This window comes from Mammaliicoccus sp. A-M4 (assembly GCF_022386955.1).
GTDB classification, from domain to species: domain Bacteria; phylum Bacillota; class Bacilli; order Staphylococcales; family Staphylococcaceae; genus Mammaliicoccus; species Mammaliicoccus lentus.
This window is the reverse complement of sequence record NZ_JAJNHH010000006.1, coordinates 57,672-147,687: the sequence shown is the minus strand read 5'-3', so window position 1 is coordinate 147,687 and position 90,016 is coordinate 57,672. Positions and strand designations below refer to the sequence as shown.

At 33.5% G+C, this 90,016-nt stretch carries 94 protein-coding genes, 1 rRNA gene and 1 other annotated feature (1 of these 96 running past the window's edge); of the genes, 73 read left to right on the top strand and 22 right to left on the bottom strand.

Annotated features, from left to right (window positions below):
• A 5S ribosomal RNA gene (gene rrf, locus LQ682_RS14275) occupies window positions 1-85 on the top strand; the annotation flags it as partial.
• A 93-nt stretch (window positions 86-178) separates the two neighbouring features.
• Window positions 179-2,071: an FUSC family protein gene (locus LQ682_RS07220; protein ID WP_064204254.1), complete on the top strand. Its 1,893-nt coding sequence runs from the start codon at window positions 179-181 to the stop codon at window positions 2,069-2,071.
• Between the two features lie 155 nt (window positions 2,072-2,226).
• Here LQ682_RS07220 and pdxR read toward each other — a convergent pair whose 3' ends face one another.
• A complete protein-coding gene (pdxR, locus tag LQ682_RS07215) occupies window positions 2,227-3,618 on the bottom strand; it encodes a MocR-like pyridoxine biosynthesis transcription factor PdxR (protein ID WP_239724063.1) in 1,392 nt (463 codons plus the stop codon).
• A 107-nt stretch (window positions 3,619-3,725) separates the two neighbouring features.
• Here pdxR and pdxS point away from each other — a divergent pair, with 107 nt between their 5' ends.
• Both pdxS and pdxT read left to right on the top strand, forming a co-directional pair.
• Window positions 3,726-4,613: a pyridoxal 5'-phosphate synthase lyase subunit PdxS gene (gene pdxS, locus LQ682_RS07210; protein WP_103268654.1), complete on the top strand. Its 888-nt coding sequence runs from the start codon at window positions 3,726-3,728 to the stop codon at window positions 4,611-4,613.
• Window position 4,614: 1 nt separating this feature from the next.
• Window positions 4,615-5,193: a pyridoxal 5'-phosphate synthase glutaminase subunit PdxT gene (pdxT, locus tag LQ682_RS07205; protein ID WP_103268655.1), complete on the top strand. Its 579-nt coding sequence runs from the start codon at window positions 4,615-4,617 to the stop codon at window positions 5,191-5,193.
• A 45-nt stretch (window positions 5,194-5,238) separates the two neighbouring features.
• On the opposite strand, the gene LQ682_RS07200 is transcribed toward pdxT, so the two are convergent.
• Window positions 5,239-6,459: a NupC/NupG family nucleoside CNT transporter gene (locus tag LQ682_RS07200; RefSeq protein ID WP_064204252.1), complete on the bottom strand. Its 1,221-nt coding sequence runs from the start codon at window positions 6,457-6,459 to the stop codon at window positions 5,239-5,241.
• A gap of 175 nt (window positions 6,460-6,634) precedes the next feature.
• Between LQ682_RS07200 and LQ682_RS07195 the strand changes: the two genes are divergently transcribed.
• From LQ682_RS07195 to tuf, 30 genes are all read left to right on the top strand, one after another.
• The gene (locus tag LQ682_RS07195) at window positions 6,635-7,096 is read left to right on the top strand and encodes a CtsR family transcriptional regulator (RefSeq protein WP_016999399.1); all 462 of its coding nucleotides are present in this window, start codon (window positions 6,635-6,637) and stop codon (window positions 7,094-7,096) included.
• A 14-nt stretch (window positions 7,097-7,110) separates the two neighbouring features.
• Window positions 7,111-7,647, top strand: a complete 537-nt coding sequence (locus LQ682_RS07190) for a UvrB/UvrC motif-containing protein (RefSeq protein ID WP_016999400.1) — start codon at window positions 7,111-7,113, stop codon at window positions 7,645-7,647.
• Between the two features lies 1 nt (window position 7,648).
• Window positions 7,649-8,656, top strand: coding sequence for a protein arginine kinase (locus tag LQ682_RS07185; protein WP_016999401.1), 1,008 nt, complete (start codon window positions 7,649-7,651; stop codon window positions 8,654-8,656).
• A 19-nt stretch (window positions 8,657-8,675) separates the two neighbouring features.
• Window positions 8,676-11,141: an ATP-dependent Clp protease ATP-binding subunit gene (locus tag LQ682_RS07180; protein WP_016999402.1), complete on the top strand. Its 2,466-nt coding sequence runs from the start codon at window positions 8,676-8,678 to the stop codon at window positions 11,139-11,141.
• A 155-nt stretch (window positions 11,142-11,296) separates the two neighbouring features.
• The gene (radA, locus tag LQ682_RS07175) at window positions 11,297-12,667 is read left to right on the top strand and encodes a DNA repair protein RadA (protein WP_016999403.1); all 1,371 of its coding nucleotides are present in this window, start codon (window positions 11,297-11,299) and stop codon (window positions 12,665-12,667) included.
• Window positions 12,668-12,688: 21 nt separating this feature from the next.
• On the top strand, window positions 12,689-13,747 hold the full coding sequence (locus LQ682_RS07170; protein WP_103268657.1) for a PIN/TRAM domain-containing protein: 1,059 nt from the start codon (window positions 12,689-12,691) through the stop codon (window positions 13,745-13,747).
• A 1-nt stretch (window position 13,748) separates the two neighbouring features.
• Window positions 13,749-14,435 (top strand): 2-C-methyl-D-erythritol 4-phosphate cytidylyltransferase, encoded by a 687-nt coding sequence (ispD, locus tag LQ682_RS07165; RefSeq protein ID WP_103268658.1) that lies wholly within the window; start codon window positions 13,749-13,751, stop codon window positions 14,433-14,435.
• Complete coding sequence (gene ispF / locus LQ682_RS07160; protein WP_016999406.1) at window positions 14,428-14,907, top strand: 2-C-methyl-D-erythritol 2,4-cyclodiphosphate synthase; 480 nt, start codon at window positions 14,428-14,430, stop codon at window positions 14,905-14,907. The genes ispD and ispF overlap by 8 nt, the downstream gene beginning before the upstream one ends.
• A 16-nt stretch (window positions 14,908-14,923) precedes the next feature.
• Window positions 14,924-16,381: a glutamate--tRNA ligase gene (gene gltX, locus LQ682_RS07155; RefSeq protein ID WP_147640581.1), complete on the top strand. Its 1,458-nt coding sequence runs from the start codon at window positions 14,924-14,926 to the stop codon at window positions 16,379-16,381.
• A gap of 250 nt (window positions 16,382-16,631) precedes the next feature.
• A complete protein-coding gene (gene cysE, locus LQ682_RS07150; RefSeq protein ID WP_103268660.1) occupies window positions 16,632-17,273 on the top strand; it encodes a serine O-acetyltransferase in 642 nt (213 codons plus the stop codon).
• A complete protein-coding gene (cysS, locus tag LQ682_RS07145; RefSeq protein ID WP_103268661.1) occupies window positions 17,257-18,660 on the top strand; it encodes a cysteine--tRNA ligase in 1,404 nt (467 codons plus the stop codon). The genes cysE and cysS overlap by 17 nt, the downstream gene beginning before the upstream one ends.
• Before the next feature lie 13 nt (window positions 18,661-18,673).
• Window positions 18,674-19,063 (top strand): Mini-ribonuclease 3, encoded by a 390-nt coding sequence (locus LQ682_RS07140; RefSeq protein ID WP_037539268.1) that lies wholly within the window; start codon window positions 18,674-18,676, stop codon window positions 19,061-19,063.
• Window positions 19,056-19,802: a 23S rRNA (guanosine(2251)-2'-O)-methyltransferase RlmB gene (gene rlmB, locus LQ682_RS07135; RefSeq protein WP_016999411.1), complete on the top strand. Its 747-nt coding sequence runs from the start codon at window positions 19,056-19,058 to the stop codon at window positions 19,800-19,802. Before LQ682_RS07140 ends, rlmB begins: the two co-directional genes overlap by 8 nt.
• Window positions 19,802-20,320 (top strand): NYN domain-containing protein, encoded by a 519-nt coding sequence (locus LQ682_RS07130; RefSeq protein ID WP_016999412.1) that lies wholly within the window; start codon window positions 19,802-19,804, stop codon window positions 20,318-20,320. Before rlmB ends, LQ682_RS07130 begins: the two co-directional genes overlap by 1 nt.
• 79 nt (window positions 20,321-20,399) lie before the next feature.
• Window positions 20,400-21,017, top strand: a complete 618-nt coding sequence (locus tag LQ682_RS07125) for a sigma-70 family RNA polymerase sigma factor (RefSeq protein WP_147640582.1) — start codon at window positions 20,400-20,402, stop codon at window positions 21,015-21,017.
• A 50-nt stretch (window positions 21,018-21,067) separates the two neighbouring features.
• On the top strand, window positions 21,068-21,208 hold the full coding sequence (rpmG, locus tag LQ682_RS07120) for a 50S ribosomal protein L33 (RefSeq protein WP_081501334.1): 141 nt from the start codon (window positions 21,068-21,070) through the stop codon (window positions 21,206-21,208).
• 13 nt (window positions 21,209-21,221) lie between these two features.
• Window positions 21,222-21,401, top strand: coding sequence for a preprotein translocase subunit SecE (gene secE, locus LQ682_RS07115; protein ID WP_016999414.1), 180 nt, complete (start codon window positions 21,222-21,224; stop codon window positions 21,399-21,401).
• A 14-nt stretch (window positions 21,402-21,415) separates the two neighbouring features.
• Window positions 21,416-21,964, top strand: a complete 549-nt coding sequence (gene nusG, locus LQ682_RS07110; protein ID WP_016999415.1) for a transcription termination/antitermination protein NusG — start codon at window positions 21,416-21,418, stop codon at window positions 21,962-21,964.
• Between the two features lie 147 nt (window positions 21,965-22,111).
• Complete coding sequence (gene rplK / locus LQ682_RS07105; protein ID WP_016999416.1) at window positions 22,112-22,534, top strand: 50S ribosomal protein L11; 423 nt, start codon at window positions 22,112-22,114, stop codon at window positions 22,532-22,534.
• 115 nt (window positions 22,535-22,649) lie between these two features.
• A complete protein-coding gene (rplA, locus tag LQ682_RS07100; RefSeq protein WP_016999417.1) occupies window positions 22,650-23,342 on the top strand; it encodes a 50S ribosomal protein L1 in 693 nt (230 codons plus the stop codon).
• 44 nt (window positions 23,343-23,386) lie between these two features.
• Window positions 23,387-23,528, top strand: a sequence feature (ribosomal protein L10 leader region).
• A gap of 43 nt (window positions 23,529-23,571) precedes the next feature.
• The gene (rplJ, locus tag LQ682_RS07095) at window positions 23,572-24,078 is read left to right on the top strand and encodes a 50S ribosomal protein L10 (protein ID WP_016999418.1); all 507 of its coding nucleotides are present in this window, start codon (window positions 23,572-23,574) and stop codon (window positions 24,076-24,078) included.
• A gap of 42 nt (window positions 24,079-24,120) precedes the next feature.
• Entirely contained in the window at window positions 24,121-24,483 is a 363-nt protein-coding gene (rplL, locus tag LQ682_RS07090) for a 50S ribosomal protein L7/L12 (protein WP_016999419.1), read from the top strand.
• An 82-nt stretch (window positions 24,484-24,565) separates the two neighbouring features.
• On the top strand, window positions 24,566-25,174 hold the full coding sequence (locus LQ682_RS07085) for a class I SAM-dependent methyltransferase (protein WP_147640583.1): 609 nt from the start codon (window positions 24,566-24,568) through the stop codon (window positions 25,172-25,174).
• A gap of 207 nt (window positions 25,175-25,381) precedes the next feature.
• Window positions 25,382-28,936 (top strand): DNA-directed RNA polymerase subunit beta, encoded by a 3,555-nt coding sequence (gene rpoB, locus LQ682_RS07080; protein WP_103268663.1) that lies wholly within the window; start codon window positions 25,382-25,384, stop codon window positions 28,934-28,936.
• A gap of 99 nt (window positions 28,937-29,035) precedes the next feature.
• Window positions 29,036-32,653 carry a DNA-directed RNA polymerase subunit beta' gene (gene rpoC, locus LQ682_RS07075; protein ID WP_103268664.1) on the top strand — a complete coding sequence of 1,206 codons (3,618 nt, stop codon included), beginning with the start codon at window positions 29,036-29,038 and terminating at the stop codon, window positions 32,651-32,653.
• 135 nt (window positions 32,654-32,788) lie between these two features.
• Window positions 32,789-33,043 (top strand): ribosomal L7Ae/L30e/S12e/Gadd45 family protein, encoded by a 255-nt coding sequence (locus LQ682_RS07070; RefSeq protein WP_064204243.1) that lies wholly within the window; start codon window positions 32,789-32,791, stop codon window positions 33,041-33,043.
• Between the two features lie 91 nt (window positions 33,044-33,134).
• A complete protein-coding gene (gene rpsL / locus LQ682_RS07065) occupies window positions 33,135-33,557 on the top strand; it encodes a 30S ribosomal protein S12 (protein WP_016999424.1) in 423 nt (140 codons plus the stop codon).
• Window positions 33,558-33,643: 86 nt separating this feature from the next.
• A complete protein-coding gene (gene rpsG / locus LQ682_RS07060; RefSeq protein WP_103268665.1) occupies window positions 33,644-34,114 on the top strand; it encodes a 30S ribosomal protein S7 in 471 nt (156 codons plus the stop codon).
• Between the two features lie 144 nt (window positions 34,115-34,258).
• Window positions 34,259-36,337, top strand: coding sequence for an elongation factor G (fusA, locus tag LQ682_RS07055; protein WP_218729476.1), 2,079 nt, complete (start codon window positions 34,259-34,261; stop codon window positions 36,335-36,337).
• A 138-nt stretch (window positions 36,338-36,475) separates the two neighbouring features.
• Window positions 36,476-37,666 carry an elongation factor Tu gene (gene tuf, locus LQ682_RS07050; protein WP_218729477.1) on the top strand — a complete coding sequence of 397 codons (1,191 nt, stop codon included), beginning with the start codon at window positions 36,476-36,478 and terminating at the stop codon, window positions 37,664-37,666.
• A gap of 128 nt (window positions 37,667-37,794) precedes the next feature.
• On the opposite strand, the gene LQ682_RS07045 is transcribed toward tuf, so the two are convergent.
• Genes LQ682_RS07045 through LQ682_RS07035 form a run of 3 tightly spaced genes read right to left on the bottom strand, consistent with a single transcriptional unit; the run spans window position 37,795 to window position 41,326 of the window.
• The gene (locus tag LQ682_RS07045; RefSeq protein WP_064204242.1) at window positions 37,795-38,970 is read right to left on the bottom strand and encodes a M20 metallopeptidase family protein; all 1,176 of its coding nucleotides are present in this window, start codon (window positions 38,968-38,970) and stop codon (window positions 37,795-37,797) included.
• Window positions 38,954-40,153: an amidohydrolase gene (locus LQ682_RS07040; RefSeq protein ID WP_103268668.1), complete on the bottom strand. Its 1,200-nt coding sequence runs from the start codon at window positions 40,151-40,153 to the stop codon at window positions 38,954-38,956. Before LQ682_RS07040 ends, LQ682_RS07045 begins: the two co-directional genes overlap by 17 nt.
• Window positions 40,154-40,156: 3 nt before the next feature.
• Window positions 40,157-41,326: an amidohydrolase gene (locus LQ682_RS07035; protein ID WP_147640585.1), complete on the bottom strand. Its 1,170-nt coding sequence runs from the start codon at window positions 41,324-41,326 to the stop codon at window positions 40,157-40,159.
• Between the two features lie 153 nt (window positions 41,327-41,479).
• On the opposite strand from LQ682_RS07035, the gene LQ682_RS07030 reads away from it, so the two are divergent.
• The 4 genes from LQ682_RS07030 to LQ682_RS07015 all read left to right on the top strand — a co-directional run bounded on the left by LQ682_RS07030 (window position 41,480) and on the right by LQ682_RS07015 (window position 45,831).
• Complete coding sequence (locus LQ682_RS07030) at window positions 41,480-42,667, top strand: glycine C-acetyltransferase (protein ID WP_016999431.1); 1,188 nt, start codon at window positions 41,480-41,482, stop codon at window positions 42,665-42,667.
• Window positions 42,668-42,883: 216 nt separating this feature from the next.
• Entirely contained in the window at window positions 42,884-43,846 is a 963-nt protein-coding gene (locus tag LQ682_RS07025) for an L-threonine 3-dehydrogenase (protein ID WP_103268670.1), read from the top strand.
• Window positions 43,847-43,952: 106 nt separating this feature from the next.
• Window positions 43,953-45,047, top strand: a complete 1,095-nt coding sequence (locus tag LQ682_RS07020) for a branched-chain amino acid aminotransferase (protein ID WP_016999433.1) — start codon at window positions 43,953-43,955, stop codon at window positions 45,045-45,047.
• A gap of 70 nt (window positions 45,048-45,117) precedes the next feature.
• Window positions 45,118-45,831: an HAD family hydrolase gene (locus LQ682_RS07015; protein WP_147640586.1), complete on the top strand. Its 714-nt coding sequence runs from the start codon at window positions 45,118-45,120 to the stop codon at window positions 45,829-45,831.
• Between the two features lie 129 nt (window positions 45,832-45,960).
• On the opposite strand, the gene LQ682_RS07010 is transcribed toward LQ682_RS07015, so the two are convergent.
• Window positions 45,961-46,629 carry a deoxynucleoside kinase gene (locus tag LQ682_RS07010; protein WP_103268673.1) on the bottom strand — a complete coding sequence of 223 codons (669 nt, stop codon included), beginning with the start codon at window positions 46,627-46,629 and terminating at the stop codon, window positions 45,961-45,963.
• Window positions 46,619-47,233: a deoxynucleoside kinase gene (locus LQ682_RS07005; RefSeq protein WP_064204238.1), complete on the bottom strand. Its 615-nt coding sequence runs from the start codon at window positions 47,231-47,233 to the stop codon at window positions 46,619-46,621. Before LQ682_RS07005 ends, LQ682_RS07010 begins: the two co-directional genes overlap by 11 nt.
• An 83-nt stretch (window positions 47,234-47,316) precedes the next feature.
• Here LQ682_RS07005 and tadA point away from each other — a divergent pair, with 83 nt between their 5' ends.
• From tadA to LQ682_RS06990, 3 genes are all read left to right on the top strand, one after another.
• A complete protein-coding gene (gene tadA / locus LQ682_RS07000) occupies window positions 47,317-47,784 on the top strand; it encodes a tRNA adenosine(34) deaminase TadA (protein WP_187114643.1) in 468 nt (155 codons plus the stop codon).
• Window positions 47,785-47,843: 59 nt separating this feature from the next.
• Complete coding sequence (locus tag LQ682_RS06995; protein ID WP_016999438.1) at window positions 47,844-48,710, top strand: Cof-type HAD-IIB family hydrolase; 867 nt, start codon at window positions 47,844-47,846, stop codon at window positions 48,708-48,710.
• A 107-nt stretch (window positions 48,711-48,817) separates the two neighbouring features.
• The gene (locus tag LQ682_RS06990; protein ID WP_064204237.1) at window positions 48,818-49,402 is read left to right on the top strand and encodes an NADPH-dependent FMN reductase; all 585 of its coding nucleotides are present in this window, start codon (window positions 48,818-48,820) and stop codon (window positions 49,400-49,402) included.
• 101 nt (window positions 49,403-49,503) lie between these two features.
• Here LQ682_RS06990 and folE2 read toward each other — a convergent pair whose 3' ends face one another.
• From folE2 to LQ682_RS06970, 4 genes are all read right to left on the bottom strand, one after another.
• The gene (folE2, locus tag LQ682_RS06985) at window positions 49,504-50,382 is read right to left on the bottom strand and encodes a GTP cyclohydrolase FolE2 (protein WP_016999440.1); all 879 of its coding nucleotides are present in this window, start codon (window positions 50,380-50,382) and stop codon (window positions 49,504-49,506) included.
• A gap of 19 nt (window positions 50,383-50,401) precedes the next feature.
• Complete coding sequence (gene bshB2 / locus LQ682_RS06980; RefSeq protein ID WP_147640588.1) at window positions 50,402-51,070, bottom strand: bacillithiol biosynthesis deacetylase BshB2; 669 nt, start codon at window positions 51,068-51,070, stop codon at window positions 50,402-50,404.
• 12 nt (window positions 51,071-51,082) lie between these two features.
• Window positions 51,083-51,442: a YojF family protein gene (locus LQ682_RS06975; protein WP_016999441.1), complete on the bottom strand. Its 360-nt coding sequence runs from the start codon at window positions 51,440-51,442 to the stop codon at window positions 51,083-51,085.
• A 77-nt stretch (window positions 51,443-51,519) separates the two neighbouring features.
• Window positions 51,520-52,137, bottom strand: coding sequence for a MurR/RpiR family transcriptional regulator (locus tag LQ682_RS06970; protein ID WP_239705333.1), 618 nt, complete (start codon window positions 52,135-52,137; stop codon window positions 51,520-51,522).
• Window positions 52,138-52,257: 120 nt separating this feature from the next.
• Between LQ682_RS06970 and LQ682_RS06965 the strand changes: the two genes are divergently transcribed.
• The 4 genes from LQ682_RS06965 (at window position 52,258) to LQ682_RS06950 (ending at window position 55,652) form a co-directional block, all read left to right on the top strand.
• Window positions 52,258-53,793, top strand: coding sequence for a PTS transporter subunit EIIC (locus LQ682_RS06965; protein ID WP_103268674.1), 1,536 nt, complete (start codon window positions 52,258-52,260; stop codon window positions 53,791-53,793).
• A 14-nt stretch (window positions 53,794-53,807) separates the two neighbouring features.
• A complete protein-coding gene (locus LQ682_RS06960; protein WP_064211522.1) occupies window positions 53,808-54,476 on the top strand; it encodes an N-acetylmannosamine-6-phosphate 2-epimerase in 669 nt (222 codons plus the stop codon).
• 2 nt (window positions 54,477-54,478) lie between these two features.
• Window positions 54,479-55,213 (top strand): glucosamine-6-phosphate deaminase, encoded by a 735-nt coding sequence (nagB, locus tag LQ682_RS06955; protein ID WP_016999445.1) that lies wholly within the window; start codon window positions 54,479-54,481, stop codon window positions 55,211-55,213.
• A 94-nt stretch (window positions 55,214-55,307) separates the two neighbouring features.
• On the top strand, window positions 55,308-55,652 hold the full coding sequence (locus LQ682_RS06950) for a hypothetical protein (protein ID WP_016999446.1): 345 nt from the start codon (window positions 55,308-55,310) through the stop codon (window positions 55,650-55,652).
• A gap of 70 nt (window positions 55,653-55,722) precedes the next feature.
• Here LQ682_RS06950 and thiD read toward each other — a convergent pair whose 3' ends face one another.
• A complete protein-coding gene (gene thiD / locus LQ682_RS06945) occupies window positions 55,723-56,553 on the bottom strand; it encodes a bifunctional hydroxymethylpyrimidine kinase/phosphomethylpyrimidine kinase (RefSeq protein WP_064204233.1) in 831 nt (276 codons plus the stop codon).
• Window positions 56,554-56,659: 106 nt separating this feature from the next.
• Between thiD and LQ682_RS06940 the strand changes: the two genes are divergently transcribed.
• Genes LQ682_RS06940 through LQ682_RS06925 form a run of 4 tightly spaced genes read left to right on the top strand, consistent with a single transcriptional unit; the run spans window position 56,660 to window position 59,578 of the window.
• Window positions 56,660-57,331, top strand: a complete 672-nt coding sequence (locus LQ682_RS06940) for a uracil-DNA glycosylase (RefSeq protein ID WP_257504544.1) — start codon at window positions 56,660-56,662, stop codon at window positions 57,329-57,331.
• On the top strand, window positions 57,324-57,662 hold the full coding sequence (locus LQ682_RS06935; protein ID WP_103268675.1) for a DUF5327 family protein: 339 nt from the start codon (window positions 57,324-57,326) through the stop codon (window positions 57,660-57,662). Before LQ682_RS06940 ends, LQ682_RS06935 begins: the two co-directional genes overlap by 8 nt.
• A gap of 21 nt (window positions 57,663-57,683) precedes the next feature.
• Window positions 57,684-58,046 carry a DUF423 domain-containing protein gene (locus LQ682_RS06930; protein WP_016999450.1) on the top strand — a complete coding sequence of 121 codons (363 nt, stop codon included), beginning with the start codon at window positions 57,684-57,686 and terminating at the stop codon, window positions 58,044-58,046.
• 53 nt (window positions 58,047-58,099) lie between these two features.
• The gene (locus tag LQ682_RS06925) at window positions 58,100-59,578 is read left to right on the top strand and encodes an APC family permease (RefSeq protein ID WP_064211521.1); all 1,479 of its coding nucleotides are present in this window, start codon (window positions 58,100-58,102) and stop codon (window positions 59,576-59,578) included.
• 86 nt (window positions 59,579-59,664) lie between these two features.
• Here the strand turns inward: LQ682_RS06925 and LQ682_RS06920 are convergent, their stop codons facing one another.
• Window positions 59,665-61,023, bottom strand: coding sequence for an APC family permease (locus LQ682_RS06920; RefSeq protein WP_064204230.1), 1,359 nt, complete (start codon window positions 61,021-61,023; stop codon window positions 59,665-59,667).
• A gap of 476 nt (window positions 61,024-61,499) precedes the next feature.
• Here LQ682_RS06920 and gltS point away from each other — a divergent pair, with 476 nt between their 5' ends.
• Window positions 61,500-62,708, top strand: coding sequence for a sodium/glutamate symporter (gene gltS, locus LQ682_RS06915; protein WP_016999453.1), 1,209 nt, complete (start codon window positions 61,500-61,502; stop codon window positions 62,706-62,708).
• Between the two features lie 217 nt (window positions 62,709-62,925).
• Here the strand turns inward: gltS and hemQ are convergent, their stop codons facing one another.
• On the bottom strand, window positions 62,926-63,678 hold the full coding sequence (hemQ, locus tag LQ682_RS06910; RefSeq protein WP_016999454.1) for a hydrogen peroxide-dependent heme synthase: 753 nt from the start codon (window positions 63,676-63,678) through the stop codon (window positions 62,926-62,928).
• 249 nt (window positions 63,679-63,927) lie between these two features.
• Between hemQ and LQ682_RS06905 the strand changes: the two genes are divergently transcribed.
• From LQ682_RS06905 to LQ682_RS06815, 19 genes are all read left to right on the top strand, one after another.
• The gene (locus LQ682_RS06905; RefSeq protein WP_064211519.1) at window positions 63,928-64,650 is read left to right on the top strand and encodes a methionine ABC transporter ATP-binding protein; all 723 of its coding nucleotides are present in this window, start codon (window positions 63,928-63,930) and stop codon (window positions 64,648-64,650) included.
• Window positions 64,647-65,318, top strand: a complete 672-nt coding sequence (gene emtB, locus LQ682_RS06900; RefSeq protein ID WP_064204227.1) for a metal ABC transporter permease EmtB — start codon at window positions 64,647-64,649, stop codon at window positions 65,316-65,318. The genes LQ682_RS06905 and emtB overlap by 4 nt, the downstream gene beginning before the upstream one ends.
• 7 nt (window positions 65,319-65,325) lie before the next feature.
• Window positions 65,326-66,129, top strand: coding sequence for a MetQ/NlpA family ABC transporter substrate-binding protein (locus LQ682_RS06895; protein WP_016999457.1), 804 nt, complete (start codon window positions 65,326-65,328; stop codon window positions 66,127-66,129).
• Between the two features lie 118 nt (window positions 66,130-66,247).
• Window positions 66,248-67,234, top strand: a complete 987-nt coding sequence (pta, locus tag LQ682_RS06890) for a phosphate acetyltransferase (RefSeq protein WP_103268677.1) — start codon at window positions 66,248-66,250, stop codon at window positions 67,232-67,234.
• A gap of 2 nt (window positions 67,235-67,236) precedes the next feature.
• Complete coding sequence (locus LQ682_RS06885) at window positions 67,237-68,073, top strand: lipoate--protein ligase family protein (protein WP_239705325.1); 837 nt, start codon at window positions 67,237-67,239, stop codon at window positions 68,071-68,073.
• 81 nt (window positions 68,074-68,154) lie between these two features.
• A complete protein-coding gene (locus tag LQ682_RS06880; protein WP_016999460.1) occupies window positions 68,155-68,481 on the top strand; it encodes a YuzB family protein in 327 nt (108 codons plus the stop codon).
• Between the two features lie 273 nt (window positions 68,482-68,754).
• Window positions 68,755-69,231 (top strand): GNAT family N-acetyltransferase, encoded by a 477-nt coding sequence (locus LQ682_RS06875; RefSeq protein WP_016999461.1) that lies wholly within the window; start codon window positions 68,755-68,757, stop codon window positions 69,229-69,231.
• A gap of 13 nt (window positions 69,232-69,244) precedes the next feature.
• Entirely contained in the window at window positions 69,245-70,006 is a 762-nt protein-coding gene (locus tag LQ682_RS06870; RefSeq protein WP_103268678.1) for a 2-keto-4-pentenoate hydratase, read from the top strand.
• Window positions 70,007-70,029: 23 nt separating this feature from the next.
• Window positions 70,030-71,328: an HD domain-containing protein gene (locus LQ682_RS06865; RefSeq protein ID WP_016999463.1), complete on the top strand. Its 1,299-nt coding sequence runs from the start codon at window positions 70,030-70,032 to the stop codon at window positions 71,326-71,328.
• Window positions 71,329-71,395: 67 nt separating this feature from the next.
• Window positions 71,396-71,908, top strand: a complete 513-nt coding sequence (locus tag LQ682_RS06860; RefSeq protein ID WP_103268679.1) for a YwhD family protein — start codon at window positions 71,396-71,398, stop codon at window positions 71,906-71,908.
• 202 nt (window positions 71,909-72,110) lie between these two features.
• Window positions 72,111-72,530, top strand: a complete 420-nt coding sequence (locus LQ682_RS06855) for a YwiB family protein (protein ID WP_231055916.1) — start codon at window positions 72,111-72,113, stop codon at window positions 72,528-72,530.
• Window positions 72,527-74,185 carry an arginine--tRNA ligase gene (gene argS / locus LQ682_RS06850; RefSeq protein WP_239705324.1) on the top strand — a complete coding sequence of 553 codons (1,659 nt, stop codon included), beginning with the start codon at window positions 72,527-72,529 and terminating at the stop codon, window positions 74,183-74,185. The genes LQ682_RS06855 and argS overlap by 4 nt, the downstream gene beginning before the upstream one ends.
• A gap of 95 nt (window positions 74,186-74,280) precedes the next feature.
• The gene (locus LQ682_RS06845) at window positions 74,281-75,168 is read left to right on the top strand and encodes an ABC transporter substrate-binding protein (RefSeq protein ID WP_239705323.1); all 888 of its coding nucleotides are present in this window, start codon (window positions 74,281-74,283) and stop codon (window positions 75,166-75,168) included.
• Window positions 75,146-76,144: a FecCD family ABC transporter permease gene (locus LQ682_RS06840; RefSeq protein WP_016999468.1), complete on the top strand. Its 999-nt coding sequence runs from the start codon at window positions 75,146-75,148 to the stop codon at window positions 76,142-76,144. Before LQ682_RS06845 ends, LQ682_RS06840 begins: the two co-directional genes overlap by 23 nt.
• 132 nt (window positions 76,145-76,276) lie before the next feature.
• The gene (locus LQ682_RS06835) at window positions 76,277-76,969 is read left to right on the top strand and encodes an HAD family hydrolase (RefSeq protein ID WP_016999469.1); all 693 of its coding nucleotides are present in this window, start codon (window positions 76,277-76,279) and stop codon (window positions 76,967-76,969) included.
• Between the two features lie 2 nt (window positions 76,970-76,971).
• Window positions 76,972-77,763 carry an alpha/beta fold hydrolase gene (locus LQ682_RS06830; protein WP_239705322.1) on the top strand — a complete coding sequence of 264 codons (792 nt, stop codon included), beginning with the start codon at window positions 76,972-76,974 and terminating at the stop codon, window positions 77,761-77,763.
• Window positions 77,764-77,874: 111 nt separating this feature from the next.
• A complete protein-coding gene (locus LQ682_RS06825; protein ID WP_103268684.1) occupies window positions 77,875-78,402 on the top strand; it encodes an SA0570 family protein in 528 nt (175 codons plus the stop codon).
• A gap of 105 nt (window positions 78,403-78,507) precedes the next feature.
• Window positions 78,508-79,224, top strand: a complete 717-nt coding sequence (locus LQ682_RS06820) for an MFS transporter (RefSeq protein ID WP_016999472.1) — start codon at window positions 78,508-78,510, stop codon at window positions 79,222-79,224.
• 140 nt (window positions 79,225-79,364) lie between these two features.
• Window positions 79,365-80,150, top strand: coding sequence for an alpha/beta fold hydrolase (locus LQ682_RS06815; RefSeq protein ID WP_064204218.1), 786 nt, complete (start codon window positions 79,365-79,367; stop codon window positions 80,148-80,150).
• 99 nt (window positions 80,151-80,249) lie between these two features.
• On the opposite strand, the gene sarA is transcribed toward LQ682_RS06815, so the two are convergent.
• The 7 genes from sarA to LQ682_RS06780 form a co-directional block, all read right to left on the bottom strand.
• Complete coding sequence (gene sarA / locus LQ682_RS06810) at window positions 80,250-80,618, bottom strand: global transcriptional regulator SarA (RefSeq protein WP_016999474.1); 369 nt, start codon at window positions 80,616-80,618, stop codon at window positions 80,250-80,252.
• A gap of 370 nt (window positions 80,619-80,988) precedes the next feature.
• Window positions 80,989-82,107 carry a mannitol-1-phosphate 5-dehydrogenase gene (locus LQ682_RS06805; protein WP_239724061.1) on the bottom strand — a complete coding sequence of 373 codons (1,119 nt, stop codon included), beginning with the start codon at window positions 82,105-82,107 and terminating at the stop codon, window positions 80,989-80,991.
• Window positions 82,107-82,541 (bottom strand): PTS mannitol transporter subunit IIA, encoded by a 435-nt coding sequence (locus LQ682_RS06800; RefSeq protein WP_016999476.1) that lies wholly within the window; start codon window positions 82,539-82,541, stop codon window positions 82,107-82,109. The genes LQ682_RS06805 and LQ682_RS06800 overlap by 1 nt, the downstream gene beginning before the upstream one ends.
• Before the next feature lie 6 nt (window positions 82,542-82,547).
• Window positions 82,548-84,590 carry a BglG family transcription antiterminator gene (locus LQ682_RS06795; RefSeq protein ID WP_218729484.1) on the bottom strand — a complete coding sequence of 681 codons (2,043 nt, stop codon included), beginning with the start codon at window positions 84,588-84,590 and terminating at the stop codon, window positions 82,548-82,550.
• A 24-nt stretch (window positions 84,591-84,614) separates the two neighbouring features.
• Complete coding sequence (locus LQ682_RS06790; RefSeq protein WP_016999478.1) at window positions 84,615-86,129, bottom strand: PTS mannitol transporter subunit IIBC; 1,515 nt, start codon at window positions 86,127-86,129, stop codon at window positions 84,615-84,617.
• A 336-nt stretch (window positions 86,130-86,465) separates the two neighbouring features.
• Entirely contained in the window at window positions 86,466-87,245 is a 780-nt protein-coding gene (locus tag LQ682_RS06785; RefSeq protein WP_016999479.1) for a transporter substrate-binding domain-containing protein, read from the bottom strand.
• A complete protein-coding gene (locus LQ682_RS06780) occupies window positions 87,246-87,788 on the bottom strand; it encodes an MmgE/PrpD family protein (protein WP_239724060.1) in 543 nt (180 codons plus the stop codon).
• 128 nt (window positions 87,789-87,916) lie between these two features.
• On the opposite strand from LQ682_RS06780, the gene LQ682_RS06775 reads away from it, so the two are divergent.
• Genes LQ682_RS06775 through LQ682_RS06760 form a run of 4 tightly spaced genes read left to right on the top strand, consistent with a single transcriptional unit; the run spans window position 87,917 to window position 89,947 of the window.
• Window positions 87,917-88,240: a hypothetical protein gene (locus LQ682_RS06775; RefSeq protein ID WP_103268690.1), complete on the top strand. Its 324-nt coding sequence runs from the start codon at window positions 87,917-87,919 to the stop codon at window positions 88,238-88,240.
• 13 nt (window positions 88,241-88,253) lie between these two features.
• Window positions 88,254-88,439, top strand: a complete 186-nt coding sequence (locus tag LQ682_RS06770) for a helix-turn-helix transcriptional regulator (RefSeq protein ID WP_016999487.1) — start codon at window positions 88,254-88,256, stop codon at window positions 88,437-88,439.
• Window positions 88,440-88,460: 21 nt separating this feature from the next.
• A complete protein-coding gene (locus LQ682_RS06765) occupies window positions 88,461-88,667 on the top strand; it encodes a hypothetical protein (RefSeq protein ID WP_016999488.1) in 207 nt (68 codons plus the stop codon).
• Between the two features lie 59 nt (window positions 88,668-88,726).
• Window positions 88,727-89,947: an MFS transporter gene (locus LQ682_RS06760; RefSeq protein WP_239724058.1), complete on the top strand. Its 1,221-nt coding sequence runs from the start codon at window positions 88,727-88,729 to the stop codon at window positions 89,945-89,947.
• A 19-nt stretch (window positions 89,948-89,966) separates the two neighbouring features.
• Here the strand turns inward: LQ682_RS06760 and LQ682_RS06755 are convergent, their stop codons facing one another.
• Window positions 89,967-90,016, bottom strand: partial view of a thioredoxin family protein gene (locus tag LQ682_RS06755; RefSeq protein WP_016999490.1) — the final stretch only. The gene runs 262 nt beyond the window's last position; 50 of the gene's 312 nt are visible here — the last part of the coding sequence; its start codon lies off the right edge, out of view — the gene reads right to left on this strand; its stop codon occupies window positions 89,967-89,969.

The window sequence follows — 90,016 nt, the reverse complement described above, 5'->3', positions numbered from 1 at the left end:
GTTCCCATGCCGAACACAGAAGTTAAGCTCTTTAGCGCCGATGGTAGTTGGGCTTACGTTCCGCGAGAGTAGGACGTTGCCGGGCAAATATTTATAAAATGGATGCGATGAGCCGCACTCGAGACCTGTTAGGTCTCTTTTTTTTGACTTAAAACTTAAAAGATAGGAGTTGTTATAAATGAAGAAATATTTCGAAGTGATGTTCAAAGTAAATATGCAAAATATAGCAATTAAAAAGGCAATTATGCAAGCTATAATTGTTTTTACCATCTTGTCTACGAGTGTTATTGTCGGTCGATTTGATTTAGGTTTAACGGCTCTTTTAGGCTCTTTTAGTCATATATACATTATAAATGGTTCATACCCATCTAGAATAAGAAAGGTTATTACTGTATCTATAATGTTAAGTATCTGTTTAATGCTAGGGAGCATTACTATTACAACGCCTTTCTTATATGCTTTTGTATTAGGTTTAATAGGCATGAGTGCGCATTTTATTCTTAAATCTTTACAAGTTCCAGGTCCATCATCGTTATTCTTTATATTAACTTATAGTATAGCTTCTATTATGCCCATAGCCCCTGAAGACTTCTTATTACGAGGTTCATTAGTTTTATGTGGTGGTTTAGTGAGTGCATTAGTAGTAATGGTTGATGCATTTTTTAATCATAAAAAACCTGAAACTGAAAGTGTACTAAATATTTATAAAAACTTATCTTATTTAGTGGAGAATTTTAAAGGTGAACGATTTAATAAAGCAAGAAGTCAAACACTTAATACAATCAATCAAGCCTCGCTAACTTTAACTACTGCTAAAGCATTTTGGAATAATAAAAGAGATTATAATCGCTTATTGTTACTTAAAGAAAAAGCTGATGAAATTTGGTCAGAATGCTTAGAATTATCATCAAGAGGTTATGAAAGTTTACCTAATGAAATAAGTGTCGCACTTAATTACATATGCGAAAGATTAGAAGGAAAATCAGACTTAAATTATGATATTAAGTATTATAACGGGGATGACCCTTATATTAATGAACTAGTTAAGCTTATCTATGATGCTGAAGCTTTGTTAAATGAAAATGAGCTTCAAATAGATAAGAAAATTATTCATCATAAACCTATGTATTCTAAAACAATTAAAGAAAATTTTTCTAAAGACTCTTTAGTTCTAATGCAATCTATGCAGTATGGTATTATCTTGTTCGTATCTGTTATTATAGCATTTGGGATAGGATTTGAACGTGCTTACTGGATTCCGGTATCATGTTGCTCAGTCTTATTAGGTACGTCTTCTTTATCTACGATACAAAGGGCATTTCAAAGGACACTTGGCACAATTATAGGTACATTAGTAGCTGTTGTTATATTGTATTTTGAACCAAGTACATGGCCAATTGTTATTTTAATGGCTATTCTTATGGCAGCAGCAGAATTGCTCATTGCAGTGAATTATACAATAGCTGTCACATTCATCACACCAAACGTATTATTAATGTCAGCAGCGATTACTAAACACTTTGATACTTATCTTATCTTGCCGAGAATAACTGATGTTATGATTGGTTCTGCTATTGGTCTGATAGGAGTGTTAATAGTAGGTAGAAAGCAAGCTTCCAAAAAGCTACCTAAAACAATAATTAATACATTAAGAATACAATCACAATTATTACATACACTATTTTCATCAAATAAATATCATATTAATTTAATAGATACTTTACTCATTAGAGAAATGCAAACAGAGATTATGAATACAAAAGCAATGTATCAAGCAGCATTAAATGAAATAGATAATGATGTTAAAAAAATTGAGTATGTTTATCCAATTATTTTCACAGTTGAACACTTAGCATTCACCCTCGAGCAAGCCTATAGAAGAGGTAATTTAAGCACCTTAACAGATGAAGAAATAGGCCTTTATTTAACAACTTATGAGAATATATGCAAAAAAGTAGAGTTTAATGTCAGATACGATATTATAGAACTTCCAAAATTAAAAGAATTCCAAAGCATAAGAAATGAACTCATGAAATTACAAAATTTAATAGGTTATAAAGCCGAGACATAAATACATGTCTCAGCCTCTCTTTCATTATAATGGCAGTAGCTGACTGGATTGAAAATGCGCTTATATCAAGCTTTTTTCAACCCTAGTCATCCTTGCCGGGGTGGGACTACGAAATCTTTTTATTAAAATGAGATTTCTGTCTCGCTCCTTTTTTATTATACTTCCATCAAACACTTTATTAATGCTTCAATATGTTCTTTAGCTTCGTCTATCTTAATCCCTCCAAAGCCTAATACAAAATGAGGAGTATGATCACTTTGTTTAAATCGATAGTGTGTTAAAGGTTTAATATCTATATCACATTTTTTTATACGGTGTAAGCATTCTTCTAAGGTTAAGCCATTAACTACCGTCAATATAAAATGCATGCCTGTTAATTCTCCTGACACTTTAAAATCATTTGGATATTTCATGAGTTCATTTAATATAATATCTCGCTTACTTCTATATATTTTTCTCATGCGATTTAGGTGTCTTTCAAAAAAACCTTCATTCATAAATCGGCTCAATATATATTGTGTATGTCTAGGCACAGTGCCGCCTTCTATATTTGTTTTATTTTGATACTGTTGCATGAGTTTCTTAGGTAAGACGGCATACGCAACTCTTAGAGAAGGGGAAATCGACTTTGAGAACGTACTGACATAAATGACGCTATCTGTGTTGTCTAAGCTTTGTAATGCAGGCACAGGACGTCCACTATATCTAAATTCTGAGTCATAGTCATCTTCGATAATATATCGTGTCTGCTTTTCAGACGCCCATTTTATGAGTTGTGTTCGCCTCTTTAAATCCATAATGACGCCTGTAGGGAACTGATGACTTGGCGTAATATATACGACTTCTTTGTTTAATTTTTTAATTTGTTCAATATCAATACCGTTTTCAGTGACTGATATAAATTCGAAAGGTACGTGTTTTCTTTTCAATAAATCTCTTACTTGTTTATAAAGTGGATCTTCTATCATGTAAGTAGAGTTTGAAATAAGATCTGTGATGATAGAGAGTAATTGCTCAGTTGATGAACCTACAATAATTTGTTGGGGTGAACAATTAACACCTCTACTATGGAAGATATAGTGCCTGATTTCTTTTCTTAATTCATAATCTCCTTGCTTATGCCCACTGTCCAATAATGAAAGTTGTGAATAATCAAATGCCTCTTTAGAAAATTTCCTGAATTGATCTAGTGGAAAATGTTCTTTATCAATAGCACCTAATTTGAATGAATATTTGTATGTTTTTTCAGTTTGAATATCTTCGTCTGTAATTTTTGTTTTATATGTTACAGGCAAGTTCACAATGTCGTTTATGTAAAATCCTGAACGATTTTTACTATGTATATACCCTTCATCGCTTAAAAGTTGATATGCATGTTCTATTGTAGTTTGGCTAACAGATAAGTAATGACTGAGCTGTCTTTTTGAAGGTAATTTTTCATTATGTTGCATAACATTATTAATAATATTTTGTTTAATGTTTTCATAAAGTTGTTGATAAATAGGTACATCGATATTGCGATTTATATTAAACATTAGCATTTCCATAATAATCCCTCATTCTGACCACTTATATTTTTGTAAATCTGACACTTTTACCAGTTCAGAATTTAGTATAACCTACAAATAAGCGATTTAAAAGGAGGAAGTAATAAATGTCTAAGATTACAGGTTCAGATAAAGTTAAAAGAGGTATGGCAGAAATGCAAAAGGGTGGCGTTATCATGGATGTTGTTAACGCTGAGCAAGCTAAATTAGCTGAAGAAGCAGGAGCTGTCGCAGTTATGGCACTTGAACGCGTGCCTTCTGATATTAGAGCTGCAGGCGGTGTAGCAAGAATGGCTGATCCCCGAATTGTGGAAGAAGTAATGAATGCTGTATCGATTCCGGTAATGGCTAAAGGAAGAATTGGTCATATTACAGAAGCACGTGTATTAGAATCGATGGGTGTAGACTATATAGATGAATCAGAAGTATTAACACCAGCAGATGAAGAGTACCATTTGAAAAAAGATGAATTTACAGTTCCGTTTGTATGTGGTTGTCGTAATTTAGGTGAAGCTGCTAGAAGAATTGGTGAAGGTGCAGCAATGTTACGTACTAAAGGTGAGCCAGGTACAGGGAATATTGTTGAAGCGGTTCGTCATATGAGACAAGTAAATGCTGAAGTGCGTAAATTAATTGTTATGAACGATGATGAAATCATGACTGAAGCTAAAAACATTGGCGCACCATATGAAATATTAAAAGAAATTAAAGATTTAGGCCGTTTACCTGTTGTAAACTTTGCAGCTGGCGGTGTAGCAACACCTGCTGATGCAGCATTAATGATGGAACTAGGTGCTGACGGTGTATTCGTCGGTTCAGGTATTTTTAAATCAGAAGCACCAGAAAAATTTGCAAAAGCAATTGTTCAAGCAACTACTCATTATCAAGACTATCAATTGATTGCGGAACTTTCTAAAGAATTAGGACCAGCTATGCAAGGGTTGGATATTAATCAATTATCTTTAGAAGAACGTATGCAAGAGCGTGGTTGGTAAGATGAAAATAGGTGTATTAGGTTTACAAGGCGCTGTTAGAGAGCATTTAAAACATATTGAACAATCTGGACATGAAGGCATTACTGTTAAGACTGTTGATCAATTAAGTGGTTTAGATGGACTTGTATTGCCAGGTGGGGAATCTACTACAATGAGAAGGTTGATGGATTTATATGGCTTTACAGAAGCCTTAAGAAAAAGTGATTTGCCTATGTATGGTACATGTGCAGGACTTATTTTATTGGCTACTGAAGTAATAGGGCAAGAAAGCCATTTAAATAAATTAGATGTAACAGTAGAAAGAAATTCCTTCGGTAGACAAGTAGATAGTTTTGAAGAATACTTGGAAGTTAAAGGTATTGATGAGACATTGAATGCTGTATTTATAAGAGCACCTCATATTCAATCAGTACATAATGATGTAGATATTCTATCGACTGTTGAAGATAAAATTGTAGCTGTAAGACAAAATCAATACTTAGGTATTTCTTTCCATCCGGAATTAACAGATGATTATAAAATTATGAAATATTTTATTGAAGAAATTGTCGTTCAATATCATGCGCAAGTAATAAAATAAAAACAGGGTGAGACATTAATAAAAGTCTCACCCTGTTTCATTATATTATAAGAAAAATCCAGCGATAGTTGCTGATAAGAACGATACTAATGTCGCACCGTATAATAGTTTTAATCCGAAACGTGCAACGTTATTACCTTGTTCATCATTTAATGATTTAACAGCACCAGCGATGATACCGATAGAACCAAAGTTCGCAAATGAAACTAGGAATACTGAAATAATACCGTTTGCTCTTTCAGAAATTTCAGCTTGTGGTAAAATACCCATCGCAACAAACTCGTTTGAAAGTACTTTTGTTGCCATAATACTACCAGATTGGACTGCATCAGCCCACGGGATACCAGCTAAGAATGCAAATGGCGCAAATACGAATCCAATTAATGTTTGGAAGTCCCAAGAAATTGATCCGCCAGATACAAATGAGAAGATATTAGCAGTAACACCGTTTAATAAACCAATCATGGCTACATACCCGATTAACATTGCTGCAACAATAACTGCTACTTTAAATCCGTCTAAAATATATTCTCCAAGCATTTCAAAGAATGATTGTTTTTCTCCAGACTCTTCTATCATTATGTCGTCTTCTTTATCATCTACTGTATAAGGATTGACGATTGAAGCGATTATAAAACCGCCAAATAAGTTTAAGACGATAGCTGTAACCACATATCTAGGCTCAACCATTGTAAAATATGCACCGATAATAGATGCTGAAACTGTCGACATTGCTGAAGCAGTTAAAGTATACATACGGTGTTTAGGAATTAAAGGAAGTTGTTTTTTAATTGATATAAATACTTCAGATTGTCCTAAAATTGCAGAGGCAACTGCGTTATATGATTCTAGTTTACCCATGCCGTTAATTTTAGAAATAACGAACCCTAAGTATTTAATAATAAGTGGTAAAACTTTAATATATTGTAAGATACCAATTAGCGCTGAAACGAATACAATCGGCATCAGTACGTTAAGGAAATATACTGAAACAGGTTTGTTCGTTTTTGGATCGATATTTGCGACGCCTTCAAAGACGAAGTTAATACCCTCCATTGCTTTGTCAATGATATAACTAAAGCCGTTCGATATACCACCGATAACAGTTAATCCACCTGTTGTTTTTAATAGTAAGAATGCAAATAAAAATTGGATTACAATCATTAATCCTATGTATTGCCATCTTACTTTCATCTTATCAGAACTTACTACCCATGCTAGAAATAGGAATACTAATATTCCGATAATCCCGATAATAAAATGCATAACACACACACCTTTCCCAAGAATTATTCTCTTTAATAACCTATCTTATATCATAACTTATTTTTTATGAAAGCGGTACACAAAAATAATAATTTTTTTAAGAAACAAATTAATTGAAATAATAAACAGCAGAACATATAATATAGTCAAAGAAGGTCAAAAGAGGTGATGATTAATGCACAATATGTCGGATATCATTGAGCAATACTTAAAGCAGTTGCTTGAAGAAGCTCAAGGTGAGGTCGTCGAAATCAAACGTGCACATATTGCTGAGAAGTTTGATTGTGTACCTTCGCAATTAAATTATGTCATTAAAACACGGTTTACTAATGAACATGGTTACGCCATAGAAAGTAAAAGAGGTGGCGGTGGATATATTCGTATATCCAAAGTCGAGACAAATAGTCAGTCAGCGTTCATTAGACATTTAATAGATTTAGTTGGCGATGAAATCTCTCAAGCAAATGCATTTAGAATCGTTGATGGTTTGTACGAAAACAAATTAATAACAGATAGAGAAAAGAAAATGATTATACAAAGTATACACAGAGATACTTTACAAATAGAAATACCATTTAGAGATATTATTCGAGCAAATATATTGAAACGAATATTGGCAGTCATACATTATAATTAAAAAGGAGTGACAGTATGCTTTGTGAAATTTGTGGTAAAGAAGAAGCAACAATTCAATTAACATCTGCAGGAAAGAAGCATAAAACAGAGCAATGGATATGTAAAAGTTGTGCTTCAGAACATTTTTATTTTCAAGACGATCACGTAAATGATCAAAATTTAGACCAAGAATTTGTTGTGAATCAATTTTTACAATATCTTGTAGGTAAGCACGGTATAAACTTTAAAAAGGTTGAGCCTCAAGAAGAGAAGCGCTGTCCAACTTGTAGTATGACTTTAACTGATATAGCTAAAGTCGGAAAATTCGGTTGTCATGATTGCTATGAGACGTTTAAAGATGATGTTCCTCAAATCATCCGAAGAGTTCAAGCTGGTAGCGGTGAGCATACAGGTAAAATACCAGTTTCATCAAGAAGTAAAATACAACTTAAACAACAAATAGCTGAAAAAGAAAAAGTCTTACAAGGTTTGATAGAAGAACAAGCTTTTGAAGACGCAGCAGTTGTTAGAGATGAAATTAAAGCTTTGAAAGCAGAAGGCGAGGTCAAGTAGAATGGAAGAACATATAAATGAGCACATTAGTGATTGGATGAAAGAGAAGACAAATTCACCAATCATCATGAGCTCTCGTATTAGACTTGCTCGAAACCTTCAAGATGAAGTTCATCCGCTCAAATTTGAAGATGACAAAATAGGCAATAGGGTAATTGATAAAGTGAGCAAAGCTTTATCAGACTTAAAATTAGTTCGTTTATCAGATTTATCTGAACTTGAACAAAACAAATTGGTTTTTAAACATCTTATTAGTCCAGCATTAACGAAACAAGAATACGGTGCTGCTGTTCTATTAAACGAAGATGAATCGACAAGCGTGATGATAAATGAAGAAGATCATGTAAGAATCCAAGTGATGGGTAATAATCTTGTATTAAATGAACTATATGAAACAGCGTCTAAACTTGATGATGAGTTAGACAAGCATTTAACAATTTCATATGACGAACAACACGGTTTTCTAACAACTTGTCCTACGAACATCGGAACAGGTTTGAGAGCAAGTGTAATGTTGCATTTACCTGGATTGAGTATAATGAAGCGAATGAAAAGAATTGGCCAAGCGATTAATCGATTTGGTTATACAATTCGTGGTATATATGGTGAAGGTACAGGTGCTTTAGGCCATGTATATCAAATTTCTAATCAATTAACTTTAGGTAAAACCGAACAAGAAATAATAGAAGATTTGACGCAAATTGTAGAACAAATCATACACGAAGAAGAACAAATTAGAAATAGACTTAATCGCTTTAATCATATGGAAACAAAAGATAGAGTACATCGAGCAAAAGGTATACTCCAATCAGCACAATTAATGTCGGTTGAAGAAGCGTCACTTCGCTTAAGTGAAATGAAACTTGGTATTGATTTAGGTCATATCGAGAGGGAAAACTTTAATTTTGATCATTTAATGGTTACAATACAGACACCATTCTTTGAAAATGAAGAAGAAGACGTTTCAGTAAACGAAAAACGGGCAACATTTTTAAGAGAAAACATATAAATAAATAGGAGGTTAGTTTATGCTATTTGGTAGATTAACAGAACGTGCACAACGTGTTTTAGCACATGCACAAGAAGAAGCAATGAGATTAAACCATTCAAATATAGGCACAGAGCATTTACTTTTAGGTTTAATGAAAGAGCCTGAAGGTATCGCAGCAAAAGTATTAGATGCTTTTGGTATTACTGAAGAAAAAGTAACAAAAGAAGTAGAAAATTTAATTGGCCAAGGACAAGAGCAAGTTGGCGCAATTCATTATACACCTAGAGCTAAAAAAGTGATCGAACTATCTATGGATGAAGCAAGAAAATTAAATCACACATTCGTAGGTACAGAGCACTTATTATTAGGTCTTATTAGAGAAAATGAAGGCGTTGCAGCTCGTGTATTTGCTAATTTAGATTTAAATATTACAAAAGCAAGAGCACAAGTAGTGAAATCACTAGGTAGTCCTGAACAAGGCTCTAAAAACGCTCAAGCTACTAAAAATCAAGCAACACCAACATTAGATGGTTTAGCTAGAGATTTAACTGTAATTGCAGAAGACGGTACATTAGATCCAGTAATTGGCCGTTCAGATGAAATTACAAGAGTAATAGAAGTATTAAGTAGAAGAACTAAAAACAACCCTGTACTAATCGGTGAACCTGGTGTAGGTAAAACTGCGATTGTAGAAGGTTTAGCGCAAGCAATCATACAGAACGAAGTACCAGAAACATTAAAAGGTAAACGTGTCATGTCATTAGATATGGGTACAGTTGTTGCCGGAACAAAATATCGTGGTGAATTCGAAGAAAGACTGAAAAAAGTAATGGAAGAAATTCACCAAGCGGGCAACGTTGTGCTATTTATCGATGAGTTACACACGTTAATTGGCGCTGGAGGAGCAGAAGGCGCTATAGACGCTTCTAATATACTAAAACCTGCTCTAGCACGCGGTGAACTACAATGTATTGGTGCGACAACTTTAGATGAATATCGTAAATATATTGAAAAAGATGCAGCATTAGAAAGACGTTTCCAACCAGTTACTGTTGACGAACCTACTAATGAAGATTCAATTGCAATCTTGAAAGGTTTAAGAGATCGTTATGAAGCACATCACCGCATCAATATTTCAGATGAAGCAATTGAAGCGTCAGTAACTATGAGTGACCGTTATATCTCAGACCGTTTCTTACCAGACAAAGCAATTGATTTAATTGATGAAGCAAGTTCAAAAGTAAGACTTAGAAATTATACAACACCACCAAGTCTAAAAGAACTTGAAGCGGAATTAGAAACAGTTAAAAAAGAAAAAGATGCAGCTGTACACTCTCAAGAATTTGAAAATGCAGCTAATTTAAGAGATAAACAAACAAAACTTGAAAAACAATTAGAAGAGACTAAAAATGAATGGAAAAAAGTCCAAGGCGAGAAAAACACTTGCGTAACAGCTGAAGATATTGCAGTTGTAGTAGCAAATTGGACAGGTGTTCCAATTACGAAATTAAATGAAACTGAATCAGAAAGATTACTAAACCTAGAATCTATTCTTCATAATCGTGTAATTGGTCAAAATGATGCAGTACAATCTATCTCTAAAGCAGTTAGACGTGCGAGAGCTGGATTGAAAGATCCGAAAAGACCAATTGGTAGCTTTATCTTCTTAGGACCTACTGGTGTAGGTAAAACGGAACTTGCACGTACATTAGCGGATGCAATGTTTGGTGAAGAAGACGCAATGATTAGAGTAGATATGAGTGAGTTTATGGAAAAACACTCTGTCAGTCGTTTAGTTGGTTCTCCTCCAGGCTATGTTGGTCATGATGATGGTGGACAATTAACTGAAAATGTAAGACGTAAACCATATTCAGTTATATTATTCGATGAAATTGAAAAAGCTCACCCAGATGTATTTAATATCTTGTTACAAGTATTAGATGATGGTCACTTAACAGATTCTAAAGGACGTAAAGTGGATTTCAGAAATACAGTTATCATAATGACATCAAACGTAGGTGCACAAGAACTTCAAAATGCTAAATTCGTTGGCTTTGGCGCTGCTAAAGATAGTGGTCCAGACTATGAAACGATTAGAAAAACAATGATGGACGAATTAAAACAACAATTTAGACCAGAGTTCTTAAACCGTGTAGATGACATCATTGTATTCCACAAACTAGAAAAACCACATCTTAAAGAAATTGTTTCTAAGATGGCTAGCGATTTAACTAAACGTTTATCAGAACAAGGTATTCATATTAGCTTAACTGACTCAGCTCAAGAGAAAATAGCAGACGAAGGATTTGACCCTGAATATGGTGCTAGACCATTAACACGTTCAATCCAAAAAAATGTTGAAGATAATCTAAGTGAATTAATCTTGTCTGGTCAAGATTTAGTTGGTAAAGACGTTGTAGTAGATTATCGCGATGACGAATTTAAATTTGATTTATCAGATCATAAAGAAGATGAATCAGAAGAAGAAACTTCAAAAGTATAAAATAGAAAATTTTAACTTAAATAATATAATGAGTCCGCAAACCATATATAATAAAGGTTTGCGGACTTTTATTGTTAGAAAAAAGTATATAAATTTGTTTTTCAAGTCTGCCAAGTTTAAAATATAACTATTCAATTAACACGGAGGTATCATGAATGGCGAAAAAGAAAGTAATATTTGAATGTTTAGCCTGTGGGTACCAATCGCCAAAATGGATGGGCAAATGTCCTAATTGTGGCGCATGGAATCAAATGGAAGAAACAATAGAACATAAAGAAACAAAAGGGCCTAAAAATACATTTAAATCAGATGTACCAGCACAAAAAATAGAAAAATTAAAAGACATTAAAGATGAAGACACACCTAGAATTTTAACGAAAATTAATGAATTTAACCGCGTATTAGGCGGCGGAGTAGTAGAAGGGTCGCTTGTATTAATAGGTGGAGATCCGGGTATCGGTAAATCGACACTATTATTACAAATTTGTGCCGCTCTATCACAACAGAAAAACGTACTTTACGTCTCTGGTGAGGAATCGGTAAGACAAACTAAATTAAGAGCAGAAAGACTCGTTGAAGATTCAGGCGAACTAAATGTATACGCTGAAACAAACTTAGAAATTATTCATAGTATGGTTCAAAAAGAAAAGCCAGATGTATTAGTAATAGATTCAATACAAACTATATACCATCCAGAAGTTACGTCGGCTCCTGGTTCAGTATCTCAAGTGAGAGAATGTACACAGAATTTAATGCATATTGCTAAGCAAATGAATATAGCAACATTCATCGTTGGACATGTTACGAAAGATGGACAAATTGCAGGTCCTAGATTGCTAGAACACATGGTGGATACCGTATTATATTTTGAAGGGGACACACATCACGCTTATCGAATATTAAGAGCAGTTAAAAACCGTTTTGGTTCAACAAATGAAATGGGTATATTTGAAATGAAACAAACTGGCTTAAACGAAGTGAAAAATCCTTCGGAAATGTTCCTAGAAGAAAGAACAAAACATGTGGCTGGCTCGACTATTGTTGCAACTATGGAAGGAACAAGACCGATATTAGTTGAAGTACAGGCATTAGTAACGCCAACAACTTTCCATAATCCAAGAAGGATGGCTACTGGTATAGACCATAATAGATTGAGCTTGTTGATGGCAGTACTTGAAAAGAAAGAAAATTTCTTACTACAGCAACAAGATGCATATATTAAAATCGCTGGTGGTGTTAAATTAAGTGAGCCAGCAGTTGACTTAAGTATTATAATAGCAATAGCATCTAGTTTTCAGGATAAACCAACAAAAGGAGACGATTGTTTTGTTGGTGAAGTCGGCTTAACTGGAGAAGTAAGAAGGGTTGCTAGAATTGACCAACGTGTTCAGGAAGCGGCTAAACTAGGTTTTAAACGCATCATCGTACCGAAAAATAATTTAAAAGGTTTAGAGTTCCCAGAAGGCACACAAGTTATTGGTGTTTCTACAACAAGAGAAGCATTGAAAATTGCCTTTAATGCATAGAAACCATTAGGAGGTTGACGTATGAAAATTTTAAAAGCCCTCATCATTCTATGTTATTTAGTTATAGGATCCTCGGTCGGTATTCTAGTTATTCCTGAGTTGATTAACGCTTTTAGTATACAACCTAAAGAGGTACTTACTAACCCATATATTGATGGTCTAATCGGGGCAGTCGTTATATTTCTGCTGTTTGGTTTTTTAATCGATAAAATTGTGTATATGGCTGATCAAGGTGAAAAATATTTGTTAAAGAGAAGTATTTTAGAAATATTTTTCGCAACTATTGGTGTTATGATTGGTCTAATGATTGCTGTAATGGTTTCGTTTATATTGGAAATGATTGGCGCTCCCGTATTGAAACATATATTACCTATTATTATTGCTGCTTTTTTATGTTATTTAGGCTTTCAAATTGGGTTACAAAAGCGTGAAGAAATTCTTAGGTTGTTCCCAGAGAATATTTCGAACTCATTAACAAGACAAACTACTGCGAGAAACGCTAAATTGTTAGACACTAGTGCCATTATTGATGGACGTATACTTGATGTCGTGAAATGCCAATTTTTAGACGGTGAAATATTAGTCCCTCAAGGCGTAATTGAAGAACTACAAGTTATTGCTGATTCAAAAGATAGTTTAAAAAGAGATAAAGGACAACGTGGTTTAGATATGTTAAATTCATTGAAGGATACTGATTTTCCTATTTCTATCATTGAACCTAATTCTACCCATAAAGATGTAGATGCACTATTGATTGTTTTAGCTAAAAAATATAACGCAAGTATTATTACGACAGATTATAATTTAAATAAAGTGTGTTCTGTACAAGGTATTAAAGTTTTAAATGTTAATGATTTGTCTGAAGCAATTAAACCAATTGTGCATCAAGGCGATCAGTTCGAATTACTTATTACTAAAATAGGAAAAGAAGATGGCCAAGGTGTTGGATATTTAGATGACGGTACAATGGTTGTTATTGAAAAAGGTAGAGAATATATCGGCAAAACAATAGTTGTAGAAGTAATGAGTCTATTACAAACGTCATCTGGAAGAATTATTTTTGCGAAGAAGGTGTCTTAGCGTGGGTTTTACAGTTATAATACCAGCTGCTGGTCAAGGGAAGAGAATGGGTAAGGATATTAATAAATTATTTTTAAAAATCAAAGGTGAAACGATTATAAGAAGAACAGTTTCAGTTTTTGAAAATATGAAGTCATGTGAACAAATCTTTATTGCTGCCCACCCTGAAGAGGTCAATATAATGGAAAAACATTTAAAAGACTTTCAAAAAGTGGCTGGTATTATACCAGGAGGTAAAGAACGACAGCATAGTATTTATGAAGTGTTAAAAGTATTAGTAAATACTGAAGTTGTTATTGTACATGATGGAGCTAGACCTTTTGTAACAGAAGAAAAAGTAGAACAACTATACGAAGATACTTTAGAGCATGGTGCTGTTATTTTAGCGGTTCAAGCTAAAGATACAATCAAAAAAGTGATAAATGGTATTGTAGAAGAAACTTATCAACGCGAAACGGTATGGCAAGTCCAAACACCTCAATCTTTTAAAAGAGAAATCATCTTAAAAGCATATCAATTAGCGGATTCGGAATCTTTTGTAGGTACAGATGACGCATCTTTAGTTGAAAGAGCTGGTTTTAAAGTCCACGTCCTCAGTGGAGATTACGATAATATTAAAATAACAACAACTGAAGACTTAGTGATAGCAGAATCAATAATAGAAAGACGAGGTATTCATGATGTTTAGAATAGGTTATGGATATGATGTACATGAATTCGATGAAAATAGACCGCTTATTATCGGTGGAATTGAAATAGAACATACTAAAGGGCTCAAAGGACATAGCGATGCAGATGTATTGTTACACGCTATTACAGATGCTATTTTAGGTGCTGCAAGTTTAGGTGACATTGGTAAGTTGTTTCCAGATACCGATCAAACATTTAAAGATGCAGACTCGAAAATATTATTAAAAGAGGCTTATCAACAAGTTTTAAAAAAGGGATACCAACTAGGAAATGTGGATGCTACAATAATTGCTGAGAAACCTAAATTTAGACCACATATTGATAACATGAGAGATAAGATTGCTACAATTTTCGAAGTATCAATAGAAGATGTTAATGTGAAAGCGACAACAAATGAAAAATTAGGATTTCTAGGAAGAGAAGAGGGCATACAAGCACAAGCTGTGGTATTATTAACAAATAAAGATTAAAAACAGGAGTGAGACGATGAGTAACAAAGTAAGAGTAAGATATGCGCCAAGTCCAACTGGTTACTTACACATCGGTAACGCAAGAACCGCATTATTTAATTATTTATTCGCTAAACATTATGATGGGGACTTTGTTATACGTATTGAAGATACAGATATAGCCAGAAACTTAGAGGACGGAGAGTCTTCACAATTTTCAAACCTTGAATGGTTAGGTTTAAATTGGGACGAATCTGTCAATAAAGACGGAGGATACGGCCCTTATCGTCAATCAGAACGTGGCCATATCTATAAACCACTTATTGATAAATTACTAGCTGAAGATAAAGCTTATAAATGTTACATGACACAGGAAGAATTAGAAGCAGAACGTGAAGAACAAATAGCTAGAGGTGAAATGCCACGTTATGGTGGTAAACACGCACACTTAACTCTAGAAGAACAGAAAGCTTTCGAAGCGGAAGGTAGACAAGCTAGTATTCGTTTTAGAGTACCTCAAAATAAAACATATACATTTAATGATATCGTTAAAGGTGAAGTATCATTTGATTCAAACGGTATAGGTGACTGGGTTATCGTTAAGAAAGACGGTATTCCAACATATAACTTTGCTGTTGCTATTGATGATCATTATATGGAAATTTCTCACGTAATCCGCGGGGACGACCACATTTCAAACACACCTAAACAACTTATGATTTTTGAGGCATTTGGATTTGAAACGCCAAAATTTGCTCATATGACATTGATTGTTAACGAAGAACGTAAAAAATTAAGTAAACGTGATGGACAAATTTTACAATTTATCGAACAATATAAAGATTTAGGTTACTTACCTGAAGCCTTATTCAATTTCATTGGATTGTTAGGTTGGTCTCCAGAAGGCGAAGAAGAAATTTTCTCTAAAGAAGAATTCATTAAAATCTTCGATGAAAAACGACTATCTAAATCTCCAGCATTCTTTGATAAGAAAAAATTAGAGTGGATCAATAACCAATACATGAAGGAAAAAGATTCTGAAACTGTATTTGAAATGACAATCCCTCACATGGTAAAAGCAGGATTATTACCAGAAAGTCCATCAGAAGCAGAATTGTCTTGGGCTAGAGACTTGGTTGCTTTATATCAAGAGCAAATGAGCTACGCAGGTGAAATTGTACCGCTATCTGAGTTGTTCTTCAGAGAACATTTAGATTTCTCTGATGAAGCTAAAGAAGTCTTAAACGGTGAACAAGTTCCTACTGTCATGACTGAGCTTATTAAACAATTTGAAAGTTTAGAGCCTTTTGATGAACCAGCTGAAATTAAGAAATCAATTAAAGCAGTTCAAAAAGAAACAGGTGTTAAAGGTAAACAGTTATTCATGCCTATTCGTGTAGCGGTAACTGGACAAACACATGGACCTGAATTACCTAATACAATAGCATTATTAGGTAGAGATAAAGTGTTAAGTAGATTAAAACGTATTATTTGATTTTTTGTAAATAAAAAACTATGATATTAAATACTTAAAGGCCAAGTAATTTAATAAATGTGAAATAAGAGAGCACATGGTTGGTGAAAATGTGCCACATTTATAAATGAATGCACCTTTATTGAATGAAAATTTATATATTTAAATGAGTGAGCATAGATATATGCTAAACAAGAGTGGAACCGTGCAAAAGGCACCTCTAGCAAAAATTGTTAGAGGTGCCTTTTTGATATCTGAGGGGGGGAAAGAGATGTTTAAAAGAGTCAAAGATGATATTCAAATGGTGTTTGATCAGGACCCTGCTGCAAGATCTTCATTTGAAATTGTTATGACTTACTCAGGGCTACATGCAATATGGAGTTATTTGATTGCTAATTGGTTTTTTAAGAAAAAAATGTATTTTATAGCTCGATCAATTTCACAAATTTCACGATTTTTTACTGGAGTGGAAATTCATCCTGGTGCTACGATAGGAAAGAGATTATTTATAGACCATGGAATGGGTATTGTGATTGGTGAAACATGTCGAATTGGTAACAATGTGACAATTTATCAAGGCGTTACCCTCGGAGGTACAGGTAAAGAGCGCGGAAAAAGACACCCAGATATAGGTGATAATGTATTGATTGCTGCTGGTGCTAAAGTACTGGGCAATATAGAAGTTGGCAGCAACGTAAACATTGGTGCCAATTCAGTTGTGTTAAAAGATGTTCCTGATTACTCAACAGTAGTAGGTATCCCAGGCAGGATTGTTAAGCAAGATGGTATGAAAGTTGGTAAAAACTTCAATCATACTAACTTACCAGATCCAATTTATGAACAATTAAAAGAATTAGAACGTCAACTTGAAAAGACGAAGAATGGAGAGATTGTTGATGATTACGTTATATAATACGCTAACAAGACAAAAGGAAGAATTTATACCAATTGAAGAGGGCAAAGTTAAGATGTATGTATGTGGCCCTACTGTTTATAATTATATTCATATTGGAAATGCAAGGTCGACAGTAGCCTTTGACGTTGTTAGACGCTATTTAGAATATAAAGGTTATGAAGTAGATTATGTATCTAACTTTACTGATGTTGATGATAAATTAATTAGAACAGCTAATGAATTGGGTCAAACAGTTCCAGAAATAGCAGATCGTTTTATTCAAGCATTTTACGAAGATACTGGGGCATTAAATTGTAAGAGAGGTACTTCAAATCCAAGAGTTATGGACCATATGGATGACATTATCGAGTTTATAAAAGTATTAGTCGATAAAGGTTATGCTTATGAAAGTGGTGGAGATGTTTATTATCGTACACGTCGTTTTGAAGGGTATGGCAAGTTGAGCCACCAATCTATTGATGACTTGAAAGTTGGAGCTAGAATTGAAACAGGTGAACAAAAAGAAGATGAACTAGATTTCACACTTTGGAAAAAAGCTAAATCTGGTGAAATTAAGTGGGACAGCCCATGGGGACCAGGACGCCCTGGTTGGCATATAGAATGTTCTGTCATGGCTCATGTACATTTAGGTGATACAATTGATATACACGCAGGAGGAACAGACCTTCAGTTCCCTCACCACGAAAACGAAATTGCACAATCTGAAGCACATAGTGATACAACATTTGCTAACTACTGGATGCATAACGGATTTGTAAATATTAATAATGAAAAAATGAGTAAGTCTCTTGGTAACTTTATTTTAGTGCATGATATTATTAAGGAAATTGATCCAGATGTTTTACGATTCTTTATGGTTGGTGCACATTATAGAAGTCCAGTTAACTATGATTTAGATTTAGTACAGGCAGCTAAAAAAGGTTTAGAAAGAATCAGAAACAGTTACAAATCTTTAGTGGATAGAGAAGAACATGCTTTGCTTAAAGAAGACGAAACGAATCAATATATCGAAGGTATCGACCAAGCGTTGAAAGATTTTGAAATGTATATGGACGATGACTTTAATACAGCTAACGCAATGACTGCTTGGTATGATTTAAACAAACTTGCAAACAAGTATTTATTAGAGAATGCGACATCAGTTAGAACGATTGAATACTTTAAAGAAGTTTACCAAATCTTTAGTGATGTTTTAGGTGTACCTTTATATGGTAAAGAACATGCTGAATTATTAGATGAAGAAATCGAACAACTAATTGAAGAACGAAACGAAGCTAGAAAATCTAAAAACTTCCAACGTGCTGATGAAATTCGAGATATGCTAAAAGAACAAAATATTATCCTTGAAGATACGCCTCAAGGTGTGAGGTTTAAACGTGGATAAGCAATCAATAAAAATGTTAAACCCCTTGTCATTAGCATATATGGGAGATTCTATACTAGATACTTATGTAAGAAAGTATATTATCCTGAAAATTAAAGGGAAGCCTAACCGTCTACATCAACTATCTAAACAATATGTATCCGCAAAAGGGCAAGCGTATGTTTTAAACGTTTTGCTAGAAGAAGATTTTTTCGATGAGGAAGAGTTAGCTATTATTAAACGTGGGCGTAATGCAAAAAGTTATACAAAAGCAAAGAATACGGATATACAAACATATCGTAAAAGTTCTGCGATAGAAGCGGTTATCGGTTATTTATATTTAAATGATGAGACAGAGCGTTTAGAATTGTTAATTAATAAAATGATAGAAATTACAGAAGAAAGGGTGAATACAAATGGATGATTCAATAATTGTCGGGAGACATGCTGTGAAAGAAGCGATTACTTCTGGCCATACAATTAACAAAGTGTTAATCCAAGAAGGTATCAATAAAAAACAAATTAACGATATTTTAAAGATTGCAAAATCAGAGAAAATCGTTGTTCAAACAGTACCGAAATCAAAAATAGACTACCTTACAGACGTCCCACACCAAGGTATAGCTGCACAAATAGCACCTTATCCTTATAAAGAATTAGAAGACTTTATATCTGAAACAAAAGATATTGAACATCAACCCTGTCTGTTAATGTTGGATGGATTAGAAGATCCTCATAATTTAGGTTCAATTATGAGAACTGCTGATGCAATAGGTATCGATGGAATTATTATTCCTAAAAGAAGGTCCGTTCAATTAAATGCTACTGTAGCTAAGGCTTCAACAGGTGCTATTGAGCATGTACCTGTTATTCGTGTTACGAATCTACCGAGTACAATGGAGCGTTTACAAGAAGTTGGTTATTGGATAGCTGGTACTGATGCTAAACATGCAACGGATTATCGACAAATGGATGTTAATATGCCATTAGTTATTGTGATAGGTAGTGAGGGAGAAGGTATGAGTAGGTTAGTTAAAGATAAGTGTGACTTCTATATTAAATTGCCTATGGTTGGGCATGTTAATAGCCTTAATGCGTCCGTTGCAGCCAGTCTTCTTATGTATGAAGTATATAGAAAAAGGCACCCGATAGGACAAGAATAATGAAAGATATCTATTTGATTATTGATGGTTATAATTTGATAGGACAATCAAAAGAATTATCCGAGACTGCGAAAGTCTCATTAGAAGAAGCAAGGGACAAATTGTTAATCACACTTATTAACTATAATACACAACATGACGGAGAGATGATTGTTGTCTTTGACGCTTATGGTGTTGAAGGAACAGAAACAATAGAAATAAAACACGGTGTCAAAATAGTATATACAAAAGGGAAAGAAACGGCAGATAGTTATATTGAAAGATTAACTTATGATTTGTATAGAAAGCATATTACACATATTACAGTTGTAACGAGTGATATGAGTGAGCAACACGCTATTTTTGGGACAGGTGCTTATCGGATATCATCGAGAGAGATGTGGTCAACAATAGCGAGGCAAGAATCTGTGGTAACGAAACATTTATCAGATATAGAAACAAAGACACCTAGAAATAGATTACATTTGCCTGATGAAGTACTACAACAATTCGAAAAATGGCGTAGAAACAATAAGTAATATTAAAAAATGCAGTTTGATTTAATAATAATTGAATCTGTAAAATGTGTTCAATACTTATGAACAAGGAATGAACAACATGCATGATACAATTAAAGAGAATCAAACTTTAAACTGGATTCAAACAATTCAAAGAGGCCAAGTCGATTGCTTTAATCAATTATTGGAAGTTTATGATCAAGATATAATGAAACGAATTAAAATGCTTAATATATCTAAAGAAGATTGTGAAGATATCGCACAGATAGTGAGATATAAATTGTATAAACAAGTGCTAACTTATGATATAGAGCAACCACAACCTTTTTCTCATTGTGTTAACGACATTATTAAAAATGCTAAAATAGATTTTATACGTAAAGCCACAAGTGAAAAGGAACAGTTTCATACAAAAATGCTCACAATTGATAGATCAAATAAATACGAAGTAGATTATTTAATTGATAAAGTTGTAGATAATAAACATCACTCATTTGAAGATATGATAATATTTAATCATTTTTGTTCGTCATTTATAAAAGAAATAGGGTTAAATGCTTTTGAATCTCGGATTGTAAACTGTACGATGCAAGGGAAAAGTAAAAAAGAAATATCGAAAGAGCTTAATGTACCTATCAAACACATATACAATGCACAATACCGGCTAAAAAATAGATTAAATAAGCAAGAAATCGTTTCTGTGTTGTTTGACAACTAGGTGTTTTGTTTTGTATATTAATCTAGGATTAGAATGAATAAGGTGAGAATATGAGAAAAGTCCCTTTAAATTGCGAAAAATGCGGAGCGAGAAATTATACAGTCCCTAAGAAAGAAACAGATAAACGATTAGAGCTAAAAAAGTTTTGTAAAACTTGTAATACGCATACATTGCATAAAGAATCCATATAAAGGAGGAAAATCAATGGCTAAAAAAGAAAACTTCTTTCAAGGCGTAAAATCAGAAATGCAAAAAACAAGTTGGCCGACTGGCAAAGAACTTGTTAAATATACAACAGTAGTAGTATGTACTGTAATCTTCTTCTTAATCTTTTTCTACGCATTAGATTTAGGAATTACAGAGTTAATTAATTTGATTAAATAGTAAGGAGTGGCAAAATGTCAGAAGATATAGGCGCTAAACGTTGGTACGCAGTGCACACTTATTCAGGTTACGAAAATAAAGTGAAAACAAACCTTGAGAAACGTGTCGAAACAATGAACATGGAAGAACAGATCTTTAGAGTTGTAATCCCTGAAGAAGAAGAAACATCAATTAAAGATGGTAAAGCTAAGACACAACTTAAGAAAACATTCCCTGGTTATGTATTAGTAGAATTAATTATGACCGACGAATCTTGGTATATTGTCAGAAATACGCCAGGTGTAACTGGCTTTGTTGGGTCAGCTGGCGCAGGTTCTAAGCCAAATCCTTTATTACCAGATGAAGCTAAATTCATTTTGAAACAGATGGGTATGTCTGAAAAAACCGTCGACGTAGAAGTAGAATTAGGAGAACAAGTTCGCGTTACAAGTGGACCATTTACGAACCAAATTGGTGAAATAAAAGAGATAGATGTTGAAAAGTATAAATTAACAGTACTTGTTGACATGTTCGGCAGAGAAACACCTGTTGAAGTAGAATTTGACCAAATTGAAAAGTTGTAAAAAAACACTTGAAAATTAATTATTTCAATGTTATTATTTAAAGGTCGCGCTCGGACTATGCGCAACCATTTCATTAGGAAATGAAGAGTGGGAGGGTAAAATATCATTACCCCATGACCACATCACGATATCAAGGAGGTGCACATCGTGGCTAAAAAAGTAATCAAAGTAGTTAAATTGCAAATACCTGCAGGTAAAGCAAACCCAGCACCACCAGTTGGTCCTGCATTAGGTCAAGCCGGTGTGAATATTATGGGATTCTGTAAAGAATTCAACGCTCGTACACAAGAGCAAGCAGGTTTAATCATTCCAGTTGAAATTACAGTATTTGAAGATCGTTCATTTACTTTCATCACTAAGACACCACCTGCAGCAGTATTACTTAAAAAAGCAGCTAAAGTAGAAAAAGGTTCTGGTGAACCTAACAAATCTAAAGTTGCTACAGTAACTCAAGACCAAGTACGTGAAATTGCTAACACTAAAATGCCTGACTTAAACGCAGCATCTGAAGAAGCAGCAATCCGTATCGTTGAAGGTACTGCACGCAGCATGGGAATTGTCGTAGAATAATTGAGATTTTAAAGTTTAAGCAGGCGGCTAATTCGCTGTCTGCTATTGCATTGTCTAATAGACGATGCACGTGGGAGGTAACATTCCGCTAAAACCACTAAAGGAGGAAAACAAAATGGCTAAAAAAGGTAAAAAGTATCAAGAAGCAATTGCTAAAGTTGATCGTTCTTCATTATACTCAGTAGAAGAAGCTATGAAATTAGCAAAAGAAACAAGCACTGTAAACTTTGATGCTTCTGTAGAAGTTGCATTTCGTTTAGGCATTGATACTCGTAAAAACGACCAACAAATCCGTGGAGCAGTAGTATTACCACACGGAACTGGTAAAACACAACGAGTATTAGTATTCGCTAAAGGCGATAAAATCAAAGAAGCAGAAGAAGCTGGAGCAGACTATGTAGGTGAAGAATACATCAGCAAAATCAACGATGGTTGGTTTGAATTTGATGTTATTGTTGCAACACCTGACATGATGGGTGAAGTTGGTAAACTTGGTCGCGTATTAGGACCTAAAGGTTTAATGCCAAACCCTAAAACTGGTACAGTTACAATGGATATCAAAAAAGCAGTCGAAGAAATTAAAGCAGGTAAAGTAGAATACCGTGCTGAAAAATCTGGTATTGTTCATGCTTCTATTGGTAAAGTATCATTCGATGAGCAGAAGTTAGTTGATAACTTCAAAACTATCCAAGATACATTAACAAAAGCTAAACCATCATCTTCTAAAGGTACTTATTTCAAGTCTGTTGCTGTAACAACAACAATGGGCCCTGGTATCAAAGTAGATACTTCAAACTTTAAATTATAATAATAAAAATATATTGACTTCACATCTGAAACGCGTTATAGTTTTGAATGTGTAATATTTAACCTAAGACAGTAGGAGTTCGTTTTTGGAACTTAAAAGGCTATCCTACCGAGGCTTAAATTGACTTGAACGTATAAATTTCAAGCACTTTTTGCCGTGGGTAAAAAGTGCTTTTTTGTTGAGATACCTCATCATAAAAGCACGATATAAATACTATGGAGGTGTAGAGATGTCTAATTCAAAAATCGTTGAAATCAAACAACAAAAAGTTGATGCTATTGCTGAACAATTAAAAAACTCAGTTTCAACAATTATTGTAGATTACCGTGGTTTATCAGTTGCGCAAGTTACAGAGTTACGTCAACAATTACGTGAAGCTGGTCTTGAATATAAAGTATACAAAAATACTTTAGTTCGTCGTGCTGCTGAAGCTGCTGGAATCGAAGGTTTAGAAGAATTCTTAACTGGTCCTAACGCAATTGCTTTCTCAAATGAAGAAGTTGTTGCACCAGCAAAAATTCTTGCTGACTTCGCTAAACAAAACGAAGCATTAGAAATCAAAGCAGGTGTTATTGAAGGAAGCGTAGTAAGTGCAGAACAAGTTAACACTATCGGTTCATTACCATCAAAAGACGGTCTTGTATCTATGTTACTATCTGTATTACAAGCTCCAGTTCGTAACTTTGCTTACGCAGTTAAAGCTGTTGGAGAACAAAAAGAAGAAAGTGCTGAATAATATCAGTACAAAATAAAAATTAATTATTGGAGGAAATATATCATGTCTAATGAAAAAATTATCGAATCAATTAAAGAAATGTCAGTATTAGAATTAAACGACTTAGTTAAAGCTATTGAAGAAGAATTTGGTGTAACAGCAGCAGCTCCTGTAGCAGCAGCTGGCGCAGCTGGTGGAGAAGCAGAAGCTGAACAAACTGAATTCAACGTTGAATTAACTGCAGCTGGAGATTCAAAAATTAAAGTTGTTAAAGCAGTTAAAGAAGTAACTGGTTTAGGCTTAAAAGAAGCTAAAGAAATCGTAGATAACGCTCCTAAAGTTGTTAAAGAAGGATTATCTAAAGAAGACGCTGAAGCTCTAAAAGAAAAATTAGAAGAACTTGGCGCATCTGTAGAATTAAAATAATTTCTGTATTAAATCAAAAACCCGTTATTATCATGATAACGGGTTTTTCTTTACTCATTAAATGTATTAAAGAGGTGGCATAATGAGTCATTATTATGATAATGATCCAAATGTGAAATCGGAAAGAAAACCTTTCGATTATCGCTATCGTGACATCAAACTCTCTCTTCAGACAGATCATGGCGTTTTTTCAAAAGGAAAAATTGATTTTGGATCTGATTTATTGATTACTACATTTTTAAATTTAAATCCCCCAGGACCTAAAAAGAAAATATTAGACGTAGGCTGTGGATACGGACCTATTGGATTAACTTGTGCTAAAGTGCTACCACATAGTGAAGTAACGATGGTGGATGTAAATGAAAGGGCATTAGAATTGGCGAAAGATAATCGAAACTCAAATCAAATTAATAATGCCGAAATACAACAAAGCGATTGTATAGATGGTGTTATAGATTTACAATTTGATTTCGTACTAACTAATCCGCCGATTAGAGCTGGTAAAAATGTTGTACATCGAATATTTGAACAAAGTGATCAAGTTTTAACACACGGAGGAGAACTTTGGGTAGTCATTCAAAAGAAACAAGGTATGCCTTCTGCAAAAGAAAAAATGCAAAATATTTTTGGCAATGCAGAAATTATAGAAAAAAGCAAGGGTTATTACATTTTAAAAAGTGTAAAAGCTTGATTTTGCTATTTTGTTCTGATATAGTAATAGAATGTTAAAAAATTATATTCAATAAGTGTGTACTTTTGCGTCGCCCTTAATTGAATGTTAGAAATAAGTCGTACGAAATAGAAAATGGAATCATTGACTTTCCGTTTTCTTTTTGTCTTATTATCTTTGTTTTGTAAGACGCAAAGTTATATTCACAATATTTGAGGGGTGAATCTGTTGACAGGTCAACTTATCCAGTATGGAAGACATCGTGTTCGTAGAAGTTATGCGAGAATTTCCGAATCTTTAGAATTACCTAATTTAATCGAGATTCAAACGAAATCATATGAATGGTTTCTTAAAGAAGGTTTACTTGAAATGTTTCGCGACATTTCGCCAATCGACGATTTTACAGGTAACTTATCTTTAGAATTCGTAGATTATCGTTTAGGTGAATCAAAGTATGATTTAGAAGAATCTAAAAACCGTGATGCGACTTATTCCGCGCCATTACGCGTTAAAGTTCGTTTAATTAATAAAGAAACAGGCGAAGTGAAAGATCAAGAAGTATTTATGGGTGATTTCCCATTAATGACTGACACTGGTACTTTCGTTATTAATGGTGCAGAACGTGTAATTGTATCACAACTTGTACGTTCACCATCCGTATACTTCAACGAAAAAGTTGATAAAAACGGTAAAATTAGTTATGGAACAACTGTGATTCCTAACCGTGGTGCATGGTTAGAATATGAAACAGACGCTAAAGACGTTCCTTACGTAAGAATTGATAGAACGCGTAAGTTGCCAATTACAGTATTAGTCCGCGCTTTAGGATTCTCAACGGACCAAGAAATTTTAGATTTACTTGGAGACAATGAATATCTTAGAAACGCTTTAGATAAGGATAATACTGAAACTACTGATCAAGCATTGCTTGAGATTTATGAGCGTTTGCGTCCGGGAGAACCACCAACAGTAGAAAACGCGAAGAGTTTAATTTACTCACGCTTCTTCGACCCAAAACGTTATGATTTAGCGAGTGTCGGTCGTTATAAAATGAACAAAAAGTTACATCTTAAACATCGTTTGTTCAATCAAACATTAGCTGAACCTATTGTTGATGTTGAAACAGGTGAAATTGCAGCAGAAGAAGGAACGGTTTTAGACCGTCGTAATTTAGATAAAATTATCGATGTATTAGAATCTAATGCTAACATTCAAGTTTATGAATTAAATAGTAGCGTATTAGATGAACCAGTTGAAATTCAATCTGTTAAGATTTATATCCCTGGTGATGAAGAAAACCGTACGACAACAGTGATTGGTAATGCATTTCCTGATGAAGCAGTTAAATGTATTACGCCAGCAGATATCGTTTCATCATTATCATATTTCTTCAACTTATTACATGGTGTAGGTTATACAGATGACATTGACCATTTAGGTAACCGTCGTCTACGTTCAGTAGGTGAATTGCTACAAAACCAATTTAGAATTGGTTTATCACGTATGGAACGTGTTGTACGTGAACGTATGTCAATTCAAGATACTGATTCAATCACACCACAACAACTTATAAATATACGTCCAGTTATTGCTTCAATTAAAGAATTCTTTGGTAGTTCACAATTGTCTCAATTCATGGACCAAGCTAACCCATTAGCTGAGTTAACGCATAAACGTCGTCTATCAGCGCTTGGACCCGGCGGTTTAACTCGTGAACGTGCTGGTATGGAAGTACGTGACGTTCACTATTCTCACTATGGTCGTATGTGTCCGATTGAGACACCAGAGGGACCAAACATTGGTTTAATCAACTCACTTTCAAGTTATGCTAGAGTTAACGAGTTTGGCTTTATTGAAACACCATATCGTAAAGTTAATATCGAAACTAACCAAGTAACAGACAGAATTGATTATCTAACTGCTGATGAAGAAGATAGTTATGTTGTTGCACAAGCAAACTCAGTATTAGATGAAACTGGTAGATTCGTCGACGATGAAGTTCTTTGTCGTTTCCGTGGTGACAACACTACTAAACCTAAAGAACGTATGGATTACATGGATGTATCTCCTAAACAAGTTGTTTCTGCAGCAACAGCATGTATTCCTTTCCTTGAAAACGATGACTCTAACCGTGCACTTATGGGTGCGAACATGCAACGTCAAGCAGTACCTTTAATGAACCCTGAAGCACCATTTGTTGGAACGGGTATGGAACATGTTACAGCACGTGACTCAGGAGCAGCTATTGTTGCTAAACATAAAGGTAGAGTTGAACATGTTGAATCGAAAGAAATTCTTGTTAGAAGAATTGTAGAAGAAAATGGTAAAGAAATCGAAACGGAATTAGACCGTTATCCTTTATCTAAATTTAAACGTAGTAACTCTGGAACATGTTATAACCAACGTCCAATCGTTGCATATGGTGACATTGTTTCTAAAGGTGAAATTTTAGCTGATGGACCTTCAATGGAACTTGGTGAAATGGCACTAGGTAGAAACTTAGTAGTTGGATTTATGACTTGGGATGGTTATAACTACGAGGATGCTGTTATCATGAGTGAACGTCTTGTTAAAGATGACGTATATACTTCTATTCATGTTGAAGAATATGAATCAGAGGCTCGTGACACTAAATTAGGACCTGAAGAAATCACACGTGATATTCCAAACGTTTCTGATAATGCACTTAAAAACTTAGACGATCGCGGTATTGTTTATGTTGGTGCTGAAGTTAAAGATGGTGACATTTTAGTAGGTAAAGTAACGCCTAAAGGTGTGACTGAACTAACAGCTGAAGAAAGATTATTACATGCGATATTTGGTGAGAAAGCACGCGAAGTACGTGATACATCATTACGCGTACCTCATGGTGCTGGCGGTATCGTATTAGACGTTAAAGTCTTTAATAGAGAAGAAGGCGATGATTCATTATCTCCAGGTGTTAACCAATTAGTTCGTGTTTATATCGTTCAAAAACGTAAAATACACGAAGGGGATAAAATGTGTGGTCGTCATGGTAACAAAGGTGTAATTTCACGTATTTTACCTGAAGAAGATATGCCTTACTTACCAGATGGAACACCAATTGACCTTATGTTAAACCCATTAGGTGTACCTTCTCGTATGAATATCGGACAAGTTTTAGAACTTCATCTAGGTATGGCAGCTAAGAATCTAGGTATTCATGTTGCTTCACCAGTATTTGATGGTGCTAACGATGATGATGTTTGGTCAACTATTGAAGAAGCAGGTATGGCTCGTGACGGTAAAACTGTCTTATACGATGGTCGTACTGGTGAACCATTTGATAACCGTGTATCTGTAGGTGTTATGTACATGCTTAAACTTGCACACATGGTCGATGATAAATTACACGCACGTTCTACTGGTCCATACTCACTTGTAACGCAACAACCATTGGGTGGTAAAGCTCAATTCGGTGGACAACGTTTCGGTGAAATGGAGGTATGGGCACTTGAAGCATATGGTGCTGCGTACACATTACAAGAGATTTTAACTTATAAATCTGATGATACTGTAGGTCGTGTAAAAACTTATGAAGCTATCGTAAAAGGCGACAATATCCCTAAACCGGGTGTCCCTGAATCATTCCGCGTATTAATGAAAGAATTACAGAGTTTAGGACTTGATGTTAAAGTCATGGACGAACATGATAATGAAATCGAAATGCGCGATTTAGAGGATGAAGATATGATGGACAAAAAAGTTGATTTAGGTGTTTCACAAGATGCAGCAGTAGAAGGACAACAAGTAACTGAGTAAAAGTTAATCAAGCGCATTTGGTAATACATTTGCGCTTTCATTTGTTACACATTATCAATCAACCGGCACAACTAATTTAATTTGAAGGAGGTAGGCTCCTTGATTGATGTAAATAATTTCCATTACATGAAAATAGGACTTGCTTCACCTGAAAAGATTCGTTCTTGGTCATTTGGTGAAGTTAAAAAACCAGAAACAATTAACTACCGTACGCTAAAACCTGAAAGAGATGGTTTATTCTGTGAGAAAATTTTCGGTCCAACTAAGGACTGGGAATGTAGTTGTGGTAAATACAAACGAGTACGCTATAAAGGTATGGTCTGTGATAGATGTGGCGTTGAAGTCACTAAATCTAAAGTGCGTCGTGAAAGAATGGGACACATTGAATTAGCAGCACCTGTATCACATATTTGGTACTTTAAAGGTATACCTAGTCGCATGGGACTATTATTAGATATGTCTCCACGTGCGCTAGAAGAAGTAATTTATTTTGCTTCTTACACAGTAATTGATCCAGGTCCAACTGGATTAGAAAAGAAACAATTATTAACTGAAGGTGAATACCGAGAATATTATGATAAATTCCCGGGTAAATTCAGTGCAAAAATGGGCGCGGAAGCAATCCGTGATCTATTAAGTGATATAGATTTAGAAAAAGAATTAAAACAACTTCGTGAAGAATTAGAATCAGCTACTGGCCAAAGATTGACAAGAGCAATTAAACGTCTAGAAGTAGTTGAATCATTCCGTCACTCTGGTAATGAACCTTCATGGATGATTTTAGATGTATTACCAATTATTCCACCTGAAATCCGTCCAATGGTTCAATTAGATGGTGGTCGCTTCGCAACAAGTGACTTAAATGATTTATACCGTCGTGTTATCAACCGTAATAATCGTTTGAAACGTTTATTAGACTTGGGTGCTCCTGGCATTATCGTTCAAAACGAAAAACGTATGCTACAAGAAGCTGTAGATGCGTTAATCGATAACGGTCGTCGTGGTCGTCCAGTAACTGGTCCAGGTAACCGTCCGTTAAAATCACTTTCACACATGTTAAAAGGTAAACAAGGTCGTTTCCGTCAAAACTTACTTGGTAAGCGTGTTGACTACTCAGGACGTTCAGTTATCGTTGTTGGTCCTAGTCTGAAAATGTACCAATGTGGTTTACCGAAAGAAATGGCTTTAGAATTATTTAAACCATTCATTATGAAAGAATTAGTAGAACGTGAAATTGCTACAAACATCAAAAATGCAAAAGGCAAAATTGAAAGAATGGAAGAAGAAGTATGGGATGTACTTGAAGATGTTATTAAAGAACACCCAGTACTATTAAACCGTGCACCTACATTACACAGACTAGGTATTCAAGCGTTTGAACCTACTCTAGTTGAAGGTCGTGCGATTAAACTTCACCCACTTGTTACAACAGCTTATAACGCTGACTTTGATGGTGACCAAATGGCGGTTCACGTACCATTATCTAAAGAAGCACAAGCAGAAGCACGTATGTTAATGCTTGCAGCTCAAAACATCTTGAACCCTAAAGATGGTAAACCAGTTGTTACGCCTTCACAAGATATGGTATTAGGTAACTATTACCTTACATTAGAAAGAAAAGGTGCAATAGGTGCTGGTGACATCTTCAATGAAACTGACGAAGTTATTAAAGCTTATGCAAATGGTCATGTACACTTACATTCACGTATAGCTTTACATGCAAGATCACTTAAGAACCCAACGTTTACAGCAGAACAAAATAAAAAATTATTAATTACTTCTGTTGGTAAAGTTATCTTTAATGAAATTATGCCTAATTCATTCCCATATATTAATGAACCGACTAATTTCAATTTAGAAAAATCAACTCCTGATAAATACTTTGTTTCACCTACAGATTTACCAGAAGGTGGACTAGTAGAATATCTTGAAGACGTTGAGCTTGTTAAACCATTTAACAAAGTATTCTTAGGTAAAATCATTGCTGAAATATTCAACAAATTCCATATAACTGATACTTCAATGATGCTAGATAAGATGAAAGATTTAGGATTTAAATATTCATCTCGTGCTGGTATTACTGTTGGTGTATCTGATATCGTGGTTCTTTCAGAGAAACAAGAAATCATCGATGAAGCAGAAGTTAAAGTTGAAAAAGTTCAAAAACAATTTAGCCGTGGTTTAATCACTGAAGGCGAACGTTATGCAGCAGTTATCGAAATTTGGACAAAAGCTAAAGATGATATTCAAGCTAAATTAATGATGTCATTAGATAATCTTAACCCAATATTCATGATGAGTGATTCAGGTGCTCGTGGTAACGCATCTAACTTTACTCAATTAGCTGGTATGCGTGGTCTGATGGCTAACCCATCTGGTAAAATTATTGAGTTACCGATTAAATCTTCATTCCGTGAAGGTTTAACAGTACTTGAATATTTCATATCAACTCACGGTGCTCGTAAAGGTCTAGCCGATACAGCGCTGAAAACTGCCGATTCAGGTTACTTAACTCGTCGTCTTGTTGACGTAGCACAAGATGTTATTGTCAGAGAAGAAGACTGTGGAACTGATAGAGGTTTATTAGTATCTGATATTAGAGAAGGATCAGAATTAATTGAGCCATTTATTGAGCGTATAGAAGGTCGTTATTCTAAAGAAACATTACGTCATCCAAAAACTGATGAAGTAATTATCAAAGTTAACGAACTAATAACGCCAGAAATTGCTAAACAAATACTAGATGCTGGTATTACTGAAATGCACATCCGTTCTGCATTTACATGTAACACTCGTCATGGTGTATGTGAAAAATGTTACGGTAAGAACTTAGCAACTGGTGAACAAGTTGAAGTTGGTGAAGCAGTTGGTACAATAGCTGCCCAATCAATCGGTGAACCAGGTACACAGCTTACAATGCGTACCTTCCATACTGGTGGTGTAGCCGGAGCAGATATCACACAAGGTTTACCACGTATTCAAGAGTTATTTGAAGCGCGTAACCCTAAAGGTCAAGCAGTTATTTCAGAAATTAACGGTGAAGTAACAGAGATTACTATCGTTAAAGATCGTCAACAAGAAATTAAAGTTAAAGGCGAAAATGAAATTAGAACTTACCTTGCTTCAGGTACTGCAAGACTTAAAGTTGAAGAAGGACAATATGTTGAACGTGGCGAAGTAATGACTGAAGGTTCAATTGAGCCTAAAGGATTACTAGCTGTAGCTGGATTAAATGCTACTCAAAAATACTTGCTTAAAGAAGTTCAAAAAGTTTACCGTATGCAAGGTGTTGAAATTTCAGATAAACACGTTGAAGTTATGGTTAGACAAATGCTTCGTAAAGTAAGAATTATTGAAGCAGGAGATACGAAACTATTACCAGGTGCTTTAGTAGATATTCATACATTTACTGATGCAAACAGAGAAGTATTTGCTACGCGTAAGCGCCCAGCAACTGCTAAACCTGTATTACTTGGTATTACAAAAGCTTCTCTTGAAACTGAAAGCTTCTTATCAGCGGCGTCATTCCAAGAAACAACTAGAGTTCTTACAGATGCTGCAATCAAAGGTAAACGTGATAACTTACTTGGACTTAAAGAAAATGTTATCATCGGTAAATTAATCCCTGCTGGTACAGGTATGAGAAGATATACTGGTGTAGATTTCGAAAAAGTTGAAAAAGAAGTATCACCTGAAGAAACAGTAGTAACTGATTAACAGATATGAGCTGTTCTAGGGGTCTAGAACAGCTTATATTTTATTATAAAAACACTCCAAAAATTATTGACTTTATCAAAGTAGGATGTTATTATTGTTAAGGTTGATGCAAGCAGACGCTTTGGAGGATATCAAATGTCTAATGAAAAAGCCTTAAGCTTAAATCAAGACAATTATGTCATTGGTTTAAAACAAACCACTAAAGCATTGAAGAAGCATGATGTACGTAAAGTAATCATTGCTCAAGATGTAAATATTCATATTTTGTCTAAAGTGTTGAATTTAGCATTTGAGACAGGCGTTCCGATAGATTATAGTCCAACAAGACAAAAGTTAGGATCGCACTATGGAATAGAAGTAAATGCGACAGTAGTTGCATTGCTTAAATAAATGTGTAAGCTGTGCTTACTATTTTTATTTGCCTTAAAATGAACCACCTGGATGTGTGGAATTAAGAAAACAAGAGAGGAGGACATTAAAGATGCCTACTATTAACCAATTAGTACGTAAACCACGTACAAGTAAATCATCACACTCTACAGCACCTGCATTAAATAAAGGATACAATAGCATGAAGAAAAAAGTGACTACTGTATATTCTCCACAAAAACGCGGTGTTTGTACACGTGTAGGAACAATGACACCTAAAAAACCTAACTCAGCGTTACGTAAATATGCTCGTGTTCGTTTATCAAACAACATCGAAGTAAACGCGTATATCCCTGGTATAGGCCACAACTTACAAGAACACAGTGTTGTACTTATTCGTGGTGGACGTGTTAAAGACTTACCTGGTGTACGTTATCACGTAGTACGTGGTGCTTTAGACACTTCTGGTGTTGAAGGACGTATGCAAAGTCGTTCACTTTATGGTGCTAAAAAACCTAAAGCTGCTAAGAAATAATCTAATATTAAATTTCTGTGTTTAACAGATTTTTATGTGACGATAAACTAAATAAATTTTATAATTAGGGAAGGAGGATTTCGATTATGCCTCGTAAAGGTCCAGTTCCAAAAAGAGATGTATTACCAGATCCAATTCACAACTCAAAATTAGTAACAAAATTAATCAATAAAATCATGCTTGATGGTAAGCGTGGTACTGCTCAAAGAATTCTTTACTCAGCATTCGAACTTGTTCAAGAACGTTCAGGTAAAGATCCAATTGAAGTATTCGATGAAGCTATCAACAACATCATGCCTGTACTTGAAGTTAAAGCTCGCCGTGTAGGTGGTTCAAACTATCAAGTACCTGTAGAAGTACGTCCAGATCGTCGTACAACTTTAGGTTTACGTTGGTTAGTTAACTATGCTCGTCTTCGTGGTGAAAAAACTATGGAAGAGCGTTTAGCTAACGAAATCTTAGATGCTGCTAACAATACTGGTGGCGCAGTTAAGAAACGTGAAGACGTTCATAAAATGGCAGAAGCTAACAAAGCGTTTGCTCATTATCGTTGGTAAAATAGAACCTAGGACCCTAAGCGTTAAAATGATAAAGATTCCTTTTAATGGGTTATCTCTAGTTTTTTAAACACTTAGGGTATCTGCGTATCTATTGTAATAAAAAAACCAAATATCCAATATTTTGGAAGGAGTAAGAATACTATGGCAAGAGATTTCTCTTTGAAAAACACTCGTAATATCGGTATCATGGCTCACATCGATGCTGGTAAAACAACGACTACTGAACGTATTCTTTATTACACAGGCCGTATTCATAAAATTGGTGAAACACATGAAGGTGCTTCACAAATGGACTGGATGTCACAAGAGCAAGAACGTGGTATCACAATCACTTCTGCTGCTACAACTGCAGAATGGGAAGGCCACCGTGTAAATATCATCGATACACCTGGACACGTAGACTTCACAGTTGAAGTTGAACGTTCTTTACGTGTACTTGATGGTGCCGTTACAGTACTTGATGCTCAATCAGGGGTTGAACCTCAAACTGAAACAGTTTGGCGTCAAGCAACAACATACGGTGTTCCACGTATTGTATTCATTAATAAAATGGATAAAATGGGTGCGAACTTTGAATATTCAGTTGGTACATTACATGAGCGCTTACAAGCTAATGCTCACCCAATTCAATTACCAATCGGTGCGGAAGATGATTTCAGTGCTATTATTGATTTAGTAGAAATGAAATGTTTCCAATACAATAACGATTTAGGTACTGAAATTGAAGAAATTGAAATTCCTGAGTCTCACAAGCAAAAAGCTGAAGAAACTCGTGAATCTTTAATTGAAGCTGTTGCAGAATCAAATGACGAATTAATGGAAAAATACTTAGGTGGAGAAGAAATCACAATTGATGAGCTTAAAAAAGCTATTCGTCAAGCTACTTGTGATGTTGAATTCTACCCAGTATTATGTGGTACAGCATTCAAAAACAAAGGTGTTCAATTAATGTTGAACGCAGTTATTGACTACTTACCATCACCATTAGATGTTAAACCTATTGTCGGACATAGATTCGAAAGTGAAGAAGAAGTAATTGCTAAACCTGATGATTCAGCACCTTTCGCTGCATTAGCGTTTAAAGTAATGACTGACCCTTATGTAGGTAAATTAACATTCTTCCGTGTTTATTCTGGTACTATGGAATCAGGATCATACATTAAAAACTCAACTAAAGGGAAACGTGAACGTGTAGGTCGTATCCTACAAATGCACGCTAACTCTCGTCAAGAGATTTCTACTGTATATTCTGGTGACATTGCTGGTGCGGTAGGACTTAAAGATACTGGTACAGGTGATACTCTATGTGACGAAAAAGATGACATCATCTTAGAAGCAATGGACTTCCCAGAGCCAGTTATTCACTTATCAGTTGAGCCTAAATCAAAAGCTGACCAAGATAAAATGACTAACGCATTAGTTAAATTACAAGAAGAAGACCCAACATTCCATGCACATACTGACCATGAAACTGGACAAGTTATCATCGGTGGTATGGGTGAATTACACCTTGATATTTTAGTAGACCGTATGAAACGTGAATTCAAAGTTGAGTGTGCTGTTGGTGCGCCAATGGTATCTTACCGTGAAACGTTCAAAACGCCTGCACAAGTACAAGGTAAATTTGCTCGTCAATCAGGTGGACGTGGACAATTTGGTGATGTTCACATTGAATTTACACCTAACGAACAAGGCGCAGGTTTCGAATTCGAAAACGCTATTGTTGGTGGGGTAGTTCCTCGTGAATATATTCCTTCAGTTGAAGCTGGTCTTAAAGACGCTATGGAAAACGGTGTATTAGCTGGGTATCCATTAGTTGATGTTAAAGCTAAATTATATGATGGTTCATACCATGATGTCGATTCATCTGAAATGGCCTTCAAAATTGCAGCTTCATTAGCACTTAAAGAAGCAGCTAAAAAATGTGATCCAGTAATCTTAGAGCCAATGATGAAAGTTGAAATCGTTATGCCTGAAGAGTACATGGGTGACATTATGGGTGACGTAACAAGTCGTCGTGGACGTGTTGAAGGTATGGAAGCACGCGGTAACGCTCAAGTTGTTCGTGCATTCGTTCCACTTTCAGAAATGTTCGGTTACGCTACAAACTTACGTTCTAACACTCAAGGTCGTGGTACTTATACTATGGTATTTGATCACTACGAAGAAGTACCAAAATCAATTTCTGAAGAAATTATCAAGAAAAATACAGGCGCTTAATCAAAACGCTTTAATAAATTGATTTTTTTCTCAAAATGATTTATAAATTAACTATAGGTTATCCTCATGATGGTGAGTAACCATCATGAGGCTTAATAAAAAAATATAATTTTTAATATGAATAGGAGAGATTTCATAATGGCTAAAGAAAAATTTGATCGCTCAAAAACACATGCCAATATTGGTACTATCGGTCACGTTGACCATGGTAAAACTACTTTAACAGCTGCTATTGCAACTGTATTAGCAAAACGTTCTGGTGACGGAGAAGCTCGTTCATACGCTCAAATCGACAACGCTCCAGAAGAAAAAGAACGTGGTATTACAATTAATACTTCACACATCGAATATGAAACAGCTACTCGTCACTATGCGCACGTTGACTGCCCAGGACACGCTGACTATGTTAAAAACATGATCACTGGTGCTGCTCAAATGGACGGCGGTATCTTAGTAGTATCTGCTGCTGACGGCCCAATGCCTCAAACTCGTGAGCACATTCTTTTATCACGTAACGTAGGTGTTCCTGCATTAGTAGTATTCTTAAACAAAGTTGACATGGTTGACGACGAAGAATTATTAGAATTAGTTGAAATGGAAGTTCGTGACTTATTAACAGAATATGACTTCCCTGGCGATGACACTCCAGTAATTGCTGGTTCAGCATTAAAAGCTTTAGAAGGCGACGAAGCTTACGAAGAAAAAATTGTTGAATTAATGGAAGCTGTAGATACTTTCATTCCAACTCCAGAACGTGATTCTGACAAACCATTCATGATGCCAGTTGAGGACGTATTCTCAATAACTGGTCGTGGTACTGTTGCTACAGGCCGTGTTGAACGTGGTCAAATCAAAGTTGGTGAAGAAATCGAAATTATCGGTTTAACTGAAGAATCATCTAAAACAACTGTAACTGGTGTTGAGATGTTCCGTAAATTATTAGACTTCGCTGAAGCTGGAGATAACATCGGTGCATTATTACGTGGTGTTGCTCGTGAAGACGTTAACCGTGGTCAAGTATTAGCTAAACCAGGTTCAATCACACCTCACACTAAATTCAAAGCTGAAGTTTATGTATTATCAAAAGATGAAGGTGGACGTCATACTCCATTCTTCACTAACTACCGTCCACAATTCTATTTCCGTACTACTGACGTAACTGGTGTTGTAAACTTACCAGAAGGTACTGAAATGGTTATGCCTGGCGACAACGTTGAAATAGACGTTGAATTAATTTCACCTATCGCTATTGAAGACGGTACTCGTTTCTCAATCCGTGAAGGTGGACGTACAGTTGGATCAGGTGTTGTTACTGTAATCGAAGCTTAATTCGATTTCGTACACACTTAACCAAACGTATAATATCTAGCATATTTTACTAGATTTAAATAGAGCAGGGGAAATTCTTATTAACTTAAGAATTTCCCCTGTTTTTTATGTTCATTAATATATAGAATTTATTTTTCTAATTCTTCACTATGTTCAATAATGGATAGGAAGAGTTTAACGCTATTTTGTAATGATTGTTCATCTAAATCGAATTTAGGGTGATGATGAGGGTAAGTTGCTTTTAATGCTTCATTGCCTACACCTGTAAAGAAATAAGTTCCTGGTACATGCTGTAAGAAGTAACCAACATCTTCTCCACCGAGTGAAGGCGGAAAATCAAAAGCTTCTTCGATAGTATCAATATTACTTGCTAGATTTTTAGCCCATTTTGTTTCCTTTTCATGGTTTACTACTGGTGGATATCCGTCTGTATAGTCTAAGTGACATTTCACACCATAACTTGATTCTATACCGTTTAAAATCCCATTTAAACGATCTTTGATTTGTTCTTTAACGCTAGGTAAATAACTTCTTATTGTTCCTGTTAATTTTACTTTGTCCGCTATAACATTAAAGGCGTTACCACCTTTAAATGTTCCAAATGTGACAACTGCTGACTCAAGTGGGTCAATAGTTCTTGATACAATACTTTGCGCCTGAACAATTAATGATGAAGCTGCGACAATTGGGTCTTTTGCGAATTGAGGCATTGCGCCATGCCCACCAAGCCCTTGGATTTCAATTTCAAATGAATCTGCAGCTGCATAAGCAGGTCCAGCACAAAATCCGACTTTATTTGCGTCTATATGGCTCGCTGTATGGGTACCGAATACATAATCAACACCATCTAATGCACCAGCTTCTATCATAGCTCTAGCGCCACCTGGAAGGACTTCTTCAGCATGTTGATGAATAAGTACGACATTACCATGGATAGCATCTGAATGTTCTTTTAATATTTTAGCTGTTATTAATAAGCTTGCTGTATGAGCGTCATGTCCACAAGCATGCATAACGCCCTCTACTGTAGACTTATAAGGCACTTCCTTTTCATCGTTGATAGGCAAAGCATCAAAGTCTGCTCTTAAAGCAATAGTAGGACCTTCTTTCCCGCCTTTAATATAGCCTAAAAGTCCGTTACCTCCGACATCTTTTTTTACTTCAATACCTAAATTTTCAAGATAATCTGCGATATACTTTTTAGTATTTTCTTCTTGAAAAGATAATTCAGGATGTTGATGTAAATGCCTTCTAATTTCGATTAATTCATCCATATGCTTTTCAACTTCATGCGTTAAGGTCATTTTTATAATCTCCTTCCATAAACTTAAATGTTGTTAATAAAAAGATGCGTACAGCATTGATTAACCCTTTTTCATCGATATCGAATTTTGGATGATGATGGGGAAAATCTGCTTTAAAATGCTCATTTCTAGTTCCAGTATAGAAGAAAGCACCGGGCACTCTTTGTTGGTAATAAGAGAAGTCTTCACCACTTAAACTTGCTTCTAATTCTACCAGTTCATAAACGCTATCAACTTCTTGAGTGGCTTCAAGAATGAGGTCAGTCTCACGTTCTGTATTAATGACAGGAGGATAACCTTTACTATATTTTAAATCGTAAGTAACATCTGTTGAAGTTGTTAAGCCTTCAAGTACTTTTTTGAAACCTTCTACAACGCTTGCTTGAATCTCTGAATCAAATGTTCTTATCGTCCCGCCAATTTTACATGTATCTGGTATAACGTTATTTGTTTCACCAGCATTAAACATTGTGATAGAAAGAACGGCAGGTGATAAAGCACTTGTTTTACGTGAAACAATATATTGTAAGTCATTACATAGTTGAATTCCGGCTGCTAATGGATCTATTAATTGGTCGGGATGAGCTGCGTGACCACCTCGACCTTTTAACGTAATCCAGAAGTCATCTGGAATGCCTGTTGTTGTTCCGTATTTATAACCGACTTTACCAACATCTATAGTACTTGATACATGTTGGCCAATGATAGCGTCCACACCTGTTAGGCATCCGTCTGCAATCATTTGTATCGCGCCGCCAGGGTCTACTTCTTCAGCATGTTGGTGAATAAAAACAACACGACCATTAATATCATCACGATGTTCAGATAAAATTTTTGCAGTCATGAGTAAGACAGCAGTATGCGCATCATGTCCACAAGCATGCATGACGCCATCTACAGTAGATTTATAAGGTACTTCTTTTTCGTCTTGTATAGGTAATGCATCAAAATCAGCTCTAATTGCTAGGGTAGGGCCTGGTTTATCTTTGTTTAATGTTCCAACTACACCTCTGCCACCAACACCTTCTCTAACATCTATGTCTAGATTACGAAGGTAATTTGCAATATAGGCTGGAGTTTGTACTTCTTCAAATGAAAGTTCAGGATTCATATGTAAATGCCTTCTGATTTCTATCATCTCATCATAATAATCTTCAACTTTTTGAAATAAAATATCTTTCATTTATTATATTACTCCTTCAACTTCAAGAATTTTTAAAAACATTTCTGTTGTCGTTTTCATTGCATCTTCATCTAAATCAAACATTGGGTGATGGTGAGGGGCTGTTGAAGATTTTTCTTCATTACCACTACCAGTTAGGAAGAAGCATCCTGGACGTTCTAAAAGATAGTAAGAAAAGTCTTCACCAATCATCATTGGTTCGATATCTTCATAAGTAAGATCTAAATCTGTAGCTGCTTTTTTAACAACATTGTATTGTTCATCATGATTAATGACGGTAGGATAGCCTCTTCTATAATCGAAATCGTAACTTGCGTTATTTGCGATACAGATACCCTTTAAAAGGCGTTCTAGTTCTTCTTCGATTAAATCCTTCACTTTGGGATTAAACGTTCTGACAGTGCCTTCAATAGTCGCTGTGTCGCTAATAACATTAAAGGTGTTACCTGCGTCAATTTTTCCTACAGTAATAACACCTTGGTCGATAGGATCTAAATTTCTTGAAATGATTTTTTGTAAACTAGAAATATACTCTGAAACAATGACTATAGGATCAATGGAAGTGTGTGGTTTAGCACCATGACCACCTTTACCTTGAATTGTGATTTTGAAATAATCAGGAGAAGCCATCATTGCACTACTCTTAGTTTTAATTTCTGATGTTGAATGTCCACTCCAAAAGTGATTGCCGTATATTTTATCTACGCCATCTAAAGCACCATCATCAACCATTGGTTTAGCGCCACCTGGACTTAATTCTTCCGCGTATTGGAATATAAAAACGACATTACCTTTCAATTGTGATTGATGTTCATGTAGTAATTCACATAAAGTGAGTAGTGTAGCTGTATGCCCGTCGTGTCCACAAGCATGCATCACACCATCTACAGTAGATTTGTATGGAACGTCTTTTTCATCTTGAATAGGCAATGCATCAAAATCAGCACGAAATGCAATAGTCTGACCTGGCTCATTTCCTTTAAGTTTTGCTACTATACCATTTTGACCAACACGTTCTCTTATTTGTAACTTATCTAACTTTTTGAGTTCAGATAAAATAAAATCATGAGTTTTATCCTCATGATATGATAATTCTGGATTCATATGCATATATCGTCTTATTTCTACGAGACGATCAAATTTTTCTTCGATTTCTTTTTTCCAATTGACCATTGCTAAACCTTCTTTCAATTCTTTCGAAATATAATACGACTATTGTAGCAAAATTTATAGAAAATTTAAACAATTCAATTTACTATGATAACGCTTAATTCTTTGATTTTAGTATGTTATGATAAATAAAAAGTGCTAAAGGAGAAAGTGCAAATGGTACAAACATTAGAAACATTTTTAACAACAAATTTAAATGAATTGAAGGATAATGGTTTGTATAATGAAATTGATATTGTTGAAGGCGCAAATGGTGCTGAAATTAATATTGGTGGAAAATCATATATCAATTTATCTTCAAACAATTACCTTGGATTAGCAACAGACGAAGATTTGAAAAAAGCTGCTAAAGACGCAATCGATACTCATGGTGTTGGCGCTGGTGCAGTACGTACTATTAATGGGACACTAGATTTGCATAGAGAATTAGAAGAGACTTTAGCTCAATTTAAAGGGACTGAAAGTGCAATTGCTTATCAATCTGGATTCAACTGTAACATGGCAGCAATTTCAGCAGTTATGAATAAGAATGATGCAATTCTTTCTGATGAATTAAACCATGCTTCTATTATAGATGGTTGTCGTTTATCTAAAGCGAAAATCATTCGAGTGAATCATTCTGATATGGAAGATTTAAGAGCAAAAGCAAAAGAAGCAGTAGAGTCAGGTCAATATAACAAAGTAATGTATATTACTGACGGCGTATTCTCTATGGATGGTGATGTAGCTAAATTACCAGAAATCGTAGAAATCGCTGAAGAATTTGGCTTAATCACTTATGTTGATGACGCTCACGGCTCAGGTGTTATGGGTAAAGGAGCAGGCACAGTAAAACATTTCGGTTTACAAGATAAAATAGATTTCCAAATTGGAACGTTATCTAAAGCAATAGGTGTAGTAGGTGGATACGTAGCAGGTACGAAAGATTTAATAGATTGGTTAAAAGTTGCTTCAAGACCTTTCTTATTCTCAACTTCTTTAGCACCTGGAGATACTAAAGCAATTACTGAATCAGTTAAAAAATTAATGGCTTCAACTGAATTACACGATAAATTATGGGATAATGCGAACTACTTAAAAGAAGGCTTAAAAGCTAAAGGGTTCGATATTGGACATTCAGAAACACCAATTACACCAGTAATTATTGGTGAAGAGAAAAAGGCTCAAACATTTAGTAAACGACTAATGGACGAAGGTGTATATGCAAAAGCTATAGTATTCCCGACTGTGCCTAGAGGTACAGGTCGTGTAAGAAATATGCCAACTGCAGCACATACGAAAGAACAATTAGATCAAGCAATTGAAACTTACGAAAAAATTGGTAAAGAACTTGGATTGCTGTAAATAATGTGAAGTGACAGGCTGAGACATAAATAAATGTCTCAGCCTTATTTATGATATACTCCCTGTTTTTATGTAATAAGTGCCCTTTTTATTATAGAAATGTGTTTCTCAAGTATACAAATCGGCTTAAATAAGTTAAAATAACTATAAAGAAAGCGTTTTTGTACGTTCTAAAAAGACGATTGAACATTTCAATAGTACAGGAGGATTTTTATTATGAAAAAAGTCATCATAACTGGTGCACTAGGTCAAATCGGGACAGAATTAGTAATAAAATTAAGAGAAAAATTTGGTAACGATCAAGTTCTAGCTACAGATATAAAAAGACCAGAAAGTGACAGCGTTATATTAAATGGACCATTCGAAATACTAGATGTAACGGATAAAGACAGATTGTTTGAGCTAGTTGAAACATTTAAAGCAGATACAATTATGCATATGGCTGCTTTATTATCTGCAACTGCTGAAAAAAATCCTTTATTTGCATGGAATTTAAATATGGGTGGGCTTGTAAATGCTTTAGAAGCGGCAAGAGAATACAACATGCAATTCTTTACACCAAGTTCTATAGGCGCTTTCGGGCCTAATACACCAAAAGATATGACGCCACAAGAAACGATACAAAGACCGACTTCAATGTATGGCGTGAATAAAGTAGCAGGAGAATTATTATGTGACTACTATTATACGAAATTTGGCGTAGATACAAGAAGTGTACGTTTCCCTGGGTTAATTTCTTATGTAAAAGAACCGGGCGGAGGGACAACAGATTACGCTGTGGAAATATACTTTAAAGCGATACGAGAAGGTAAATACAATAGTTATATCGCTAAAGGGACATATATGGATATGATGTTTATGGATGATGCTATTAATGCGATTATTCAATTGATGGAAGCAGACGGGGAAAAATTGGTTCATCGTAACGCATATAACGTAAGTGCTATGAGCGTAGAACCAGAAACAGTTAAAGCTTCAATACAAAAAATATTGCCTGAATTTGAGCTTAGTTATGATGTTGATCCTGACCGTCAAGCAATTGCAGATACTTGGCCAAATTCAATCGATACAAGTTGTGCTAAGGAAGAATGGGGATTCAATCCACAATATGATTTAGATAGCATGACAAAACTAATGTTGAAAGCAATTAAAGAAAAAGACCAATTAGCAAAAAGTTAAATATATTATGAGTATTTTTTAAATTTTCTAAAAACTTATTGAATAACCCCTCTATGACTGATATACTTGATAACATTAATTATTAATTAGCCTAGGAGGAATCATTATGTCAGAAACATTTTACGTAGAACAGCGTGAGCAGCTGAAAGAAAAACCGGATTTCCAAAAGTTAGCTTTCGGCGAAATCTTTACAGATTATATGCTATCTATGTCTTATAAACAAGGTGAAGGCTGGTCAGAGCCTAAAATTATTCCATATGGGCCAATTACTTTATCGCCAAGTGCACAAGGGCTTCATTATGGTCAAACAGTATTTGAAGGCATGAAAGCATATAAAGATGGAGATGAAGTAACGTTATTCAGACCTGACCAAAATTTCAAAAGAATCAATTTATCGTTAAAACGTTTGGAAATGCCACAAATCGACGAAGACAAAGTATTAGAAGGTTTATTACAGCTAATTGATATAGAACGTGATTGGGTGCCTAATGGTGAAGGCCAATCTTTATATGTGAGACCATTTGTATATGCAACTGAACCATACTTAGGTGTACGTTCGTCAACAGATTATGAATTTCTAGTGATTCTTTCTCCTGTAGGTGCATATTATGGTGATGAACAATTAAAACCAACAAGTATATATGTCGAAGATGAGTTTGTTCGTGCTGTTAGAGGTGGAGTAGGTTTTGCTAAATGTGGTGGAAACTATGCTGCTAGTTTAATTGCACAAACACGTGCTAATGAATTGGGCTTTGATCAAGTTCTTTGGTTAGACGGCGTAGAACAAAAATATATCGAAGAAGTAGGTAGTATGAATATCTTCTTTGTAATCGATGGTAAAGTAGTAACACCTGAATTAAACGGTAGTATTTTACCAGGTATTACAAGAAAAACTGTGCTCGAGTTAGCCCAAGAATTGGGTTATGAAACTGAAGAAAAACGAATTTCAATCGATGAAGTAGTCAATGCACATCATGATGGTCGTTTAACAGAAATATTCGGCACAGGAACTGCAGCTGTTATTTCACCAGTTGGCTTCTTAAAATATGATGAAGTTGAAATTACAATTAATGATAATAAGACGGGTCCTATCACAAATCATTTATTTGATGAGTACACAGCAATCCAAACAGGTAAGAAAGAAGATAAACATGGTTGGAGAGTAGTAGTAGGACAAGAAAGCCGTATTGAGACAGTATAAAGATATTTAAAATAAATCAGGCTGAGACATCTATTTGTCCCAGCCTGATTTTTTAAAGGAGAATACATATATGATTAATTGGCTATTATTTGATAAAGACGGTACATTACTAAAGTTTGATGAAACATGGTCTGAAATCTCTCTTGTGATGATCAATAAATTTATAGAACAATATCAAGTTGAAGAAGAACAATCATTACAAGAAGAATTAGGATATGTAGACGGGAAATTTTTAGCAAGTGGTATTTTAGCTTCAGGAACATTATCTGATATCGTAAAAAAATTTCAAAAATACGCTAATCACGAAAATAATAAAGAAGTAGAAGACTGGACAGTACAATTAAGCAAAGATTTAATTGCAGAATATAATCCAGAAACGGTCGTAATAGACGACATGCAAAATACATTAAAACATTTCAAAGATAAAGGATATCAAATAGCGATTATAACGAGCGACGATCAAGACGGAACAAAACGCTTTATCAAAGATGCAGGCGTCAGTCATTTAATAGACGATACAATTACCGCTACTATTAACGGTTATCAAAAGCCAGACCCTAAAATGGTAGAAGACTTTTATGCAAAATGGAACGTTGTACCAGAAGAAATAGCAATAATAGGGGACACCCCAAGAGATATACAAATGGGACGAAATTCACATTTCGGTGTAGTAGTCGGTGTACTAAGCGGTACTGGCGAAAAATCAGACTTGGAAGAAGCGGATTATATATACAAAGACATAAATGAATTTCATGAAAAAGAAGCAGAATGGAATGGTAGATGATTGGAGCCTTACCTCAGTCAAGTATACATTTTCAAAATCAAAGACAACAAAAAAAAACCAACCTGAAAGATAATTCTAACGGGTTGGGATGTTTATTTTAGGAAAAGATTTATCCTACCTATATATTTCCTACTTCACTCTTGTATCGATAGCGCGATGTGTTTCAATGACGTGTGCTACTTTGTCGATGATTTTGTTGATTGATTCTGGGTCTTCGTATAAGTCATAATCATTTATATTTACACGAACAACTGGACACTCTGTAAAGTTGTTAATCCAATTATCATAGCGTGCGAAAAGTTTTTTCCAATATTGTTCGTCTGTTTCGATTTCCATTTGTCGTCCTCTATTTTTGATGCGTTGTATAACATCTTCATAGTCGCATTCTAAATAAATTAATGCATCTGGTTTAGGGAAGTATGGGGTCATAACCATTGCTTCAAATAGTTCTCTATAAGTTGCGTAGTCTTCTTGTGTCATTGTTCCTTGTTCTTCATGCATTTTTGCGAAAATATCAACGTCTTCGTAAATGGAACGGTCTTGTATAAAGCCACCGCCATATTCGAACATTCTTTTTTGTTCTTTAAAGCGTTCTGCTAAAAAGTATATTTGAAGGTGGAAGCTCCAACGTTCAAAGTCGTGATAGAATTTTTCTAAATATGGGTTGTTATCTACTTTTTCAAAAGATGTTTTAAAGTTTAAGCGCTCACTTAGAGCTGTTGTTAATGATGACTTTCCTACCCCAACAGTACCAGCAATCGTTATAATCGCATTACTAGGAATGACTTTATTGGTCATGTTTAATCTCTCCAATCAATGGTTGTAATAAATGTAAAACGTGTTGATAATCTGAGGTGTTATGAACGAAATCTAAATTTGAAGTATCTATTTGTATTGCATCGATTTCATTTTTTACTTCTTTATAAAACTGATTATAGTCGTGTTTTAATTGTGCTAAGTAGTCGTCTTCTATTTGAGCCTCATAGGATCTATTCCTATTGGCAATGCGTTCTTGAAGAACATCTAAGGAAGCATCGAGGAAGATTATTTGATCTGGCATGCGAATATCTTCAGTTAAGATATCGTAGATTCTACTGAATTTATCATATTCAAAATCGTTTAAAGTGTTTTTAGCGAAAATTTTATTTTTAAATATGTGATAATCACTTACGATGCCTTGCACATTTTGTAAATCTGTTAATTGTTTATAGCGATGACATAAGAAGAACATTTCAGTTTGAAAACTCCATTTTGAAATGTCATCATAAAAATCACTTAGAAATGGATTTTCATCTACAATTTCAAATTCTTCTTTATAATTCAAAGCTTTAGCAAGCTTTTTAGTTAAAGAACTTTTCCCGACTCCTATAGGTCCTTCAATTGCAATAAAGGTTTTTTTCATATTTATCTCTCCAGGTGTTAAAATAGACATACCTATTCTATCACAAATTAAACGGAGTGAAATAAAACGTGCATGAAAATTATATGAAACTTGCTATTGAAGAAGCGAAAAAAGCATGGAAAATGGACGAAGTACCAATTGGTGCAATTGTTGTGTATAAAGGAGAAGTAATTGGACGAGGGCATAATTTAAGAGAAAATGAACAAAGTCCTTCTGCACATGCTGAGATGTTGGCAATTCAAGAAGCATCTGAATATTTAAATTCATGGCGTTTAGAAGATACTACTTTATATGTAACGTTAGAACCTTGTGTTATGTGCTCGGGCGCTATAGTAATGAGTAGAATACCTCATGTTGTATACGGCGCAAGTGATCCTAAAGGTGGATGTAGTGGTAGTTTAATGAATTTAATAGAAGATACAAGGTTTAATCATCGTTCTACAGTAGAAAGAGGAATATTAGCAGAAGAGTGTGGAGAGATGCTTCGTACGTTTTTTTTAGAAAAAAGAGCGAAAAAGAAGCAAAACAAAGAGAAGAGTTCAGATTCATAGAGTTTATACAGATAATTTGTTAGAATTTATGTTGAATATAAAGAAAAGAGGTCTCTCTAATGATAAAGTTAATCGCAACAGATATGGATGGTACTTTACTAAATGCAGCACACGAAATTTCTAATGAGAACTATGAAGCAATAAAATATGCCCAATCTAAGGGTATTACGGTAGTTATTGCTACGGGAAGAGCTTTTTATGAAGCGAATGGTCCAATTGCACCAACAGATTTGACTTTACCTTATATTTGTTTAAACGGGGCTGAATTAAGGGATGAAGAATTTAACATTATTCATACATCTAAATTAACACGTCCATTAATTGATAAAATTACAGGTGTCTTAAATAGTGAAGATATTTATTACCAAGTGTATACGAACTTTGGTATTTATACAGAAGACCCAGAGAAAGACTTAGAAATCTATGTGGATATAGCAGAAAAAGCTGGCCAAAAAGCGGATGTTAAGAAAATTAGAGCTAATATACAAAATCGTATAGATAATGGGACTTTGAAACAAGTTGATAGCTATGACGAAATTAGTAAACGTCCAGGCGAAATTATTTTGAAAATCTTAGCATTTGCGAGTGATTTAGAAAAAATCGATAGAGCTAAAGCAGAAATTTCTGAGTCTCAAAGTTTAGCTGTATCTTCTTCTTCAAGAGGGAATATAGAAATTACACATTCTGATGCACAAAAGGGAATCGCATTAGAAGCAATCGCTGAACAACTCAAAATACCAATGTCAGATGTTATGGCGATAGGTGATAATTTAAATGACATTTCTATGTTAGAAAAAGCAGGATACGCAGTTGCAATGGAAAATGGTGCACCTGAAGTTAAAGAAATGGCGGATTATATAACAGATACAAACGAAAATAGTGGTGTTGGTAAAGCCATCATACAAGCTTTGAAAAGCGAAGAGTAATTGTTAATAGTCCATTAGACTGATTTTTAACTGAGTATAAACTCTTAGTTATTCAGTATGTTATACTGTGAGGTATAATAAATATCATAGATTTTGAGGTGACAACAGTGAAAGTATTACTTATTGTAGGTAGCGCTAAACAATACTCTCATACACATGCACTGGCGCAATTTGTTCGCGGTAACTTAGAAGAACAAGAAGCAGAGGTAACATTGTTTGATTTATATGATAAGCCAGTTCCGTTCTTAGATGTATCTGGCCGACACTTAAATGATGAACGTATTAAAGCAAATGTTAATGAATTACGAGAACTAGCTGAAGAAGCAGATGCTATTATAATTGGTACACCAAATTATCACGGTTCATATTCAGGCGTAGTAAAAAATGCATTAGACCATTTAACGATGGACGAATTCAAAATGAAACCAGTTGGATTAATTTGCAATAGTGGTGGCATGCGTAGTACGGAACCATTATCACACTTAAGAATTATCATGAGAAACTTGTTAGGAATTGCTGTACCTGTCCAAATCTCTACACAAGATGCAGATTACGGAAAAACAGAAGACGGCACTTACTATGTGGATGTAGATGATATTAAATTACGCGTTAAACTATTTACAGAGCAAATCATTAAATTAATTCAGAATAATCCATGGGTTGAAACTGAAGAAGAAGAAGTGAATTTGTAATTAAGGAAAGTAACGAGTGGTTACTAGGGTTAAATAAAAATGAAAAACAGCCAAAATTCTTTTTTAAATAAGAATTTTGGCTGTTTTTTAGTTATATATGATTATTTTGAGTATTTTAATCTTGCGAATGCATCATGTTGATGTATTGATTCTTCATTACGGCATTCTATTTCGAAACCATTAATCCATTCTAATTCGACTAAATCTGCCGCTACTAATCTAATTAAGTCCTCTACGAAGCGAGGATTTTCATATGCACGCTCTGTAACTGCTTTTTCATCTGTACGTTTTAGTATTGGATAAAGCATAGAGCTCGCATTTGCTTCCATACCGTCTAAAATCAATTCTTTATAATTATCCGGTAAATCAGTCTCAGTGTCTAAATCAATTAGGACTGTAATAATACCGCGCTGGTTATGAGCAGAGTATTCACTAATTTCTTTAGAACAAGGACATAGTGTTGTAACCGGTACTTCGATACCTAATGATTTTTTAGTAAGTTTGTCGTCTGATACTGATAAAATGTAACGTATATCAGCGTTTCCAACAGCTTTTTGTTGAGTAATTGGACTGTATCGGTTAAAGAACCATTTAGCTGATACGTCTACAGAAGCTGTATTTTGGAACATTGCACTTTCAAGTGTATTGAGTAATGATTTTAAAGAATCAAAACTTAAAGGCACACCGTTATCGTAATGTTTTTCAACACTTTCGATGATACGGCTCATATTAATACCTTTTTCATCTTGATTTAAACTTGTCGAAAACTCAAAATTACCAATTGATTGAAAACCATCTATTTTAACAGGATAAACTAAATTTTTAATACCAACATGCTCAATTTCGAATAGGAAATCTTTTTTAGAACTTTGTAAATCAGGCATTTTTTCTTTTTCAGTAGGTTTCGTTCCTTTGATTGGATCTACTGAACCAAAATATTTCCATCGCGCTTCACGTGTTGATAAATCGATTTGTTTCATTAACATTGCCTCCAACTATCTATTCAATATGATATGTCCAGAAATGTTCTGACTTCAACCACATATCTTTAGCCGCTTCACTCTCTTGTGTATTTGAAGCGAGGTTTTGTAACATTGGTCCGGTTTGAGATGCATGAGCTTGAAGTACTTTCATTTTACGTTCCTCATAACCAGTTATATCTATATTTACATCGGGCTCTCCGAGATCGCTATACGTGTCATTACTAAATGCTACTAAATGTAATTTAGGACGTTCTGATTTTTCAATACGGCTTACTGTTCTTATCACTGCTTCTGCAGTTGCTTCATGGTCTGGATGTACAGAATAGCCTGGATAGAATGATATTATTAGTGATGGATTTAATTCATCTATTAATGATTTTACCATATTATCTATTTCATCTTTCGGTTCAAATTCAACAGTTTTATCTCTATAACCCATTTTACGTAAATCAGTAATACCAATTGCTTCAGCAGCTGCTTCTAATTCACGTTCTCTAATAAACGGTAAAGACTCTCTTGTTGCAAAAGGAGGGTTGCCGAGATTACGACCCATTTGACCTAAAGTTAAGCATGCATAAGTAACTGGGACACCGCTATCTATAAATTTGCTTAATGTACCCGAAGTTCCAAACGCTTCATCATCTGGATGTGGGAATATAACCAATACTTGTCTTTCTTTATCCATTGTCGTCACCTCTTATTCCTTAAACGGTTTACTACTAATTTCTAAACTAGCAGCAAGTTGCCCTTCATGATTTAATCCCGCTAATAATAATTCTTTATTTTCCGTTACTTCATAATGTGTCAAACCTTGTACATAAACCCAGCCATTATTGTCTAATTTAAGGCCCACACGGAAAGGCTCTTTAACGCCACCTGTTAAATGAGCATGGGTAAATGTAACTTGAATATTTCTTAAAAATGTACCAGCGTTGAACACTTTTTGATCAAAGTGATTCGCATACGCACCATTTGTTGTCTCTACATGAAGATAAACTGGCTTATTTTCATATTCTGATATTAAGGTTTGAACTTGATCTATTTGAATTAATTCCATGCCTTTCACTCCTCATAGTATATACTTTACTATTCTACTAAATTCTCGAGTGAATTTATATACATTCTGCTCACAACTCAGGAATTATTATCCTTTAAAATAACTTCTTTAGTATGGTCGTATTGTGTTAAATGACTTTCGTGTGATAAAAGCATGTAACTGACAACATCTATTAGAAAATGAGCTGAAATTTGAGTGTTAATAAATTGATGGTCATTTATTCTAGTTTGATCTATCGTCATAATCGTTATGTCTGAGAGAGCGGAAAGAGGGCTACCAGCATAGTTAGTAATCGCAATAATTGTGGCACCATGATCTTTAGCGATTTTAACAGCGTTAACCAATTCTTTTGTTTCTCCACTATTAGACAAGGCAATAAATGTATCTCGCTCAGTGAGCAAAGAAGCACCAATTTTTATTTGATGCACATCTGTCGCTGAATTTCCTTTAATACCCATGCGCATTGTTCTGTAATAGAACTCAGTGGCTGTTAAACCCGAGCTACCTAACCCTGCAAATAAGGCATGTTCACTTTCTATTAATACTTCGATCAATTGATTTATTTTTTTATTAGAAATAAATTCACCTGATTTTTGAATGATGGATTGATGATATTCATATATCCGTTGTATGAGAGGTACATTTTGAATATCTGTTCCATTATAAGATTGTTGAATACGATTTTCAAAATTCATGGTTAACACTCCTGTTTTCTATAATATGTGTATTATATTTGAAAAAGTTTTCCAAAACAACGAATGTTATTGACTAATCTTTTCATGGTGTTATATTTAGTTTCAATAGGAGGTGTGCCCATGAGTAAAATTTTTGATAAGGCACAACAATTCGGGAAATCATTTATGTTACCCATCGCTATATTACCAGCAGCAGGTTTGCTTCTGGGTATTGGAGGTGCGTTGAGTAACCCAAATACAATAAAAGCTTATCCAATCTTAGATGTGGATTTATTACAATATATCTTTATATTAATGTCTTCAGCAGGAGATATTGTTTTTGCTAATTTACCAGTAATATTTGCTATAGGTGTAGCGATTGGATTAGCGAGAAGTGATAAAGGTACAGCTGGTCTAGCAGCGATGTTAGGCTTTCTAATTATGAATGCAACTATGAACGCGTTATTGACGATTACTGACAATATTGCATCTCAAGATTCACTTGCTAAAGCAGGGCAAGGGATGATGTTAGGAATTCAAACAGTTGAAACAGGTGTATTTGGTGGTATTATCGTTGGTATTTTGACGTCATTTTTACATAATAAATATAACAAGATTACATTGCCACCATTTTTAGGGTTCTTTGGTGGTTCTAGATTCGTACCTATTATAACCTCTGTAGCTTCTATAGTATTAGGTGTTGTATTGTACTTTGTATGGCCGACCATCCAAGGTTGGATATTTGGTGCAGGTGGACTTGTGAATAAGACAGGTGTTATAGGAACTTTCATTTATGGATTTGTATTACGTATGCTTGGACCATTTGGACTGCATCATATATTCTATTTACCATTCTGGCAAACAGCTTTAGGTGGTACAATGGAAATCAACGGTAAAATTGTTCAAGGAACACAAAATATATTTTTCGCTCAGTTAGGCGATGCTAATTTAACACATTATTATTCGGGCATCTCGCGTTATATGTCTGGTCGATTTATAACAATGATGTTTGGCTTGTTAGGTGCTGCATTAGCTATTTACCATACAGCAAAGCCTGAAAAGAAAAAGGTCGTAGGTGGTTTAATGCTTTCAGCGGGACTTACGTCATTCTTAACAGGTATAACAGAGCCTTTAGAATTCAGTTTCTTATTTATTGCGCCAGTTTTATATGTTATCCATGCTATATTTGATGGATTAGCCTTTATGATGGCTGATATATTTAATATTACAGTTGGACAAACTTTTAGTGGTGGTTTTATTGATTATATACTGTACGGTGTGTTACAAGGTAATAGTAAGACAAATTATTTACTAGTGATTCCAATTGGTATAGTCTGGTTCTTACTGTATTACGTTACATTTAGATTTTTAATTACTAAATTTAACTTTAAGACGCCTGGCCGTGAAGATGAAGCGGCGGTTGAAACTGTTAAAGCAAGTGAACGCGCGCAAACAGTTATTAAAGGTTTGGGTGGCAAGGAAAACATTGATGCTGTAGATTGTTGTGCAACAAGATTGAGAGTGACCGTTAAAGATGGTGAACAGATTGATGAAGATTTGATTAAATCAACTGAATCACGAGGTATTGTTCAAAAAGGTACAGGTGTACAAATTATATATGGTCCTCATGTAACAACAATTAAAAATGAAGTTGAAGAAGCATTAGAAGAAAAATAAGGAGTGCATTTTAAATGTTACCGCAAGGATTAATTGTTTCATGTCAAGCATTACCAGAAGAGCCATTACATTCTTCATTTATTATGAGTAAAATGGCATTAGCCGCATATCAAGGTGGTGCTAAAGGAATTAGAGCAAATACGAAAGAAGACATTATTGCAATAAAACAAGAAGTCGACTTACCAGTCATCGGTATTGTAAAAAGAGATTACGAAGGTTCCAACGTATTTATCACAGCTACTACGAAAGAAGTCGATGAGTTGATTGAAAGTGGATGTGAGGTAATTGCTCTAGATGCGACTAAACAAGAAAGACCAAAAGAATCACTTGAAGAAATTGTTCAGTATATTAGAGATAACGCACCAAATGTAGAAATTATGGCTGATATATCAGATTTAGACGAAGCAATCAATGCTGATAAGCTTGGGTTTGACTATGTTGGTACAACATTAAGAGGTTATACATCATATACTAAAGGTCATGTATTATACGAAAATGACTTTCAATTTTTAAAAGATGTATTAAATAAAGTCGAAGCTAAAGTGATAGCAGAAGGAAACGTTGTAACACCTGAAATGTTGAAGCGTGTAACGGATTTAGGTGTTCATTGCACAGTTGTTGGAGGCGCAATTACAAGACCTTTAGAAATTACAAAACGATTTATTAAAGAAATAGAGGGATAATTATGAAATTTATAAATTTAGGTACTGAAAAAGAAGCTTGTCATTATGTTGCAAATGAGTTATTAAAGCAAATCATAACTGACAATAAGAGTGTGTTAGGTTTAGCTACTGGTGGTACAATGGTCGGCGTATATGAACAATTAGTTAATTTAATTAAAATAAATAAATTGGATTTAAGTAATATTACAACCTTTAATTTAGATGAGTATATAGGAATCGACTCTGATCATCCAGAAAGTTATTACACATATATGCACGATATATTATTTAACCATTTATCTAGTTGGAATGAAGAAAAAATACATTTACCACATGGATCAGCAAATGATTTAAATAGCGAAGTAGAACGCTATGAGAATCTAATAGATAAAGAAGGTCCAATGGACATACAAATATTAGGAATTGGTGAAAATGGTCATATCGGTTTTAATGAGCCAGGAACATCATTTGATAGTTTAACAAGTGTAGTTGATTTAACAGAATCAACAATAGAAGCTAACAGTAGATATTTTGAAACGAAAGAAGAAGTACCTAAACAAGCAATTTCAATGGGTATTCAATCTATTTTAAAAGCTAAACGCATCATATTATTAGCTTTTGGACCAAAAAAAGCAGAAGCGATTCAAAAGTTGTTGTCAGGTGAAATTACGACTGATCTTCCAGCTTCAGCATTGTACAATCACCCGAATGTAGAAATTATTGTAGATAATAGTGCTTATAGTAATAAAGAATCTTAAAGTACATATGTAAATATTAACTTGATAGATGATATCGTTTAAAGTACAATTACTACTACAAAGAATGAGCCTTAAGAAACGGCGGGTGAAAGTAGTGGAAAGAAAGCGTATTTCATTTAATGATGAAGCGGTTTTAGATTATTGTAATATCATGGGATATCAGTATTATGAAGAAGTGCCAGTTCAATATTTACTAAGTGTTCTTCGTGAATTTGATAGTTTTAAGCCTTATATGGGCAGTAACGTAAAACTAAAACAAATCAAAACCGAATTTGAACAAACTGAACGTATTATGACTTTAGAAAATTATGAAGCTGAAATCGTGTGTCTTAATGAAAGTAAATTAGATAATATGACGCTTTATGAATATGAAATGAAACTATTTAAAAAACAAAAAGTGATTGCCAAAATAAAAGCAGAATTTGGCATTGGACAATAATGAAAAGGCTACACGTAAAAAGCCTACAAAGTGAGATACTCTGTAGACTTTTTAAACGTGTAGTTTTTATTTATACTTCTTCAGTATAAACTTCGATTTTTTCAATACGGTTTGCTGCACCATGATCAACTGGACCGACGAATTCATTCATTCTCCAGCCATTTTTTATTGCAGATGCAACAAATGCTTTAGCGTGTTTTACAGCATCTTCTGGAGACTCACCGTTAGCTAAATTAGCAGTAGTTGCAGCAGCAAATGTACAGCCGGCACCATGATTATAACTAGATTGGAATTTATCAGTAGAAAGTAATACATGTTTTTTACCATCATAGAATAAGTCAAAGGCTTTATCTGATTCTAGCGCTTTACCACCTTTAATGATGACATATTGTGAACCAAGCTCATGTATTTTTTCAGCAGCTTTTTTCATATCTTCGATAGATGTTAATTTACCTAAACCAGAAAGTTGTCCCGCTTCAAATAAATTTGGTGTCACAATTGTTGCTTTAGGTAATAATTCTTTAATCATTGCTTCAGTATTTCCCGGGTTAAGTACTTCATCTTCGCCTTTACAAACCATAACTGGGTCAACAACAAAGATTTCAGAACCTGACTCGTCATATGCTTGGCGAGCACGTTTAATAACTTCTTCAGAACCTAACATACCAGTTTTAATTGCATCTGGACCGATAGAAATAGCTGTATTTAACTGCTTATCCAGTAAATCAAGAGGTAATGGCGTCACATCATGTGCCCAAGTTTTTGGGTCCATTGTAACAACAGCTGCTAATGCAACCATTCCATAAGTATTGTGTTCTTGAAATGTTTTTAAATCAGCTTGCATTCCAGCACCAGCACTTGTATCTGATCCTGCTATAGTTAAGACTTTTTTTAATGCCATCGGTAATTCCTCCCAATATATTCATATAAGATATCATATCATGTTTTTTAATTGTAAAAAATAGTTATGACCATTTCATGAAGGCTATGTTATCATTTTTAAAGAGGTGAAAAAAATGGATTGGCAAGAAATCTTTCACAATATAAAAGAGCAACATGATTTTTCAGAAATGGAAGCTTTTTTAGAAGAAGCTTATCAAAATACAACGGTGTATCCAGCTAGAGAAAATGTTTATCAAGCATTTGATTTAACACCGTTAGACAATGTTAAAGTCGTCATTTTAGGTCAAGATCCGTATCATGGGCCAAATCAAGCACACGGTTTAGCTTTTTCAGTACAACCTGATGCTAAGTTTCCACCTTCCTTAAGAAACATCTACAAGGAATTGGAGTCGGATATTGGTTGTAAGCGTACTAGTCCACATTTACAAGATTGGGCAAAAGAAGGTGTGTTATTATTGAACACAGTATTAACTGTGGAAGCACATAAAGCACATTCTCATAAAAATATCGGCTGGGAAATTTTCACGAATGAAATCATTAAAAGTATTTCACGTGAACTTGAAGATGTCGTCTTTATTTTATGGGGTAAACCAGCACAAGAGAAAATTAAACTCATTGATACAGAAAGACATCATATTATTAAATCGGTTCATCCAAGCCCATTGTCAGCTCATAGAGGATTCTTTGGATCAAAACCATTTAGTGAAACAAATCAGTTTTTAAAATCAAAAGGTAAAGAACCGATCAATTGGTGTGGAGGTGAGGTAAATGATTAGCAGAGATCAATTAATATCAGCGATTGAAGATGAATTGGTACATGCAGATAACGCGACAAATAATGAAACATTTAATAAACATATGCATGCAATTCACACTTTAAGTGGATTAATTGATGCAGAAGAGGGAGATAACCAAGGTATAGAAGTGAAACAACCTTATATGAAAACTTCTTCAACGCCAATTAAAAAGGAAAATCCTCAAATATCTAATGAAGAAATTAGAAAAATGGGTGGAAAAGTACCTGATAAATCAACGGTAAAACAAAATGAAAATACTTTAACGACTGATGATGGTATAGGAAATGGAGATTCAATTTTTGATTTTTAATAAAAGAAAGGAAGTAAGAAAATGAAATTATTTATCATTATTGGGGCAATAAATGCAATGATTGCTGTTGCAGCAGGTGCTTTTGGAGCTCACGGTTTAGAAAACAAATTATCAGCTAAATATTTAGATATTTGGGAAAAAGCAACAACTTATCAAATGTATCACGCACTAGGCTTAATACTTATTGGTATTGTTTCTGGCACAACAACTGCAAATTTAAATATTGCAGGTTGGTTGATGACATTCGGAATTGTATTCTTTAGTGGTTCTTTATATATATTAGCTTTAACACAAATTAAAGTATTAGGTGCTATTACGCCGATAGGTGGCGTGTTATTCATAGTTAGTTGGTTGTTACTTGTAATCGCGGTTTGGAAGTTATAAGGTATAAAAGTTAGTCGCGTTTCACGAAAAATAAAAATAAGGGTGGAACATTAATGGCAAGACGAAAGAAAGATTTATCAAGAGGGAATTTAGAACAGAACTTATCTGAGAAATTTGTTTGGGCCATAGCTTATGGCTCAAGCATAGGTTGGGGCGCATTTATACTTCCAGGAGATTGGATAGGCCAAGCAGGTCCAATAGGTGCTTCAATAGGTATCTTTATAGGTGCATTATTAATGATTGTTATAGCTATAAGTTATGGCGCATTAGTAGAGAAGTTCCCTGTATCAGGTGGAGCTTTTGCATTTGGTTACTTAGGATTCGGGAAATATGTGTCCTTCTTTTCATCATGGTTTTTAACCTTTGGGTACATATGTATTGTTGCTTTAAACGCGTCAGCATTCAGTTTGTTATTTAAATTTGTAATGCCTGGGTTTTTAGAACAAGGTAAGCTATACACTATCGCAGGATGGGACGTTTATATCACTGAAATTATATTATCTTCATTAATTTTATTAATATTTGCTTGGATAAGTATTAAAGGTTCAAGTTTTTCAGGAAATTTACAGTATATATTCTGTGTTATATTAGCAGTTGTTGTCGTTCTACTATTTGCAGGTTCATTTTTCACACAAGACTTTTCATTTTCAAATTTACAACCTGCAATAAGTGAGAAAGAAGGTTGGCTAGGCTCGATACTATTGATATTAGCTGTAGCACCTTGGGCTTACGTAGGCTTTGACAACATTCCACAAACAGCCGAAGAATTTAACTTTGCACCAAGTAAGACGTTCAAACTCATCGTATTTAGTTTATTAGCATCAGCAATAACTTATGTAATGATGATACTTCTAACAAGTTGGTTATTCAAAGATCCTTCTTCAATTGGAGGGAATTTATGGGTAACAGGTTCAGTTGTAAAAGAAGGGTTCTCATTTGTAGGTTTAGCAGTGTTAATCGTTGCTATTATGATGGGGATATTCACTGGATTAAATGGCTTTTTTATGAGCTCTAGTAGATTGTTATTCTCAATGGGTAGAGCAGCAGTTATGCCAAGCGTGTTCAAAAAATTACATCCTAAATACAATACGCCATATATTAGTATTATATTTATACTCGTTTTAGCATTAGTAGCGCCTTGGTTAGGTAGAACAGCATTAACATGGATTGTAGACATGTCTTCAACGGGTGTTTCAATCGCATACTTTATCACATGTTTATCAGCATTTAAGTTGTTCTCATATGATAAGAGAAGTATGATGTATCATCCGAAATATAAAACATTTGCTTTAATAGGTGCGATTATTGCGTTAATATTCTTAGGACTATTACTGATTCCAGGATCACCAGCGAGTCTTTCATTACCTTCATATATTGCACTATTTGTTTGGTTAATCTTAGGCTTAGTATTCTTTATGGTTAGATATCCTTCACTTAAGAAAATGACAAATGATGAATTAAATTATCTAGTATTAGATAAATCAAAAGAAGAAATGATTGAGCTTGAAGCAAAAACAGAAGTGAAAAATTAAATAATTCGTGATCGAAAAAAAGCTCCTAATCCGTTAGAAACTTAACGGATTAGGAGCTTTTTATTTAATAAATTTAGTTATCTATATTATGAGCGACGTTGTTTATTTTTATTTAAATACATATAAACTGGTACACCAATAGCTAAAATGATTAATGAATATAATGAACCCATAAAATCAGATATTAAAGTGTTAATGATAATGAATGCGCCACCGAAAAGAGCTAGTAAAGGTACAAATGGATATAGCGGTACCGAATAATCTCTTTTAGTTCCTTTATTTTGTTTTCTAAGTATAAATAGTCCTACAAATGCCATCATATAGAATAAATATATGATGAAAATCGTAACTTCAGATAAATAATCAGCGTTAACTGTGTTCGGGAATAAAATCGTTAATATAATTAATATTACAGATATTCCAAATACAGTCATTAAAGCGCCTAATGGTGATTTTAACTTAGGACTAATATAACCGACATATTTATGTAATGGTAATAACCCATCTTCAGCCATCGCAAATGGTATGCGTGGGAATGTAATGATTTTTCCGTTTAAACAACCGAAAATTGAAATAATGACACCAATATTCACGATTTTTGAACCGATATCTCCGAATAGTGCTTTTGCTGCTTCAGCACTTGCAGTATTACCTAAGCCAACTAGTTTTTCAGCTGGGATAACGTGAAATACTGAAATGTTAATTAATACGTATGCCAAGGTTACGACAGATAAACCAATTAACATAGCTAGAGGTAGGTTTTTCTGAGGTTTTTTCATTTCCCCGGTCATGTTCGTTAACATAATCCAGCCATCATATGCGAATAATGTAGCGAGTACAGCCCTACCAAAATTGATTTCGCCGTCTGTTTTGATAAGAGATGTAACATCTTTACCGAATATACCTTCGTCTCCCCATAAAAGACCAAATACAATAATAGCAATTACAGGAATTAATTTTGCAATTGTCGTGATATTTTGCATAAGTCCGCCAAATTTAGTACCTAATATATTTACAAGTGTTAAAAATATTAGTGCTATAAATCCAATCCAAACACTTAAATCGTTACTAATATTAAAAAAGTTTGTAACTAAAATACCAAAAAATAGCACGAGCGAAACAATAATTGCAGGACCATAAATGATCGTTTGAACCCATCCTGTTAAAAAGCCCCAAAATGGACCATAAATGTCACGTATGTATGCGTATAAACCGCCTGTTTTTGGAATTTGAGCACCTACTTCAGCAATTGTAAGTCCTGCTGCTAATGTAAGCACGCCTCCTACTACCCAAGCCAAAATGGCAAGATTACTTGTACCTGCATGTGTTAATACAACAGCAGGTTTTACAAATACGCCTGACCCGATAATTGTACCGATTACAATAGTAATTGCGGTCATTAGACCAATAGATTTTTGTAGTGATTGTTCTTGATTATTTTTCATAAATACTCCTTGAAAATAGATTTTGTAAGTAATATTTATCTATTACTTAATATACACGATAAACGAGGAATGTGAATGGATTTTTTAAACCATTAATGAATTTTTAGAGAAAATAGCTAAGTAATGAAACAATATAAACAGTGAACTTTTAAAAAGATTGCTGATAGCTAATTATATTGATAAAGATACTTATCCAATAACTACAGTAACAAAAATGTAAGTAATTGTTAATATCAGTATGATAAGGGCTACGAGAAGCATTAAATATAATAATAAAGAATAAACAATAATGCATATAAACGAATATGCAACTAATGACGAAATGAGTTATATTACACTATTAAATATTTGCTAGATTTATTTAAATAAAGTATGTATAATGTTCAACGTGGCTTTGTAAGCACTTACTTAAAAATAAAAATAAATGACATTTAGCATGAAAACAATCAGGATTGTCGTTTGAGGAGGAATGTAAAATGTTAGAGCTCGATGCTATTACAACGTTGGCGCTAGCATGTGTCTTGCTTTTATTAGGGCAGGCAATTGTAAATAATGTTTCTATATTAATGAAATTATGTATACCTGCTCCAGTAATAGGTGGGTTAATTTTTGCAATTTTAGTAGCAATTTTACAATCAACAAACGTGGTTACAATAAAATTAGAATCTGAATTTATTCAAGATTTCTTTATGTTAGCATTCTTTACTACAATAGGTTTAGGAGCATCTTTAAAATTATTACGACTCGGCGGTAAAGTATTAATAGTATACTTTATTTTCTGTGGTATTTTGGCTACATGTCAAAACATTATTGGTGTTTCACTTTCAAAGGTGTTAAATATACCTCCGTTACTAGGTTTAACAGCAGGTTCTATGTCAATGGAAGGTGGACATGGGAACGCTGCAGCATATGGTAAAACTTTAGAAACTTTAGGCGTAGATTCAGCTGTTACTGCTGCGCTTGCTGCCGCTACGTTAGGATTAGTTGCAGGCGGATTAATAGGTGGTCCAGTTGTTAGATTCTTAATTAAAAAATTCGATTTAAAACCAGAGCAAGCAGAAGCTTCAGCTCTAGATTATAGTGATGTTGATTATAATAAAGAATTACATAGTAGAATGAATCCAACTACAGTATTTATCGTTCAATTTACAATTATCACTGTTAGTATGGCGATTGGTACATATTTAGCTGATACATTTACAGACTACACGGGTATTAATGTTCCTATTTATGTGGGCGCTATGTTTATAGCTGTTATTATCAGAAATATTTCGGACTATGGAAAATTAAACATTGTAGATATGAAAATTACAAACCGAGTTAGTGATGTATCATTGAGCTTGTTCTTATCAATTGCTTTAATGAGTATTAACTTAACAGAAATATATAATTTAGCGTTACCATTAACAATTATAGTATTAGTACAAATAGTATTTATTGTACTGTTCTCAGTATTTGTAGTGTTCCGCGCATTAGGGAAAAACTACGATGCAGCTGTTATGATCGGTGGATTTATTGGTCACGGGTTAGGCGCAACACCAAACGCAATGGCAAACTTAGACGTTATTACAAAGAAATTTGGTGCCTCTCCAAAAGCTTATCTAGTTGTACCAGTCGTAGGTGCATTCTTAATAGACTTACTTGGCGTACCAATCGTAACGTTCTTTATTAATGTATTCAGTTAATAATAGTACATCGAAATAATTCTCCTAATCCACTCGATTAGGAGAATTTATTTATATATGGGCTTTATAAAATAATGTTTAAAATGCGGTTCGATAAATAAAAAATATCGAACCGCAAACATGAAATACGGTCCGATAAAATAAAATATCGAACCGCAAATTAAAATGAGGCTGAAACACCAATAGATGTTTCAGCCTCTATATTTATCTTGAAATCTTAGTTTAGTTTAAAGAAGTCATTTAATTCGTCAATATTTAAAATGTTACCTACGTAGAATGCTCCGAAGTCACCATATCTTGCTGATACTTCATCGAAACGCATTTCATAGATTAATTTTTTGAATTGTAGCATATCGTCGCTGAATAAAGTTACGCCCCACTCGTAGTCGTCCAATCCTACTGAACCGGTAATGAATTGTTTAACTTTACCAGCGTAACTGCGTCCGATTAAACCGTGTGAACGCATTAAGCTACGTCTATGTTCCATATCTAACATGTACCAGTTATCTTCACCGTCACGTCTTTTATCCATTGGATAGAAACAAACATATTCTGAACGTGGTACTTCAGGATATAATCTAGCTTTTACATATGGGTTTTCATATGGATCTTCATCTGAATCACCAGCTAGATAGTTAGATAATTCCACTATTGAAACATAAGAATATGTTGGAATTAAGAAATCACTAATATCTAATTTGTTTAATTCATTTTCTAAAGCATTTAATTGCTTAACATCAGGACGTAAGAACCATAACATTAAGTCTGCTTTTTGACCTGTTATGTTATAAAAAGCATGAGAGCCTTCTTTATTATTATGAACAGTTTCTAATCCTTCAAGGAATTTTTTAAACTCTTCAACTATCGTATTTCTATCATCTTCTGGCACAGTTTTTAGGCTTGTCCAATCTATTGCATAGAATAAATGTAAGCTGTACCAACCATCTAATGTTTTTGCTGCTTCGTTCATTATGATTTCGCTCCTTTTAGATTAATTCTTTTCTCTATCTAAGTTTATCATACTAGAAAAGAAATAGAGGACTCAACTTTTACAGTGTTGTGAAGAAAAGTACTTCGGACATGACGCACTGACTTATATTTAATTGTATTTTTAATGTTGTTGATTATCTTTTTTGTTTGGTGGATAATAATTAAATAAATATTATAAAAATATTTTAAATTAGATGCCTGAAAATTTTATTATATAGGAGTGTAAAAAGTGTATAAATTAGAGAATGTATCGAAAAAGTATAGAGGGAAGTTTGCTGTTGAAAATCTTTCCTTTTCAGTAGCATCTGGTTCTATTACTGGTATTGTTGGTAAAAGTGGTTCTGGCAAAACAACGTTATTAAAGTTACTTAATTTTATAGAAAAGCCAACTGAAGGTAAAATTATTTTTGATGAACAAGAAATTAATAAGTTATCAAAAAAAGTGATTAGAAAGTATAAGGAAAGAATAGGTATGGTCTTTCAACATTATAATTTATTGAATAACTTAAATGTGTATCAAAATATAGCTTTGCCTTTGAAAATCATAAATGCAGAGAATGAGGATAGAGTGAAAGAACTTATTCAATTTGTTGGATTAGAAGATAAAATGAACGATTATCCTTCTAAATTATCAGGAGGCGAGAAACAACGTGTAGCATTAGCGAGATCTTTAGTTAGAAACCCAGATATATTGCTATGTGATGAAGCGACTAGCAGTTTAGATGAGAATAATACTGAAGAAATCATAAAAATGCTTAAGAAAATTAACAAAGAATATAGTATTACCATTATTTTTGTTACACATGAATTGAGTGTTGTTAAACAATTGTGTGAAGAAGTGTTTGTGATGGAGGACGGACAGTTGCTAGATATTATTGAAAATAAAAACAAAAGCATAGAAAAAAATACAGGTACTTATTTAGAAAATGTTAAACGGAGTATTGAAGGATGACTTTCTTTGAAAAAATAAATTATTACTTACCAGAATTACTTCAATCTTTGCAGGAAACTTGTATCATGCTAGGATTTTCCATGATTATTACTTTACTAATTGGTTTACCTTTAGGTATAGCTTTGTTTTTATCCAATCCAGGTATTAAAGAATTAAATAGAAATTATTATTGGTCTTTTAATTTTTTAATTACTTTTATTCGTTCATTTCCATATTTATTATTTGTCATCAGTTTAATTCCCTTAACTCGTTTAATTTTAGGGAGCGCTTTTGGTCCATACCCATCGATAATACCTTTAAGTATTGTAGGTATTGCTATTTTTTCAAGACTAGTAGAACAAGTTTTATTAGATATACCGATAGAAATAAAAGTTTTAGCTGAGTCGCTAGGTGCAACAAAATTAAAATATATATGGAATTTTCTTTTAGTTGAATCACGTAGCGGTATTATATTAGCTTATACGACAACGATAGTAAGCATGGTCTCATATTCAACAGTGATGGGCATTGTTGGTGGTGGAGGTATTGGAGATTTTGCTATTCGCTATGGTTATCAAAGTTATGAAACGGAAATAATGTATTTCGCAATTATCATCATTATTATTGCTGTATTTATCATTCAAATGTTAGGAAATAATATCTCTAGAAAATTAGATAAAAGAAAGTAGTGTAGACATGAAAAAAGTTTGGTTTATTTTTATATTGTTGTTTAGTGTCATTATCTCCGGTTGTGGAGCAAAAAAAGATAACGAAGATAAAGTGATTAAAGTTGCTTCACAAGCACCACCTATGACAGATGTTGTAAAAGTTGCAGCAAAAGAAGCGAAAAAAGAGGGTTGGGAAATCAAGCTTGTACAAGTAAATGATAACGTTGCTTATAATGATATGGTAAGTAGTAAAGAAGCAGACGCGAGCTTTGCACAGCATAAACCCTTTATGGAAAAATATAATAAAGAAAGAAAAGCGAATTTAGTTGATCTACAGCCTATATATGACGCAAAAGTAGGTTTTTATTCTAAAAAATATAAAGAAGTGAAAGATATCCCTAATGGAACGAAAGTCGCTATACCTAACGATATTTCAAATGAAGGTCGAGCTTTAGCGATATTAGAAGAACAAGGATTAATTAAATTAAAAGACGGAGTGGGCGTTAACGGTACAACTAAAGATGTTGTAGAGAATCCAAAAGATTTCCAATGGTTAAAAGTAGATTTATTAAATTTATCAGAAGCTTATAGCGAGTCAAAAGTATCTTTAGTTTATAATTATCCTACATATATTTCGAAAATCGGTTTAAAACCTTCTGATGCTTTATTTTTAGAAAAAAATATTGATTCTCGATTTTCTATTCAATTAGTAGCGCGTGAAGATAATAAAGATTCCGAAAAAATTAAAGAATTAAAGAAAGTTATGAAAAGTAAAGCAGTTAGTAAATATTTAAAAGAAGAACATAAAGATACATTGATTCCATCATTTTAAGATTCTCGATATATCCTATAGCCTACGATACATTTACAGTTCGAAAACGTGAAAATTTATGAAAAAATGTTATAATAATTAGTGGAAAAATAATAGTGAGAATATATAGGAGGCAATTATGTCTAAATTACTTAATGTCTTAAGCGACAAATTATCAGGTAAGAATGTACGTATCGTTTTACCAGAGGGTGACGATGCTCGTGTTTTAACAGCAGCAGTTAAATTACAAACTACAGATTTGGTTTCTCCAATCGTACTTGGTAATGAAGATAAAATTAAAGAAACAGCTGACGGTGCTAATTTATCAATAGAAGGTTTAACAATTATCAACCCAGAAACAAGCGAATTAAAAGCTGATTTAGTTGAGAAATTCGTTGAACGTCGTAAAGGTAAAGCGACTCAAGAACAAGCTGAAGAATTATTAAATAATGTAAACTACTTCGGTACAATGTTAGTTTATACAGATCAAGCTGATGGTTTAGTAAGTGGTGCTGCGCATTCTACTGCAGATACTGTGCGTCCAGCATTACAAATTATTAAAACTAAACCAGGTGTTACAAAAACATCAGGTGTATTCTTCATGACAAAAGGTGAAGAACAATATGTATTCGGTGATTGTGCCATTAACCCTGAATTAAACGCACAAGATTTAGCTGAAATCGCAATCGAAAGTGCTAAAACTGCTCAAGCATTCGGTATGTCTCCGAAAGTAGCGATGTTAAGTTTCTCTACTAAGGGTTCAGCAAAATCTCCAGATACTGAGAAAGTATCAGAAGCTGTACAAATAGCTCAAAAGAATTTACAAGAAACAGACTTAAAAGATGTTGTATTAGACGGAGAATTCCAATTTGATGCAGCAATCGTTCCAGAAGTGGCAGCTAAAAAAGCGCCAAATTCTGATATACAAGGTGATGCAAATGTATTTATTTTCCCAAGCTTAGAAGCGGGTAACATTGGATACAAAATTGCACAACGTTTAGGTGGATACGATGCAGTTGGTCCTGTATTACAAGGCCTAAACGCACCAGTTAACGATTTATCACGTGGTTGTTCAGCAGAAGACGTATACAGTCTTTCAATCATTACAGCTGCTCAATCTCTATAATCATGGAAAACTTGCAAGATTATTTTACACAAGAATGGCGATACATTGACCACACTTCAGGACTGCAACCTATGCAGTCCTTTAGTTTCGATGATACATTTTGTGAACAAGTAGGTAACGACAATAGTCCAAGTGTTGTGCGCACATGGATACACAATCATGTTGTTATTTTAGGCATACATGATTCTAGACTTCCATATTTAAAAGACGGAATAGCATTCTTGAATGACGTTAAAGGATATAGCGCGATTGTAAGAAATTCGGGTGGTCTAGGAGTTGTGTTGGATAAAGGTGTTCTGAATATATCTTTAATATTTAAAGGTAGACATGATGTATCAATTGATACAGGCTATGAAGTGATGTTACGTCTTATACGTGAAATGTTCAAAGATGAAACAGATAAAATTGTAAATAAAGAAATCGCAGCATCATATTGCCCAGGAAGTTATGACTTAAGTATTGATAACAAAAAATTTGCAGGCATATCACAAAGAAGAGTACGCGGTGGCATAGCAGTGCAAATATATTTGTGTGTTGAAGGATCAGGTTCAGAAAGAGCTGAAATGATGAAGGAATTCTACCAACATGCTCTGAAAAATGAAAAAACAAAATTTATTTATCCTACAATTATTCCTGATTGCATGGCTTCTATAAATGAACTATTGAATACAGAATACACGACAAATGATATATTATTTAAATTATTAGGAAGCCTTAAAACATTAGGTGCAACTTTAAATATGGACCCAGTTACCACAGAAGAATGGGCGTTATACGATAAATATTTCGAACGCATGATAGAGCGTAATAATAAAATGATACGCAATATGCAAAAATAATAAAATGACATTCTCAAAAATCTGTGAAGGTGGTATAATAATTTATTGCTAAAACAGAAAATATGAAAGGTGGGGAAACAAGTGCGAAATAAATTTCAATTATGCGATGACTGCCAAGCTGTCAATCTTCCATCATTAATGAAGAAAATTAAAAAATTAGATCCAGATGCGGAAATTGAAGTAGCATGTCAATCATATTGTGGTCCAGGTCGCAGAAAGACATTCGCATTCGTTAATAACCGCCCGTGTGCCGCTTTAACAGAAGATGAACTAATGGAAAAAATCCATAAACAACTTCAGAAAAAACGTAATCCAGAAGAAGAAGAAAGATTACGACTTAGAAACGAAGAACGAAAACGTCGACAAAAAGAATTAGACGAAAAGCTTAATAAAAAATTGAAAAAGTAAAAAGAAAACCTACGAGCTAAAATTAGTTCGTAGGTTTTTAAATTTTAAATATTTTATTCGAATGTTATTAATATGTGTTAACATTCTTAACAAATAATACCTTTCCACAGGCTTTTCGGTTATAATTAAGTATTCTGAATATTATAGTTTTTTGTATATAAATGATATAATTATAAATAAAGATAGGATTTTAAAGTAATTTAATAATTGTCATTCGTTTAATATAGTAAAGGCCAGTGAATGGCGTGGATGGTAGATAGAGGAGAGGTATTTATGACAAAGGTAAGGAAAGCAACAGTAGGGGATTATTCTGGAATTAAAAATGTAGCGTCTAAAGCTTGGTATGACACATATACGAATATTTATACAGCAAGTACTGTAACAGCGTTTTTAAACGCTTCTTATTCTAAAGAGATGATAGAAAAGCGCATTAATGATTCTGATTTCTATGTTGCTGAAGAGGATGGAAAGATTATTGGCTTTGCTAATTTCATTAAAGGTACTGAGCTATATTTATCATCCCACTACGTATTGCCAGAAGCTCAGCGAGATGGTTATGGTAAAGCCTTGTTGTATAAAGGTTTGAATAGTTATAAAGGTGAATATCATGAAGTATATTTAGAAGTAGATGGCAAAAATGATATCGGCATTGCTTTCTATAAGAAAGAAGGATTCGAAGTAGTGCGTGAATATGAAGAGTTACTTTTCGGAGAAACGATGCATACAACGCTCATGAAAAAAACTTTCTAGGAGGTAGAGGATAATGGAACAATCACTTAATAAATGGGTAGCACAATTTTATGAAGCATATGAGAATAAGACGATTATTCCTAATGGTGTTTTACCTTCGAATATCACAGAGAACGCTGCTTATGATGTTCAAGAAGGTGTTCTTCAGCGTAAAGAAGAAACTGAGTTGCATAAAGGATATAAAATTAGTTTAACAAGCCAAGAAACACGAGATATATTTTCTTCTACAACCCCTTTATATGGTGCGATGGGAGATACAACGATTTTCGGTAAACGTGTTCAGTTAAACGACTTAAATGAACCACTTATTGAAATGGAACTTGTATTTCTCGTTCAAGAAGAGTTAAACGAACAAGACAGTCTAGAAGATATTATGAATAAGTGCTTAATCGCACCAGGCATAGAGATACCAGATTCAAGATTTAGTAATTGGTTCCCTAACTTGAGTGTCACTGAAATTATAGCCGACAGTGCAGTGAGTGGTGGTGTTGTATATGGTGAGCCTAAACAATTATCATATGAAGATATTAATAATATTAAAGGGACTTTATATTTAGATGGTAAAGAAATTGCTTCTGGTAATAGTACAGAAGTTGAAGGCCATCCAGCAAAAGCAGTAAAATGGCTGATTTCTGAAATTAAAAAATATAACCGTTCATTGAAACCAGGTATGTTTGTTTCTAGCGGCACATTTATACTGCCTAAACCTTTAACTCAAGGGGTTTATAAAGCAGAATATGAAAATGTTGGTAACATTGAGTTTACAGTTGAGTAATAATTTCGAAAGGAGGAAACTAAGTGACTTATGAAGATTATGGGACGAAAAAATTAACAGAAGAAAAAGTTTTTAAAGATCCTGTGCATCGTTATATACATGTGAGCGATCAATTAATTTGGGATTTAATTAAAACTAAAGAATTTCAACGCTTAAGAAGAATCAAACAACTTGGAACATTATATTTATCTTTCCATACAGCTGAACATAGTCGCTTTGGTCACTCCTTAGGTGTTTATGAAATCGTAAGAAGAATGATAGATGAAGTATTTGTTGGAAGAGCGCAGTGGGACAATAAAGATAGACCACTTGCTTTGTGTGCTGCTTTACTACATGACTTAGGACATGGTCCTTTTTCTCATTGTTTTGAGAAAATATTTTTAACAGATCATGAACAATTTACGCAAGATATTATTAAAGGTGATACTGAAGTAAATGAAGTGCTGAGCAGAGTATCTCCAGATTTTCCAACTGAAGTTGCGGATGTAATTAATAAGACCCATAAAAATAAACTTGTTATTTCTATGATTTCTTCACAAATAGATGCCGATAGAATGGATTATTTACAACGAGACGCTTATTTCACGGGTGTGAGCTACGGTCAATTTGATATGGAACGCGTATTACGTTTGATGCGCCCTTCTAAAGATGAAGTGCTGATTAAAGAAAGCGGTATGCATGCAGTTGAAAATTTCTTAATGAGCCGATATCAAATGTATTGGCAAATTTATTTTCATCCAGTTAGCCGTGGTGGAGAAGTATTATTAAATAGATGTTTTAAACGTGCTAAAGTGCTTTATGATAATGGATACTCATTTAAAGAAGCACCGAAATATTTAATACCGTTTTTCGAAGGTGATGTAACAATTAAAGATTATATTCGTTTAGATGAATCAGTTGTTATGTACTATTTAGAAGAATGGACTGAAGAAGACGATGATATATTAAGTGATTTAAGTAAACGATTCGTCAATCGTGACTTATTTAAATATTTACCTTTCGATGGATCTATTATTACAATAGGTGAATTAACTGAGTTATTCGAAAAAGGTGGCATCGATCCGGAATATTACTTTGTTTGTGATTCATTTTCCGATTTGCCATACGACTATGATCGTCCTGGTTCAAATCGCCAACCAATACATTTATTACAAAAGACAGGTCATATTAAAGAGATAAGCAGTCAGTCAGTAATTATTCATAGTATTACTGGAATTAAACGTCTAGATTATAAATTATATTACCCGAAAGAACTCATTTTAGAAATGGAAGATGAAGATATTAAGGGAGATATCATCAATTTATTAAACGAATTGGTATAATTTACAAACTTGAATATTAATCTTAAACACTAGTATGATATACACAAGAATTAAATGAGGTGAAATAATGGCTGAAAAGAAAGGCTTTCAATTTAACATTATTAAAAATGACCCACTAGATGGACATAAAGGTACGAATATAGGATCAATCAGCTTAGATAACGTAGCCCCTGTATTTGTTGATGTAACTGAACAAACAGCTTTTATAGATGTAGGTGCAATGCATGCAAGAGCTGAAGTTGAAAAGCGAGTTAAGTGGGTTAAAGATACGGAAGAAGTCAAAGGCGAGGACGCGAGAGAATATTGGCTTTGTTGGGTTACGACTGAACGTGGAGAACAAGGTCCATATTATGCAGGTTTAACGGGATGTTACTTATTAGTAAATAAACCGAAGAAACGTGGATTTAAGAGTATGCCTGAACATGTTAATATGATGGATAAATCCATGAAACACCAAATTAAAATTGACCAAATTGGTGATGAAAATCGTAAAGTACTCAAAAAATTCCTTCAAGAACATAACATGGAAATGTGGAATAATAGTAGCGATGAATTAAAGGCATCATTAGAGACAAAGTAATTGTGACTATTTTGTGACTTAATTGTGAATTATAGCAATAAAAGTAAATTGCTATTGTCTTTTCTGAATTTCATCAGTAAAATAGTTGATAGCTACTATAGCTAGGACACTAAAGAAAGCAGGCGCTTTTAGCCCTGCTTTTTTTAATTTTATTTGTCATATATGCTATAATTATAACGGTTCTAAAACGGTGAGGTGAGATATGATGAAAGAAAATATCAGCGTTAATGTCAGACAAGTAGTTAAACAAAATGGCGATAAATCAACATTTCAAACTAATACTACAGGTACATATCACAAAAGGAATAGTGATATTATTAGGTATGAAGAAACAATAGATGACCAAGTTGTTAAGAACATGCTTAAAATAGACAAAACTGGCGTTAAAATTCACCGTACGGGTACAGTTAATACAACTTTTCATTTTGTAGAAGGTAAGGATACGGTTAGCTATTATGAAACTGAAGCGGGTCGTATGACTTTGAACGTCAAAACATTGTCAATCAAACACTTTATAGATGAAGAAAAAGGTAAATTAAAAATACACTATCAATTAAGTGATCCATCAGGCTTACTCGGAACATATCAATTTCAAATAAATTACAAGGAGATAAATGTATGAATATAATTGATCAAGTTAAAGAAACATTAATAGAAGAAATTAAAGCGAGTATATTAAAAGCTCAACTTGTAGACGAAGTACCCGAGATTAAAATTGAAACACCTAAAGATTCAACAAACGGAGATTATTCAACAAACATTGCAATGGTATTAACAAAAATAGCGCGTAAAAATCCACGTGAAATTGCTAAACAAATTGTAGAAAATTTAGATACTACAAAAGCAAATGTAAAAAAAGTAGATATCGCTGGGCCTGGATTTATTAATTTTTACTTAGATCAACAATATTTAACAACTGTTATTGAAACAGCTTTAAATAAAGGAGAAACTTTTGGTCAAGCGGATGAATCTAAGAACGAAAGTATTATAGTAGAATATGTATCTGCAAATCCAACTGGTGATTTACACATCGGTCATGCTCGTAATGCTGCAGTTGGCGATACGCTATCTAATATTTTAAGTGCAGCAGGCTATGATGTAACTAGAGAATACTATATAAATGATGCAGGTAAACAAATTGAAAACTTAGCACATTCTATAGAAGCACGTTACGATCAAGCAATGGGTGTCGACACTGAATTACCCGAAGATGGTTATTATGGCAAAGATATCATCTCAATAGGGAAAGATTTAGCTGAGAAACATCCAGAAATTAAAGATCAACCAGAGGAAGAAAGAATTAAGACTTTCCGTAAACTTGGTTTAGATTATGAAATGGCTAAATTAAAAAATGATTTAAATGATTTTAATATACATTTTGATAGTTGGTTTAGTGAAACATCTTTATATGAAGCAAATGAAATTACAGCTGTACTTGATAAAATGACTGAACTTGGTTATACATTTGAGAAAGACGGCGCAACATGGTTAAGAACTACTGAATTTGGTGACGATAAAGATCGTGTACTTGTTAAACAAGACGGTACGTACACTTACTTCTTACCAGATATCGCATATCATTATGATAAAGTAGAACGTAAATTTGATAAATTAATCAATTTATTCGGTGCTGATCATCACGGTTATATAAACCGTCTTAAAGCATCTTTAGAAACATTTGGCGTTGACTCAAACCGTCTTGAAATCCAAATTATGCAAATGGTAAGATTATTACAAGATGGTGTAGAAGTTAAAATGAGTAAACGTACGGGTAATGCTATTACTTTACGAGATATTATGGATGAAGTTGGCGTTGATGCAGCGCGTTATTTCTTAACTATGCGTAGTCCTGATACTCATTTCGATTTTGATATGGAACTTGCGAAGAAAGAATCTCAAGATAATCCAGTTTATTATGCACAATATGCTCATGCGAGAATATCATCTATTATTCGCCAAGCAGAAGAAAAAGGAATTAAGCTAGATAAAGATGTTGATTTATCTTTAGTTACGCATGATAAAGCTTTTGAATTATTGAAGAAAATTGCTGAATTTGAACCAACGATTGTATCAGCTGCAGAATCACGTAGTCCACATCGTATGACGAATTATATTCAAGATTTAGCTGCACAATTCCATAAATTCTATAACGCTGAAAAAGTATTAACAGATGATATAGAAAAGACAAAAGCACATTTAGCTTTAATCGAAGCAGCACGTATTACTTTACGTAACGCTTTAAAACTAATTGGTGTTTCTGCCCCAGAATCAATGTAATTTAATATATTGTTTTAATTGAGGTGCAGCTCAAGCTTATTTGAGTTGCGCCTTTTTGTGTATCATTTTTTAAGTAAAGATAGGAGAGAGATAAAATGAAATTATTTAGAGTTGTGTATTTATTATTTGCAGCAATAATTGTACTTTCAGGCTGTCAAAGTAATACAGATAATGAAAAAAATGAAGCAAAACAAGAATCAAAGGAGAAAGTAGAATACAAACGAATTATTTCATTAATTCCAAGTAATACAGAAATATTATATGAACTGGGTCTTGGTGATAAAGTTGTAGGGGTTTCTATAGTGGATGATTATCCTAAAGATGTGAAAGATAAAAAACAATTTGATGCATTTAAATTAGATACAGAAGCATTAATGAAAGCTAAACCAGATTTAATATTGGCACATGAATCTAATAAATCTACACAAGAAAAAGATTTGAAAAAATTAACTGATGCTGGCGTTAAAGTCGTATACATAGATGATGCTAATTCCATCAATGAAATGTACCAAACATTTAAACAAGTTGGTAAAGTTACAGGTAAAGAAAAAGAAGCTAATAAGCTTGTAGATAAAGTGAAAAACGATATCGAAAAGGTGAAAAAAGATATACCTGAAGATAAACAAGGAAAAAAAGTATTTATGGAAATTTCATCACAACCAGATATTTATACATCAGGTAAAAACACATTTTATGATGATATGTTAACTTCAATTAAAGCTAAAAATGTATTTCATGATGAAGAAGGCTGGATTAAAACAGATAAAGAAAGTATTTTGAAACGCAATCCAGACGTTATGATAACAACTAGCGGGCAAAGCGAAGAAGAATATAAAAAATTGAATAACAATAGAGACGGGTTTGATCAAGTAAATGCAGTTAAAAACGACAGCGTATACGCATTAAACGCAGATAAAATATCAAGACCAGGTCCAAGACTAGCTGAAGGATTAGAAGAGCTTGCAGACAAAATATACGACTAATCAATCTAGTCATTTTAAGTATATTTTGATTTGGTTTCTCGTTCTATTGTTATCTGTTGCAGTGTCTTTGTTTATAGGTTCTACAGGTATAACATGGAAATTTGATAATCAACTAGAATGGACGATTTTTTATAAATTAAGAGTTCCGAGAACATTACTGGCTTTAATTGCTGGTATGGGACTAGTAATGAGTGGTCATATTTATCAAACAATATTAAATAACCCATTAGCAGATAGTTTTACATTAGGTCTTGCTAGTGGCGCAACATTTGGAAGTGCACTTGCAGTATTTCTTGGTGTATCCATTTGGTTTGTGCCGTTGTTTTCAATATTTTTTAGCATGTTAACGTTAATAATCATCGTATTAGTTACGGAAACAATGGTAAAAACTTTTCATGTAGCTACGATGATTTTATCGGGTATATTTATTGGCGCATTTTTTAGTGCAGCATTATATATACTACTATTAATAAAGCCAGACAAAGTTAATAACATGGTTTCATATATGTTTGGAAGTGTTGCTTCAGCTGAGAGAATAACCGTCGAAATAACTGGAGTCGTAACTATTATATGTATTGTCTTATTATTAGGTATGAGCCATGTAATCAAGCTTATACAACTAGGTGAAGATAAAGTTATTACGCTTGGTGTTAATGTTAGATTTATATCATGGTTCTGCTTATTAATAGCTGCAGTTATGACGGCCGTTATAATAAGTTTCACAGGCATTATTGGCTTTATAGGTATGATTGTACCCCAAGTAGTAAGGAGAGTATATAGAGTGCCTATGTTCATTAAAATGATACTTAATATTTTAATAGGTGGATCGTTGTTATTAATAGCAGATACCATAGGCCGTGTCATTATAAGTCCGATACAAATTCCAGTAGGTATTGTATTGTCAATTATCGCTATACCCGTTATGATGTATCTAATGATAACGGAACAACGCAAAAAAGAAAAAGGCAACCTTTAATGTTGTAATATTTCATATAGTAAACACCAATTTGTTAGTAGTTTATCTAACAAATTGGTGTTTTTAGCTATAAAATTGTTGTTGCTTTCTGAATAGAATAGTTTAAAATATTTCTATGAAAGGGATGATGACATGGATTCATGTGACATTCAAGCAATTATCTTTGATTTAGAAGATACGCTTGTAGATCGTGAAAAGTCACGATTAAAATTTTTGGAAGAACAATTTGAAAGATTTCATGAATTGATGGTTACAGTCCAAAGACGTGATTTTGAAAAGGTATATTTAACGTTAAATCCCTACGGTTTAGAGGATATAGAATGGGTTTATCAAGAACTCGTTAAGAGATTAAACATTGAAAAAATTACTTGGAAGATGTTTTATAATGACTATAAAATGCATTATTATAGATACCACTTTCCGTTTTACGATACATTGTTTACTTTAGATAAATTGGAAAGTATGGGATATAAACTAGGTGTTATTGCAAATGGTGAAAGCGAGAAAGTTACACATGTAATCAACGCTATTGGTATAGACCCATACATCGACTATATTTCAATTTCAGAAGATGTAGGTGCGATGAAACCCGATCCTATTATTTTCGAAGATAATATGAAGCATTTAGGTGTTAAGCCAGAACAAGTATTATATGTTGGTGATTGTCCAATCAATGATATTGCTCCCGCTTATGCGATGGGGATGAAAAATGCTTGGGTTGCTAATTCGGTATTAGGAACACCTGAAGAAAATGAATTAGATTATACAATTGAAAATTTAAGTGATTTAATAGAGATATGTAAACAAATTCAAAGAGGTGAATAATCATGAATTTATTCTTAACTAAAGAGAATGTAGCAATACATTATGAAACAAAAGGAAAAGGTTTCCCGATAATCTTATTGCACGGTGTTTTTCAAGATATGGAAGTATTTGCACCTCTTATCAAAAATTTGAGTAAACAGTATCAAGTGATATCTATAGATATGAGAGGGCATGGTTTAAGCGATGCACCATTTGATAGTAGAGTTGATGATTACGTTTCAGATATCCAGCAATTACTAAATGGATTATTTATTAATCGAGCTTTTGTTATTGGTTTAGAACTAGGTTCAACTGTAGCACTAGGGCTTGCTTATAAAAGTCCAAATTTAGTAGAAGGTTTAATATTGATTAATCCTACAGATAATCATAAAACTTTCCCGGAAAACCGTATTTACGATAGACATGCAGATGAAATAAGAACAATGAATGATGAAGAAAAAGAAAAATATTTAATGAAATTTAGATACAAAAACATTAAAAAAGCTAAAAAGTTTGTAAAATCGCATATACCTTCTCATGCATTACAAACAATGGAAGAAGAAATCACAATAAAACGTTCATTCAAAGATTTTGATATTCTTGCTTTATTACATGAAATTAAAGTGAAAACACTTGTCATTTCAGGAAAGTATGATGGAAAAATCCTATATAGTGAAGGTCAAAAAATAAGCGAACTGCTACCAAATAGTGAATTTGTATTATTTGAGCAGTCTGGAGAACTACCATTTGTTGAAGAAAAAGAGAAATTTATTAGTGAAATGAATGAATTTTTAAGTGGAATTCCTCAAAATTAATCGTTTTGTTACATGATTGTAATAAAAGTAGTCAAATTGTAATGACTATGTTATAATAATCGCAGGTTGGATGCATAATCAAAAAGACAGATAAATGGAGGAGAACCTCATATGAAAAAATGTCTCTTAACTATTGCGATGTTACTTATGGTTTTACCATTTTCACCGTTTACTGAGGCACAAGCAGCAAATGATACCCACTTAGATATAAATGAGAAGAATATAGAATCATATAAAGAGGGTACTCAAGCCATTGAGAATATTAAAATTGGAGATAAAGTTTCAAAAATTAAAAACAAGTATCCTAATTTAATGTACTCATACTCTGATGACAGTAATGAAAAAGAAAACTATTATGAATTTGACACAAAAAATGGTCATATGATTATTACAGGAACAGGCAAAGGTCAGAATGAATCAGTTAAACGTATTACAATGATTTATGATCAACAGACTAATGTAGATTTAAATCAGTTAGTAGACCTTTTAGGTGAAGATACTACTAAACGTGTACAAAATAATAAATATACTGGCGGTTATGCTTACGTGAATAATGATAAAGCGCATTTCCAACTATCGAAAGCTACACCAGACAGTAAAGATTATAAAGTGTATCGTATTGATTTAGGCCAATATTAAATAGCTTGATAGCTCAATAGCTTAAACGAATCTCCCATTATTGTAATATACATATTGCATAATGGGGGATTAATTTATACAATATGAGAATAAGGTGGTGTGTTAATGCGTCCTAACAATACAGTATTACTTGAAAATGTGAATGATTATTTACAACATGTAGGTGTATTGCCTGAGCGAATAGACAAAGTTCAGCATTCATTAAAGAAAGATATGAAAAAATCAGACGAAAAAGAAGTTGATTATGCTGAATACAGACATAAATCACACGCTGAAATTCTTCAAATTATACAACGAAATTTAGCAATTGTTAGCTATAACCCTATTCTTTTTTATACATTAAATTTCTTATTATTTGCATATTTACTTGATAAGAAATTGGTTTTATTTAGTGCTGTGACAGGATTATATGTATTATATGTAATTTTTATATTAACAACATCACTAGGTGTATATTTAACAATAAAACGGAACAGTTATTTGTATCCCAATAGAAAATTGATGATTACCAATATTACTGTTTTTGGTATAGGCCTTATCCTTTGTGTATTAAAAATCTTTAATTTGAACTTAGGCATTTATGTTTTGCCGTTAGTCATTTTCCAAGCGATATTCGTAATAGGCCTTATGTTGTTAATTCTCGCGATTTTCCTACGTAAATTAGAAGTTGCTGCAATGGGATTTATTGTTTTACAAAAAACAATCTCATCTGTGACAACTAATGAAACGATAATTATGAGCGTGACTATTGCTAGTTGGGCAATTATATTGATGATTATTTTATTCTTCGTAATGAGATATTCGACAAGAAGATACGTTTAACTAAATAATATTAAAATCAGGCTGAGACATTTATTTTATGTCTCAGCCTGATTCATTTTCATTTTATTAAATTAAATATATAAAAGTGTGAAATTGTGTTAATCGGGTATATTATTACTGTAAAGTTGGGAGGATTACTTATGGGTAAACTAATAACAAGGGATGGTACTCAAATCGCTTTTGAGAAAAATGGAAACGGGACTCCATTAATTATGTTGCATGCATTGAGTATGAATTTAGCAGCATTTCATTCTACAGTCGAACAGTTAAAAAACGATTTTAAAATATATTCAATTGATTCCAGAGGACATGGAAAATCAGATAAACCAACAGAAATTTCAATACAAGAACATATCAATGACATCATTGATTTAATGGATGCTGAAGGCATTGAATCAGCATATATTGTAGGTCACGATATGGGTGGTGTAATCGCTCAAGAATTGACGATACAACAACCCAAACGTGTTAAGAAACTTATCTTAATATCATCTATTTCTAATAAAGGAAAACAGCCTCTCATTAAATTAATTGCAAAACATAGAGATAAAGTTGCCGGCTTTAGTAAAGAAGAAGCAATGTTAATTTTGTTTAATGAAATTTTTTATAACACTGATACAACGTTCAAATGGTACCAAGAAGTGAAAAAATATTATCGAATGACAGAAGAACAAGATGCTATATCAGTGCGAACAATTAATGGTATTAATATTGAGTCAGATGATATTAAAGTCCCAACACTTATAATAAAAGGGAAACATGATCCATTCTTAGATGAAGATGAAACAAATCATATTAAAAATGCACATACAGAACTCTTTGAAAATTCAGGACATGCACCTTTTATCGAAGAAAGTGAAAAATTTAAAAAAGTAGTTACTAAATTTTTAAAACAATGCACTTCTATGAAACAATCAATATCATAAGTATTATGTCTTAATAAATTTATACAATAAAAAGGTACACCAAATAATTTTGGTGTACCTTTTTATTTGTATCAAGAATATTTAATGCTTGATGCAAAATTAATCATTTATATCAGTATTAGCTATTTCTTTATCGATTTTTGCGATGACGTCAGCTATAGATTTGCGTTGTTTTTTATTAACTAAAATTAATACAGTACGTTCGTCATATTCATTTCTTCTCTTAGTGAAATAGTCTTGTTGTGATAAGTTTTTTACAGCTTTAACAATTTGCGGTTGTTTATAGTTGAGTTTATTAATGATTTTCTTTAAATGATATTCTTCTTCATCCGTGTCATTAATGTAAGTAAGTACAGCAAACTCTTCGAAGCTTAGTGAAAAATCTTTTTTAATGATTGACTTTAATTTGTCCACATACGTTACAAGCGATAATAAATCCGAACAATTTTCTATTTTAGAAATTGCCATTTTGAATCCCCCTAGATAATGGTTTTTTAAATTTTGAAGAAACACAAAGTAATACAACCCCTTGTATCATTCAATAAAAAGCTTTTTGTATTTCAAAACTATGATTTTAGTTAATCAATTATTTTCTTATTTTAGCTCAAATATAGCTATATGTAAACTAATAAGAGTAGGATTTAATTAAATATTAATACAAATAATATAAATGTCACAAACGAAAGTCACACATAATATAATGTTAAGAAATTTAAGTGTGCAAAAAATATTAATTCTTCTAATAAAATAAATAAAACATAACGAAATGATGAGATATTAATTGTATTATTTATAGAATGAAAAGAAAAAGCCGTATATTTATACGGCTTTTCAAAAACTACTTTTCAATTTCTGTGTATTGTATGATGACTTCTTCAATTGTTTCAGCATCTAACTCTGCATATTTTTGTAAGAATTCTGCCACACTATGTTCTTTGATATAAGTGTCTTTTTCGACAGTTTCTTTGTCATTTACATCTTTGTATTCTAGTAAATAACAAACAGCTTTAACAAGTTCAGAATGCTTTTTATTTCTTTTTGCTAATTCGATTAAAGGTTTAACGATTCGATCATTTGGTCCAACTTTACGTAGTACACCTCTACCAACTCTTGTAACATCATCTGATAGGTAAGGATTATTAAAGCGACCAATTATTTTTTCAACATAATAAGCTTGATCTTCTTTAGTGAATTCATCAAATGTTGATATGAGGTACTCACTTGTTTCGTTAAGTACTTCATGTAAACCGGCTTTAATTTCTTTATCTTGAATGGCTTCAAGAATTGTATTGTAACCTTTGTATTGTCCATAATACGCTAAGTAAGCATGACCAGTGTTTACTGTCATTAATTTTCTTTCGATATATGGCGTTAAATCATCAACGTAATGTACATCTTTTAATTGTGTTCCTTGCCATTTTGACGCTTCGACAACCCATTCAAAGAATGGTTCCACTAATACGTCTAATGAACCTTCTTTTTGACCTTGAGGAACAATACGGTCGACTGCTGAATTTGGGAATGAAATATCTTCTGATAGTGGACCAGTTATATTTAATATTGCTTCTTTCAACTGATCTGTAGCCATGATTGCATTCTCACAAGCAACGATATTAAGTTTTTTACCAGGTTCGCGTTCTGTTAAAAAGTTTGCAAAAGATTTAGCAATGATAGGTAAAATATTTACACCTACAGCTGTTGTAATAACATCTGCTTCAAGGATTGCTGCTTTTAAATCTTCTGTATTTGAAATGCTATTAATACCTTTGACGCCTGAAACAGGTTCTTTAGTATTTTCTTCATTAGCTATAATGACGTTATAAGCTTGTTCTTCGTTAATTTGATTGATAACATCCGCGTTTACGTCTACGAAAGTAACTTCGTAACCATTATCACTTAAAACTTTGCCAATGAAACCACGGCCGATATTACCGGCTCCAAAATGAATGGCTTTCATTAAAGCTCAACCTCCTCAAAGACTGCAAGAATTTCTTCTTTTGTTTGAGCATTTATAACTTTTTCAACGTTTTCTTCTTCACTAAATGTAATTGCGATTTGTGAAAGGATGTCTAAATGTTCGCCATCTTTACCAGCAATGCCTACAATAACTTTAGCTTCGTTACCGTCCCAATCAACGCCTTCTGGGATGTGTAGTAAAACTAACCCTGATTTTAATACTTCGTTTTTAGCTTCGTCTGTGCCATGTGGAATAGCTAAGAAATTACCCATATAAGTTGTTACAATTTGTTCACGTTCTTTCATAGCAGTGATGTATTTCTCTGTTACTGCTCCATCTTCTACTAATACTTGTCCTGCTTTTTCGATTGCTTCTTCTTGTGAATTTACTGATAAGTTCATAATAATGTTTTCTGGATTAAATAATTGTGTCATGATAAGTCACTCCGTTTTCGTTAATTTTTGTTTTAGTTTATTTAAGAAAAATGATTTAAGTGTATTTTCTATTAATACACGATCGTTTAATAGATGATTAATGTCATCTAAATGTTCTGTAATTAAAGATGATACTTCGCTCATTAGTTGTCCTTGTTCTGAATTAGCCGGTATAAACATTGAAACTAACCAATTAACCTCTTGCTCTTTATTTTCTATCGTCTTTAAGCTTAATGGTTTTATTAATTCTGTAATAATGAGCTGAGGTTTCTTTATTGATTCGTCTGATAGGTGAGGTATTGCTACTGGATACCCTGTAAGTGCAAATCCTTGTAACGCTGTTCTTTGTTCAAACTTTTCAATAAAATCATTACTATTTTCAAGGACGTGGTGTTTTGTCAGTGTTTGTACTAGATATCGAGTAAGATTGGTTACTTTTCTTTGTTCGAAAATCATGTTTTGAATCAAAGTTAAACTATCTTCTATAAAGTTGACTGTTTGATCATAATCTTTATGTGATAGCTGAGACTTTTCACCTACATCATCTTTTAATGCGTAATGTATATTTTGTTGTAAATCTAGGAAGTATTTAACACTTTCGGCATCTTGTTCAGGTAATAATGGATTAACTGTAATATGTGGATATTTCGTATCTAAAGAAACTGTTGAAATCATACCGTCATATTTAGAGTAATCAATAGATTTTAAATCACTTACTGAAACTTCTGTTGTCTCTGCTATTTCAGAAAAATGTTGTTTCAATCGATTAGATAAGATTCTACTTGTACCTATACCACTACTACAGACGACTAACACATGAAGTGAAGGACTTTGTTTTTCATTGAGCATGCCACCAAAGTGTAATGCAATATAAGCAATTTCACTTTTAGGAAAATGATAATCACTGAGTACAATCTTTAAACCTGACGAAACAGCTTCAAAAAGTTCTTTATCATAAGTTTCAATCATTTCGGTAAGCGGATTGTAGGTTTCAATGTTTGCTTCAAGTCTATTAATAGCTGGTTCTAAATGTAAATTTAAACCATTGAATAAAGACGATTCATCTTTAAAAGAGAAACCGCGTGATTTTACAAAATCAATTAATCTAGTTACATGTTGTTCGTGAATCTCGCTATTTTCATAAGTTGTTTCATGACGTCTTCTTGCGCCTCTTAAATGCATCGTAATAAAAGCAATTTCTGAACTGTTAAAAGTCACATCGTAAATGTCACTTAATACATTAGTTAAGCGAGTTGAAACTTTGAACTCTTCAGTTGAAATCAATTCGTTTAAAATATCGTTTTCAATTTCAACATGACCATCTTGTTTAATGCGTTCTATAGATAAAACGATATGGATAGTTAATGTTAAATAACTAGCTTCCGTTAACGTATAGGGTAGAACACCGAGTTCGTCCATTAGGAGTCTCTCAACGTTAAACAATCTATCTATATCTACGATGCCTTGTAAATGCGTTTCGTTTAAAGAGTGATAGACGAAGTGGTCTTCAACAACAGAATATACACTATCACTATCTAATTTTTCTAACATGATACGAGCTAAGAGTTGTCGCTTGTTAACTTCTTCACCAATTAACAATAAACCTTCGCCACGTTTTCTTTCTATAGATAAATCAAAAAGTGTTAATTCAGGTTCTAACTGTTCTAAAATTTTATTTAAAGTTCGTGTGGATGCACCAATTTCATTAGCCAAACTATAAAGTTTAACTGGATCTTTAGACTGTATTAAATTGTATAGAATAATTACTTTTCTTTCTTCATCTGACAAATCGATTGTATCTTGCTCATTTAGTGCTTGCATAAATTGATCTATATCATCGGGGTCGCCCTCAATGCGTAAACCTAATTTAGGCACTCTAGATAAAGATAAATGATAATTTTCTAAAGTCTTTTCTACTCTTTTCATTTCTCTATGAACAGTTCTTGAAGAAATACCTAGAGTTTGGGCAATGTCATGAATCGTTAAAAAAGAGTGAAGGCGTTCAGATAGTAACTTGAGAACACTTTTTTCCCGATTACTTATCATCATTAACCTTCACTCCTTTGTTTAAAATTATTTTTTTAATTCATTGATAAGTTCTTCATATCTTGGAGAATTCAAGAAATTATCTACTGAAATATGAATTGCTTTAGGATTTTTCTTAATCGCTCTATCTGTTAGCGTTTTTTGAGTAATAACAACATCTGCGTCGTCAGGTAATTGGTTGATTGCAGTATTTGTAACTTCAATATCTGATAGGTCAGCTTTTTTGAATTTATTTCTTAACATACCTGCACCCATTGCACTTGAGCCCATACCAGCATCACAAGCGAATATCACTTTTTGAACGTTAGAGAAATCGTGAGCATCTATGTTTTCAGTATCGTATTTATCTAATAATTCTTCAGATTCATCTTTTTCTTCTTCATTTTCAGAAGTTGCTTCAGCTTCTGTTCCTGTGTTATCAGCTGTTAAAGCACTGCTTACTGAAGATTTTTTCCCTTTGCGAGCTTCCATATCTGCAGTTGCAGATTCTAAGTCGCCTTCAGGGTCTTTAGTGAATTTCAAGATAATCGATGCGACGATAAATGAAACGAGTGTAGCAAGAAATATGCCTAGTAACATGACTAAATAACTGCCTTTAGGTGTGATTGCGAAGTATGCAATTATAGAACCTGGAGAGGCAGGTCCTGTCGTACCAAAGCCGAACATACTAAATGTTGCAACACCTGTCATACCACCAAGTACAGCAGCTACTAATAATAAAGGACGCATTAATACGTATGGGAAGTAAATTTCGTGAATACCACCTAAGAAGTGGATAATACCAGCACCATATGAAGTTGCTTTAGCTGTTCCTTTACCGAATACCATGTAAGCAAGTAATATACCAAAACCTGGACCAGGGTTAGATTCTAAAGTATACAAAATAGATTTACCAGCTGCTGAAACTTGTTCAGAAGCTAACGGTGTTAACACACCATGGTTAATCGCATTATTTAAGAATACTGTCTTGGCAGGTTCGATGATGATACTTACTAAAGGTAGTAAGTGATGAGATACTAAGAAATCAACGCCCATACCAAGTAATTTCATTAAACCTTCAACTAATGGCGCTAATCCTTTGAAACCGACAATTGCCATTAAGAATGCTAGAATACCAGCTGAGAAGTTGTTAAATAACATTTCAAAGCCTTGAGGTGTTCTTGGTACTAAGAAATCATCAACTTTCTTCATTAACCAACCAAGAAGCGGTCCCATAATCATTGCACCAATTAACATTGGTGTGTCTGGGAATGCAGCAATAACACCCATTGTAGCAGTGGCACCAACGACACCACCACGTAAACCGTGTACTAAACGACCACCACTAAATGCTATAAGTAATGGTATTAAATATTTGATCATTGGATCTACCATAGTTGCAAGTTCTTCGTTAGGTAACCAACCATCTTCAATAAATAGTGCAGTTATAAGCCCCCAAGCAATAAAAGCACCAATATTAGGCATAATCATACTACTTAAAAATGAACCAAAGGCTTGGACTTTCGGACCTATACCCTTTTTCTTTTCAGTTTGTTCTGCCATGTAAAACACACCTTCCTTTACGTAAAAGTATTTGTACCTTTATCTTACGGAGAAGCGAGTCTATATACAATGAATACTAAATGTAACTTTGTCACATCAACTCTGCCATGTATGACAAAGCAGAGCAAAATAAAAGTACAGATGTGAAAATAAAACTTTTGTATAATTATACCCTTATATAGGTGTGATTACTAATAAAAGCCTTGGAGATGAATTTACGGTTCGATAAAAAGGAATTATCGAACCGCAAATGCGAAATACAGGTCGATAAAAATAAATTATCGAACCGCAAATACAAAATACAGGCCGATAATTTTATCGGCCTGTATTTAATTATTATTTTTTAGTTGTTGTATCTGTGCCAAAATATTTATCAGATAAATCGGCTAGTGTACCGTCTTCTTTGAGCTTTTTAAGTTCTTTATTTAGTTCATCGCGCAAGTCTTTATTTTCTTTTGTGAATGGGAAACTTGTGCCAACAACATTAAATGGTTTACCTACGAACTTAATATCTTTTCCACGTTTGTTTTTGTCTGCAGATAATACTGAGTCTGAGTTTACGTAACCGTCTATTCTTCTATTCTCTAAGTCGAGTAGGGCGCCTTCACGATTTTCATATGTTTTTGTTTTGATGCCATATTTATTTTCTTTATTAAAGTTTTCAAGTGCTTCTGTGTGATTTGATCCTAATATACCTGATACTGTTTTTCCTTTTAAGTCTTCATAGTTATTAATATCTTTATTTTTAGATGAAGTCACAATTTGACTGCCGATATATGAATACGGATCAGAGAATAAATATTTTTCTTTGCGCTCATCAGTAGTTGCAACAGCATTAGCAACTGTATCTACTCTTCCTGATTCCAATTGACCCATAATGCCTGAAAAATCAGCTTTTACCCATTTAACTTTATATCCTGCTTCATGTGCAACTTTTTCGAAAGCTTCTATATCATAACCTACTAATTTACCGTCTTTTTCATAAGAATTTGGGTAACTTTGTCCTGTTGTACCTGCAACAATGGTACCTTTATCTTTACCGGATTTACTTGAATCATTTGAACAACCGGCTAGTATAATTAAACCAATGATTAATAAAGTGAATATTTTTTTCATTCAGCAAACTCCTTTGTGTATAAATTGGTGTAAAGCGTCAGTGTTTATAATTTGGTAAAACTGTTTGATATTCTCCCAATGTATGGGAGAAGAATGTTTTAACTTATTTAAATGTTCTTCTGGAGCTAATGGGTTATATGGACTGCCCTTAGGTGTATCTATTCTTTTCTTATAAATAGTCCCATCATTCATTTTGATTTTTACAATTGTAAATCGATTTTTGGGTAATGCAAATTTATTGGGAACAATTGTGTCATCATACAGTCTATGTACCTTAGCCATTAATTCATGTATTTCTGACTGAATAGGATTGTTTAAGAATTGTTCAGGGTTTAAATGCTTGCCTAATAGTAATAAGGAGGACACATATTCTGCACTAAAAGCTCCTTCTTGACCAGTTGTTGGATGAGTGTATTTAAGTGCTGCATCTCCATTTGAAGGGAAAATAATATCAATTGTTTCAATTTTATCTATAGGAATGACATTAGTTGCTTTAATACTATTAATAGCATCGATCAAATGATAATTAGCAAAACCTCTCATATAGCAAAAGCCTATCTCAATTTGAGATAGGCTTTTTTAAATTATAAATGTCAAAAGTATTTGACATTTATCTCTGAAATGTTATCATAAAAATGTAAAATACTTTTGACATTAAGGAGTAGTAATTTATGAATGTACTGAAGTGGATAGCTTTTATTATTATCACATTTGTGATGTGGCAATTTTATTTTAAATTTATTACGATTGATACTAAAGAATTTAGTAGAGAAAAAAGATTAGACGAACGAGCACTAAGAATGAGATTAGAAGTATTATCAAGAACATTTGGATTCATGTTTCTTATCATTATGTCCTACATTGCCTTAAAAATATCAGGGCTTAAAGGTGATGGTAATAATGTATTTACGGAAAATCTTGAAATAGTATTTTTAGTTGTATTACTTGTTAACTATTGTATAAATGTAATAATGGTAAATAAAAAGTACAATTGAAAGCGGGAAAATAATGAAAAATAGAATTAGGGAATATCGTAAAAAATTAGGGATTTCACAGGATACATTAAGTAAAAATGTAAAAGTAACAAGACAAACAATAAATGCGATAGAAAACGATAAATACGATCCTACATTAGCTTTGGCATTCAAATTGGCTAAAGAATTTAATGTAACAGTAGATGAATTGTTTTCATAAATAGCTTTAGGAGGAATCAAATTGAAAAAGCAAGACGAAATGGAGAAACAGCATTTTTATATCGCTTCAAAATGGACAACAGCATATTTTTTAATTGTGCTAGTGATATACAATTTATATACAAAATTCACAACAGGGGAATTTGATGTCGTGTGGCTAATTCTATTAATAGGGCTTATTTTATTCACAAGTATTCTAACTTTTTATAAATATAAAACGAAGATATAATATAGCACCTTTAGTGTATTATGTGTATAATGTATAAAAACTTAAAGTGGTGATTTTTCTTGAAGAAAAACTTCTTATTCATAATTTTATTTACTTTTTTCAGTATTATAGGAAGTAAATTATTTACTTTCGCTTTATCTTTTCACGTCTTAAATATTACTGGAAGTGTTCAAAGTTTCTCGAATATCATCATTATTTATTCTGTTGTTTTTATATTGGGTAGTACACTTATGGGTTATTACATAGATAAAATTAATAAAAAACTTTTTATTATATCAATGCAGTGTATTTCAGTAATCTCAATTATTGGAATATATATAATTCCTAATAGTCTTAATCAACTTATATACATATATATCATTGTTACCATACTTACAATCACAGATATAGCGGTAACTTTGGCTTTTAATAGTGGACTTCTAACTTTAGTAAGTGAAGAATATTTAGATAAGACCGTTTCGTATAGAAATGTCATACAAAATATTATACAAATTGGCGCACCAGTATTAGGCGGTATTATTTATGCATATTTTGATATAAAAACTTTTACGATTATAATGCTGATAACTGAATTAATTTCTTTATTGTTCGTATTATTTATTAGCTTTAATAAACTAAATGTTGAAAATGAAATAGAAGAAATGAAAGATACATTTTTTAATAGTTATAAGACAGTTTTTAATTTTTTAAAGATGAAAAAAGATTTATTTATAATTATTTTATCAGGGGCTATTATTAATTTTATGTTTGGGTTTATAACAGTTGGCATACCCGGGAGTTTTGTTACTTTATTTAATATGAATTCTAAACAACTAGGGTTAATTGAGACTGCTATGCCAATAGCAGGAATTATATTTGGAGTTGTGTATCCTCGAATTAAAAATAAAGGATCATTAATATTTAATATGCAATGCGCAATGATAATACTAGCTTTAGGTCTTCTTATATTATGTACGCCTTTAACAATAGGTTTAACTAGCCAGTTTGTAGTCATTATTTATTTTGTAAGCATGTTTATTATGGGTATAGGAATCATATTGAGTAATATCCCAATCAATATTTATGTTCAAAAAAATGTACCCGAAAATATTAAAGGAAAATATCTTGCTTTGCATCAAACAATGTCTCAAATTATGATGCCTGCAGGAATTTTAATATCGGGTATATTATTTGATATTCATAATTATTTTTATTTAATATCATTCTTGCTTACGACGTTATTAAGCATAGCAATAGCTTTTTTATACCAATATTTAAAAAGATATGATGGTGCAGTTTAGAACACTAAAAACTTATGTTTTATCCTACTACTTGTTCTATGCGATAACGTAGTTCATTAAAGTCTAAAA

What these genes read in the sequence shown, in the direction of transcription:
- LQ682_RS07220 (WP_064204254.1), top strand. Translation starts at nt 179, where the DNA reads ATGAAGAAATATTTCGAAGTGATGTTCAAAGTAAATATGCAAAATATA.
- pdxR (WP_239724063.1), bottom strand. Translation starts at nt 3,618, where the DNA reads ATGGAAATGCTAATGTTTAATATAAATCGCAATATCGATGTACCTATT.
- pdxS (WP_103268654.1), top strand. Translation starts at nt 3,726, where the DNA reads ATGTCTAAGATTACAGGTTCAGATAAAGTTAAAAGAGGTATGGCAGAA.
- pdxT (WP_103268655.1), top strand. Translation starts at nt 4,615, where the DNA reads ATGAAAATAGGTGTATTAGGTTTACAAGGCGCTGTTAGAGAGCATTTA.
- LQ682_RS07200 (WP_064204252.1), bottom strand. Translation starts at nt 6,459, where the DNA reads ATGCATTTTATTATCGGGATTATCGGAATATTAGTATTCCTATTTCTA.
- LQ682_RS07195 (WP_016999399.1), top strand. Translation starts at nt 6,635, where the DNA reads ATGCACAATATGTCGGATATCATTGAGCAATACTTAAAGCAGTTGCTT.
- LQ682_RS07190 (WP_016999400.1), top strand. Translation starts at nt 7,111, where the DNA reads ATGCTTTGTGAAATTTGTGGTAAAGAAGAAGCAACAATTCAATTAACA.
- LQ682_RS07185 (WP_016999401.1), top strand. Translation starts at nt 7,649, where the DNA reads ATGGAAGAACATATAAATGAGCACATTAGTGATTGGATGAAAGAGAAG.
- LQ682_RS07180 (WP_016999402.1), top strand. Translation starts at nt 8,676, where the DNA reads ATGCTATTTGGTAGATTAACAGAACGTGCACAACGTGTTTTAGCACAT.
- radA (WP_016999403.1), top strand. Translation starts at nt 11,297, where the DNA reads ATGGCGAAAAAGAAAGTAATATTTGAATGTTTAGCCTGTGGGTACCAA.
- LQ682_RS07170 (WP_103268657.1), top strand. Translation starts at nt 12,689, where the DNA reads ATGAAAATTTTAAAAGCCCTCATCATTCTATGTTATTTAGTTATAGGA.
- ispF (WP_016999406.1), top strand. Translation starts at nt 14,428, where the DNA reads ATGTTTAGAATAGGTTATGGATATGATGTACATGAATTCGATGAAAAT.
- gltX (WP_147640581.1), top strand. Translation starts at nt 14,924, where the DNA reads ATGAGTAACAAAGTAAGAGTAAGATATGCGCCAAGTCCAACTGGTTAC.
- cysE (WP_103268660.1), top strand. Translation starts at nt 16,632, where the DNA reads ATGTTTAAAAGAGTCAAAGATGATATTCAAATGGTGTTTGATCAGGAC.
- cysS (WP_103268661.1), top strand. Translation starts at nt 17,257, where the DNA reads ATGATTACGTTATATAATACGCTAACAAGACAAAAGGAAGAATTTATA.
- LQ682_RS07140 (WP_037539268.1), top strand. Translation starts at nt 18,674, where the DNA reads ATGTTAAACCCCTTGTCATTAGCATATATGGGAGATTCTATACTAGAT.
- rlmB (WP_016999411.1), top strand. Translation starts at nt 19,056, where the DNA reads ATGGATGATTCAATAATTGTCGGGAGACATGCTGTGAAAGAAGCGATT.
- LQ682_RS07130 (WP_016999412.1), top strand. Translation starts at nt 19,802, where the DNA reads ATGAAAGATATCTATTTGATTATTGATGGTTATAATTTGATAGGACAA.
- LQ682_RS07125 (WP_147640582.1), top strand. Translation starts at nt 20,400, where the DNA reads ATGCATGATACAATTAAAGAGAATCAAACTTTAAACTGGATTCAAACA.
- rpmG (WP_081501334.1), top strand. Translation starts at nt 21,068, where the DNA reads ATGAGAAAAGTCCCTTTAAATTGCGAAAAATGCGGAGCGAGAAATTAT.
- secE (WP_016999414.1), top strand. Translation starts at nt 21,222, where the DNA reads ATGGCTAAAAAAGAAAACTTCTTTCAAGGCGTAAAATCAGAAATGCAA.
- nusG (WP_016999415.1), top strand. Translation starts at nt 21,416, where the DNA reads ATGTCAGAAGATATAGGCGCTAAACGTTGGTACGCAGTGCACACTTAT.
- rplA (WP_016999417.1), top strand. Translation starts at nt 22,650, where the DNA reads ATGGCTAAAAAAGGTAAAAAGTATCAAGAAGCAATTGCTAAAGTTGAT.
- rplJ (WP_016999418.1), top strand. Translation starts at nt 23,572, where the DNA reads ATGTCTAATTCAAAAATCGTTGAAATCAAACAACAAAAAGTTGATGCT.
- rplL (WP_016999419.1), top strand. Translation starts at nt 24,121, where the DNA reads ATGTCTAATGAAAAAATTATCGAATCAATTAAAGAAATGTCAGTATTA.
- LQ682_RS07085 (WP_147640583.1), top strand. Translation starts at nt 24,566, where the DNA reads ATGAGTCATTATTATGATAATGATCCAAATGTGAAATCGGAAAGAAAA.
- LQ682_RS07070 (WP_064204243.1), top strand. Translation starts at nt 32,789, where the DNA reads ATGTCTAATGAAAAAGCCTTAAGCTTAAATCAAGACAATTATGTCATT.
- rpsL (WP_016999424.1), top strand. Translation starts at nt 33,135, where the DNA reads ATGCCTACTATTAACCAATTAGTACGTAAACCACGTACAAGTAAATCA.
- rpsG (WP_103268665.1), top strand. Translation starts at nt 33,644, where the DNA reads ATGCCTCGTAAAGGTCCAGTTCCAAAAAGAGATGTATTACCAGATCCA.
- fusA (WP_218729476.1), top strand. Translation starts at nt 34,259, where the DNA reads ATGGCAAGAGATTTCTCTTTGAAAAACACTCGTAATATCGGTATCATG.
- tuf (WP_218729477.1), top strand. Translation starts at nt 36,476, where the DNA reads ATGGCTAAAGAAAAATTTGATCGCTCAAAAACACATGCCAATATTGGT.
- LQ682_RS07045 (WP_064204242.1), bottom strand. Translation starts at nt 38,970, where the DNA reads ATGACCTTAACGCATGAAGTTGAAAAGCATATGGATGAATTAATCGAA.
- LQ682_RS07040 (WP_103268668.1), bottom strand. Translation starts at nt 40,153, where the DNA reads ATGAAAGATATTTTATTTCAAAAAGTTGAAGATTATTATGATGAGATG.
- LQ682_RS07035 (WP_147640585.1), bottom strand. Translation starts at nt 41,326, where the DNA reads ATGGTCAATTGGAAAAAAGAAATCGAAGAAAAATTTGATCGTCTCGTA.
- LQ682_RS07030 (WP_016999431.1), top strand. Translation starts at nt 41,480, where the DNA reads ATGGTACAAACATTAGAAACATTTTTAACAACAAATTTAAATGAATTG.
- LQ682_RS07025 (WP_103268670.1), top strand. Translation starts at nt 42,884, where the DNA reads ATGAAAAAAGTCATCATAACTGGTGCACTAGGTCAAATCGGGACAGAA.
- LQ682_RS07020 (WP_016999433.1), top strand. Translation starts at nt 43,953, where the DNA reads ATGTCAGAAACATTTTACGTAGAACAGCGTGAGCAGCTGAAAGAAAAA.
- LQ682_RS07015 (WP_147640586.1), top strand. Translation starts at nt 45,118, where the DNA reads ATGATTAATTGGCTATTATTTGATAAAGACGGTACATTACTAAAGTTT.
- LQ682_RS07010 (WP_103268673.1), bottom strand. Translation starts at nt 46,629, where the DNA reads ATGACCAATAAAGTCATTCCTAGTAATGCGATTATAACGATTGCTGGT.
- LQ682_RS07005 (WP_064204238.1), bottom strand. Translation starts at nt 47,233, where the DNA reads ATGAAAAAAACCTTTATTGCAATTGAAGGACCTATAGGAGTCGGGAAA.
- tadA (WP_187114643.1), top strand. Translation starts at nt 47,317, where the DNA reads ATGAAACTTGCTATTGAAGAAGCGAAAAAAGCATGGAAAATGGACGAA.
- LQ682_RS06995 (WP_016999438.1), top strand. Translation starts at nt 47,844, where the DNA reads ATGATAAAGTTAATCGCAACAGATATGGATGGTACTTTACTAAATGCA.
- folE2 (WP_016999440.1), bottom strand. Translation starts at nt 50,382, where the DNA reads ATGAAACAAATCGATTTATCAACACGTGAAGCGCGATGGAAATATTTT.
- bshB2 (WP_147640588.1), bottom strand. Translation starts at nt 51,070, where the DNA reads ATGGATAAAGAAAGACAAGTATTGGTTATATTCCCACATCCAGATGAT.
- LQ682_RS06975 (WP_016999441.1), bottom strand. Translation starts at nt 51,442, where the DNA reads ATGGAATTAATTCAAATAGATCAAGTTCAAACCTTAATATCAGAATAT.
- LQ682_RS06970 (WP_239705333.1), bottom strand. Translation starts at nt 52,137, where the DNA reads ATGAATTTTGAAAATCGTATTCAACAATCTTATAATGGAACAGATATT.
- LQ682_RS06965 (WP_103268674.1), top strand. Translation starts at nt 52,258, where the DNA reads ATGAGTAAAATTTTTGATAAGGCACAACAATTCGGGAAATCATTTATG.
- LQ682_RS06960 (WP_064211522.1), top strand. Translation starts at nt 53,808, where the DNA reads ATGTTACCGCAAGGATTAATTGTTTCATGTCAAGCATTACCAGAAGAG.
- nagB (WP_016999445.1), top strand. Translation starts at nt 54,479, where the DNA reads ATGAAATTTATAAATTTAGGTACTGAAAAAGAAGCTTGTCATTATGTT.
- thiD (WP_064204233.1), bottom strand. Translation starts at nt 56,553, where the DNA reads ATGGCATTAAAAAAAGTCTTAACTATAGCAGGATCAGATACAAGTGCT.
- LQ682_RS06935 (WP_103268675.1), top strand. Translation starts at nt 57,324, where the DNA reads ATGATTAGCAGAGATCAATTAATATCAGCGATTGAAGATGAATTGGTA.
- LQ682_RS06930 (WP_016999450.1), top strand. Translation starts at nt 57,684, where the DNA reads ATGAAATTATTTATCATTATTGGGGCAATAAATGCAATGATTGCTGTT.
- LQ682_RS06925 (WP_064211521.1), top strand. Translation starts at nt 58,100, where the DNA reads ATGGCAAGACGAAAGAAAGATTTATCAAGAGGGAATTTAGAACAGAAC.
- LQ682_RS06920 (WP_064204230.1), bottom strand. Translation starts at nt 61,023, where the DNA reads ATGAAAAATAATCAAGAACAATCACTACAAAAATCTATTGGTCTAATG.
- gltS (WP_016999453.1), top strand. Translation starts at nt 61,500, where the DNA reads ATGTTAGAGCTCGATGCTATTACAACGTTGGCGCTAGCATGTGTCTTG.
- hemQ (WP_016999454.1), bottom strand. Translation starts at nt 63,678, where the DNA reads ATGAACGAAGCAGCAAAAACATTAGATGGTTGGTACAGCTTACATTTA.
- emtB (WP_064204227.1), top strand. Translation starts at nt 64,647, where the DNA reads ATGACTTTCTTTGAAAAAATAAATTATTACTTACCAGAATTACTTCAA.
- LQ682_RS06895 (WP_016999457.1), top strand. Translation starts at nt 65,326, where the DNA reads ATGAAAAAAGTTTGGTTTATTTTTATATTGTTGTTTAGTGTCATTATC.
- pta (WP_103268677.1), top strand. Translation starts at nt 66,248, where the DNA reads ATGTCTAAATTACTTAATGTCTTAAGCGACAAATTATCAGGTAAGAAT.
- LQ682_RS06885 (WP_239705325.1), top strand. Translation starts at nt 67,237, where the DNA reads ATGGAAAACTTGCAAGATTATTTTACACAAGAATGGCGATACATTGAC.
- LQ682_RS06875 (WP_016999461.1), top strand. Translation starts at nt 68,755, where the DNA reads ATGACAAAGGTAAGGAAAGCAACAGTAGGGGATTATTCTGGAATTAAA.
- LQ682_RS06870 (WP_103268678.1), top strand. Translation starts at nt 69,245, where the DNA reads ATGGAACAATCACTTAATAAATGGGTAGCACAATTTTATGAAGCATAT.
- LQ682_RS06860 (WP_103268679.1), top strand. Translation starts at nt 71,396, where the DNA reads ATGGCTGAAAAGAAAGGCTTTCAATTTAACATTATTAAAAATGACCCA.
- LQ682_RS06855 (WP_231055916.1), top strand. Translation starts at nt 72,111, where the DNA reads ATGATGAAAGAAAATATCAGCGTTAATGTCAGACAAGTAGTTAAACAA.
- argS (WP_239705324.1), top strand. Translation starts at nt 72,527, where the DNA reads ATGAATATAATTGATCAAGTTAAAGAAACATTAATAGAAGAAATTAAA.
- LQ682_RS06845 (WP_239705323.1), top strand. Translation starts at nt 74,281, where the DNA reads ATGAAATTATTTAGAGTTGTGTATTTATTATTTGCAGCAATAATTGTA.
- LQ682_RS06835 (WP_016999469.1), top strand. Translation starts at nt 76,277, where the DNA reads ATGGATTCATGTGACATTCAAGCAATTATCTTTGATTTAGAAGATACG.
- LQ682_RS06830 (WP_239705322.1), top strand. Translation starts at nt 76,972, where the DNA reads ATGAATTTATTCTTAACTAAAGAGAATGTAGCAATACATTATGAAACA.
- LQ682_RS06825 (WP_103268684.1), top strand. Translation starts at nt 77,875, where the DNA reads ATGAAAAAATGTCTCTTAACTATTGCGATGTTACTTATGGTTTTACCA.
- LQ682_RS06820 (WP_016999472.1), top strand. Translation starts at nt 78,508, where the DNA reads ATGCGTCCTAACAATACAGTATTACTTGAAAATGTGAATGATTATTTA.
- LQ682_RS06815 (WP_064204218.1), top strand. Translation starts at nt 79,365, where the DNA reads ATGGGTAAACTAATAACAAGGGATGGTACTCAAATCGCTTTTGAGAAA.
- sarA (WP_016999474.1), bottom strand. Translation starts at nt 80,618, where the DNA reads ATGGCAATTTCTAAAATAGAAAATTGTTCGGATTTATTATCGCTTGTA.
- LQ682_RS06805 (WP_239724061.1), bottom strand. Translation starts at nt 82,107, where the DNA reads ATGAAAGCCATTCATTTTGGAGCCGGTAATATCGGCCGTGGTTTCATT.
- LQ682_RS06800 (WP_016999476.1), bottom strand. Translation starts at nt 82,541, where the DNA reads ATGACACAATTATTTAATCCAGAAAACATTATTATGAACTTATCAGTA.
- LQ682_RS06795 (WP_218729484.1), bottom strand. Translation starts at nt 84,590, where the DNA reads ATGATGATAAGTAATCGGGAAAAAAGTGTTCTCAAGTTACTATCTGAA.
- LQ682_RS06790 (WP_016999478.1), bottom strand. Translation starts at nt 86,129, where the DNA reads ATGGCAGAACAAACTGAAAAGAAAAAGGGTATAGGTCCGAAAGTCCAA.
- LQ682_RS06785 (WP_016999479.1), bottom strand. Translation starts at nt 87,245, where the DNA reads ATGAAAAAAATATTCACTTTATTAATCATTGGTTTAATTATACTAGCC.
- LQ682_RS06780 (WP_239724060.1), bottom strand. Translation starts at nt 87,788, where the DNA reads ATGAGAGGTTTTGCTAATTATCATTTGATCGATGCTATTAATAGTATT.
- LQ682_RS06775 (WP_103268690.1), top strand. Translation starts at nt 87,917, where the DNA reads ATGAATGTACTGAAGTGGATAGCTTTTATTATTATCACATTTGTGATG.
- LQ682_RS06770 (WP_016999487.1), top strand. Translation starts at nt 88,254, where the DNA reads ATGAAAAATAGAATTAGGGAATATCGTAAAAAATTAGGGATTTCACAG.